At 54.0% G+C, this 115,343-nt stretch carries 84 protein-coding genes, 2 tRNA genes and 1 pseudogene (2 of these 87 cut by a window edge); 54 read left to right on the top strand and 33 right to left on the bottom strand.

Annotated features, from left to right (window positions below):
* The 20 genes from IPH75_04635 to IPH75_04730 all read left to right on the top strand — a co-directional run.
* On the top strand, window positions 1–1,775 hold the 3' portion of the coding sequence (locus IPH75_04635; protein ID MBK7141350.1) for a hypothetical protein. It extends 1,621 nt beyond the left edge of the window; the window shows 1,775 of its 3,396 coding nt (coding positions 1,622–3,396); the start codon falls outside the window, past its left edge; it ends in the stop codon at window positions 1,773–1,775.
* 133 nt (window positions 1,776–1,908) lie between these two features.
* Window positions 1,909–2,184 carry an HU family DNA-binding protein gene (locus tag IPH75_04640; protein MBK7141351.1) on the top strand — a complete coding sequence of 92 codons (276 nt, stop codon included), beginning with the start codon at window positions 1,909–1,911 and terminating at the stop codon, window positions 2,182–2,184.
* A gap of 105 nt (window positions 2,185–2,289) precedes the next feature.
* On the top strand, window positions 2,290–4,581 hold the full coding sequence (locus IPH75_04645; protein ID MBK7141352.1) for a DNA translocase FtsK 4TM domain-containing protein: 2,292 nt from the start codon (window positions 2,290–2,292) through the stop codon (window positions 4,579–4,581).
* 32 nt (window positions 4,582–4,613) lie between these two features.
* Window positions 4,614–5,222, top strand: a complete 609-nt coding sequence (locus IPH75_04650) for a hypothetical protein (protein ID MBK7141353.1) — start codon at window positions 4,614–4,616, stop codon at window positions 5,220–5,222.
* Between the two features lie 4 nt (window positions 5,223–5,226).
* Entirely contained in the window at window positions 5,227–6,549 is a 1,323-nt protein-coding gene (rimO, locus tag IPH75_04655; GenBank protein ID MBK7141354.1) for a 30S ribosomal protein S12 methylthiotransferase RimO, read from the top strand.
* Window positions 6,550–6,551: 2 nt separating this feature from the next.
* The gene (locus tag IPH75_04660; protein ID MBK7141355.1) at window positions 6,552–7,196 is read left to right on the top strand and encodes a transglycosylase SLT domain-containing protein; all 645 of its coding nucleotides are present in this window, start codon (window positions 6,552–6,554) and stop codon (window positions 7,194–7,196) included.
* Complete coding sequence (gene bamD / locus IPH75_04665; protein MBK7141356.1) at window positions 7,193–8,134, top strand: outer membrane protein assembly factor BamD; 942 nt, start codon at window positions 7,193–7,195, stop codon at window positions 8,132–8,134. The genes IPH75_04660 and bamD overlap by 4 nt, the downstream gene beginning before the upstream one ends.
* Entirely contained in the window at window positions 8,118–8,726 is a 609-nt protein-coding gene (gene nadD / locus IPH75_04670; protein ID MBK7141357.1) for a nicotinate (nicotinamide) nucleotide adenylyltransferase, read from the top strand. Before bamD ends, nadD begins: the two co-directional genes overlap by 17 nt.
* Window positions 8,723–11,446, top strand: a complete 2,724-nt coding sequence (polA, locus tag IPH75_04675) for a DNA polymerase I (protein ID MBK7141358.1) — start codon at window positions 8,723–8,725, stop codon at window positions 11,444–11,446. Before nadD ends, polA begins: the two co-directional genes overlap by 4 nt.
* Before the next feature lie 144 nt (window positions 11,447–11,590).
* The gene (locus tag IPH75_04680; GenBank protein MBK7141359.1) at window positions 11,591–12,184 is read left to right on the top strand and encodes a dephospho-CoA kinase; all 594 of its coding nucleotides are present in this window, start codon (window positions 11,591–11,593) and stop codon (window positions 12,182–12,184) included.
* A gap of 52 nt (window positions 12,185–12,236) precedes the next feature.
* Window positions 12,237–13,523: a hypothetical protein gene (locus IPH75_04685; GenBank protein ID MBK7141360.1), complete on the top strand. Its 1,287-nt coding sequence runs from the start codon at window positions 12,237–12,239 to the stop codon at window positions 13,521–13,523.
* On the top strand, window positions 13,463–14,179 hold the full coding sequence (locus IPH75_04690; GenBank protein ID MBK7141361.1) for a hypothetical protein: 717 nt from the start codon (window positions 13,463–13,465) through the stop codon (window positions 14,177–14,179). The genes IPH75_04685 and IPH75_04690 overlap by 61 nt, the downstream gene beginning before the upstream one ends.
* Window positions 14,180–14,255: 76 nt before the next feature.
* On the top strand, window positions 14,256–14,729 hold the full coding sequence (locus IPH75_04695; GenBank protein MBK7141362.1) for a hypothetical protein: 474 nt from the start codon (window positions 14,256–14,258) through the stop codon (window positions 14,727–14,729).
* A gap of 53 nt (window positions 14,730–14,782) precedes the next feature.
* Window positions 14,783–15,967, top strand: coding sequence for a pyridoxal phosphate-dependent aminotransferase (locus tag IPH75_04700; protein MBK7141363.1), 1,185 nt, complete (start codon window positions 14,783–14,785; stop codon window positions 15,965–15,967).
* A gap of 94 nt (window positions 15,968–16,061) precedes the next feature.
* Window positions 16,062–16,694 (top strand): hypothetical protein, encoded by a 633-nt coding sequence (locus IPH75_04705; GenBank protein MBK7141364.1) that lies wholly within the window; start codon window positions 16,062–16,064, stop codon window positions 16,692–16,694.
* A gap of 752 nt (window positions 16,695–17,446) precedes the next feature.
* On the top strand, window positions 17,447–18,241 hold the full coding sequence (locus IPH75_04710; protein MBK7141365.1) for a C40 family peptidase: 795 nt from the start codon (window positions 17,447–17,449) through the stop codon (window positions 18,239–18,241).
* Window positions 18,242–18,736, top strand: coding sequence for a hypothetical protein (locus tag IPH75_04715; GenBank protein MBK7141366.1), 495 nt, complete (start codon window positions 18,242–18,244; stop codon window positions 18,734–18,736).
* Window positions 18,733–19,281 carry a hypothetical protein gene (locus IPH75_04720; GenBank protein MBK7141367.1) on the top strand — a complete coding sequence of 183 codons (549 nt, stop codon included), beginning with the start codon at window positions 18,733–18,735 and terminating at the stop codon, window positions 19,279–19,281. The genes IPH75_04715 and IPH75_04720 overlap by 4 nt, the downstream gene beginning before the upstream one ends.
* Window positions 19,250–21,148, top strand: a complete 1,899-nt coding sequence (locus tag IPH75_04725) for an N-acetylmuramoyl-L-alanine amidase (GenBank protein ID MBK7141368.1) — start codon at window positions 19,250–19,252, stop codon at window positions 21,146–21,148. Before IPH75_04720 ends, IPH75_04725 begins: the two co-directional genes overlap by 32 nt.
* Entirely contained in the window at window positions 21,138–21,392 is a 255-nt protein-coding gene (locus tag IPH75_04730) for a hypothetical protein (protein ID MBK7141369.1), read from the top strand. The genes IPH75_04725 and IPH75_04730 overlap by 11 nt, the downstream gene beginning before the upstream one ends.
* Window positions 21,393–21,466: 74 nt before the next feature.
* Here IPH75_04730 and IPH75_04735 read toward each other — a convergent pair whose 3' ends face one another.
* The 7 genes from IPH75_04735 to IPH75_04765 all read right to left on the bottom strand — a co-directional run bounded on the left by IPH75_04735 (window position 21,467) and on the right by IPH75_04765 (window position 27,330).
* On the bottom strand, window positions 21,467–22,114 hold the full coding sequence (locus IPH75_04735) for a hypothetical protein (GenBank protein MBK7141370.1): 648 nt from the start codon (window positions 22,112–22,114) through the stop codon (window positions 21,467–21,469).
* Window positions 22,115–22,312: 198 nt separating this feature from the next.
* Window positions 22,313–22,672, bottom strand: a complete 360-nt coding sequence (locus tag IPH75_04740) for a 4a-hydroxytetrahydrobiopterin dehydratase (protein MBK7141371.1) — start codon at window positions 22,670–22,672, stop codon at window positions 22,313–22,315.
* A 160-nt stretch (window positions 22,673–22,832) separates the two neighbouring features.
* A complete protein-coding gene (locus tag IPH75_04745; protein ID MBK7141372.1) occupies window positions 22,833–23,282 on the bottom strand; it encodes a hypothetical protein in 450 nt (149 codons plus the stop codon).
* 519 nt (window positions 23,283–23,801) lie between these two features.
* Entirely contained in the window at window positions 23,802–24,143 is a 342-nt protein-coding gene (locus IPH75_04750) for a T9SS type A sorting domain-containing protein (protein MBK7141373.1), read from the bottom strand.
* A 157-nt stretch (window positions 24,144–24,300) separates the two neighbouring features.
* Window positions 24,301–24,792: an N-acetyltransferase gene (locus IPH75_04755; GenBank protein ID MBK7141374.1), complete on the bottom strand. Its 492-nt coding sequence runs from the start codon at window positions 24,790–24,792 to the stop codon at window positions 24,301–24,303.
* A 438-nt stretch (window positions 24,793–25,230) separates the two neighbouring features.
* On the bottom strand, window positions 25,231–27,093 hold the full coding sequence (locus IPH75_04760; GenBank protein MBK7141375.1) for an AAA family ATPase: 1,863 nt from the start codon (window positions 27,091–27,093) through the stop codon (window positions 25,231–25,233).
* A 165-nt stretch (window positions 27,094–27,258) separates the two neighbouring features.
* Window positions 27,259–27,330: transfer RNA gene (locus IPH75_04765), tRNA-Arg, on the bottom strand.
* A gap of 523 nt (window positions 27,331–27,853) precedes the next feature.
* Between IPH75_04765 and IPH75_04770 the strand changes: the two genes are divergently transcribed.
* The 13 genes from IPH75_04770 to IPH75_04830 all read left to right on the top strand — a co-directional run bounded on the left by IPH75_04770 (window position 27,854) and on the right by IPH75_04830 (window position 44,384).
* Complete coding sequence (locus IPH75_04770) at window positions 27,854–29,572, top strand: proline--tRNA ligase (protein ID MBK7141376.1); 1,719 nt, start codon at window positions 27,854–27,856, stop codon at window positions 29,570–29,572.
* Window positions 29,573–29,673: 101 nt separating this feature from the next.
* Entirely contained in the window at window positions 29,674–30,120 is a 447-nt protein-coding gene (locus IPH75_04775; GenBank protein MBK7141377.1) for a ribosome maturation factor RimP, read from the top strand.
* A gap of 13 nt (window positions 30,121–30,133) precedes the next feature.
* Window positions 30,134–31,615: a transcription termination factor NusA gene (gene nusA / locus IPH75_04780; GenBank protein MBK7141378.1), complete on the top strand. Its 1,482-nt coding sequence runs from the start codon at window positions 30,134–30,136 to the stop codon at window positions 31,613–31,615.
* 108 nt (window positions 31,616–31,723) lie between these two features.
* A complete protein-coding gene (gene infB / locus IPH75_04785; protein MBK7141379.1) occupies window positions 31,724–34,105 on the top strand; it encodes a translation initiation factor IF-2 in 2,382 nt (793 codons plus the stop codon).
* 65 nt (window positions 34,106–34,170) lie between these two features.
* On the top strand, window positions 34,171–34,533 hold the full coding sequence (gene rbfA, locus IPH75_04790; protein MBK7141380.1) for a 30S ribosome-binding factor RbfA: 363 nt from the start codon (window positions 34,171–34,173) through the stop codon (window positions 34,531–34,533).
* Entirely contained in the window at window positions 34,511–35,524 is a 1,014-nt protein-coding gene (locus IPH75_04795) for a bifunctional oligoribonuclease/PAP phosphatase NrnA (GenBank protein ID MBK7141381.1), read from the top strand. Before rbfA ends, IPH75_04795 begins: the two co-directional genes overlap by 23 nt.
* Window positions 35,511–36,458, top strand: a complete 948-nt coding sequence (gene truB / locus IPH75_04800) for a tRNA pseudouridine(55) synthase TruB (GenBank protein ID MBK7141382.1) — start codon at window positions 35,511–35,513, stop codon at window positions 36,456–36,458. The genes IPH75_04795 and truB overlap by 14 nt, the downstream gene beginning before the upstream one ends.
* A complete protein-coding gene (locus IPH75_04805) occupies window positions 36,455–37,405 on the top strand; it encodes a bifunctional riboflavin kinase/FAD synthetase (GenBank protein ID MBK7141383.1) in 951 nt (316 codons plus the stop codon). The genes truB and IPH75_04805 overlap by 4 nt, the downstream gene beginning before the upstream one ends.
* Window positions 37,396–37,665, top strand: coding sequence for a 30S ribosomal protein S15 (gene rpsO, locus IPH75_04810; protein ID MBK7141384.1), 270 nt, complete (start codon window positions 37,396–37,398; stop codon window positions 37,663–37,665). The genes IPH75_04805 and rpsO overlap by 10 nt, the downstream gene beginning before the upstream one ends.
* Before the next feature lie 20 nt (window positions 37,666–37,685).
* Entirely contained in the window at window positions 37,686–39,776 is a 2,091-nt protein-coding gene (gene pnp / locus IPH75_04815) for a polyribonucleotide nucleotidyltransferase (GenBank protein ID MBK7141385.1), read from the top strand.
* A gap of 114 nt (window positions 39,777–39,890) precedes the next feature.
* Entirely contained in the window at window positions 39,891–41,078 is a 1,188-nt protein-coding gene (locus tag IPH75_04820) for an insulinase family protein (GenBank protein ID MBK7141386.1), read from the top strand.
* Window positions 41,065–41,823 carry a polysaccharide deacetylase family protein gene (locus IPH75_04825; protein ID MBK7141387.1) on the top strand — a complete coding sequence of 253 codons (759 nt, stop codon included), beginning with the start codon at window positions 41,065–41,067 and terminating at the stop codon, window positions 41,821–41,823. The genes IPH75_04820 and IPH75_04825 overlap by 14 nt, the downstream gene beginning before the upstream one ends.
* Window positions 41,824–41,885: 62 nt before the next feature.
* Complete coding sequence (locus tag IPH75_04830; protein MBK7141388.1) at window positions 41,886–44,384, top strand: leucine--tRNA ligase; 2,499 nt, start codon at window positions 41,886–41,888, stop codon at window positions 44,382–44,384.
* Between the two features lie 363 nt (window positions 44,385–44,747).
* Here IPH75_04830 and IPH75_04835 read toward each other — a convergent pair whose 3' ends face one another.
* The 8 genes from IPH75_04835 to IPH75_04870 all read right to left on the bottom strand — a co-directional run bounded on the left by IPH75_04835 (window position 44,748) and on the right by IPH75_04870 (window position 51,997).
* Window positions 44,748–45,731 carry a D-alanyl-D-alanine carboxypeptidase gene (locus tag IPH75_04835; GenBank protein ID MBK7141389.1) on the bottom strand — a complete coding sequence of 328 codons (984 nt, stop codon included), beginning with the start codon at window positions 45,729–45,731 and terminating at the stop codon, window positions 44,748–44,750.
* A 51-nt stretch (window positions 45,732–45,782) separates the two neighbouring features.
* On the bottom strand, window positions 45,783–47,096 hold the full coding sequence (locus IPH75_04840) for an ABC transporter permease (GenBank protein MBK7141390.1): 1,314 nt from the start codon (window positions 47,094–47,096) through the stop codon (window positions 45,783–45,785).
* The gene (locus IPH75_04845; GenBank protein MBK7141391.1) at window positions 47,089–48,018 is read right to left on the bottom strand and encodes an ATP-binding cassette domain-containing protein; all 930 of its coding nucleotides are present in this window, start codon (window positions 48,016–48,018) and stop codon (window positions 47,089–47,091) included. Before IPH75_04845 ends, IPH75_04840 begins: the two co-directional genes overlap by 8 nt.
* A gap of 81 nt (window positions 48,019–48,099) precedes the next feature.
* Entirely contained in the window at window positions 48,100–48,897 is a 798-nt protein-coding gene (locus IPH75_04850) for a DUF72 domain-containing protein (GenBank protein ID MBK7141392.1), read from the bottom strand.
* Window positions 48,898–49,165: 268 nt separating this feature from the next.
* Window positions 49,166–49,777 carry a hypothetical protein gene (locus IPH75_04855; protein ID MBK7141393.1) on the bottom strand — a complete coding sequence of 204 codons (612 nt, stop codon included), beginning with the start codon at window positions 49,775–49,777 and terminating at the stop codon, window positions 49,166–49,168.
* On the bottom strand, window positions 49,777–50,580 hold the full coding sequence (locus IPH75_04860) for a hypothetical protein (protein MBK7141394.1): 804 nt from the start codon (window positions 50,578–50,580) through the stop codon (window positions 49,777–49,779). Before IPH75_04860 ends, IPH75_04855 begins: the two co-directional genes overlap by 1 nt.
* Window positions 50,577–51,200: a hypothetical protein gene (locus IPH75_04865; GenBank protein ID MBK7141395.1), complete on the bottom strand. Its 624-nt coding sequence runs from the start codon at window positions 51,198–51,200 to the stop codon at window positions 50,577–50,579. Before IPH75_04865 ends, IPH75_04860 begins: the two co-directional genes overlap by 4 nt.
* Window positions 51,200–51,997 (bottom strand): hypothetical protein, encoded by a 798-nt coding sequence (locus tag IPH75_04870; protein MBK7141396.1) that lies wholly within the window; start codon window positions 51,995–51,997, stop codon window positions 51,200–51,202. The genes IPH75_04865 and IPH75_04870 overlap by 1 nt, the downstream gene beginning before the upstream one ends.
* A 108-nt stretch (window positions 51,998–52,105) precedes the next feature.
* Between IPH75_04870 and IPH75_04875 the strand changes: the two genes are divergently transcribed.
* The 5 genes from IPH75_04875 (at window position 52,106) to IPH75_04895 (ending at window position 55,734) form a co-directional block, all read left to right on the top strand.
* On the top strand, window positions 52,106–52,630 hold the full coding sequence (locus tag IPH75_04875) for an extracellular solute-binding protein (GenBank protein MBK7141397.1): 525 nt from the start codon (window positions 52,106–52,108) through the stop codon (window positions 52,628–52,630).
* A 15-nt stretch (window positions 52,631–52,645) separates the two neighbouring features.
* The gene (locus IPH75_04880; protein ID MBK7141398.1) at window positions 52,646–53,329 is read left to right on the top strand and encodes an extracellular solute-binding protein; all 684 of its coding nucleotides are present in this window, start codon (window positions 52,646–52,648) and stop codon (window positions 53,327–53,329) included.
* Window positions 53,316–54,188 carry a sugar ABC transporter permease gene (locus tag IPH75_04885; protein ID MBK7141399.1) on the top strand — a complete coding sequence of 291 codons (873 nt, stop codon included), beginning with the start codon at window positions 53,316–53,318 and terminating at the stop codon, window positions 54,186–54,188. Before IPH75_04880 ends, IPH75_04885 begins: the two co-directional genes overlap by 14 nt.
* Window positions 54,182–55,006 (top strand): carbohydrate ABC transporter permease, encoded by an 825-nt coding sequence (locus IPH75_04890; GenBank protein MBK7141400.1) that lies wholly within the window; start codon window positions 54,182–54,184, stop codon window positions 55,004–55,006. Before IPH75_04885 ends, IPH75_04890 begins: the two co-directional genes overlap by 7 nt.
* Window positions 55,007–55,113: 107 nt before the next feature.
* Complete coding sequence (locus IPH75_04895; protein ID MBK7141401.1) at window positions 55,114–55,734, top strand: OmpA family protein; 621 nt, start codon at window positions 55,114–55,116, stop codon at window positions 55,732–55,734.
* A gap of 68 nt (window positions 55,735–55,802) precedes the next feature.
* Here IPH75_04895 and IPH75_04900 read toward each other — a convergent pair whose 3' ends face one another.
* The 4 genes from IPH75_04900 to IPH75_04915 are packed head-to-tail and all read right to left on the bottom strand — an operon-like array spanning window position 55,803 to window position 60,442.
* Window positions 55,803–57,491 (bottom strand): Ig-like domain-containing protein, encoded by a 1,689-nt coding sequence (locus tag IPH75_04900; GenBank protein ID MBK7141402.1) that lies wholly within the window; start codon window positions 57,489–57,491, stop codon window positions 55,803–55,805.
* The gene (locus IPH75_04905) at window positions 57,488–57,691 is read right to left on the bottom strand and encodes a hypothetical protein (GenBank protein MBK7141403.1); all 204 of its coding nucleotides are present in this window, start codon (window positions 57,689–57,691) and stop codon (window positions 57,488–57,490) included. The genes IPH75_04900 and IPH75_04905 overlap by 4 nt, the downstream gene beginning before the upstream one ends.
* Window positions 57,663–59,108 (bottom strand): tetratricopeptide repeat protein, encoded by a 1,446-nt coding sequence (locus IPH75_04910; GenBank protein ID MBK7141404.1) that lies wholly within the window; start codon window positions 59,106–59,108, stop codon window positions 57,663–57,665. Before IPH75_04910 ends, IPH75_04905 begins: the two co-directional genes overlap by 29 nt.
* Before the next feature lie 59 nt (window positions 59,109–59,167).
* Entirely contained in the window at window positions 59,168–60,442 is a 1,275-nt protein-coding gene (locus IPH75_04915; protein ID MBK7141405.1) for a tyrosine--tRNA ligase, read from the bottom strand.
* Between the two features lie 197 nt (window positions 60,443–60,639).
* Between IPH75_04915 and IPH75_04920 the strand changes: the two genes are divergently transcribed.
* Together IPH75_04920 and IPH75_04925 are read left to right on the top strand one after the other, a co-directional pair.
* The gene (locus tag IPH75_04920) at window positions 60,640–62,775 is read left to right on the top strand and encodes a PBP1A family penicillin-binding protein (protein MBK7141406.1); all 2,136 of its coding nucleotides are present in this window, start codon (window positions 60,640–60,642) and stop codon (window positions 62,773–62,775) included.
* A 75-nt stretch (window positions 62,776–62,850) separates the two neighbouring features.
* Window positions 62,851–62,934: transfer RNA gene (locus IPH75_04925), tRNA-Leu, on the top strand.
* Between the two features lie 24 nt (window positions 62,935–62,958).
* Here the strand turns inward: IPH75_04925 and IPH75_04930 are convergent.
* From IPH75_04930 to IPH75_04945, 4 genes are all read right to left on the bottom strand, one after another.
* Window positions 62,959–63,174 carry a hypothetical protein gene (locus IPH75_04930; protein MBK7141407.1) on the bottom strand — a complete coding sequence of 72 codons (216 nt, stop codon included), beginning with the start codon at window positions 63,172–63,174 and terminating at the stop codon, window positions 62,959–62,961.
* A gap of 128 nt (window positions 63,175–63,302) precedes the next feature.
* Window positions 63,303–65,714, bottom strand: coding sequence for a penicillin-binding protein 1C (gene pbpC / locus IPH75_04935; GenBank protein MBK7141408.1), 2,412 nt, complete (start codon window positions 65,712–65,714; stop codon window positions 63,303–63,305).
* Window positions 65,651–71,149, bottom strand: a complete 5,499-nt coding sequence (locus tag IPH75_04940; GenBank protein ID MBK7141409.1) for an alpha-2-macroglobulin family protein — start codon at window positions 71,147–71,149, stop codon at window positions 65,651–65,653. Before IPH75_04940 ends, pbpC begins: the two co-directional genes overlap by 64 nt.
* A 139-nt stretch (window positions 71,150–71,288) precedes the next feature.
* Entirely contained in the window at window positions 71,289–74,630 is a 3,342-nt protein-coding gene (locus IPH75_04945) for a PQQ-binding-like beta-propeller repeat protein (protein ID MBK7141410.1), read from the bottom strand.
* Between the two features lie 288 nt (window positions 74,631–74,918).
* Here IPH75_04945 and IPH75_04950 point away from each other — a divergent pair, with 288 nt between their 5' ends.
* Window positions 74,919–75,452, top strand: a complete 534-nt coding sequence (locus tag IPH75_04950; GenBank protein MBK7141411.1) for a SagB/ThcOx family dehydrogenase — start codon at window positions 74,919–74,921, stop codon at window positions 75,450–75,452.
* 26 nt (window positions 75,453–75,478) lie between these two features.
* On the opposite strand, the gene IPH75_04955 is transcribed toward IPH75_04950, so the two are convergent.
* The 6 genes and pseudogenes from IPH75_04955 to IPH75_04980 all read right to left on the bottom strand — a co-directional run bounded on the left by IPH75_04955 (window position 75,479) and on the right by IPH75_04980 (window position 85,306).
* Window positions 75,479–77,431 carry a peptide-N-glycosidase gene (locus IPH75_04955; GenBank protein ID MBK7141412.1) on the bottom strand — a complete coding sequence of 651 codons (1,953 nt, stop codon included), beginning with the start codon at window positions 77,429–77,431 and terminating at the stop codon, window positions 75,479–75,481.
* 545 nt (window positions 77,432–77,976) lie between these two features.
* A pseudogene (locus tag IPH75_04960) lies at window positions 77,977–78,843 on the bottom strand (chitobiase/beta-hexosaminidase C-terminal domain-containing protein).
* A 202-nt stretch (window positions 78,844–79,045) separates the two neighbouring features.
* Window positions 79,046–81,430, bottom strand: a complete 2,385-nt coding sequence (locus tag IPH75_04965; protein ID MBK7141413.1) for an alpha-mannosidase — start codon at window positions 81,428–81,430, stop codon at window positions 79,046–79,048.
* A gap of 14 nt (window positions 81,431–81,444) precedes the next feature.
* Window positions 81,445–82,827 carry an ABC transporter permease gene (locus tag IPH75_04970; protein MBK7141414.1) on the bottom strand — a complete coding sequence of 461 codons (1,383 nt, stop codon included), beginning with the start codon at window positions 82,825–82,827 and terminating at the stop codon, window positions 81,445–81,447.
* Window positions 82,824–84,290, bottom strand: a complete 1,467-nt coding sequence (locus IPH75_04975; protein ID MBK7141415.1) for a sugar ABC transporter ATP-binding protein — start codon at window positions 84,288–84,290, stop codon at window positions 82,824–82,826. Before IPH75_04975 ends, IPH75_04970 begins: the two co-directional genes overlap by 4 nt.
* A gap of 50 nt (window positions 84,291–84,340) precedes the next feature.
* Window positions 84,341–85,306, bottom strand: coding sequence for a substrate-binding domain-containing protein (locus IPH75_04980; GenBank protein ID MBK7141416.1), 966 nt, complete (start codon window positions 85,304–85,306; stop codon window positions 84,341–84,343).
* 177 nt (window positions 85,307–85,483) lie between these two features.
* Between IPH75_04980 and IPH75_04985 the strand changes: the two genes are divergently transcribed.
* Window positions 85,484–87,025: a hypothetical protein gene (locus IPH75_04985; protein MBK7141417.1), complete on the top strand. Its 1,542-nt coding sequence runs from the start codon at window positions 85,484–85,486 to the stop codon at window positions 87,023–87,025.
* Window positions 87,026–87,033: 8 nt separating this feature from the next.
* Here IPH75_04985 and IPH75_04990 read toward each other — a convergent pair whose 3' ends face one another.
* Window positions 87,034–88,323, bottom strand: coding sequence for a SpoIIE family protein phosphatase (locus IPH75_04990; GenBank protein MBK7141418.1), 1,290 nt, complete (start codon window positions 88,321–88,323; stop codon window positions 87,034–87,036).
* A 302-nt stretch (window positions 88,324–88,625) separates the two neighbouring features.
* On the opposite strand from IPH75_04990, the gene IPH75_04995 reads away from it, so the two are divergent.
* The 3 genes from IPH75_04995 (at window position 88,626) to IPH75_05005 (ending at window position 97,569) form a co-directional block, all read left to right on the top strand.
* Entirely contained in the window at window positions 88,626–91,331 is a 2,706-nt protein-coding gene (locus tag IPH75_04995; GenBank protein MBK7141419.1) for a VCBS repeat-containing protein, read from the top strand.
* A 144-nt stretch (window positions 91,332–91,475) separates the two neighbouring features.
* A complete protein-coding gene (locus IPH75_05000) occupies window positions 91,476–93,878 on the top strand; it encodes a protein kinase (GenBank protein MBK7141420.1) in 2,403 nt (800 codons plus the stop codon).
* A 115-nt stretch (window positions 93,879–93,993) separates the two neighbouring features.
* On the top strand, window positions 93,994–97,569 hold the full coding sequence (locus tag IPH75_05005; GenBank protein MBK7141421.1) for a hypothetical protein: 3,576 nt from the start codon (window positions 93,994–93,996) through the stop codon (window positions 97,567–97,569).
* A gap of 53 nt (window positions 97,570–97,622) precedes the next feature.
* On the opposite strand, the gene IPH75_05010 is transcribed toward IPH75_05005, so the two are convergent.
* Together IPH75_05010 and IPH75_05015 are read right to left on the bottom strand one after the other, a co-directional pair.
* The gene (locus IPH75_05010) at window positions 97,623–98,732 is read right to left on the bottom strand and encodes a pyridoxal phosphate-dependent aminotransferase (protein MBK7141422.1); all 1,110 of its coding nucleotides are present in this window, start codon (window positions 98,730–98,732) and stop codon (window positions 97,623–97,625) included.
* 146 nt (window positions 98,733–98,878) lie between these two features.
* Window positions 98,879–102,583, bottom strand: coding sequence for a PKD domain-containing protein (locus tag IPH75_05015; protein ID MBK7141423.1), 3,705 nt, complete (start codon window positions 102,581–102,583; stop codon window positions 98,879–98,881).
* Window positions 102,584–102,858: 275 nt separating this feature from the next.
* On the opposite strand from IPH75_05015, the gene IPH75_05020 reads away from it, so the two are divergent.
* Both IPH75_05020 and IPH75_05025 read left to right on the top strand, forming a co-directional pair.
* A complete protein-coding gene (locus IPH75_05020) occupies window positions 102,859–103,200 on the top strand; it encodes a tRNA-dihydrouridine synthase (GenBank protein ID MBK7141424.1) in 342 nt (113 codons plus the stop codon).
* Complete coding sequence (locus IPH75_05025) at window positions 103,176–103,853, top strand: tRNA-dihydrouridine synthase (protein MBK7141425.1); 678 nt, start codon at window positions 103,176–103,178, stop codon at window positions 103,851–103,853. The genes IPH75_05020 and IPH75_05025 overlap by 25 nt, the downstream gene beginning before the upstream one ends.
* A 69-nt stretch (window positions 103,854–103,922) precedes the next feature.
* Here IPH75_05025 and IPH75_05030 read toward each other — a convergent pair whose 3' ends face one another.
* Window positions 103,923–105,416, bottom strand: coding sequence for an MFS transporter (locus tag IPH75_05030; protein ID MBK7141426.1), 1,494 nt, complete (start codon window positions 105,414–105,416; stop codon window positions 103,923–103,925).
* Between the two features lie 249 nt (window positions 105,417–105,665).
* Here IPH75_05030 and IPH75_05035 point away from each other — a divergent pair, with 249 nt between their 5' ends.
* From IPH75_05035 to IPH75_05065, 7 genes are all read left to right on the top strand, one after another.
* A complete protein-coding gene (locus tag IPH75_05035; protein ID MBK7141427.1) occupies window positions 105,666–106,880 on the top strand; it encodes a hypothetical protein in 1,215 nt (404 codons plus the stop codon).
* Window positions 106,881–107,136: 256 nt separating this feature from the next.
* A complete protein-coding gene (locus tag IPH75_05040) occupies window positions 107,137–107,697 on the top strand; it encodes a sigma-70 family RNA polymerase sigma factor (GenBank protein MBK7141428.1) in 561 nt (186 codons plus the stop codon).
* Between the two features lie 53 nt (window positions 107,698–107,750).
* Window positions 107,751–108,323: a hypothetical protein gene (locus IPH75_05045; GenBank protein ID MBK7141429.1), complete on the top strand. Its 573-nt coding sequence runs from the start codon at window positions 107,751–107,753 to the stop codon at window positions 108,321–108,323.
* Window positions 108,299–111,028 carry a CHAT domain-containing protein gene (locus IPH75_05050; protein MBK7141430.1) on the top strand — a complete coding sequence of 910 codons (2,730 nt, stop codon included), beginning with the start codon at window positions 108,299–108,301 and terminating at the stop codon, window positions 111,026–111,028. The genes IPH75_05045 and IPH75_05050 overlap by 25 nt, the downstream gene beginning before the upstream one ends.
* Before the next feature lie 10 nt (window positions 111,029–111,038).
* Window positions 111,039–112,442 (top strand): S8 family serine peptidase, encoded by a 1,404-nt coding sequence (locus IPH75_05055; GenBank protein MBK7141431.1) that lies wholly within the window; start codon window positions 111,039–111,041, stop codon window positions 112,440–112,442.
* A 206-nt stretch (window positions 112,443–112,648) separates the two neighbouring features.
* A complete protein-coding gene (locus IPH75_05060) occupies window positions 112,649–114,169 on the top strand; it encodes an insulinase family protein (protein ID MBK7141432.1) in 1,521 nt (506 codons plus the stop codon).
* Between the two features lie 12 nt (window positions 114,170–114,181).
* Window positions 114,182–115,343, top strand: partial view of an insulinase family protein gene (locus tag IPH75_05065; protein ID MBK7141433.1) — the 5' portion only. Its footprint extends 290 nt past the window's final position; only the first 1,162 of its 1,452 coding nucleotides appear in the window; its start codon is at window positions 114,182–114,184; its stop codon lies off the right edge, out of view.

Raw genomic sequence — 115,343 nt, forward strand, 5'->3', positions numbered from 1 at the left:
ACATCGAACAGGGAGATCGTTATATCCAGAATGTCGGCTACTACTGGGCCGCCTCCGAACATTACGATCTGCAGGGGGCAATGAGCTATCACGAAAGTCGCTCCGCGTTTACCTTCTCGGGGCAATTCCGCTACAAGACGTTGTATGTGTATGATGGCTACCTTCGCGGCAACTACACCAAAGAAACGAGCTACGATTCGCGTCTGGCATCCGAGACCAAATCGACAAAGTACGACATTTACGCGGCCCACAATCACGACTTCAGCCCAACTTTCCGTGTCTCGTCAATTGGTCAGTACGTTTCAGACAAGACATATTACGCTGACTATTCCACCGATCTCGACACTAGATTGAATAATAAGATCTATGGCAAGTTCAGCTTCACCAAAAAACTGAACAAGTCGATGACCCTGTCGGGTGGATTTTCGCATGATGAAACACCGCAAACCCAACGCAGAGTCGACAAGACTGAGAATGTCGGCCTAACGCTCCCGGTGATCTCTCCGTTTGGGTCAGGAGAGCTCGATGCCGATGGACAACTTCAGTCAAGATGGTATCACAACCTGCGTATCACCCCGCGCACGTCGTTTGCCTTCTTTTCTTCGAGAACACGCCTGGTTGATACGGTCGTTGTAGACACCAACGACACCACCCAAGATGTCACGCGGGACACAACTTATTACTTCATGCGCAAGAAGTATGCGACCCAGGATTACTCTTTCGGCGCCAATCTCCCATTGACCTTTGCACGTTTCATCCGGTTCAATCCGGCGATCAGTTATCGGGAGAACTGGCAGTACCTGTACGAGACAGACACGACTCGCCAGCTTGGATTGGAACCCTCATTCTATCGGACCTATAGCTATTCTGCCGGGGTGACGGCCGGAACCGATATTTATGGGACTGTCTACCCGAACATGCTTGGCCTGCTCGGCGTACGTCAGGTACTCTCACCCTCGGTATCGTATACATACGTACCGAAGGCGGACCTTCATCGGGAGGTACGTAATTTTACAGGCGTAGGAACCGGAACGGTGGCTACAGCTCAAAACCTCACGTTTTCCATGCGTCAGCTGTACCAAGCAAAGATCAAGAAAGGGGATGGGGAGCTCGCGCTTGAGCTGTTATCCTTGTATTCAGAATTCAGCTATGATCTGGAAAAGGATTCATTCAACCTATCGGACCTGACCACCAGCTTTCAGTCGAATGTCATACCTCGGATAACATTGAACGGTAATCTTCGCCACTCGTTTTACCGCCCCGGCACAAGTGAGGTCCGTTTCTGGAGCCCATACCTTGAGCAGTTCAGTCTCCAGGCGGGAATACGTATCGCCGGCTCACGTTTCCTGTTTGATGATGTCGCCGACCAGCCAGCGAGCCCACCAGATTCAATGGGACCCGCTGGCGCTACTGCGCCAACCGTTCCGCAATCTTCTCGGGCAAGAGGCTGGGAGACCAGGCTCTCATATTCCTACAGTGAGTCCGGCCGGGACAAGGCATTCGTGAAGTCAAGCTTCCTGCAATTGGCCCTCGATTTCAACCTGACTCCGACAACTTCGGTCTCCTATTCGCAGTACTATGACATCGGGCGGCAGTTGACGATTCGGAATTCGATCGGTTTTCGCAAGACTCTCCATTGTTGGACCGGGGAGTTCAACTGGGTTCCAATCGGCTCAGGGAGAGGTTATTCATTCCGCCTGTTTGTGACGGCCATTCCGGCGATCAAGGTGGATAATAGTTCCACCGCCAGCGCCGGCACCTTCCTTAACCAGTAGTCGTCTGGTTTGTTGGGGGCAGTGGGCCGCGTGTGATGGTTCGTTTTTTTGTTGACTCAAATTCCCTTCGGGGTCAACATAGACCTGAACGCATTCAATGCCAATCAACTTATCCTGTGAGAGGGGATACGCAATGACCAAAGACCAGATGATTGCCCAGATGGCTGCGCAATCCGGGATCACCAAACGACAAGCGACACAGGCGCTCCACGCGCTGATCGGGAATGTCACCACGCAACTCAAAAAGGGGAAGAAAGTCAGCTTCTCCGGGTTCGGGACATTCACCATCTCCAAGCGGAAAGCTCGTGCCGGACGGAACCCCCGGACCGGTGCGATCATCACCATCCCGGCCACCAAAGTACCTGTCTTCCGGGCCGGAAGCCGCCTCAAAGAAGCGGTTCGCAAGTAGTCTCATCAAAATTACTTCGCGAGGCAGGATTGGCGTCCTGCCTCGCTTTTTCGGCTGTTTTATAATTGCGTTTTGTACACATCTGTCGTTCAATTGCCCGGAGTTATGGCATCACGTAAGAAATCGAATCGCGGAAAACAGATAGTCGGAGTTGGGCTGGTTATAGCCGCCCTCTTTGTGCTGGTCGCCCTGGTCTCGCATGACCAGATCGACGACGCTCGGATCAGCGGCGAAGTGGATGGAGCCCTCAATCCGTGGGAGATAAATTTCGCCAATCAGGCAGGCATGCTTGGCGCCTATCTCTCCTTCCTGCTCTACTTTGTGGTTGGTTGGCTTGCCTTCTTTATACCTCTGGGGCTCGTTTCGGTCTCATTAGGGCTTTTCTCCAAGCAGGTGGTCGAAAAGGTCCGCATGCGTGTGATCCTGCTCTTTATTGTGGGACTCTGCGCCACCATGATGATCAATATTCAGTTCGCCCAGGGGAGTGCGATTGCCACCGATTCAGGGGCGATTGGCGGCTACGTCGGGCGTCTGCTGACGACTTTGACCCTGAAATTGGTCGGCACGACTGGCTCCTATCTGATGCTCGGGGGACTGGTTCTTATCCTGCTCCTGCTGTACACGGTAATCACTCCGTTCCTGCTTGGACATCTGATCAAACAGGGCTCAGCCCCCTGGAAAAAGCTCTACCAGGTGCCGCTGCAGGGACTTAAGAACTTCTTCAGCTTCAAATGGGCTTTTCGCTCATCCAAGAAAGAAGAACTCGCGGATGATGATGAACATATCGTCAGAAAGCCTGAACCGAAGAAGATTGAAGAGTTCGATGACGAAGAGGCCGAGCCGCTCGACCTGTTTGACGAACGCGCTGACAAGCCTGGGAAACGACGTACTACTGTGAAGAAAGCGCCTGAACCGATTCAGGTCACATCCTTTAAGTACACGTATCCATCGCTCGAACTGCTCCAGCAGAATCCTGACACAGGGCAGGCGGTCAGTGCCGATGAACTGAATCTGACCTCGAAGGCCCTTAAAGATACACTTGAGACGTTTGGCGTAAATATCGATGGCCCAATTGAACGTTACCCCGGCCCTATCATCACACGCTACGAGTTTAAGCCCGGTGTGGGGATTAAGGTCAATCAGATAGTCAACCTCGCAGATGACCTAGCGCTCGCTCTTAAGGCCAAACGGATACGCATAATTGCCCCGATCCCTGGGAAAGCGGCAGTGGGAGTCGAGATCCCGAACCGCACTCCTCAGATGGTCTTTTGCCGCGATATCCTCTCTTCCGAGGAATTCAATAATCCCGCAATTCGATTGCCGATGGCACTCGGGAAAACCACGGCCGGCAAGCCATTTGTCACCGACCTGGCCAAGATGCCTCACTTGTTGATCGCCGGTGCGACCGGTTCCGGTAAGTCGGTCTGCATGAACTTGCTGATCACGTCGCTCATTTACCGGATGCACCCGTTGCAGGTCAGGTTCATTTTCGTCGACCCAAAGATGCTTGAACTCTCGGTTTATCAGGGGTTGCCACATCTTGGACGTGCTGTCGTTACCACGCCTCGCGGAGCAGAGAAGGTATTCTCGGATGCTGTGGTCGAGATGGAGACCCGTTATCGCCGCCTGGCCACTGCAGGTGTCCGCAATATTGAAGACTTCAACAAGAAGCAGTTAAAAGAAGAAGATAAGCTTCCGTATATCGTGATATTTGTCGACGAGCTGGCGGACCTGATGATGTCATCGCAGTCTTCCAAGACTGAAATGCTGATCACCCGCCTGGCGCAGATGGCCCGCGCGGTCGGTATCCATCTGATCCTCGCAACTCAGCGCCCCTCGGTTGACGTTATCACCGGTTTGATCAAGGCGAATTTCCCAGCCCGTATCGCGTTCCAGGTGGCCACCAAGGTTGATTCTCGCACGATCATTGATGCCAACGGAGCGGAAAAACTACTTGGGGCGGGAGATATGCTCTTCCTGAGTTCCGGTCAGCCGGAAGCGATTCGTATTCACGGTGCCTGGCTGTCCAGCGATGAAACCGATGGAATCGTCAATTTCATTCGCGAACAAAAGATCGGCATGCTACTACTCCAGGGGATCTCACAGACCAATGCCGACAAGGAAGAGTCTGATGGTGTTGATCTGGGTGATCCGCTCTTCCGTGAGGCCTGCGAAGTGGTGGTGCGCCACAAACAGGGTTCTGTATCGCTGTTGCAGCGTCGACTGGGCATCGGTTATCAGCGAGCGGCCCGGCTAATTGACAAATTGGAAGAAGCGGGGATCGTTTCCCCATTTGATGGCTCCAAAGCCCGCGAAGTTATTGTCGACAAAACCTACCTTGAGACGCTCTTTGCCGCACCAGCTGGTGCCGGTAAAGGGGATTCCGACTCGAACTGACCTCACTGTCCATACGTATAAGGGTGTAAGATATGAGACGATCACTCCTGTTTCTGGCACCGCTTATACTGATTCTGGTCTCCAGACTCAGCGCGGCCGATCGCTTTGATACTATAAAAGCGAACCTGGCCGAGTCAGGCTGTATCCAAATTGAATTCCTCTCGATCCTTGAGTCTGATATCTTCGACCGGACTGACACGGCCCATGGAACCGCGACTTTGGCCAAAGATGGACGGTTCCTGGTGACGATGGGGGAGGACAAGTTCCTTCGAACCGACCAGCAGTTCTTCAGCTATTCCAAGGCCAGCGATCAAGTTATCATAGAAACTATCGATTCTACCCGCGCCATGAGCTCCGAAGTCGCTTACATTCGGAAGCTTGACGATTGGTTCAAAACCCGTATACTACGACCGGACCGCGAGTACTTCCTGGTGCGCACCGGTCCCAAAGGCGGTTCTATCCCGGATTCAATGACTGTTTCCATCGACCCGAAACAGATGCGGATCACCCGGATAGCCTACTTTGACGTAAACGATGAGTTGGTGACCATTGTCTTGCTGAAGGAGTCGCATCACGCTGCCTGCGAAGAGCGGCAATTCGAGCCTGACTTCCCCAAGTCGGCCGAACGCGTGAAGCTGTAGGTGAATGAAATTTTACGTCCATAAACTTGGCTGCCCCAAAAACGATGTCGATGCCGACTATATTTCGGCTCGCCTGATCGAGGAAGGACATCAACCGGTCAATACGCCCGATGATGCCGAGTCGGTCATCGTGAATACCTGCGGCTTTATCCTCCCGGCCAAAGAAGAATCGATCAACGAGATTCTCCGGCTGGGCCAGCTTAAAAAGTCCGGCCAGTTGAAGACGCTGTATGCTTCCGGATGTCTCACCCAGCGATACGGCGACGAAATGCTGGAGGGGATGCCTGAGTTGGATGGGGCGTTTGGACATGGCGCGCTCGATTCAATTGCCCAGGCCGTGACCAATCAACTGAGAAGCAAGCAGACTGTTCGGATCGAGTCACGTAAACTCGGATACCTCAGTTGGAAAGATCGGTACATCTCAGATGGCTTTCCTTACTCATATCTGAAAATCTCCGACGGTTGTGATCGGGCCTGTACTTACTGCGCTATTCCGCTCATGCGCGGCAAGTTCCGGAGTCGCCCCTTGGATTCGATCCTCCGCGAGGCCGAGTTTCTGGCGAAGAACGGCAAGCGCGAGCTGATCCTGGTATCCCAGGAAGCTACCATGTATGGATACGGCCTGCCTGAGGGAATGAATATCATTCGCCTGTTACAGGAGTTGGAGAAGATCGAGGATCTCAAATGGATCCGGCTGATGTACCTCTATCCGGCCTGCCTCGAAAATGATTTGATCGACTATCTTTTGGAAGATAACAAAACACTCCCATATTTTGACCTTCCATTACAACATATCAGCGATTCAGTGCTGACCAATATGCGCCGTCGAGTCGACAGGGGGAAGATCGAGGCCTTGATCTCCCGCATCCGGTCGCAAAACGGTCGGGCGACTCTGCGAACTACCTTCATAGTTGGTTTTCCAGGTGAATCGGACCGCGACTTCGAAGAACTGCTCGAATTTACCCGCGAGGCTGAATTTGACCGCATGGGGGTGTTCACTTATTCTCCGGAGGAGGGGACTCCCGCTGAACAGATGGGAGAACAGGTTTCGGAAGAGGTCAAGTCTGAGCGAATGGATGCACTGATGAATCTTCAGCGGGATATCGCTTTCGACAAAAATCTTGAATTGGTCGGTCGTAGATTAGAGGTGATCCTCGATTCGGTGACCGACGAAGGACACGCGATCGCCCGCACCCAGGGAGATTGCCCGGATATTGACCAGGAAGTACATGTCCATGGGAAGAATCTGGCGGTCGGCCAGATCCGCATGGTTCAGATAGACTCGGCAGACGGATATGACCTCTCGGCCACAACGGTGAGTGACTAAAGATGATACATATCGAACGACTTGGCATTTACCTCTCCAAACCGGTCGCTTTCCTGATGATGGTGATCTACCTCGTCCAATCCGGACTTCTGGTTTACCTCATCACGGACAAGTTTGATCTGGAAAAGCAGATCGATTACCAACAGAGCCGGATCATTGAGCTTGAAGACAAACTCAAATTGTATAAGGTAATTGAGGATCTCGAGATCGGGTTCAGTGATGACGAGGTCACCAAATTGACCAATACGATCTGGGGCGAAAGCAAAAAGTACAACTATGACCCGATCTTTGTGGTTTCGGTGATCATGGTGGAATCGACATTTAAGAAGAATCAGGTCTCCGACAGCGGTGCCGCCGGGTTGATGCAGTTGCGCCCCTTTGTAGCTAAGTCCGTGGCGAAACAGGCGGGTGTGGAGTGGGCTGGAGTCCCGACACTTCACGAGCCGGAGGCCAACATTAAATTGGGAACATATTACCTGTTTGAACAGATATTGAAGTATGGCGATATCCGCAAGGGACTGGTCGCCTATAATATCGGCGAAACGAGGCTGCGCGATCTGATTCGCAATGGTCAGCCGCTGCCGGTCAGTTACATGAACAAGGTGATGTCCACCTATAAGCGACTGAAAGAGAGTTACCAGGTTTGAAACCGGGACGAGTTATCATTTCTCTGTTGCTGATAGCGGCAGTGATCGCAGCGCTCTGCATTGGATGCGGTGGCGGTGGTACATCGCTCAACAACATGACCAAAGACGAGCTGTTTGCCCTCGGCAAAGCCAAGCTTGAGGCGAAGAAATACTTGGCGGCGATCAATGCCTTCCAGACGTTGGTCTACACCTATCCGGGCGAGCCGATCGTCGACACAGCGCAGTATTATCTCGCGCTCTCCTATTACAGCAACAAAGACTGGGAATTGGCCGCGGCGGAATTCAATCGCCTGGTAGTCAACTACCCGACATCTCCGTATGCCACGCAGGCGCAATTCATGAAGGCAGTCTCGGCTTTCGAGAGTACCCCAAAACATTTCGGACTCGACCAGACATCGGTTGAAGATGCCATCAAACAACTCGAGGATTTCATTATCGATAACCCCGAGTCCGAACTGGTTCCTGACTGCAACAAATACCTCGATATCGCCAAGGGACGTCTGGCGAAAAAGACCTATATGTCGGGTCTCACATACACTCGCATGGGAGCCTCCCGTGCCGCCAAGGTCTATTATCAAAAAGTCATCGATGACTACACCTCAAGCGAATTTGCTCCGTTGGCCAATTTCGAGATGGCGAAAGAGGAGATGAGACTTCGCGAATACGACGAAGCTCGCCGTCGCTTCGAGAATTTCGTGACCGTCTTTTCGACCCATCCGTTGGTCCCGGAAGCCCAAGCCGGAATTGCCGAGGCCGCGTTTAAGTCGGCGGAGGCTGCGTTTGACAAAAAAGACTATACGGCGGCCACAGACAAGTTTACCGCTTTCAAGAAGGACTTCCCGGCGGACAAGCGGTTGAACAAAGCGGATGAATACCTGGCGAAAATAGCGGCGTTGCCTCCGGCGCCCGCTCCACAAGCCAATGCGCAGTCCAAATAATGGCGAAGAGTGGGGGATACTCGGGGGAACTTTCAATCCCGTTCATCGCGGCCATATAACCTTGGCCGCCGAGATTGCCGCCGCCAAGGCGCTGGATGGGGTCTTGATGGTCCCATCCTATGTCCCTCCACGCAAGATCAATCCGAATATAGCTCCTTTTGATGACCGTCTCACTATGCTCAAAATGGCATGCGCGAATCATCCTGAGTTGATCACGAGCAGTATCGAATCTGAATCGGATACTCCTGGCTACACACTGCTCACCCTCCGGGCGATCAAAAAGCGATATCCATCCACCAGATTCCGCTTTATCATAGGAGCGGACCTTCTGGCAGAATTCCCAAGCTGGTATGAAGCGACCGAGATCCTGGCGGAGACAGAGATTCTGGTCGGGTCCCGACCCGGGGCCAAAATTCGACCGCCTGATGGGTACGATGCTGACAGATTTGAGATAGTGGAAACATCACTGCTGGATATCTCATCCAGCGACATCCGGGCAAAGATCAGAAATGGCGCGGGACGCCGAGAATTGGGCGACCTGGTCGGTGATCAGGTTGCGGAATACATCATGGAACGAGGATTGTACCGGTGAGCGGAAAAAAGAAGAATATCTGGCTGATCGATGGCACCGCCATCATGTACCGGGCTTACTTTGCGTTCATCCGCAACCCGCTCATCAATAAAAAGGGGGAGAATACCGGAGCAGTCTACGGCTTTGTTAATTCGATCCTGAAGATCATCCGCGAAGAAGAACCTGACTATATCGCGGTGGTGTTCGACTCCAAGCATCCGACCTTCCGGCATGAGCGCTACGAAGATTACAAGTCGACTCGTGCCAAGATGCCGGATGATCTGGCAGCGCAGATACACCGGGTACATGCGTCAGTCTCTGCCCTGGGTATGCAGGAGTTCGAGATGGCTGGCTTTGAGGCGGACGACATTGTTGGTACGCTCGCCAAATCGGCTGAACGGAATGGATTCGAAGTCTGGTGTGTGACCGGTGATAAGGACTACTTCCAATTGGTCACCGACAACGTCAAGGTCTATACCCCAAAACGAGTCGCGGAGACTCCGGAGCGCTACGGCCGTGAGGAAGTGAAGGTCAAGTTTGGGGTCTATCCCGAACAGGTGATTGACAAACTGGCGCTTATGGGGGACAGTTCGGATAATATCCCGGGGATTCCGGGGATCGGTCCCAAGGCTGCAGACGCATTATTGGAGCAGTTTAAATCACTCGATGACATTTACGCTAATCTTGAACAGGTGAAGGCCAAGGGAGTTCGCGAGAAGCTCGCCGCGAATAAAGAGAAGGCGTACCTCTCCAAAGAGCTGTCGACCATACATTGCGAGGTGCCGATAGAGTTTGACCTCGAAGCACTGAAGCGGAAGCCGATCAATTTCGATGAAGCAAAAAAGCTCTTCATGGAGCTTGAGTTTCCATCAATTCTCCAGTTGCTGACGCCCGATGTTGCCGCACAGTCACCGACACTGTTTCCGGAGGCATCCCAAGAAAATCTCGCATACCATCTGGTGCGCACAATTGGGGATCTGGAGAATCTGGTCGAAAGGCTCTCGACTGTCAAGGAGTTTGCCGTTGATACGGAGACTGACAGTATCAATTCGTTGGAGGCCAATCTCGTCGGCGTGTCGCTCTCTTCCAAATTCGCCGAAGCGTGGTACCTTCCGATCGGACATGTGGAAAAGACAGTTAATCTCCCTCGTGAAAAGGCTCTCCCGCTGATCAAGAAATTGCTGGAGAATCCCAAAGTCCAGAAATTCGGACAGAATATCAAATTCGACCTGCAGGTTTTCCGACGCTACGGTATCGAGGTCAACCCGGTTTCGTTTGACACCATGCTTGCGTCTTATGTGGTGAATCCTTCAGAGCGGCAGCATTCGCTCGATTATCTGGCGTTCAAGCATTTCGATTTCCACAAAACGCCGATCAAAGATCTGATCGGATCCGGCAAAACACAGTCGACATTTGACAAAGTGCCGGTGGAGAAAGCCTGCGCCTATGCCTGCGAGGACGCGGATTTCACCTACCGACTTCGCTCTATCTTCGCGCCGCTCATCGATGATCTGGAGATGAACAATCTCTACTACAATATTGAGTTGCCTCTTATCAAAGTGTTGTCCGATATGGAAGAGGCCGGGGTGCGGATCGATCCAGATTTCCTCGGCAATTTGTCCAAGGAGATGGACAAAAAACTGGCCGACCTCTCCAAACAGATATTCAAAATTGCCGGGCTTGAGTTTAATATCAACTCCACTCAGCAACTCTCGCATATCCTCTTCGAGAAATTAAACCTTCCGAGCAAAGGGAAGACCGCCAGTGGGAAAGGGTTCTCTACTGATGTTCGCGTGCTTGAGGAATTGGCCAAGATCCATGACTTCCCGCGTTTGATCCTCGAATACCGGTCCTATGGAAAGCTGAAGAGCACGTATGTCGATTCACTCCCGACCATGATCAGTCAAGTGACAGGGCGAGTGCATACGTCGTACAATCAGACGATTGCGGCGACCGGGCGGTTGTCATCGACTGATCCAAACCTGCAGAATATCCCGATCCGGACGGACGAAGGAAGAGAAATTCGTCGCGCCTTCATTGCGCGCGACAAATCGTATAAAATACTCTCGGCCGACTACAGTCAGATCGAATTGCGCATCTTGGCGCATTATACTGAGGATCCGAATCTCGTTGATGCGTTTCTGAAAGGGCAGGATATACATGCCCGGACTGCCGCGGCGGTTTTTGGGGTTGACCTGAATGAGGTAACATCGGCGCAACGACGCATCGCCAAGACCACCAATTTCGCAATTATCTACGGTGTGACAGCGTTTGGTCTCAGCCAGCAGACTGACCTGACGCCCCAGGAGTCGCAGAAGTTCATTGACAAATATTTCGAACAGTATCCGGGGATACGGAAGTACATCGATGACACGATCGCCTATGCCCGCAAGACCGGCTATGTGACTACACTATACAATCGCCGACGGTACCTTCCGGAGATAAACGACTCGAACCGGAATATCCGCCAGTTCGCGGAGCGGACGGCGATAAACACGCCGATTCAGGGGACCGCGGCGGATATTATCAAGGTCGCGATGCTAAAGATCCATAAGGCGCTGGCAGGGAAGAAGTCGAAGATGATTCTTCAGGTGCACGACGAACTGGTTTTTGATGTACATGATTCCGAACTTGAGAAAGTGCAGAAGATCGTTATCGATGGCATGCAAAATGCGGCCGAACTGAAGGTCCCGTTGATCGCGGATGTCGGCATCGCCGACAACTGGCTGGACGCTAAGTAGGACTCGATAATCGTAGATTCGTTTTCATCGTCATTGCGAGGAGAAGGTGAGTGTAGCGAACAGCGCACGAAGCAACCTCTATAATGTCTGCAATCGTCATTGACACCATTGCTATTGTCTCTTCTTAAGTAGTATATTCCCCTTATGCTCATTGGCCTCACCGGACAGATCGGATCAGGGAAATCAACCGCCGCACGCGTTTTCGAAGAACTCGGCGCCGCGATTGTCGATGCTGACATGATCGGCCGCGATGTCGTTGAGATGTCCCCCGCAGTCCTCAAAAAGCTGACCAAGCAGTTCGGCATACAGATCCTGACACCATCGGGAAGCCTCAATCGTAGAATGCTGGCCAGGCGTGCGTTTGCTTCTGATGAGTCCAAAGTGGCACTAAACGCCATAGTGCATCCATATCTGTTGGATGAATTGCACCGACAGGTGAAAGGTTACCTCAAGCAGGGAAAAGTGGTAGTGATTGACGCTGCCCTTTTGCTTGATTGGGATCTCGATAAGCAAGTAGACAAAACACTGGTTATCACGGCATCTCCGACTATCCGAGTCAAACGAATGGAAGCGCGCGGACTGAGCCATCAGGAAGTGCTGGACCGTCAAAAAGTCCAACTTCCCCTGGCCGAGTACAAACGCCGGGCGACTGATATTCTCACTAACAACGGCACGAGGGAGGAGCTGGCCCGGAAAGTGACCAAACTCTGGCAGCGCTGGTTCCCCAAAGCCGCTTGACAGAACCGCTCCAAAGCGGCAGATTTCGGTCCGAAACTGGATAACCGACACCATGCCGATACTGACTCCCGACAACCGAATTCTCCACGATTTTACCATTGACGAATTAACCGAGCGGGCCGCCTATATGCGCGGCCTGAACGAGATTGCGCTCTGCTCGGCTGGTTCAGGGCACTCCGGCGGGACGCTTGGGGTGATGGATATAGCGGCTGCACTTTACCTCAAAGTCGCCCGCCATAAGCCCTCGGAGCCGCTCTGGGAAGACCGTGACCGCATTGTCTGGTCCGCAGGGCACAAAGCCCCGGCGCTGTATACGGCATTGGCCGTTTCGGGCTATTTCCCCGAAATTGAGATGATGAAGCTCCGTATGCTCGGCTCACCGCTTCAGGGACATCCGCATTGGAGAGATTGCCCGGGGGTGGAGATATCTTCGGGCTCGCTTGGCCAAGGGTTTTCGGTGGCAGTCGGCATCGCTCTTGCTGCCAAATTGAATAATCAGGACTACCGAACCTTTATCATCTCCACCGATGGTGAACAGCAGGAAGGGTCTATCTGGGAGGCGGCGATGTCAGCGTCACATCACGGCCTCGACAACCTGATCCTGATTATCGACAAAAACCGATTGCAGATCGATGGTCCGGTCGCTGAGGTTATGAACATCGACCCGCTGGATGACAAGTACCGTGCGTTTGGCTGGCATGTGCTCGATGTCGATGGCCACACCATGGCGGATGTTGTCGCCAAACTGGATTCGGCGCGCAACCAGAACGACAGTGGCAAGCCGGTCTGTCTGATTTGCCACACCAATAAGGGGCGAGGTGTCTCTTTCATGGAAAACGTGGTCGGCTGGCATGGGAAACCGCCCAACCGTGAAGAGCTAACACACGCGCTGAATGACCTGGGCGTAGCCGATAAGTTTGATGTCGACACAATGCTTGGTTACGGGCGATTGTATCAGGCAGAGATTGAACTGACGCTCGACGCTTCTCTCCCCAAATTCTCCCGCGATTTCTGGTGGAATGCCGGCCAGACGATGAAAGTCGAGATGCAGCCAACCCGGAAGGGGTTCGGCGCGGCACTGGATAAATATGGCGACGACGAACGGATCATTTGCCTTGGGGCAGACATCTCCGATTCAATCACTATCTCTGATTTCTATAAGAATCACCCAGAGCGAAAACACCGCTTCATCTCAGTCGGTATCGCCGGGCAGAACGCGACCACGATTGCAGCCGGACTGGCGAAAGAGGGAAAATCCCCGTCTTCGGGACCTACGGCGTGTTTGCCTCCGCCCGCAATCTGGACCAGTTGCGGGTTTCGGTCTGCTACTCTAACCTAAATGTGCTGATCGCCGGGGCGCATGGGGGGATATCGGTCGGCCCCGATGGCGCAACCCACCAGGAGCTTGAAGCGCTCTTCCAGATGTGTGGGCTCCCCAATATGCATGTCGGGCTGCCGTGCGATATCATCGAAACCGAAAAAATGTCGCAGGCGATGCTGTTTGAGATAATCGGACCGAAATATCTTCGTTTTGCGCGTGAGGCGACTCCGATCGTCACCAAGCCGGATAGCCCGTTCCAGTTTGGAAAAGCGAATATCTTTCGGTTCAGGGGAGAGGCTCCGAGATTCGCCGATGCCTTCGAGATCACGCTCGGCGAGCGGTATCGAAATGAAGACGAACAAGTATCCATTATCTCCTGTGGCCCTGAGCTTGCCGAAGCGCTCCGAGCCGCCTGGATATTGAAAACCGATCTCAGGATCGAAACCAGAGTGATCAATCTGCACACGGTCAAACCGATTGATATAGTGACAATCCAGCGGGCGGCTGGGGAAACTAAGGTCGTGATCACTGCCGAAGAACATCAAATTGGCGGGTTGGGAAATCAAGTAGCATCGATTATATTGCAGGACCGATCTTTGGCCGGAAAGATGCCGCGCTTTGATATGATCGGTGTGCAGGATCCTTTGGCGAATCCGGCCAGCCGTGGCAATTGATGAAGAAATATGGATTGACGGCTGAGCATATCGCTAAGAAAGCTGTGGAGTTGCTAGAACGGTGAAACTGGGCCGAATGTTAAAATCGGTAGTTGTCTTAGTCTCGCTAAGTCTGGCGTCCGGATGCGGCGGAAACAGGATCAGCAATCACTGGCTGGTCGATTACACGAGATCGGCACTCGGCGCATATATGCTGAATCTGAATGTAGATGATGCATCAAAAGACAGCCTCAATTTCAAGTTCGTCGCTCAGTATTTTTCGCCAAGTGAGGTTTTGTTGCAGACCGAGTCATTTGAGGCATTTTGGGGAGATTCGAAAGTTCCAGTCAGGACTTATAAGGGACCTGGCCCGAGCGTCTATCGATCCGGGACCAATGCTTCTGGAGCAGGACCATTCGCCTATTTACTAGCAGGCGTCATTCGAGATGAGCGGAAAAAGATGTTGGACAGCCTGCGCTATTCGCTGGTTCTCAATGTGCTTGCTCCTGCTGATAGTTCGCTGATTGAGAGAATTCCGCTGAGTGGCAGGATACCAATTCATAAGAGATAATTATCGAGGCTCACGTTCTGAAGTGAGCGGGTTTTGTTGATAGGAATTAGAAGATGCAATACACCGAACGAATTCAGAAACTCGAATCCGAAGGCGCCTATGTGGTGCTGGCCAAAGCCAAAGAACTGGAACGGAAAGGAAAGTCAATCATCCACCTCCAGATCGGCGAGCCGGATTTCGACACCCCCAAAAACATCATCGATGCCGCAATCAAAGCGATGCAGTCCGGCCAGACGCATTATGCGCCATCGGCAGGTGTTCCCGAGGCCCGCGAGGCGGCGGCAGAGTATCTGAGCAAGACCCGTGGCATCACGATCACGCCGGAGCAGACGGTCATCATGCCTGGGGCCAAGCCGTTTATTTACTGCGGTGTGACGGCGCTGGTGAACGAGGGAGATGAAGTTATTGTCCCGAATCCCGGCTATCCGCCGTACCGCTCGGTGGTGAAATTCGTCGGTGGGAAGCCGGTCTCGCTGCACCTTCGCGAGGAGTCCGATTTCCGGTTCAAGATCGATGAATTCCGGTCGCTCATTACACCCAAAACCAAGATGGTGATCATTAATTCCCCCGGCAATCCGACTGGCGGGATATTGCAGATGGAAGATCTCGAGGCGATTTATTTTGAGGCGAAAAAGCATGACCTCTGGGTGCTCTCCGATGAGATCTACTCCCGGATGTTGTACGGCGATCAGAAATTCTACTCGATAGCCTCAATTCCGGGTGCCATGGAACGGACGATCTGTATGGACGGTATGTCCAAGACCTACGCCATGACCGGCTGGCGGCTCGGCTTTGCGGCGATGCCGAAAAAGCTGGCAGAGTATTTCTTTACCCTGGCAATCAACAATTTCTCGACCACGACGACCTTCTCGCAGTGGGGGATGATCGAGGGTCTGCGCGGCCCGCAGGATGCGGTTGACAAGATGATCGCAGAGTTTACGAAACGTCGAGAGGTGATCATCAATGGCCTGAACGCTATCGAGGGAATCACCTGCAAGAAACCGTTGGGCGCGTTTTACGCGTTCCCGAATATCACCGGCACCGGCCTGACCTCGCAGGAGTTCGCCGACCTGATGCTGGAAGAGGGGGGCGTCGCCTGTCTCTCCGGTACGGCCTTTGGCGAATATGGCGAAGGATATATCCGCTTCTCGTACGCCAATTCGATCGAGAATATCAACGAAGCGTTGAAGCGGATATCAAACGTGCTGGCGAAGCGGAAAGCATCCGTAGCAAAGTAGGATTGCGTTTTTCGTAGGGCAGGATTCCTCGAACGAAGTGAGAGTACGATCCTGCCTCTTTTCGTAAATGTCCGGGCAACCTTGGGAGGTTCACATGGGGCGGAAACTCTCCAATTCATTGGTCTTCATTCTATTGGCGTGCACGACGATCTCCTGCATGTCAGTCTCCGCACTGGCATTTGACGGTAAGCGGAAGGGATTTGTGCTGGGAGGGGGGATCGGTTTTGCGCCGATAGCACATCAGGCAAGGACAGGCTCGCAACTCTCAAGTTGGGAGACCGATAATTATGATTTCGATTCTGTCGTGATTCACGCTACATATACCCCCTTCTACGATCCAATAAATCGGGTTTCCATCGCAGCCCAGATTGAGATAGGCTATGGATTCGACGAACACAACATTTTGCTCTACAGAGAGCAGCATGCTTTCTATAGCTACTTCGATGTTCGGTCGCAAGGGATGTCATCCATAACCTGGTCGCACTTTTATGGCGAAAGTGCCGGACCATTGTTCTCGACCGTTGGCATCGGTTACTTTTTCGTCTCAAATATCTCTTCATCTGAATCTGTAGGGGGATTGGGTGATGGACTGGCTCTCTCTATTGGAATCGGATACGAATTCAAACGTCACTTCGCATGTGAGTTGTCCTTCAGCCAAGGCAGGATAAACTCTGGATATAATCGCTGCACGAACGTGACACTGTTGGTTAGCACAACCGCGTACTAATGCGAGCAATTTCACTCGGGAGGTCTCTTATGAGAATGAAGTCAAGAAGCACTCTGTTGCTTTCGATTATACTGGCAATGGGGCTGTCGACAGTACATTCGCAAGTTGGCGCGACTGAGCCAATGCGCAAAGGTTATTTGATCGGAATAGGCGGAGGCTTTGCACCTATTTCCAATCAGTCTTTTCAGACATACTCGAGCCGACTTTTCGTTTGGGCTGACCACTACGACAGCCTTCACATTTATCGCAGCGAGTACTTTGTTCCTGTTTCGCGATCAAATGGAGATGGAGGCGCTGCTTTCCAACTCGACTTCGGCTATGCCTGGAATGAGCAAAATGCCATTTTTGTCCGCCTGCAACAGGTCGTACATTCGACTGATCCGGCGATGTCATCGGGGTCGACCGCACTTTGTTGGAGTCACTACCTGGGGCCAACGGGCCGGACGCTTTTCTTTACAATGGGAGTGGCCTTCTCGACTTCGTTCCTGCACAATTCAGGAAGGCTGACTACCGAACGAGGAGATAGTCCCGGAATTTTGTTGGGCCTTGGGTACGAGTTTAGTCCCCACTTCAGCTTAGAAGTCAATTACAGCCAGACGCCGACTTACGAGATTGCACAGAGGTCCCAATTGATGGTCATGTTCACCTCAACAGCATATTGAAAAAGATGCGGGGGGGATGGTCACTCTGGCTCCGGCAATCCCCCCCTGTTTTAACTTGCCGTTTTTCCACTAGTCCCGTACCCTTGCGGCGTGAAATACGCATATGTTACTACCAATCTTCTCGACCTCTGGACCGAGCCGAAATTCAATTCAGAGCGGGCCAGCCAGCTCTTTTTCGCTGAGCCGCTTGAACTGCTGGGTGAGCAGGAAGGGAATTACGTCAAGGTTAAGCAGGCCGATGGCTACACCGGGTTCGCCGATATCCGGCATCTGGGAGAGATAGGCGCCGATCAGTTTCGCACGCAAGTTGACCGAGCCAAAGGAGTGATTGTCACTCCTCAGGCAAAATTGCTGGATGGCGATCTGCATGCGATCGCTCCGTTTTTCCTCTTCTACGGCACGAGGGTTCAGATCGCCGGTCAGAACAGAGGCTTCACGGAAGTCCGGGTTCCTAATGGGGATATTTACCTGGTCAAGGCAAACGGCGTAAATGAGATCCCCGGTCAGGGGTCCAAGATCGGCGGCAATACCCTCGTGACCGAGGCGAAGAAGTTTCTCGGCGTACCGTATCTCTGGGGGGGTATCTCTCCGACCGGCTTTGATTGCTCCGGCCTGACCCAAACAGTCTGCCGTCGATTCGGAATCACTATTCCCCGTGATACCAAAGACCAGATCAGCGCCGGCGAACAGATCCCGCGCGCGAAGATCAAAACGGGCGATCTGCTCTTTTTCAAGCGCCATGTAGGATTTGCGATCGGTTCCGATACCGTTATACACAGTTCGGTCGGCGGCTCCGGAATCAGGATCAACAGCCTGACGGCCGGCAAGCCGGATTACCGCGAGGATCTGGATAACGATTTCAACCAGGCACGACGGATCGTCTAAATGAGCAAGATCAGAATCGACACCTGCAAGCTTTCCATGCCGCTGAAGAAGAAATTTCAGGTCTCCAAAGGGGGGACTGATGTTAAAACGAATATGCTGGCGATGTTGAACAATCGCTATATCGGCGAGGCATCGGGATCGGTCCATTATGGTCCTTCGGTAGAGGAGATCGAAGCTGATCTGAAAAAGGGGATCGGATATCTACGAGCGCGAGATGAGATCACCACTCATACGCTGGTCGAGATCGCCGAATTCGACATCAGTTCGGTGGCCCGTTCAGCATTGACGGGCATGGTGCTGCATTACCTCTCCGGCGAATCCGAACGGTACCCGTGGGAAGTACTTGGCCTGCAAACTCCGGTCGGCGTGAAAAGCTCGTTCACTATCGGGATCGATGAGCCTTCCGAAATGCTCAAATCGATCAAGGATTCCACCTATCCGATCATCAAGATAAAGCTCGGTTTCGATGAAGATATCAAGGTCATCGAGGATTGAAGGATATCGTCGGCAAGGATATTCGAATCGATGCCAATGGCGGCTGGTCACTGGACAAAGCCGAAGAGATGATCTATTACCTTGGCAAGCAGAATGTCCGGATCATTGAACAGCCGACCGATATAGACCAGATCACCGACTGGAAGCACTTGAAAAAGAATGCTCCCAATGTCGAACTCTTCCTGGATGAAGGACTGAGCACACTCGATGATTACCAGAAAGTGGCGGAGTTCGTGGATGGCGTCAATATCAAGATGGAAAAGTCCGGCGGCATTCTCGAAGCGGTAAGGATCGCTGAGCATGCCCGCAGGGATAAGCGCAAGGTGATGCTTGGCTGTATGGTGGAATCATCGGTGGGGATTGCCCAATCCATTTATATGTCATCTCTGGCCGATTACTGCGACCTGGATGGTCCGCAGTTGTTGGAACAAGATATTGCCTCAGGCATCCTGTATCAGAAGGAACAGATACAGGTCGACCGCGAGATCATCGGAGGACCAAAGCTGAAGCGCGATGTGGTCGAAAAATACCTACAGACTGATTAGCCCGGCGGCGATGCTGCTTTTTCTGGCAGTAGCATCGTATGCGGCTCCTGATTCAATTCAGATCGTTTATCCCAAACAGGGTCAGACGATGGGCTCGACCGATTCCGCGTTTGTCCTGGGGTCGGTGCCGAAGTCAATCATGACCAAAGGGCGCGAACTGATCGTCCGGGTGAATGGCGCGCCGTTTCCGGTCCATCAGGAAGGAACATTCATCGGCTTTGTCCCGCTCACTTCAGGCGAATTCCGATTTGATGTTACCGCTCACGAAAAGCCACCCAAAGAGACAAAAAAGCATACCAAGGTGCTTTCCAAGGGTTCTATTTCGGTAGTTGTCCCTGCGCCGCCAGTTCGAGTGTCGCGAGACACACTGCGAATCGTGGGAGACTATCAACCTCCGCGCGGCGACCTGATGGTTTCTGCGGGAGAGTTGATTGAGATATCATTTCAAGGCACACCCGGCGGAACTGCCTGGTTCGCTATCCCGGGAATTGCCGACTCCGTTGCCATGTCAGAAATTCCGCCTCGTTCTCAGGGGTACTGGGGTGATGCGCTGTTCGGCGATGGCCAGATCAGTGATTCTTCTGACCCCGAAGGGGTCTATTCCGGGATTTTGCGAGTGCGAGAGTCTTTCCGCGGAGATTCGTTGCGTGTTGTCTACCACCTGAAGGGCGACAGGGTGAAAGCTGTCGATACAGCGCAAGCAGTGTCCGGGAAGACCTCGGTAGTCAGCGATAGTTCAACATATCGCATGACAATCAACAGTCCCGCGTTCCCTTTTGCGATCCGAACCAAAGATTCGATCATTGTGATCCGGCATGGGATAATGCAAGGGTATCTGGCGGCATTTCAACCGCGCGGGCTGGAGCTGTTGGCGATTGGAAGCGAGGGAGACTGGTACAAGGTCAAACTTTCCGAGACGCAATTTGGCTGGGTGAATGGTGCCCAGGTGGAGAGAGTACGGGCAGGAATTGTTCCTACACATAGCTACATTAAATCGATCAGGCATTTCTCCTATGACGACAGCGTGGTGATCCGGATGCCGGTGAGTGGGTTGCACCCGTTCAGGACGATCCAGGATGATCGACGCACGTTGCGTGTTCAGCTCTTTGGCGTGACATCGAATACCGACTGGATACGGTACGACTTTGATGACTCACTGGTTGATTTTGCCCGATGGTTTCAGCCGGAGCCGGGATTATTCGAATTATCCATTTCTCTTCGCCAGAATTTCTGGGGATATGACTGCTATTTCGCCAGTGGCAATTTCTGCATCAGTCTCAAGCGCCCACCCAGAAATCTCGAGACGCTGAAGGGGAAACGGATAGTGATCGACCCGGGTCATTCCAAGGACCCCGGCTCCACAGGCCCATCGGGATACACCGAGGCTGAGGCGAATCTGGCTATCTCCAAGGAAGTTCGCGACGCACTCATCGCCAAAGGCGCCACTGTTATCATGACGCGCACTGATATGAAAGATATCCCGCTCGCTGACCGACCGGTGATTGCCAAGCGAAACCAGGCAGATATATTCGTCTCCATTCACAACAACGCGCTGCCGGACGGGGTCAATCCGTTTGGAGAATTCGGCACCGCCAGCTTCTACTACAATCTTCAGTCGATCGATCTAGCGCGGGCGATTCACCGTGAAATGGTAGCGGAAACAGGATTGCCTGATTACGGCGTTTATCACGGCAACCTGGCGGTCATACGACCGACGGAATATCCGGCGGTGCTGGTCGAATGCGCGTTCATGATGTTGCCTGAGCAGGAAGTTCTGATCAAGAGTGATAAGTTCCGCAAGCAAGTGGCCAAGGCGGTCACTGCGGGCATAGAATCGTTCTGCAAGGAGTTCGATCATGGGAGATAAGGCGCAGGAGTCCGCGGGACCCAAGCAGCCTTACTGGATCATTTATCTCGGGCTGCTTCTGGCGGGTATACTGATGTTGTCACAGGCGGCGGGTTATCATCCCATGCAGAAGATATCCGCCAAATTATCTCTTGGTCTGCTTTACTCGGCTGTCGCGTTATATGTCGGGAATGGGCGGGCTCCCGGATATATCGGAACGGTAATTGTCTGGGGAGCGATTTTGGTTTCATTCCTCATACGCTGAGAGTATCGCGGTTCCACAAAATAAAACGGCGGCTGGAGTGTTCCAGTCGCCGTTTGCATGAGTGCAGTTGCCTGCTACTTTTCTTTTTTCTCGCGATTTTCGTTCGCTTCGGCTCTGGCTTTCGCTCCACGCTTGGATGACTTGGCAGCAGCCTGCTGCTGTTTGCGAAGTTCCTGCGCATGCTTGTTCACCTGCGCAAAATGCTTCCCTTCGGCGCGCCACTTGATCACCTCATCGGAGGAGATTCCATACAGCTTGGAGAAGAGGCGAAGGTTGGTCAGGTTGACGATCTCAACATCGGAGAGTTTAGCCTGCTTCCACTCTTCGCGCGGATGATTTTTGAAATACCCATACGCCTTTCCATATGGCGGGCCCGGGTCGACCGTCACCGGCACATAATAGATCTCCGGGCTGAGTCCGAAATGAACGGTGATCTCAAGCCAGGATTTCTTCAGGTCGCGAAGTTCCATCACCGGTGCGGGCTTGATGCCGGCACGTTCGGCGATAAAGAAGACGACTGCCAGTTCTTCATCCGAGACGCCCTTTTTCTTGATTGTCATGACGGCTCGTTCCGGGACATTAAAGAACTTGCCAACCGCCAGGTAATATTCGCGAAGGCTGTTGTCGTCGTTGCTCGTTGCTTTGGTTTTGTCGCCGGCAGAAACCGACATTGCCGCCACCAGCAAAAGACCGATAAGTATGCCGAAAGTCAGTCGTTTCATGATGACATTCCTTTCCTCGTGATACACGGATTATCGGCATCGGTTTGGTTGAAACTGAAGGGAATCAGAGGAAGAATCGGCGACCAGAGCGCCGTTTTGGCCTAAAGCGCTCTGGTGCAAGCTTGTATCTGACTTAATGATACCCGGAAATATCTTCCACCTTGCCTCAACAGGCAGGGGAATAGCTACGCAATCTTACTAACGCGGCAGAGCGTCGATCTTGGCGGCGAGAATGAAATCATTCTCATGAAGCCCTTTGATCGCATGGGTCCAGATAGTGAAATCAACTTTGCTGTAGTGAACCGCAAAATCCGGGTGGTGCCCCTCGGCCTCAGCAATTTCTTCGACCTCGCGGAGAAACCTCATCGCGGCGCGGAAATCGGCAAACTGGAAGCGCTTCTGAATAGTCCGGATCGGTGCGCCGTTGTCGGTGATCAGTTTGACTTCCCATCCCGGCACGCGGGGGAGTAGCTCTTCGATCTCCATATCAGTCAATTGAGGAATGCCTCCCTCGCAGGGGATACATCGCTTTTTGGTCAATTCAGTGTTCTCGGCCATTACTCTCTCCCAGCAAAGCTTCATGCTTTTTGTGAATTAGATTCCCGGTTCTTCGAATATAACCGGTCTACCCGGCCAAATGTGCCTGAGGATTTTATATCAAAAAAGAACGGCTCCCTGAGAGGAGCCGCCGTGACTTGTGTGCTCTGACTGAGGATCGTCAGTTGGCCGGCTTGTCGGACTCGTTCGGGTTGGTTCCACGGAGGCGGTCGAGTTTCCGTTTTTGCTCGGCGAGACGTCGACGTTCCTTGAGAGATATCCGCTCTTCTTCATCGCCAAAGCCAAGCGCCAGGATATTGATAATCGACCAGACCGAAAGCAACATCATCCCTTGTTGGGCCATCGGAATCTGGCGGAAGAGCGCAAGATAGCTAAACAGGAGCATGGAGCCGATCGAACCATAGAGGCCGTTGCGGCGGAGCTGGGCAGAGGGAAGACCAAAACAGATCGCCAATGCGGAGATCGCGATACCATAGAGCAACACTGAGCCGCCCAGAATTACTTCAGTCGGGAAAAGCGAGTTCTCCAGCGTATCAAGCGAGAGATAGATCGCAAAAAGAATGATGAAAAAGAGGTTGGCGGCGGCGCCGAGGATTCGATATGGGTTCATCGAACTAAACCTTCCTTCGTCATTTTGTCCTCCCCTTTCTGATCCGCAACCTGCTCTAATATAGGCTATGAACTCACTTTTTCCTAACACTCAATTGCATCGGAAGTTCGATTCATTTGCCGAATTGGCATGCTTGTATTCGATCGTTTCAAAAATCATACAGGGAGGGAAAGCTTGTCCGATGAATCTAATTCGGTGGGGAGACTGGAGGGGGTTGACGGACAACGTGGAGCGAGGTTGCAGTTGCAGGTAGTGACCTTCAGCCCATTGGAGGATATCAGCGGAGTAAAATTGGTCTCGAACTGCAACCATCAACCTATTGGGAATGCCGCAAACCGTAATCTGAAAAGGGGTGAAATTGGCGACGGCCCCAGAATGCAACCATCAAGTGACGTATTTTTGAAAAGGGGATTGATGGTGGGAAAGGAGAAAGTCCGAGGCTTCATGAATCAAGAGCGTCTATATATGGGGGCGTAGTCGGAAGCACTGACGAATGTAATACGGGGGCACCCAATTAGTCTACTTCATCAAAACCATCTTCTTGGTGTAGGAGATGTCGCCAATAGTCACGCGATAGAAATAGATACCCTCTTTCCAGCTCGAAATCTTTCGATCGTCGAGTTTCACAGTCTTTATCCCGGGTTCCTGGAATGCCCGAACTACTGTATCCATGACTTGCCCAGTTAGATTATAAATAACAACTGTGACCGTATCGGCTGTTGTTACCTCGTATTGCAGCGTTGTGGTAGGGCTGAATGGGTTTGGATACTCCTGGTCTACGCTATTACCTTTCGAAGTTCTGGGTGGAGCCTCACAGGAGATAGTCAAAGCAATCGCGACTAATAGCAGGAGTGGTTTCATGTTTGCCTCGGACTAGTGCGTTTAAGCATTATACAATCAATTAGCGGGTTTGATGGCGTATTCAAGGTGGAAGAAATCAAGTCTGGATTCCCGCCTGCGCGGAATGATGCGGTGACTGAATCGGCGGATACTAATAGGGCCGAGGTTGGTCGCTCGATCATAGGAACTTCTGCATCCACACTATATCAAACTCCTGGTCGAACTTAATTCCTGCGCGTCTGAACCGTCCGCACTCGACAAACCCATGCTTGAGATGAAACGCAATTGACTGCTCGTTGCGAGAAGATATCGATGCCACCAAACTGATCATCCCAAGCGTGCGAGCATCTGTCTCGATCCGCTCAAGCAGCAGCGACCCCAATCCGCGCCCGGTATACTCGGGGAAGAACGAGTAGCCGATCTCGCCAGTCTGCTTGACGGTGTCGCCGGGATGAACCGGGCGAAGTCCGCCTGAGCTGACCACTTTGCCTTCAATCTCGACGACGTAATTCGGGTAATCATCGGTTTGTGTATTGAACCGTTCGGTGATCATCTTCCCGTATGGTTGGGAATTATACGAGACGAAGGTATTAAGCGCGAAATGATCGATGATCGCCGCAACGGCTTCGGCATCTTCAGGCGTGTAACGGCGGATGAGGGGGGAGGGCATGGGATTTTGCATATCGGCGCATTACGTATCCAGATTATCGCCCGAATTTACTTGGGCAGATCAACGAAAGAACCCAGAACAGTATGATAGCAGTATAAACACGTGTCGCATTTGTAGCACTCAAGATGCTGTTCGGTGGTTTCTTTGAGTATTGCTTCAGTCCTAGCCTGTGCTTCAAGTTCAAGAGCCCTCTCGCAGAACTTATGCCAGTAAAGCGAAGCGCGATTTTCAATGACTAAGAAGGTTAATGCCGCTAACAGACCGCCAATGTTTAATGAAGTCGTAACCGTCCCCGACAATTTGTCTTGTGAGGTGTAAATTGTCGCTATGATGCCTGCTGTAACCGCAATAAATAGGGTTAGTTGGCGAAACGAGCATTAGCGTAGTGTCGCATATTGCCGCTCACATCCAAGTACTCATCTCTCGATGGGCTTTCATTCATTGGGCTGGCTCCTTACTTGCTCGCAGAGCCTTCCGTATCGAACCTACCAGTGCGTCGAGCCTCTTCAAAGTAACTTGCTGCAAAGTTAGCCCACCCTTTGCACGGGCTCGCTCGAGGAATTGCTTAGCAATTAGCACTTTATTCAATCTCAATTTCTTCAGATATTCGGAGTTGCTACAATCGAACTCGATTCTTTCATCTTGTAGAATGTGAGACACGAAATCACGCTTGTCAAACAGGTCTTCTATCGTCCCCACTTCTTCGGAAACCGCCAATGTAAGATCTTTAGAGACGAGCCAATTATTCCTTAGATTCTGCTGACCGTTCTTCTTGCCCATATCGTTGTCGAATAGATAAATGACATCGCAACCCCAACCCCGCAGTATGGTGCCGACAATCGGCATATTCCCTGAACCGCCACCAAACACGAAGTTAATGTCCTTCCAATTGCAGAGGCATTTGAATGCGGTCAAGTAGTACTGATCAGAGGGTCCCTCAACAACAACATTCTGCATCTGACTGTGGTTCAGAATACCACTCTTGAGATCCAGCCCTATCGCTGTGAGCACTGGCGTGAGAGCCTCCTTATCGGTAGCTGTGTGCACCCTATTAATGACTTCGGTGCCTCGTTTTCGTGATCTCTGAATTAGCCGGATTCTATTCAGTTTGTCTGCCTCAAGTAAGTACGGTGAATGAGTAGAGAAGACTATCTGAGTGCTCTTAGAACAATCTTCAAGATTCCCTAGTATGTCAGCTTGAGCTTTTGCGTGAAGGAACAGCCCTGGTTCATCAATTAGGATTACGTTAGGGACGCCTTCTCGCGCTCTGGCCGAGACTTTCACGTAAAATGCCAAGTGCCATTGACGTCCTTTGCTTCTGAGGCTTGGTTCAAATGGATAGCCGTCTTCCATAATCCAGAATTGCAGATTCTGGGAATCCCAATCTACACTCAATCTTGTCAAATCCTGAGTCCAAAATTTCTCATAGTCCTTATTGAGGCGTAAATTTACGTCGGTTTTATGTCTGTGCTTCTCTCTATCTATGGCATTTTGAATTACATCAACGTCTAAGTCGCTAACAACAGACAAATCCTTTATCCACTGATTCGTTGTTAATTCGGCGTAAGGGATTTTATTAGGAAACACATCTTCAAAAGAACTAAAGAGAATAAAATTCGGAACCCATCTCGATGTGAGATGCTCGAGGAACACGCTATCAAGTTGAGTGGCCCATTCAAGATCCGTCAATAAATTGGGAAATGACTCGAGTGCCGCAAGAAGTAGATCCTTGTCGGGAGTGTTCGCAAGAGTCGAGAGTGGAATCTGTGTGATCAATTTGTACTTGTTGAAGATTGCTAGATCCGACTTGGGTACTTTTAGCGTCAACTCAGGCAAGGGTTGCAGTGTACCTGATAGTTTTTTGAGTAGTTTCTGTATTTGGTTCAGACTTGCTCGAGCAAGTGCGAGACGCTCGACGACTTCGGATTCAAAGGAGACTTTAGCACGCTTTGCAGTCTCCTCGGTAATGCGGTATTTGTCGGGAAATGACTTAACGATTCGAAGCTCGATATTGCCGCTGACTGACCTCTCAACTTCCATTTTCCCAAAGATTTCATTTATACTCTCTTTATCCGCGGTGAAGGTCAATGCAATTTCGGGCAGAGCTTCGGACATCCCTATCGGTTTCGCATCTTCTCTAATATGCCGTTCCACATCGAAATCTTCAAGCGCCTCAAGGATGGACGTTTTGCCGGATTCGTTCCTTCCAGCCAGAATAGTCACTCCTTCCTCGACGTAACACTCTCCGCTGTCAGAAATCGATTTGTAATTTTTGATTCTAAATGACTTGATACGAAGCATTGGTTTCCCCTAGTTCTGCATTGGACCGTTTGGAATCAATTTCAATAATAGTAGCATCAAGTCCAGACATAGACTGCCGGCGTACCATGTGGCATATTTGAGTTTGATCGAAGGGGCAAATAGGCATTGGACTCAACTAATCACAACACTACTTCAAATAATCAGTACCCCCGACAGGAATCGAACCTGTATTACCGGCTTCGGAGGCCAGTGCGTTATCCATTACACCACGGGGGCAGTGTCTTGACCGAGGCCGGTCGGCTCCCGCCGACCAACCAGATTCGGTTGGAATCAGTAGATAACACAATTGAAGGGTTGAGGGCAATAAGGAAAAGTAAGGGGGAATAGGTTGCTTCGTTGCTTCGCTCCACGCAATGATCTGAGTGGCGGGCAGACGGGGACGTCTGCCGCGCAATCGGTCGAAGTGAAGAGTGAAGAAGGATCCCCGCTCCCGGTTCGAGCCCGGGGCATGCTACGCGGGATGATGCGGGTGGACGGTCGCAAGGATGTGCTGGAAAGTGGAGGCGCGCCCAGCAAGACCGAGAGTAAGTCAACCTCCAACAATTCCATTGATTTAGCGGGTCAAGTCGCCTACCTTTGCAGTTCTGAAAAGAATAGGCGCGGCTAAGATAATCCATCAGGATTGGATGCCCGCCTGCGCGGCATGATGCTCTGTCCAAGCCCTATTGTGGAGTTCGAATGGTGGAGCAGTCAAGCCGCATAAGCTGATTATAACCGTTTGTGATATAAGGATTAACCCATGCGCTGGTCGCAGACATACATTCCGACTCTCCGTGAACAACAGGCCGAAGCCGAACTGATCTCCCACCAACTGCTGCTTCGCGGCGGCTATATCCGCAAACTCGCCGCAGGAGTCTATATCTACCTGCCGCTGATGAACCGGGTGATCGACAAGTTCTCCAATATCGTCCGTGAAGAGATGAACGCCGCGGGCGGACTTGAGATCACGATGTCGGTTCTTTGCCCGGCCGAGGTCTGGCAGCAGACCGGTCGATACACGACCGTCGGTAAAGAACAGATGCGGATGAAGGACCGTCACCAGCACGAAATGATCCTTTGCGGCACGCATGAAGAGACCGTCACTCATCTGGTCGCCGGCGAAGTCAAAAGTTATCGCCAACTGCCGCTGCATCTCTATCAGATCCAGGTGAAATTCCGCGATGAGATCCGCCCACGTTTCGGACTGATGCGCGGCCGTGAGTTCATCATGAAGGATGCATATACGTTTGATGCCGACGAAGCCTCGTTTATGAAAACCTACGACCGGATGGTCCAGGCTTATTTCAATGTCTTCAAGCGGGCCGGGATCGATGTCGTCAAAGTTGAGTCCGACACCGGCGCGATGGGCGGCAAAGCGGCGCATGAGTTCATGCTGCTGGTCGATACCGAAGCCGGGGAAGAGGTGATCCTCTTTTGCGAAAAGTGCAACTATGCGGCGAACCGCGAGAAGGCAACTTTCCGCGATCCACTCAATATCGCCAAAGAGACCGATCACAAGCCGATGCAGGTTGTCGACACGCCGGGCGCGGCGACAATCGAACAGGTGACGTCGTTCCTGAAAGTGCCGGCAACCAAGCTGGTCAAGACACTGATCTACATGGCTGATGGTCAGCCGGTGGCCGCAATGATCCGCGGCGACCGCGACCTGAACGAAGTGAAATTGAAAAACGCTCTGAAGGCGATCGACCTGACTATGGCGACCGCCGAGCAGGTGACCGAGTTCACCAAAGCGCCGGTCGGCTTTGCCGGACCGGTCGGCCTGAAGGATGTCACTATCCTGGTTGACCCGCTGGTCGAATCAATGGCGAATTTCGTCGTGGGCGCCAACCAGAACGAAAAGCACATCATCAATGTCAATCTGGGGCGTGATTTCACAGCTTCCCAGGTGGTCGATCTGTCGGCGGCGCGTGGTGGCGATATCTGCCCGAACTGCGAAGCGCACATGGTTGCCAAGTCTGGTATCGAAGTTGGGAATACCTTTATGTTGGGTACTAAGTACTCTATACCGCTGAATGCGACTTTCCTGGATGCCGAGGGGAAAGAGAACCCGATGATCATGGGGTCATACGGGATCGGAATCACACGGACGCCGCAGGCGTCGCTGGAGCGGTTCCACGACGAAAAGGGGATTATTTGGCCGAAGAATCTGGCGCCTTATTTGGTCCAGCTTATCCCGCTCAATCTGGCGAATGAGCCCCAGAAAGTGGCCGCCGAGGCAATTTACGCCGCTTTGAACCAAGCCGGGATTGAGGTCCTTTACGATGACCGGGAGGAGCGCGCGGGGGTCAAGTTTAACGATGCTGACCTGATCGGCTTGCCGATCCGTATCACTATAGGGGACAAGTCGTTAAAGGACGGTAATGTCGAGCTGAAGGCCCGGGCAGAGGGGACGATGGAGCTGGTGCCGGTTGCAGGCGTGGTGGAGGCGGTCCAGAAGCTGGCATCAAGACTCCCTTAGTCCAGAATTTTGTTGCTTCATAACAAGTTACTCTTTATCATATCCTCTTGGCGAAATCCGGGTTTATCCCGGATTTTGGGTATATGTGAGATTTTTGAGGTATGGCAGAAGACCTGAAACAGAAGGTATTGGACTTGATCGAACCGGCGCTACGGGCGGAAGGATTCGAGATTGCCGACATGGCGTTATCACGCTATCGGACAAGCGTGTTGATGCGTGTCTATGTGTACGGCGAGAGCGGTCCTACGTTGGCCCAGTGCAGCCACTTGTCGAATGTCATCGGCAATGTGATCGAGGGAACCGAACTGTTTGCAGGGGGTTATACACTTGAAGTGTCCTCCCCCGGTCTTGATCGACCGTTGAAGACTTCCCGGGACTTTCGGTACCGGGTTGGCGAGACGGTCAAAATCGCCTTTGTCGATTCCAAACGGAAAGCAATAACGGCCGAGATCGTCTCCGCGACGGAGGATTCGGTCACGTTTCGCGAAAAGGACAAGGAATTCGATGTCCCGCTCGCGGAAATAGAGAGAGCAAAAATACAGTTTTGATGGAGTTGGTCTGATGGCATTCGACATGCTCGAAGCAATGACCCTGATCGCCCGCGAGAAGAATATCGATTTTGACGCGGTCGTGGAAACCCTGGAAGCCAGTTTGCTGGCGGCGGCGAAGAAGAAATATGCCTACACGGACAATATTACCTTCAAGTTCGACCGCAAAGCCAATGAACTGTCCATGATCGCCACCAAGAAGGTGGTGAACCAGGTGAACGACCCGAATATCGAGATCCCGTTGATCGATGCCAAAGAGCTCGATCCGGAAGCGCAGCTTGGGGATGAACTGGATATTTACCTGGATTACGAGTTTGAATTCGGTCGCAATGCGATCAATTCGGCCAAGCAGATATTGATCCAGAAGATCCGTGAAGCGGAGCATGAGCGGATATACAACGAGTTTATCGACAAGGTCGGCACGCTGGTCACCGGTGTGGTGCAGCAGATCGACAAGGGGAATGTGATCGTCAACCTCGGGCGCGGTGAAGCGATCCTTCTGGTCAAAGAGCAGATCCCGCGCGAGAAGTTCCGCCAGGGAGACCGTATCCGGGCGTACATTCTCGATGTCCAGAAGACGCCGCGCGGGCCGCAGATCATTCTGTCCCGTGTCAATAACGAGTTCCTCCGGGCGCTCTTTGCGCTTGAGGTTCCGGAGATCTACGAGAAGATCATCGAGATCCGGGCGATCGCCCGCGAACCCGGTGAAAGAGCCAAAATCGCGGTTTATTCCTCGGATGAGCGAATCGACCCGGTGGGTGCGTGTGTCGGGATCAAAGGGGTACGAGTGCAGAGTATCGTCCGCGAACTGAATAACGAGCGGATCGATATCGTGCCGTTTACTTCGAATCCCGAAGTATTCGTGACGCGTGCGTTGGCTCCGGCCAAGGTTACCGCGATCGACGTGTTCGATGCCGAGAAGAAGATGACGGTCGCCGTAGAGGATGAGAAGTTGTCGCTGGCGATCGGCCGTAATGGGCAGAATGCTCGGCTGGCGTCCCGACTGACCGGATGGAAAGTGAATATCCTCGCTGAATCCGAATACAACGACCAGAAGAAGCGTGAAGCTGAGATGCTGGTGCCGGTGGGAGATCTTGAGGGGATCGGTTCGAAAATACGCGACCGGTTGATCGAGGCGGATATCAGTTCGATCCAGCGATTGGCAGCTGCCTCGGTTGAGACGCTGATGAAGATCGAGGGGATCGGGCAGAAGACGGCGGAGACGCTGATCGAGCGAGCCAAGGAGCGGGTGGTGGAGATCGAGCGCGATCGACTTGCCGCTGACAAGCTGAGTGTGGCTACTTCGACAGTCTCAGTCGCCGATGACAAGCTGGCGGAGAGCGATCTCTTCCACACGGATGCGGAAATGGCCGCTGAAGAAGCAGCCGAAGAAGACGACGACGATGAAGATGATGATGATGACGAAGATGATGATACGGATGAAGAAGAAGCCGGGAGTGACGGCGAAGCGGAGGACGAGAGTAAAGGGAAGTAAGGGAGCATGAGCGTGGGCAGGCTTCGCGATGAAGCTGTCGACACGGAGTAAGCGGCCGCGCCAGTAAGGCGCGTGAGAGGACAGAAGGGATACGAGTAGTAAACGCATATGGCAGATATCACAACCGACCAGAAACGCATCTACGAGCTCGCGAAGGATTACAAGATCTCGTCGCCTGCGATGATGAAGATTTTGCAGGAGCTGGGTTTTGCGCCTAAGTCGCACATGTCCGTCGCCTCTCCGGAGATGATCACCGCAGTCGAGGGGAAATTCAATCAAGAGCGTCAGACTGCCAAGAAAGAGATGGAGCAGAAGACGCAGGCGAAAGAAGCGCGGGAGAAGGCGGCAGCCGCCGCTGCGGCAGGTCCGGTCGTGACGCCGCCATCGGCGCACACCCACACGCATACGCACGCCCCAAGTGCCCCGCGGACTCCTTCGGTTACCCCTCCGGCCACACCTGTTGTGGCGGAAGCTTCACCAACGCCGGTTCCGGGAGCGGCAGTCGCTATCGGCGGCATCAAGGTAAGCGATGGGAATACGCCGGTCGCCGGATTGATGCGGAAGATCGAAAAGAAGAAAAAGAAGAAAGAGCGTCGCCGCAAAAAGGACCGTCGTGATGTCGATCAGGCTGAAGTCCAAAAGGCGTTTCGCTCGACCATGGCCAACCTGAGCGGGACGAAGACCAAAAAGCGTTATCATCGCGGCCCGGATGACCGTCCGGATGCCGAAGGCACCGAAGCTGATGTCGTCGAAGTGAATGAATATATGTCGGTGGCTGAACTGGCCAACCTGCTCGACCATAAGCCGGCCGAAGTGATCGCCAAACTATTCGAAATGGGAATGATGGCGACAATCAACCAGCGTCTCGATATGGATACGATCGAGATGGTGGCCTCGGAGTTCGGCGTGGAAGTCAAGCAGCGGGCGGAGATCGGCGAAGAGTTCCGCGAAGAAGAGCATTCTGAGATGGCGACGCATCGCGCGCCGGTCGTCACGGTGATGGGGCATGTCGATCACGGCAAAACCTCGCTGTTGGATTACATTCGCAAGACCAACGTGGTGGCCGGCGAAGCCGGTGCCATTACGCAGCATATTGGTGCATATGAAGTGATGCACAAGAAGGACCGGATCGTTTTCCTGGATACTCCCGGTCACGAAGCATTTACGGCAATGCGTGCTCGTGGCGCGCATTTGACGGATATCGTGGTGCTGGTGGTGGCGGCCGATGAGGCAGTGATGCCGCAGACGGTGGAAGCTATCGACCATGCTCGCGCGGCCGGATCGCCGATCATTGTGGCGATCAACAAAATCGATAAGCCAGGAGCTAATCCGGAAAATGTCCGGACGCAGTTGTCGCACCACAATCTTCTACCGGAAGATTGGGGCGGCAAAACTATCATGGTTGAAGTGTCAGCCAAACAGGGGATAGGGATCGAGAAACTACTCGACATGATCCTGTTGCAGGCTGAAATGATGGATCTGAAGGCGGATGCAACTATCCGGGCGCAGGGTGTGGTTGTGGATTCACGTCTTGAGAAGGGACGCGGTCCGATCGCGACGGTTCTGATCCAGAAGGGGACCTGCAAAGTCGGCGACCCGATCGTGGCGGGGACATTCTACGGACGTATCCGTACTTTGTTGAACGACCATGACAAAAAGATATCAATCGTGTATCCGTCGACCCCGTCGCAGATAACGGGCTTGAATGGTGTTCCGCAGGCCGGAGACACCTTCATGGCGGTGGCGGACGATGCCGAGGCGAAAGAGATCGCCACCAAGCGGAGCCAGGTGAAGCGCGAGTACGAATCGCGCCGTCCGATGGGCCATGTGACGCTCGAAAGAGTCTTCGATCAGATCAAAGAAGGTCAGATCAAAGAAGTCCGCATGATCATTAAGGGGGATGTGGATGGCTCTGTCGAAGTGCTGTCTGATACACTTGGCAAGATCTCGACGAGCGAGGTGAAGACCAATATCATCCGTCGGGGTGTCGGTGCGATCACCGAATCGGACGTCTTGTTGGCGGCTGCGTCGAATGCGATCATCATCGGTTTCCAGGTGCAGCCGGATAGCCGGGCCCGTGAGATCGCGAGACGTGAAAAAGTCGATGTCAGAACTTACGATATCATTTACGAAGCGGAAGATGACGTTCGCAAAGCGCTCGAAGGGCTGTTGGCCCCGACGGTTTCCGAGCAGTTTGTCGGCGCCGCCGAAGTGCGGGATCTGTTCCGCGTACCGAAGGTCGGCGTGATCGCCGGTTGCTATGTGCGTGAAGGTAGGATCAACCGCAAAGATAAGATCCGCCTGACCCGCGACGGAAAGGTGATCTATACGGGAGTGATCGGATCGCTCAGACGATTCAAAGATGATGCCCGCGAAGTGAAAGAAGGATTCGAGTGCGGTATTGGGATCGAGAATTTCAACGATCTCAAAGTGGGTGACCGGATCGAAGCTTTCGAGCTGGTAGAAACCGCACGGACGTTACAGGCCTAGGCGGGCGATCAGAGAAGAAAGTACGTGCCGGGATGTTAGTGCAGCCCGGTCAGATATAAGAGACCATGAAACAATTCAAGCGTTCGGACAGGCTACAGGAGCAGATGTTGCGGGATGTTTCCACGCTTCTGGAGTCGCCGTTGCGGGAACAGGGTCCGGGGTTATTGACCTTTACCCGCGTGAAGATGACGAATGACCTTCGCTATGCAACCATCTACTATTCGTTCCTGGGAGATGCCGAGGCACGCAAGCGTGCGGAAGGGTATCTGGAGAGAGAACGAGGATGGATCCGGACGCAACTCGGGAGGAACCTTCGGGTTCGCAATATCCCCGAGATCACCTTTAAGTTTGATCCCTCGATCGAAGAGGGGATCCGCATCGAGCAGCTCTTTGCGCAGATCAGGAATGAAGGCAATAAAGACTCGTGATCTCATTACGGTGGCCATGCCGACCGCCGCAATCACTTCGATCTTAAAGGCGGCCGAGCGGGTCCTGGTGGTATCGCACATTGATCCCGATGGAGACGCGCTGGGAACGCAGTTGGCCTTTGGTGAGTATCTGAAAAGCCAGGGGAAGCAGGTCTTCCTGGTGCGCGATTCGGAGATCCCGGCCAAGTATCAGTTTCTATCCGGAATTGATGATATCCAGTTAACCAGCACGCTCCCCAAGGGATTTGCCGTTGATACCGCGGTAGTGTTGGAATGTCCGACCATCGCGCGAGTCGGTTCCGCTTCGGCGTATCTTATTCCTGGCGTCAGGATCATCAATATCGATCATCACCGGGATAACGATGCATTTGGTGAAGTGAATTGGGTAGATATCTCATCCTCCTCTGTTGGAGAGATGACGTACGAGTTTTTGAGCGCAGTTGGGCACCAGATCACACCGGAGGACGCGACCTGTTTGTATACGGCGATCCTGACCGACACCGGGCGGTTCCGGTATGCCTCGACCTCGCCACGGACGATGGCAATCGCGGGCGAGCTGATCGAATTGGGAGCCGATCCGCATTTGATCACGGAGAAGGTTTATTACAACATGCGCCCCTCGAGCATGAAGCTGACCGGCAAAGTGCTCAACAGCATCGAGTATTTTTGCATGGGGCGAGTCTGTATTCTCTCTTTGACGCAGGATATGCTGAAAGAGTCAGGAGCGGTGGAATCGGAGTCAGATGGGCTGGTAGATTTCACTCTCTTTACCGAGGGAGTGAAAGCCGGTGCACTGGTCAAAGAACTGCAGAACGGACAGACCAAAGTGTCGTTTCGTTCGCAGGATGGGATCAACGTGGCAGAGTTAGCCTACCGCTATGGCGGCGGCGGACACTTTAATGCCGCAGGGTGCACGATCCCGAAGCCTTTTGCTGAAGCGCGGGTGGAAGTTGCCCGCATGCTTTGTGAGGCTGATCATGGCGTGGCTTAACAAACATTCCGGAGTTTTACTGTTCGACAAACCGTCGGGCGTGACCAGCCATGATATGGTCTACCGCGTTCGTCGGATATTGCAGCAGCAGGAAGTCGGCCACACCGGGACGCTTGATCCGATGGCAACCGGGTTGCTGGTGATGTGCGTCGGAAGAGCGACCAAGATAGCGCAGTTCATTTCGAATCTTGAGAAATGCTATCTGGCGGAAGTGAAACTGGGGTTGAGTTCGGCAACGTATGATGCCGAAGGGCTCGATCCGCACGCCGTGCCGGTTGAGACATCGCACGTGACTGAGTCAGAGGTCCTGGCGGTGATGAATGGATTTCTTGGGACGCAGATGCAACAGGTCCCGGCGCATTCAGCGGTCAAGATCAACGGTCAGCATTTGTACGAGTTGGCTCGCAATGGACAGGAACTCGAGTTGCCGGAACGGGAAGTGACGATCACTTCGTTGCGGCTTGAGTCGTTTGCGGATGCGACGATCCGATTTGAAGTCTGCTGTTCCAAGGGGACATATATCCGGAGTCTGGCACATCAGATCGGGCAGCAACTGGGATGTGGAGCATATCTTTCAGCGTTAAGGCGAACCTCGGTAGGGCCGTTTTCGGTGCTGGATGCCGTCACGCCGATCCATCTGGCTCAACTGGCAGACGAAGGAAAAGCCGGCAGTGCGTTGATGCCGATCGATCAGGTCTTGCAGTTCGGCGCGATCTGTATACAGGATTCTTTCCGGCAGCAGGTTGGTTTTGGACGGATGCCCGCCTGGACTGATGTCAATCGGATCGAAGGCGTATTCGAGCCGGGAGATCGAGTGGTGATCAAGAGTATGGCCGGCGAAGTGCTGGCAGTCGGGATTGCAGGTTCGAGTTCAAACGAGTTTACGAAGCATGGTGGACAGCCGGTCTCGAGTTATGTGAGAGTATTGGCATGACGGCGCGATTTGTGTACGACATCGCGCAGTATCATCCGTCGTCGACCGGGGTTGTAGCAACGCTGGGGACGTTTGATGGGATACATCGCGGCCACCAGGCGATCTTCAGCCGCGTAAAGGAAGTGAGCAAAGCGAGCGGACTTCCGGCAGTGTTGGTGACATTCGATCCGCATCCGCGCTTTGTCGTGTCACCGGAACATGCGCCGTTGTTGCTGACGACCACGCCGGAGAAGGAAGAGTTCATACCGGCCTACTTTGACGGCCAGGTAGTGGTGCTTCCGTTCACGAAGGAGCTGATGAATCTGTCGGCGGAGGAATTCGTCAAGCAGATACTGCTGGATAAGCTGGGAGTAAAAAAGCTGATTGTCGGATATGATCATGCCTTTGGCAAAAACCGAAGCGGCAACACGACGGAGCTTCGTCGGATGGCCTCGGTCTACGGGTTTGAGTTGGAGGTAGTTGAACCGGTGATCATCGATGGTTCGGCGGTATCCTCGACGCGGATCCGCAATGCGATCCAGGGAAATTCATACGCTGAGGCACTCGACCTGCTCGGGCATAATTATGCGATCTACGGAACGGTAGAGCGCGGGATCGGCCTGGGGCGGAAGTTGGGGTATCCGACGGCGAATGTTAAATATAGTCCGATGAAACTTCTCCCGCCCGAGGGCGTCTATGCCTGCTGGGTTGAAATAGACGGCGAGGACAAGTGCGGGATGATGTTTATCGGAACGAATCACTTTAATCCATCGGGACGGGTGACGGTCGAAGCAAACTTGTTTGAGTTTGACCGGGATATCTACGACCATGAGATATCGGTTTACCCGACCCATTTCGTGCGATCCAACCAGCGGTTCGACTCAACGGCCGCATTGGTATCGCAGATCGAGCAAGACAAAATCAATGTTATGAGAATACTATCTAAAGGAGCAGAGAAATGCCAGTAACGAAAGAGCAGAAGGCGAAGGTGATCGAGCAGCATCGGCTGCACGGGACCGATACCGGCTCACCCGAGGTTCAGATCGCGCTGTTGACGGAACGGATCAACATGTTGACTGAGCACATGAAGACACACAAGAAGGATTTTCACACCCGCCACGGCCTGTTGAAGCTGGTCGGACAGCGGCGTCGCCTGTTGGATTATCTCAAGGATCGCGATATCGTAAGCTATCGCGCGGTACTTGGTGAACTTGGTCTGCGGCGATAACAAAGGAACTGAACACATTTATGGCACATAGAGTAGAATTTGAAATTGGCGGCCGGACGATGATCATCGAAACCGGCAAGATGGCGAAACAGGCGAACGGCGCCGTGACGGTACAGTATGCGGACTCCATGGTGGTCGCGACGGTATGCGCGATGCAGGAGCCCAAGGAAGGGCAGGACTTCTTCCCGCTGACAGTCGAATATCGTGAGAAGTCATACGCCGCGGGTAAGATCCCGGGCGGGTTCTTCAAGCGTGAGGGGCGTCCGTCGGAGAAGGAGATCCTTTCCGCGCGTATTATCGATCGCCCAATCCGTCCGCTTTTCCCGGACGATTATTATGGCGAAACGCAGATCATCTGCTACGTCATATCACACGACCAGAAAAACGACACCGACATCCTTGGGTTGATCGGGTCGGCCGCGGCGATCGCGGTATCGGATGTTCCGATGCAGAAGACGATCGCCGGCGTGCGCGTAGGCCGTATCGACGGGCAGTTTGTGATCAATCCGACGATCGACACACTTGAGGAAGCGGATATCAATATCACGATGGCCGGCTCTGCCGATAGTATCGCGATGGTCGAAGGCGCGGCGGGCGAGGTCTCGGAAGAGGATATCATCCAGGCGCTGATGTTCGGTCACGAGCATATCAAACAGGTGGTCGCGCAGATCGAGAAGCTGGCGGCGATGGTAGGGAAGAAGAAATTTTCCTATACGCCGGTGGTGAAGGATGCGGCGATCGAAGCTCGCGTCAAAGAACTCGCCGGCAAGAAGTATGACGATTTCAACCGGATCGCCGACAAGGATACTCGTCGGGAGTCCAAGCGGGCCCTGAAGAAAGAGATCCTTGAGACGTTGAAGCCTGAGTTCCCGGACAAAAAGAACGCGATCAATAACGTTCTGGAAGAGCTGGATTCTCACTCGATGCGCTCGATGATCCTGAATACGGGTAAGCGAATCGATGGCCGCGGGCCAGATGACATTCGCGAGATCACCTGCGAAGTGGGCGTGCTTCCGCGCGCGCACGGCTCGGCGTTGTTCACACGTGGACAGACGCAGGCGTTGGTGGCCGTGACCCTGGGGACCAAGATGGATGAGCAGCGATTGGACGAACTCGAAGGCGAGTCGACCAAGAGCTATATGCTGCATTACAACTTCCCGCCGTTCTCGACTGGCGAGACGAAGATGATCCGCGGCACCAGCCGTCGTGAGATCGGTCACGGCAATCTTGCCGAGCGGGCGTTGATCCCGGTGATCCCGTCGGAGATTCACTTCCCGTACACGGTACGAGTGGTGTCCGATATCATGGAATCGAACGGTTCGTCCTCGATGGCGACGGTCTGCGGAGCATCGCTGGCGTTCATGGATGCCGGTGTGCCGATCAAGACGGCGATCGCGGGCATCGCGATGGGGTTGATCCAGGAAAACGACAAGACGGTCGTGTTGACCGATATTCTCGGTGACGAGGATCATTTCGGCGACATGGACTTCAAGGTAGCCGGTTCGAAAGATGGCGTCACTTCGATCCAGATGGATATCAAGATCCAGGGATTGGATGTTGAGACGATGCGGACGGCGCTTGATCGCGCCCGGGTCGCGCGTTTGAGTATTCTGGACAATATGAATCGCACGATCTCGAAGCATCGCGACCAGTTGTCCGAGTACGCGCCACGCATCCTGATACTGAAGATCAATCCGTCGAAGATCGGTGAGGTGATTGGCCCCGGTGGCAAGGTGATCCGCGCGATCATCGAAGAGACCGGCGCGAAGATCGATATCAGCGATGACGGCACGGTGTTGATCGCCTCGGTCGACGGCGAAGCCGGACGTCGCGCATTGGCCCGCGTCCAGGAGATCGTCGAAGAGCCGGAGATCGGCCGGACATACAATGGTCTGGTGCGACGGATCGCCGAATTCGGCGCGTTTGTCGAGATCCTTCCGGGGACCGATGGTCTGGTGCACATTTCCGAGCTGGATGTCAACCGCGTTCGTCGCGTGGAAGATATCTGCAAGGTGGGTGACCGGATGGAAGTGAAAGTGATCAATGTCGACGGTGACGGGAAGATCCGCCTCTCTCGCAAAGCGCTCCTGACGCAGAAGCAGGATGCCTAGGCGAGAAGCCGCGATATGGTCGCACACAAGAAGCATTCTATCACAGATGGCAGCGTATATCGCAAGACGGAGCTCAGAAATGGGCTCCGTATCGTTACGGAGACGCTGCCATCAGTGCGTTCGATAGCGATCGGCGTCTGGGTTGATGTCGGATCGCGAAATGAGACACCGGAAGAGAATGGGCTTTCCCATTTCGTGGAGCATATGCTGTTCAAGGGGTCGCACAAGCGATCAGCACGGGAATTGGCAGCAGCTCTGGAAACGCTAGGCGGTTCCCTCAACGGCTTCACTTCGCGCGAACAGACCTGCTATTATGCCCGGGTTCTCGATGAACATCTGCCGATAGCGGTGGATGTCCTGGCGGATCTGACCTGCAATGCGACATTGACTGCACAGCATGTCAATCGCGAAAAGCAGGTTGTCTGCGAGGAGATCAAAGAGGCGCTGGATAATCCTTCGGATAAGATCCACGATGTTTTCTCGCGTACCTTCTGGGGGAAACACCCCTTGGGTCAGCCGATCATGGGATCGCAGGAGATCATCAAGGGGTTGACTCGTCCCGGAGTGGTTGATTTCGTCAAGAAGAACTATCGCGCCGAATCGATCGTGATCGCGGCATCTGGGTCGATCAGTCATGAACGAATAGTCGCGCTGGTAAAGAAGCATTTCAAATTCGGCGAGGGGGCATCGGCGCCCGCGCCTCGTGCAAATGAACCGGCGACACTGAAGATCAATATCGAGTCGAACCGTTCCAAGCAGACGCATGTTTGTATTGGCTTCCCGGCGTTGCCATATGAATCCACCGAGCGGATGACCTTGCTGGCGCTCAGTTCATATCTGGGCGGCGGGATGTCCTCGGTGTTGTTCCAGAAGATCCGAGAGGATCGTGGGCTGGCGTATTCGGTGTATACCTTCAATGATTTCTATCGCGATACCGGAATATTCGGCATCTATCTCGGGACAGACCAAAAGCATCTCAACAAAGGTGTCGACTTGATCCTGACCGAGTTGAAGAATATGCGGAAGAAAAAGCTGGCGACCTCGGATCTGAATAAGCTCAAATCGCAGATGAAGGGGCATTTGATCCTGAGCCAGGAATCGACGAACAGCCGAATGAATCGGCTGGCACGCCAGGAGTTGCTGATCGGCGGCTATCAGCCGTTGACCGATATGGTCACGGAGATCGAAGCAGTATCGGCAAAGCGGTTGCAGGATCTGGCGAATCGAATATTCGATGAATCCCGCGCGGTAGCGGCGGTGCTGGGGCCAGTCCCCAAAGGCGCTTTGGATGGCGCATTCTGACCGAGTGACTCAATCAGGAGTCGAGCACGCGGCGCCAGCAGTCTTGGTTTTTCACAAGCTGCAGGCGTCGTTTTCGTTTGGGGCTACTAATTACTCGCCAAAACGATTCGCAAAATTGCTCCATCGGCTGAACTCAAACGGGACCAGGTTCACGGTGACGTTTGATGACGGATACCAGCACTTGGCAAACAATCTTCCAGCCCTCATGGACCGATACCAATTTCATCCGACCATATTCGTGCCGACCGGATGGATCGGAAAACCAAATAGCTGGGATTACAGTCATTGGTTTCGACGCGAGCCGCATTTGGAACGTCGAGAGATCCGGGAACTGGCAAATATTGGAGTGATATTCGGTTCGCATGGGCATAGTCATGTTGACCTGACCGCGGCATCGGAGCGGAAGCTCAAGATGGAATTGCGACAGTCGCGTGAGATTCTGAGCGATCTGGCGGCCAGAGAGATCACGGCAATCAGTTATCCGTTCGGGCGCCATAATGAGATGGTGCTTGAGGCGGCGGAATGGGCAGGTTATACGGCCGGATATACCATGACATTGCCGATGTCGAGCGATCATGTGCTATCCCAGGGGCGCATTCCGGTGTATGGATATGACACGATGTTGACGATCCGGAATAAGATGGGTCAGGGAGTGTGGCATCGGATCGAGGCTCTCAAAGTCTCCATTACCAATCAGTTATCGGGTGGGACAATCCTCCTCAACCGCATGCGGCGGTTGGACTAAACTCTTGCGGGTGATTGCCGTTCTTACTACCATAGGTTCTTGAGGTTACTGAAGGAAAAGGTATGACAACACCGATAAAAACGGGACAAAAATACGATTTCGCCGCAATCGAGGCGAAGTGGCAGGCACGCTGGGAGAAAGATCAGGCTTTTCGCGGTTCCGATTCTCCTGACCCCAAGAACAAGTTTTACATGCTGGTTATGTTCGCGTATCCCTCCGGAGATATCCATATGGGGCATTTCCGGAATTATATCATTGGTGATGCGGTAGCGCGCCTCCAGATGATGCTGGGGAAGGAAGTAATCTACCCGTTTGGTTGGGACGCGTTCGGGTTGCCAGCAGAGCGCGCGGCGATTCAGCGGAATATTCATCCATCGGAGTGGACGGAGAAGAATATCGGGGTATCGCGGTCGACGCTTCAGAAGGTAGGAATCGCGTTTGACTGGTCGCGCGAAGTGGTGACCTGTGCCCCTGACTATTACAAATGGACCCAGTGGATTTTCATCCAGTTGTTCAAGCAGGGGAAGGCGTACCGGAAACGGGGGTTCGTTAATTGGTGCCCCGAGGACAAAACGGTCCTAGCAAATGAGCAGGTAAAGGAAGGTCGCTGCGAACGGTGTGGGACCCTAGTCGAAAAGAAAGACCAGATGGGATGGTATTTCAGGATCACCGACTACGCTGACCGTCTGATCGACGACCTGGACAAACTGCCGGGTTGGCCGGAGAATGTCCGGACGATGCAAAAGGAATGGATCGGGCGCTCCTATGGGTTGGAGGTCGACTTTAAGATCGAGGGGTCGGGGGAGAAGCTGGCAATTTTCACGACCCGGCCAGATACGATCTTCGGTGTGACGTTTATGGCGATCTCGCCGGAGGCCGAGCTGTTGCAGAAGCTGGAGCTGGCGCCGGAGTATGCCCTGAAGGTCAAGGAGTACCAGAAGCTGGTTGCGGGGCGGTCGGATATCGAACGGGCGGCGGCAACGTTGGAGAAAGACGGTGTCTTCACCGGCAAGTACGCAATCAACCCATTTAACGGTGAGCGGGTTCAGCTCTGGGTAGCTGATTATGTATTGGCCGGCTATGGGACCGGGGCTGTGATGGCGGTTCCTGCGCATGACACACGTGATTACGCTTTCGCCAAAAAGTATGGCATTCCGATTAAAGTAGTGATTTCGCATAGCACAGCTATGTCGCTGGATGCCGATGCGTTAGCTGACGAGTTCACGGAAACTGGTCCGATGGTCAACTCGGGACAATTCGACGGGAAATCCGGGGAAGAGGCTATCGCGGCAGTTTCGCTATTTGCCGAGGGACAAGGGTTTGGGCGTCGGAAGGTGAACTACAAGTTGAAGGATTGGTCGATCTCCCGCCAGCGTTACTGGGGGGCGCCGATTCCAATCATTCATTGCACCACATGTGGTGAGCAGCCGGTTCCGGATGAGCAGTTGCCGGTGGTGCTTCCGAAGGTCGAAAACTATATGCCGAAGGGGCGGTCGCCGCTGGCGGATGTCCCGGAGTATATCAATACCAGATGTCCAAAATGTGGCGGCAGGGCTGAGCGGGATCCTGATACGATGGATACGTTTGTCTGCTCGTCGTGGTATTTCCTCCGGTATTTGGACCCGAAGAATTCGGCGACGCCCTGGGATAAGGACAAGGCGCGTCGCTGGATGCCAGTCGACCTGTATATCGGCGGGATCACCCACGCGACCGGCCATTTGATCTATTTCCGGTTCTTCACCAAGTTCCTGAAGGATATCGGGTGGGCCGAGTGCGAGGAGCCGGCGCTTCGGTTGTTCAATCACGGGATGGTCATGGATGCCCATGGCGAGGTGATGTCGAAATCCAAAGGGAATGTGGTTTCACCGATCACGCTGATGGAAAGCCGCGGGACCGACGTGACCAGGCTGGCGATGTTTTTCACGGCGCCCTCGGAAAAAGAGGTGCTCTGGAGCTCGGATTCTATCACCGGGGTGGAGAAGTTCGTCCTGAACCGGATGGTGCCGATCCTCAAGGAGTATCGCGGCTCGCGACCAGACTTAAAGCGATACTTTAACCTCGAGAAACTGGACGCGGACGAACGGTCGATCTATGTAAAGCTGAACCAGACGATCAAGCGCGTTTCAGAGTCGTTCGAGCGGCTGCAGTTTAATGCGGCGATCGCGGCAATTATGGAATTGACGCGGGATTACGACTCGACCAAAATCAAGACTGATGAACTAAATGACCAGATAGTACTGAAATCGGTCCAATTGATAGCGCCGCTGGCGCCGCATTTGGCCGAGGAGATCTGGGAATCAGCCGGGTTCAGCCAATCGATTTTCAAGTCGAGCTGGCCGGAATATGATCCGGCGGCGATTGTCGGCGATACGATCGAGATCGCGGTCCAGGTGAATGGGAAACTTCGGGATTCCGTGACAGTTCCGGCCGACGCGGATCAGGCACTGGTAGAGGCGGCGGCATCTGAGAGTCAGAAAGTCCGTGGTTTTACCGATGGGAAGCAGATACTGAAGAAGATATATGTGCCGGGGAGACTCCTTAATATAGTGGTGAAGGGTTAGGGAGCGGCCTCAGGTTCGAACTATCAGATACCCGGTCAGTCAGGCCGGGTTTCTTTTTGGTGTACGGGTTAACATAATATATCTTATAGGACGCACCAACCAATCTCAAGGATAAGGTTCGCAGGTGGCTCGGTGTTTGGAGTCGGGCGGTGAATCAATCCCTACTTTGACGTCCCCCTTCGTGTCATACAAACGCCCGAGGTGATCACAAGCTGTGATGTCTAATCCGGGTTTTTCCAGGCCCTTGCGCGTTTGAGGTGTGTCCTGTTTTTGGGGAGTTTTTTGGAAATGTAATACGGCGTGCTGGGCATGAAAAAAGCCTCCTATATAAAGAGGCTTCAGGCTTGAGCACTAGCGAGCGTATTACGTTTTTTTGGAGCGAGGAGTCTTAGACTTTGTCTTCGTACGAGCGGCCTTGGGTTGAACGACCGGCTCTCCCCCGCCTATTTCCTTGAATCCCCACGTGGCCAGTTTGCGAGCTTCGCGGAAGCGGGTCGAACCGCCAGGGGCTCCGAGGACGACCAAAGTCAGCTTGTGGCCGCCGGCATCCTGAACCATGGAAGCGAGACAATAGCGAGAAGCATCGATATAGCCGGTTTTGCCAGCCAACACGCGATAAGGGGCATCCATCATGCGATTGGTGTTGCCGAGCTGAAGGCTGTAGGTCTTGCGACCCCGCTTGATATAAACCGTCTGCTTTTTGAGGGCCGTGATTCTTGCGATCTCAGGATAGGTGTAGGCGTGATGCAGAATGATAGCGACCTCATGAGCGGTTGAGACATTGCGTTCGTCGAGACCAGTCGGATCGAAGAAGACAGTATGGTCGAGGCCGAGGGCGCGGACTTTGGTGTTCATCAGGTCGACAAACGAGGTCAGTGAACCAGCGGTGGCTCTCGCCAGAGCTCGGGTGGCGCGGTTGTCGGATATCATTAATGAGGTATAGAGCAAGTCACGGAGCGAAAGCTCATGACCCGGCCGTAAACGAGAGAACGACGACTTGACGGCATCTTCCTTACTGACCGACTGGCGGGCGTTGAAGTCCTTGACATTATCCAGTACCACCATCGCCGCGACCAGTTTACTGATCGAGGCGATCGGGTGAGTCATTTCCGCGTTTTTAGCGTAGAGGACATCGCCATTTTCATAGTTGACCAAAATGGCGGAGCGGAGATTGAGGCGTGGACCATTGGCCTTGACGGTCTCGAAATCAAAGGCGTAGTTCCCTGCCGTGACCAGTTTGGCCTCGACATGGTTGGCGCCCTCGAGCACATCGATCTGATTAAACGCCAGCAGGAGAATTCCTGCCAGGACGATCAGAACTTTGCTGATCCAGGAGGCGAGCCTCATGCTTTCATTGTCCTATCATTCCAGAACATAGTCCCACAATAGTAATACAGTTTAATATCGAATCCACTTAATAACTTCGGCCAAAGTGGCTCTTTTTCCATACATTAATATGCCAACGCGGAAGATCTTGCCCGCCACCCAGATAACGCCGATGGTGGCGGCGATCACGATGAGGAATCCAAGAATGATCTGCAACATAATGGGCGAAAAAAGAGAGAACGCGCCGGCACTGGAAGCCATGAAAGCGACGCGCATCATCATCATGGTCGGAGTGAGAATCGGAATAAACGAAAGCACTACCGGTAGTGTTGAATTTGGATCCTGCATAACGCGGAAGCCGATGATGATGGGGAGAATGAGCGCCATGATGATGGGGAAATGGAAATTCTGCGCTTCTTTCTCCGTGGTGCAGATCGCGCCGATGACGGCATAAATGGTCGAGTAAAGCAGGTAGCCGGAGACCAGGAAGAGCGTGAAAGCGATGGCGACATACGGATTAAAGAATGAGGAGGTCATGGCGGGGTCGAGTTCCATGGCGAAGATACTTGCGCCACCCATGAAGATCCCACCCATAAGCATCCAGGCCGCAACAGAAGTAAAGGTGGCGCCGCCGAGTCCCAAGACTTTTCCCATCAGGAGTTGGAACGGAGTGACGGAGGAAACGAGCACTTCCATGATGCGGGTGGTCTTTTCTTCGATGACGGAGCGCATCACCTGCATCCCGTATCCGAGGATCATGCCGTACATGGTCATGACAAACAGCATCATGGAGAAGTACTTGAATTTGATCGAGACCTCTTTTCCCTGGGTGTTCATCAAAGAGAGGTCGATCCGTTCGGTCAGTTGCATGATAGAATCGACCGGCAGATTGACGTTTGAGAGATGCAGTTTCCTGGTCGAGAAGCGATTGGAGATGATGTTCTCAAATCGGGAGAGGCTGACGAAATCATCACTGTTCGTAATGGCATATACACTAGTATCGGTCAGCGAGGCGTTTTTGACGACCAGGGCGTATTTCAGCTCTTCCTCATTCACCAGATGATTTACGGAATCGAGCATGGGAGTGGCGTTGGCAAACTGTTCAGGCGGAGCAACCACCAGGTCGATATCATAATACGGTGCCGTGGAATCATCGGGGAGACGGAATTCCGCCAGATCGGAGGCAATCTCTTGTCCGACGCCCGTTCCGGAGAAATCAATGACGGCCATGGATTCGGTGCTGCTGGCCTTCTTTTCAGCGATAAGCGACGGGATAAAGATGAATGCGGCCATGATGGCCGGGGTCAACAGGAGTCCGACGATGAAGGATTTCTTTTTGACGACCTGTTCGTATTCGTTCTTGGCTATTATCCAGATCTTAGACATTGGTCACCTCCTGACCCTGCATTTCCTTGGGATCGACTTTGGCCAGTTCGATGAAGATGTCGTAGAGCGAGGGTTCAACAATAGCGAACCGTCGAACAGAGACCTTTTCGATTATCGCCCGAAGGATGTTGCTTGGATCGGCTCCCTGGGCGAGGCGGAGTTCCATATACCGATTGAAGTCGGAGACGGCGGCGACACCGGGAATTGACCCAACAAAAGAACCATCGCCATCGATCTCGATCTGCACGGCGTTTTTGCCGAAGCGGGCCTTGATGTCGGTGAGTTTGCCATCGATCACTTTCTGGCCCCGCGAGATCATGCAGAGGTTATCGCAGAGTTTTTCGGCCTGTTCCATGACATGGGTTGAAAAAAGGATCGTGGTGCCGGCCCGTTTTAAGTCGAGGATGATATTCTTGATCAACTCGGTATTAAGCGGATCGAGGCCGGAGAAAAGCTCATCAAGAATGAGCAGTTCCGGTTCATGAACGATGGTGGTGATGAATTGCAGTTTCTGCTGCATCCCCTTGGAGAGTTCCTCGACTTTGCGGGTGCGATAGCCGGAGAGCTGCATGCGTTCGAGCCAAGGGTCGATCTTGGGGCGGGTTTTCTCGGGGGAATACCCTTTCAGCTCGGCCATATAGATGATGACCTGCTCGAGGGTCATTTTCTTGTAGAGGCCGCGTTCCTCCGGAAGATAACCAATATGGTTGGTAAAATCGTTGGGGCGTTCGTTGCCGTTAATGCGGATCTTTCCTGAATCGGGGGCGGTGATGTTCATTACCATGCGGATGGTAGTGGTCTTCCCTGCTCCGTTCGGGCCGATGATGCCGTAGATGGCACCACGCGGGACCTGGAGCGAGAGGCGCTCCACCGCGACTTTGCCGTCGTACTCTTTGCGTATCTGATCCAATTCAAGGTACATGGGCGTCCCGTGTTCGCTTTCTTTGGTTAGGGTTTATCAGTATGGGTAGTGCCAGAGGCGGCCGTCAACAAAAACAGGCAATCAGCGGTCGAGATTGAGCCGCTTAATGAAATCGAGTGCGTTGGATGCTGCTTTGCCATCGTAACAGTTGTTGAAATATACGTATACTCGGGCGACCTTGTTGCGGATCGCCTCGATTCGTTGCCGCCATTCTTCGAGTTCGGACTCCGAATAAAGGTAGTTGTAGCGCTGTTCGCCGGACACCCACCAGCCATCGGCGTTTCGTCCATGCAAACGAACATACGCGGTGTCCGTGGTAAGGTGAACCGAGCGGTCCATCAGGCCGGGAAGGTCGGGTTCATCGACGGAAACGTAGCCGACCCCTTCCCTTCTCATTTTTTCAACCACCGATATACTACTCCAGCTACTGTGGCGATATTCAACGAAAAGTTTGGCAGGCGCGACCGCCTCGCAGCAGGCAAGCAGATGCGATTCAGCCTCCGGGGACCGTTTGAAAGAATAAGGGAATTGAGCAAGCAGACCGGCCAGCTTGCCGGAATCGACCATAGGGCGAATTGATTCTTTGAATGCGTCGATCTCAGAGGCCATGCTGTTGCGGTGGTGAGTGAACGATTGGGGAACTTTGACCATAAAATCAAAGCCGGGAGGTGCCTTTTTCACCATGTTGTACATGACGGCCGGATGTGGGATGCGGTAGTAAGTTGAATTGATCTCGACTGTCGGAAAGTGCTGAACATAATAGTCGAGCATTTTCCCTTTGGGGATATGGTAGGGGTAGAACGGGCCGATCCAGTCGGCAAAGCTATAGCCAGAGGTACCGACGCGGATGTCGGCGGATTGAATCAGATCGGACTGCATGAGCGGAATATAATGGGAAATCGCGGGAAAAAGTATGGTTGGAGGTGGGGTGGTTATTAGATGTGATATTCAGACTTCCCTCATCCGGCGCTTCGCGCCACCTTCTCCCAGAGGGAGAAGGGAAATTGTCAAAGGTCAGGGTTTGGATAGTTTCTGGAATTTGACTTTGCCGCATTTTGGGCAGATCCACTTGCGCTGTTTGTGAAAGCTTCTCCCCTGCTCTTTCATTCCGATCTTGCATTTACGGCAGAGCATCGGGTCCTCTCCCCTATCGCAAGAGTCCGAGAAAATCGGAGAGAAGGAATTCGGCACGTCCGATAAAGGTGGACATCCGGGACATGACCGTATAGCCGAAAGTGGCGCCAAAAAAGATCATCAGAAAGTAGGTGCCGATCTTAGATGAAATACCGAGAGCTCCGGTTTGTGGTCGGCTGAAATAGAAGTATGAAAGTGTGGCGAATAGCCCGATCACGACGATCAGACCGGAGACGCTGATTTCTCCGGTGCCTCCCACCGTGCTGAAAACTGTGTCATTCATTTGATTGAGGATGCGTGGGCCAAGCATGGCCGGGATCGCTGCGCCGGCACCGGAGCCGATCAGGATAGCGAGCGGAATGCGGGAGATCGGAGCGGCTTTGGGGAAAATGCGCGCGAACATCATGAGCGCGAGAATTAACGGAAAGACGAGTGAGAGTTTGCCATCGGCAAGCGGTTCAACCAGCAAGTCCATGACTGTGCTGGTCCAGGCGATGACGAGGGCGTAGCCGATGGAGACACCGACTAGCAGATATTCGGCCATTTTGTAGACCGGATTGTCGCGATAGAGGAAGGTGAGTATCGCGATAGTGAGGATAGCGGCGATGAGGGTGTTGATATCCATCAGGCTCCCCTCCGTCGCGCGATGAAATAGATAACATTCCCGGCGAGGATCAGCAGGAGGACGTATACATGGGCTGAAGCCTGAGCCAACATGCCACGCAGCCCTCCCCCACTCTGTCCGGAAAGCGTCTCATATTCGGCGGCACCCCGGAGTCCGCCGATCAGGGCATGCAATTGGCCGGATGAAATGTACGGATCGTAGGTGGTGACCATGGCGGCGGTCATGGCTGAAGTGATGGTTACGCCAAAACGAGATTGGCCATATTCTATCCAGTGGACCGCCATGTTGCCATCGCCAATGGAGACGACCGCGTTTACTTGCGAGTAATTAATTATCCCAGACAGGAGAGCGAGTGAGTCATACGGATGTCCCAGATAGTCCTGCGGGAAGGTTTTCTGAAGTGATTCTCCCATTGAGAGTATGGCCGCGATGTACTGCGGTTTGAATCCGAGATAGACCCAGTCGGAGCCGTACTGCTTATTCTGCTCATGCGCCACCATATCCATCAGGCGATAGCCAATGCCGGTACCCTCGGCCAACAAGGCGAGTCCGACAATACGGTGCCCTTTGCTGAAGGAGTGACGAAGCAGGGCGAGAGCGGCAGGTCGGATCTCCGGAAGCGAAGAGGATTCATGGTCGAAGGAATAGATCAAGGTTGAGCCTTCAGGAAGTGAGTCGATGTAGGCATGCATCCGTCGGGTTTCCTCGGAGATGGAAACCTCGGGACGAATACCGAGAAGCATCGAGCCAAAAACGACAACCAGGAGACCGAGGAAGGTGTAGTGTCTGGGTTCGAGTTTCATCTTCCACCTCCCAGCCAGGTACGCTCAATGCCGATGATCACGCGAAGCGATGTAGTGAGTGAGCCGAGGCCGATGCCGATCAGAATGGCACGTCGAGCAGCCATAGATGGGTAACTTCGGACCCAATCGGCGGTGGAGATCAAGGCGTTGGCGATCTCCCCTTCGGCCCATGAGCGGCTCATCAGTATGAGGACGGCTGAGAGCAAAAGGACAGCCGCCGGGAGTGAGCGTGCGCGAAAACCACGGAATGAGGCCGAAGCGACAAAAAAGGCGAGCAAGGCGAAGACAGTAGACTGCATCGGGACCTGGATATTCTCGAAGGTCCACATAAAGGGTGAGCCGACGTTGATGCCCCAGATGATGGCGCAGACCGGCATGGCAAGCAGGCCGATAATCGAGACGACGCGATAGATCGTGTCGTTGCCGCGCTGGATGTTTTTCAGGTTAACCCGGAGGAATGAGATGGTCCCGACGATCAGAGCGGAGGCATATATCAGTTGCCAGTATTCAGTGGTAATCGAAAGCGTAATGGCGCGCGCGGTCGGGTGTGGCGAAAAAAATAGTAGAAACATGGCGATGCCAAAGATGGCACAGACGATCTGGGCAACGCGGCGTGACATTAGAACTTCCACCAGGTTGCAGTGGGGATAATCCAGGCGCAGATTATCGACGCAATCAGCACCAAAACGATGATAACTTTAAGCATATCCTGCGCGCGCACTGAAGCGAGGATCGCCCGGTCACCGGAGAGGTATCCGGAAGCGGCGAAAAGCTCCTCGCCGATCAGGGTGTAGTCGCAGGCGACGATGAAGAAAGCGAGCTGGATGGTTGAGTCGGTTCCGGCGATCTGAATGGCGCCGACTGAATTGCCAGTTTCAGCAATGATAAGCGATTCAGCCTCAAAGGTACCAAGCAGAAGGACAGCGGCCGGGTGCTGTCGGCTGATCATCCCCTCTACTGCGGCGGCGTAGCCGAATTGAGAGGTAGAAACAAAGCGGATGTCGTCTTCGCGGAAGCGGTCCGGGTAGCCGGTGCGGACGTAGCTTTCGCGGATCACTTCCTGAGCGACCGACTGGATGACCGGGTCATGTGTCGGATACAGCAAGCGGCAGTCATATTGGGCGGTTTTTTCTGCGACCTGGCCAAGAATATTCATAGAGGCGATGGTAGTCGGACGCTGGATATCTCCCCCCCATCCAGGAGTAAAAAGAACCGGACGGGCCATTTCGGTGGCGCGGCCGATGGCATCATCAACCGCTCGCAGGCCGGCGATGGGACGTGGACGATATTTGTCACGGCTGGCTTTGTGATAGGTGGTATAAAGCACGACGATGATCGCAATGATCGCGGCGATCAAGGTGGGGAGTTTGACGATGTCAAACCACGGATCAGGAGTTGGCGGAACCAGCAGGATCATGGAGTGACTTTAGACCTGTTGGAGACTGAAAGCAACTAAAGTTTTTTTTCTTTCGCCGGTGCTGGTGAGAGTCTATATTTTGGCCGCAAAGCAAAGAGGAATATCCGCATGTACCGTATGCTCGTTATTGTATTCGCGATTCTGCTGGTGAGTCTGTCGGCGACGGCCGCTACGACAATCGAGTGGTGGCAATTCTGGACTGATCCGGGGATCAAACCGACGATCGATTCGCTGGTCGAGGCGTTTGAAAAGGGGAATCCGGATATCCAGGTAAATGTCACAGATCTGACCTGGGCGAACGGCCAGGAGAAGATTGTGATCGCGATGGCTTCGGGGACAGGGCCCGACGTGATGGAGTTGGGGTCGGATTGGATCGCGCAATTTGCGGATAAAGGGCATCTGGCGGAGATCGGTTCGGATATGTCGGCAGATAGCGGTGAGTTTTCCGGTTGGTCGATGTCGACATATCAGGGGAAGCTGTACGCCAAACCATGGATATTGGGGACGCGGGTCTTGTTCGCCAATCGCGACCTGCTAAATAGAGCTGGGCATAAACAGGATTTTGTGCCGGTTGAGTTGGTGCAGTGGCGCGATGCGATGAACAAGATCGCCAAGCTGGGGCCCGGGATCTAAGGATGGGGCTCTAATGTGGCAGAGAAGCATCGACTCTATAAGAAATTTCTCCCGTTCTTCTGGTCATGGGGCGGGCAGATATTCACGGAAGATGGGAAGTATTGCATCATATCGTCGGAGGATGCGATCGCCGCTCTGACTTTCTACAAGCGGATCCATGACTCAATCAGTTTTGTGGGGGATCAGCGGTCGATCGAGGATGCGTTTTTGGATGGCAAGATCGGGTTTATCATTTCCGGAGATTGGCTGTTGAAGCGAGTCGAACTAGAAAAGAGGAATATCAATCTTGCGGCATTCCTGATGCCGGGCTGGGGATTCCCGGGACGGTCGTTTTTGGGAGGTGAGTTTTTGGCGGTGAATGCAAAATCCTCCAAGAAGGATGCATCGATAAAGTTCATTGATTTCATGACTTCGCCTGAAGCGCAATTGGCGTTCTGTAGGGCCAACCGTTCAGCCAACCCATCGAGCAAAGTGACTCAGAAGGACGCGTATTTTTCATCGAATCCGATCCTGGATGTATTCATCAAGCAGATGAGGAATTCGATTCACCCACCGGTTGACCCAAACTGGCCGGCGTATGAGGATGCGATCGAGGCGGCGGTAGAGGACGCACTGTTTGGCAAGGGTCTCCCCGCTCAGGCGCTCCGAGACGCCAACAACAAGATCATGGAGATCAAGCGGCGGAATGCGAAGCCATAAGTTCATTGCCTATCTCTATACCCTTCCGTGGGTGGTGACCTTCCTCCTCTTTTGGACCTTCCCCCTCATCTATTCCTTCCTGATGGGGTTTACCGACTATCAGTTGCTGGACCCTGAATACAATTGGGTCGGCTGGCAGAATTACCGCAGTCTTTTCAACGATCCTGAATTCATTGGTGCGCTCAAGAATACATTCATATTCGCGTTTGGTACGATTCCGGTGACAACCGTCGCGGCATTGCTGCTTGCGCTGTTGGTCAATCGAGAGTTTAAGGGGCGGGGGCTGTTTCGCGCCGGGTATTTTGTACCATCGATCACGTCGCTGGTGGTGGTCTCCCTAATCTTCTGCAATCTGTACAGCCGGGATGGATACCTGGCGATGCTGGCGCAGATGGTTGGACTGGATGTACCGACCAACGGATTTCTTTACGATAGCGGGACGGCGCTGTATGCGATCATGGCGATGGATGTCTGGATGTCGGTCGGGTACTACATGCTGATCTTTCTCGCGGGGCTGAAGTCGATACCGGATGAGCTGTATGAGGCGGCGGAGGTGAGCGGGGCATCGCCGATGCGCCAGTTCTTATCTATCACGCTCCCTCTACTAAAGCCTGTGGCGCTATTCATTATAGTTATCAATTCGATAAAGTCATTCCAGGTGTTTGTTGAGATATTCGTGATGACCAAGGGGAAGTTCGACACGTTGACCTCGGTCTATTTCATTTATGAACGCGGGATGACGACGCGGTTTGAATTCGGGTATGCTTCGGCAGCGGCATATATTCTGTTTGTGATCATTGGGATCTTCTCCCTCGCCCAGTTCCTGTTGTTCCGGCAGCGGAAGGAGTACGGATGGTAGGGAGAGTTGGGGCGGTCGGGCAGACGATACGGTACGCCGTGTTGGGCGCTATCCTGATTGGGATGCTCTTCCCGTTCGGCTGGATGGTGCGGGTATCGTTGATGGAATCGGGGTCGCTGAGTAATATCGGTCTGTTCAGCGGCAGTTTTACGCTGGAGAATTATATTGGGTTGTTCGAGCAGACCAGTATGGGGAGATACTTCTTCAACTCGATCCTGGTCGGACTGGTGGTGACGGTCGGGAATCTGCTGTTTGGGTTTATGGTGGCTTATGCTCTGGCACGGTATCAGACGTTGCCGAACAAGCTGCTCTTCTTTTCGGTGATCGTCATCCTGATGATCCCGGCACATATTGTCATTATTCCGCTTTATTTGATGGCGGTCAAGGCGAAGATCTACGACAGCTACTGGGCGCTTATTTTGCCGTGGGTGGTGAACCCGATCGGGATATTCCTCATGAAGCAGTATATCGAGTCGATTCCCCGATCGATGGAAGAGGCAGCCCGGATCGATGGTGCGGGAGAACTTCGCATTCTCTTTACGGTCGTGATGCCGCTGTGTAAGCCGGCTATGGCGGTACTGGCGATTCAGGTGTTTTTCACGAACTGGAACTCCTTCCTCTTTCCGTATATCCTGACGCAAAGCGAGTCGGTGAGGACACTGCCGGTTGGGCTGGCGATGCTCCAGGGACATCAGGCGATTGACTGGCAACACCTGATGGCGGGTTCTACGGTGGCGGTGCTTCCGGTACTGGTGCTCTTCATTTTTCTGCAGCGGCGGATTGTGTCCGGCATAACTGCCGGAGCGATAAAGCAATAGCCTTCGCACGAGTATCTCCGATTTATTCCTACACGAGCAACCGGTAGTCTCAAAAATCATCGAGATTCGTATGTACTGCATATAAGGGACAGGAAAGGAGATTCCCCATGATGCGTACGCTGGCCATAATGGCAGTTCCGCTCCTGTTAATCGGATGCGGGGCGAACAAAAAGTATGTCAATGAGCAGGTGACAGCGGCAGAGGAGCGCGCTGCGGCCCGTTTGACGACATTGGAAGGACGAACCGACGACAATGCACAGCAATTAGTGCAACTCCAGTCGTTGGCGGCGGAACTATCCCGCAAGACAGACATGGCAATCAACCAGGCTGCCGGGTTCGAAAAGTACCAAGTAGTCTGGCAAGGCGAGGTCTCTTTTGGGTTCGACCAGTATGATGTCGAACCGGATGGCCAGGTGGTCCTGGACGAAGCAGGCCGTGAGCTAATGGCGCGACCCCGGTCAATTGTTGAGATCGCCGGGTATACCGACAGGACAGGTAGTCGCGAATACAACTTTGTCCTGGGACAACGTCGAGCAGATGCAGTGAAGCGGTATATCGGCGATAGTTTCAGTATCGGGATGTTCCGGATGTTCACGGTTTCGCATGGCAAAGAGAAGGCAACTGGCTTGACGGATGAACGTCGCTCCAATTCGAAGCAACGTCGGGTGACCGTGACGGTCTGGGCGCCACCATCGCCGGAGACAGCACAGGCAACGCCCGGACAGTAGCAGGAAATCTTAACAGATCAGTGAATTGAGACGGCCGCGGAAAGATCCGCGGCTTTTCTCTGTGGCGACTATTTGAAGATCATCTCGATGCCGGTAGTCTCAAAACGAGCCCGGACGGAGATGGTATCGCGATGAATGGCGGAGGTCTCGGCAAGGCTGAAGGGATGGAGCGAGCCGCTGTTGCGGGTACCATCGCGATTGGAGTCAATGAAACCCGAGAGAAGGTATTTGCCGGCGGGGACGTTAAGGCTGAATTCCTTCCCCTTCACGGCCACGGTGTCGGAGTACTTATTGGTGATCTCCCGAAAAACAAGAACGGCCGGGTCGGTGATCTTCTCCCTCAACCTGATGGCAACGGTTCCCGAAACGAGGCCGAGCGAATCGGTATTCAGGGTCTTTATCACAAACTCAGTCAGAGAATCTCCAAAGGGGTTGCCAGCCAGGTCGACGAGTTCAAACTCGGAGAGGCGCAAGGTATACGTGTGTCCATCGAGCATAGTGTCAGGAATGATCTCAAGATGGAGTTGATCTCGCCATTGATTGCGGGTCGCTACCAGAACAGAATCTGAATGAACGAGCTGGATGGTTTCCGGACCGAACTTGCTGGTGTCAAGCGGCTCACTGAATGTCAGCGAGATAGAAACATCGGTGGCAAATATAGCTCTGTCGCTCGGGAGATGTTGAATAATAGTCGGGGGTTCGGTATCGGGGAGGTCGCGGACATTCAAGCTATCGTAGACGAGACTCGAGTCAGCTCTTAATGGGAGAACCAAAGAATAGGCGCCGGCAGGAATTCGCCCGTAGGCGAGGGTAACGGTCGAAGAGAGCATATCCTCGCTCTCAAGCATGGCAGACGCCGGGTAGATCTGCAGAGAGTCTGCGAGTGATGTTAGGATTGCATCGGACAGATGAGTCCGCAGATACTCGATTGAGTAGATGTCCGACAGCCGAATGCGAGCCATTCCACTCAGGTTAAAACTGACTGAGACAATCCCGATGGCGGAGCTGTCCGAGGTAGTCACTGCCATGACGAGGCTGTCGATGAGAATATCTCCCCCAACGGCAATTGGACGGTCCGGGATGGCGAATGCTTCGCGCTTGGAGCCAAAGCGTTCATCTTTGTTTTTGTCAATGAAGGCGATCAAGCGGTTCTGAAGATCGGGAAGGAACTTGAAGGTGAAGTACCCCTTGGCATCAGTCACGGTCAGGTAGTCTGGATAAAGTGAGTCGAGCGGGATTGAATCGGTGAGCCGATCCTCTTGCCACAATCCAACCAACATACCGGCCTGAGGGGCATTGCCGGAAAGGATCTGTCCGGCGACTCGTCCGGAGTCAAGAGTCGGTCCAGTGCTGAAAGCGATGGTCATGGAGCTGTCGAGCCGGTTATTGCGGAGATCGGTGACACCGGAGCCGAGCGAAACGACGGTGGTTTGGTTGGGTGCGAACGGTTCAGCCAATGTGATGGAGAGCCGGTCGCTGTGCCACTTGATCTTTGGGTCTGCGGCAGGTCGCGGTGAAATATATATCTGTTTACCGGTGGATGACTGGACCCGCTCAGAGAAATAAATCTCGATGGTATTGCCAGAGGGGACGGCGGTCGAGCCATTGGCCGGGAGGGTTGAATCAACGCGAGGAGCACGCTTGTCCGGTTCACCGCCGGGAGGAAGCTGGACCTCGGCGCAACTGAGCAGGACGATCAGACTGAGAATGGTCAGTCCGGCGAGAAAGTTGAAGGGAGCCCGACCGGAAGAGGTCACTTCCCCAGTTTCTCCTTGATGATTGCGTTGCTGGAATCGAGATCGAGGGCGCGTTGCCACCAGAGGCGTGCCTTGTCTTCGGAGTGTACCGCTTTGTAGGTGTCACCAAGGTGATCGAAGACGGTAGCATCGGAGACCATACCGGCCGCTTTCTCCAAGTGGATCAGCGCTTCATCGTACATGCCCAATTTGTAGTACACCCAGCCGTAGCTGTCGAGATAAGCGGCATTGGCGGGCTGAAGAGCGAGAGCTTTTTTCAATCAGCGTGCGGGCATAATCAAGTTTCTCTCCCCGGTCGGCCAGCATATAGCCAAGGTAATTGAGGGCCTGGTGCTGCATGGAGTCGGCTTTGAGGATCGATTCAAAGACGGTGATAGCCTCGGGAATATCTCCCTGCTGTTCATGAAACGCGCCGAGCGCAAATGTAATTCGTAACGTGTCGGCGGCGGATCTGACTTTTGCGAGGCCATCCTGATAGCACTTCAACTCATTTTCGGGTTTCTTGAGTTGACGAAAGGCGAAGGCGAGATCGATCCAGTTTTGTGCAGAGGTATCTTCGACAGCGACGACCCGCTGGAATTCATCGCGAGCACGTTCGTACTGTTTCTTGAACATCGCGATGTGGCCGAGGTAGTAGTGATTGAAGACTGCCTCTTCCCCGCCGCGGACCAGATCGCTGAATATTGAGTCAGCCTGGTTAAGAGAATCGACGCGGAAATAGAGGAGGGCGAGTCTTCGGACCGATGGGCGATCGAGCGGTGCCAGTTCGACGATCTTCCTGGCGTGTGGCAAGGCGAGGAAGAATGAGTCGCGATCGACATACAGGCCGACCATTTGGCGATGCAGGAGGATATTCTCCGGGTCGATCTCCAGTCCTCGCTTGTAGATCAGTTCGGCGGAGTCGGGCTGGTTGTTCAGCGAGTAGATCTCGCCGAGCCCGGCGACCGACATCATATTGTCAGGAGAAGGGCTCGCCTCGATGGAACGTTGGAAGGATTCTTTGGCCGCGGGGATCTCCCCTCGCTGTGCCTGAACGCGACCCATTTCGTTCCAGACGCGATAGTTGGTTGGGTCGATGCGGACAAGATTTGCATATGACCAGAGAGTCGAGTCGATATCGTTGCGCGCACGGTAGGCCGTGGCAAGAAATGAAAAAGCCTGCGCGTTATCCGGTTCGAGACTAACCAGATTGAGAAAGGCGCGGCGCGCGAGGTCGGGGTTGCCAAGAGCCTGATAACAGGCGGCCTGAAGGCGATATCCGGAAGCATCGAGTTCTTTCAGGAAGGCAAGTTGAGCGAGGGCCTTTTCCGGTTCGCGGAGGCGATAGTAAACCTCGGACAACGAGTAGCCAAGTTCGTACGACTCCGGATAATAGCCAAGTGCGATCTTATAGTTTTCGGCGGCGCTGTAGAGGTCTCCCATCTGCTCGAGGAGAACGGCGTTAACAAATGCGTTGTACGCAAGCGGGTTAAAGCTTTGGCCAGCTGCGGTCAAGTTCGCCAGGGTAATGCGCATGACTTGCGTGCCGGTATCCGGCGGCACTTGCGCCCGAGCGGTGGATCCCGAGAAACCGAGGAGCGCAACGATCAGCGCGAGGGTATGGAGAGTTCGTTTCATTCCGTAACTTGCCTTGTCGATCACTTTCTCATTATACAGACGTCGGTCCAGTCGGAATCCTAGCGGGTGATCTTCAGGAACCGTCGTTTTCCGACCTTAAGAATCACTTCCCCCTGGGCGAGTTCCTTATTGAAATCAAAGGCGAAATTTGGGTCAGTGATCTTGAGGTCGCCGATATGCACACCGCCACCTTCGATAAGGCGGCGCCCCTCACCATTCGACTTGGTCTGCCCTGCCGCGGTAAGGATGGCGACCAGAAGTGGGGTCTCCCCCGTTATGCCGTGCTTTTCAAGCTCTGTACGGCTGATCTGCTCGATCTGGTCAGGCAACTGCTTTTGCGAGAAGATGCGCTCGAACTCGTCGCGGGCGGCTTTACCGGAACCGGAGGGATGGTACATTTCGACCAGACGTTCGCCGAGTTCTTTTTTCAGTAACATCGGATTGGTCGTCTTGTCTGCCAAAAGCGTTTTTATCTCGGCCAATCGTTGCAAGTCTACATCAGAAGCCAGTTCGAAGTAGTCGTAGATCAAGGCATCGGGAATGGACATGACCTTGCCGAAGATCTCTTTTGGAGTGTCGGTGATGCCGACATAGTTGCCGAGCGATTTCGACATTTTCTGTATGCCGTCGGTTCCGACCAGGAGCGGCAGGGTGAGGATGCACTGGGGTTCGACACCGTAGGCTTCCTGAATGACACGACCGGCCAGAAGGTTGAATTTCTGTTCGGTACCGCCGAGTTCGACATCGGAGCGGATGGCGACCGAGTCATACGCCTGCATAAGCGGATAGAGCAGTTCGTGCACGGAGATCGGTTCGTTCGCCTTAAAGCGTTTCGTGAAGTCATCGCGCTCAAGTAGCCGGGCCACAGTGTATTGCGCGGCTAACTTCATGACTTCAAGGAACTCCATCTTTTTGAACCACTCGCCGTTAAAGCGGACCTCGGTTTTAGATTTGTCGAGTATCCGGAAGAACTGTTGTTCGTACGTCTCGGCGTTTTTGAGAATTTCGGCGTAGCTCAGTTGTGGGCGAGTCGAATTGCGGCCGGACGGGTCGCCGACAGAGGCGGTATAATCGCCGACGATCAGGACGATCTGGTGCCCAAGATCCTGCAAAGTTTTGAGTTTGCGGATACCGACAGTATGACCAAGGTGGATATCGGGTGAGGTCGGGTCAAAGCCTTGCTTGACGCGGAGGGGGCGTTTTTCGGCGATAGCGCGCTTGAGTTTGAGGTGAAATTCGTCCAGGGGTAGGAGGTCGACTGCTCCGCGGGAAATCAGCTTCCATTGCCGATCGAATTCGGACTCAACCCAGGGTTCAAACGATGTGGCGGTCAAGAATGTCACCTCCGTGGTCAACTCAAGGAGAATATCGGCATATAATAGTCGAGACTTACGCCAAAGGCGGTATGCCGAACTCCGCCCGGATAGGTCAGAGCATAGCAAAAATGAGAGCAAAAAGCAATCAGGTAATGACTTACCACGGTTCGTCTTTTACCTTGACTGGGCTTCATCAAAGGTGGTAAATAGGCCGCATGGCTTGGTTCCCCCAGATCGATCTTCATTCCGCAACGATGCAGCGACGGATCCGGAATATACTGGTAGTGGTTGCCGGTATCCTGATGATCCTGTTTGTGCTATTAGTGGCGAAGACATACGACGTCTACCAATCTGAACTTCCGTCATTCGAGCAACTCCACAATATAGAGCCGAGTCTTTCGACGCGGGTGTACGACCGGAATGGTGTGCTGCTCAAGGAGTTCTATTCGGAGAATCGGGCATTGACGCCGTTTGCGGACATGCCAAAGCCGTTGATCGATATGTTGCTGGCCTCGGAAGACCAGCAATATTATAACCACTGGGGGATCAATCTGAGGCGAGTGGCGATAGTCGCGTTCACCAATATTCTGCATCTTGAGATCAAGGCGGGGGCATCAACGATAACGCAGCAGTTGTCGCGGATGCTATTCCTGAACCAGCGCCAGACGCTCGAGCGCAAGATCAAGGAAGCGCTCACGGCGATCAAGCTAGAACGGACCTATTCGAAGGAAGAGATACTGGAGATGTATCTCAACCAGTACTATTTCAGCAGGGGGGCGTATGGGATCGCGGCGGCGGCACATCTGTTTTTCAACAAGCCGGTATCGCAACTGAATGTCGAAGAGTGTGCGGTGATCATCGGATTGCTGAAGGGTCCGAATATCAATTCGCCGTTCAACAATCCGGACAAGGCGCTCAAGGCGCGGAATCGCGTTCTATATAGTTATTACGAAGAGGGGCATATCGACCGAGTGACTTTTGACAGCCTCAAAGAGGAGCCGATCAAAACCGCTCTGCCGACAGAAAACGAAGGTATTGCTCCCTATTTCACCGAGACGATTCGCCAGTATATCCTGAACAAGTATGGCGAGACGATCCTCTACAATGGTGGTTTGAAGGTATACACTTCGCTCGATGCAGGCCTTCAGCGCGTGGCGGATCATGCGATTTCCAAGAAGATAGATGAACTTCGCGAAGAGATCCGCAAAGAACGCGGGACAAAACATCCGGACTATACGATAGCGGTGACAGACAGTGTCACGGGCAAGACAACGCGAGTGCCGAAGTTGGTGCAGGGGGCGTTTGTTGCGATTGACAATGAGAATGGGGATGTGATCTCATTGGTGGGTGGGCGGTCGTTCCGGGAGTCGGAATATAATCGCGCGGTGCAGGCGCTCAGACAACCGGGGTCATCATTCAAGCCGTTTGTGTATACGGCGTGCATTGACAACGGGTATAAGCCGACGGATATCGTGGATGATAATCCTCTGGTGTTGAACATACCGGGCGCCGGTGAATGGCGTCCGCACAACTATGACAGCAAGTTCCTTGGGCCGATCACGATCCGGGATGCGTTGCGGCAGTCGCGCAACCTGGCGAGTATTCGGTTACTTCTGGATGTAGGCCCGGAGCAGGCGATCTTCTATGCCAAGCGGATGGGGATCACTTCGCCGCTTCAGGCTGTCCCTTCCCTGGCGATCGGCGTGAGCGAAGTCAAAGTCATCGAGCTGACCTCGGCGATCTCGACGTTCCCGAACAAGGGGATACATATCCCCTATCGCATAGTCCACCGGATAGTGGACCGATACGGGAAAATACTTGAGGACAATACGGCGGTGCAGAAAGAGGAAGCGCTGTCGTCGCAAACCGCCTATATCATGACGAATATGCTGCAGTCTGTGGTGGATGCCGGGACGGCGGTACGTGCTCGCGCGATGGGCTTCAGCCGGCCAGCGGCGGGGAAAACGGGGACCTCGGACAATTTCTGCGACAACTGGTTTGTCGGGTTTACGCCACAGATAACGGCCGGAGTCTGGGTCGGGTTTGACGACAAAACTTCGCTCGGCCAGTCCGAAGATGGTGGTCGTAACGCGGTTCCGGTCTGGACCGAGTATATGCTGGCGGCGCATGATTCGCTGCCAATCATGGAATTCGAGGAGCCGGAAGGGATAGTGCATCTCGATATCTGCCCGGAATCCGGTGAGTTGGCAACGCACCGTTGCCCGAATGTCCGGAGCGAGGTATTCCGCGAGGATAACCAGCCGACAGAGGAATGCCATCTCCATCCGGCTCGCGGGTACCGGTTTGGGGAGCCGGACCGTCGAAAAAAGGACGACCGTTCTCATTTTTGAAGTTCTTCCCTGCTGATGGTTCTCTATTGACAGTTTTAGGGCGGGAGTATACTTTCAGGGTTCAAATTGACTTTTGCCGGAGTGGTGAAATTGGTAGACGCAGGGGACTCAAAATCCCCCGTTCGCAAGAACATGTCGGTTCGATTCCGACCTCCGGCAGAGAAAATCCAGCGGACAGTTGAATCAGGTTTGTTTGTGGCGGCGACGTCGCCAGTCGGCGGCGTGCTTTTGGATCCAGTCCATAGCGGCTGAAGCACCGAGATCGGTGCCGGCCTTCTCCGATTCTATCCACTTGTGTTTTTCGATCTCTTTCCACTGTTCTTCCAGATCCTTGCGCAGTCTCTCATGCCGCCACTTTTCAGCATGATTCACCAGCCAGTGAGCAATGGCGTAAGCCATGCCGACATCGCGCCCGGCCTCCCGAGAGAGGAAGTATTTGTGGGTTTCGATCGCGGACCGTTCCTCGTCCGACAATTCGTTCTGCGAATAAGCGTTATCAGGTACTTCCATACAGGTTTACTATAGCATTATTCAACGCGAAAAGAAATAGAGGCTGAGCGGCCCTGTGTGTCAACGCACATCAGCCGGTGGTCCCCTTTCTTGGGGGTATAAAAGATTCGCGAATCGGGATCGGTGGCAGTGGCAAAAAGCTCACCATCGAGAAACCAGTGAATCTCGGCGGCATCGGAACCGACGGATGCCTCGAAGAGGATCTTCTGGTATTCCAGCGGGGCGTTATCCTGCACCATGTAGACGGCGCCATGTTCGGGCGAAGTGATGACCGGGTCCTCTCCCCCGCTTGCGCCAGTGCATGAAGGATCATGTTGAGGCAACAGCGAAATCACTCCGCGTCGAAGGAGCCAGGTGGCGATCTTGGGGGAGTATTGTTCAATCACCTTTTCGGTGTATTTCTTTCCATCGGAGCAATGCGGGCAGAGCCGATAGCCGGATCGGTTATCGACCAGGACTTTCTTGTGGAGGTCGCACTGACGGGTTGGTGAAAGACCGGCGATGTAGGATTCGTCGACGCTGGAAGGACAGGCGGCGGTGGTAGTCATTCCCGAGGTTGCGCAGATAGAACGTACTTTCACGTTGTCGGGACGAGCATACCAGGGGGCCTGCCGTTTCGTGTAGAGGTGATCGAAGATAGAGAGCATGAGGGGAGCGGCAATTTCTGCCCCAACGATAGCGATGGAACCCTCAGCGGTGAAATTGCCGGCCCAGACGCCGATGGTGAAATCCGGATTGTAGCCGATTGCCCAGGCGTCTTTGCGGCCATAGGAGGTTCCGGTTTTCCAGGCAACGCGGGGCATATCGGTGGTGAATTCCCAGCTTGATGGGAGGTCAGGGCGCTTCAGTTCGGAGAGTATCTCGGCGAGAAGATACGTTGTTTCGGAGGTGAGGAGTCTCTCCCCCGGTCCGGACTTGTGGTCGGCGAGAAGCGCGACCGACTCATATTGCCCACCGCGAGCGAGCATGGCATACATGTTGGTGAGTTCAAGGAGGGTGACCTCACATGAGCCAAGGACCAACGGGAGGCCGTATTCCTGGTGTTTGCGAGTGAGGGTACTGATCCCGCCGCGTTTCATCAGATTGTAGATCTGCGCAACACCAACCCGCGAGGCAAGATTCACCGCCGGGACATTGAGGGATTGAATCAGGGCGTCATCGGCCCGGACAATGCCGTGGTATTCACCATCATAATTGACCGGCATATAGCCGGAGTAGTTTACGGGGAGGTCCTCGAGGCGGAGTCCGGGAGAGATCAGTCCTTTGTCGAAAGCGAGTCCGTAGACAAAGGGTTTGAGGGCTGAGCCGGGAGAGCGCGGGGAGATGGCGCCATTTACCTGACCCTGGTGCGCGACATCTCCAAAGTTTGCGGAGCCGACCATGGCAAGCAGTTCAGAGGTGCGGCTGTCCAGAACCACCAGCGAGAGATTGTTGATCGCTTTTTCTCGTAAGGATTGCTGGAAGCCGGTGGCGAGTTGTTCGCAGACTACCTGCAGTTTGAAATCGATGGTGGAGGCGAGCTCGGTTCGTTCTGGATAGCGACGCGCGATCAATTGACAGAAGTGCGGGGCGGCGACAGCCGGTTGCACACGCGTGTCGGGGATCTCCTCTCGTTTGGCCTGGGCAGCATCGACAGAGTCGATGACTGAATCGGTGAGGAGGCGGTTAATTACGGTGTCGCGACGACGGCGACAGTTTTCGAGATTGGCATCCGGACGGAACTGATTGGGCGAAGCCGGAATGGCGGTCAGGATGGCTATTTCGGAAAGGGTCAGTTCAGACGGGCGTTTTCCAAAGTAGAGATACGAGGCTGCTCCGACACCTTCAATGTTGCCGCCATATGGAGCCAGGTTGAAATAGAATTCAAGTAGTTCATCCTTGGAATAGGTCAGTTCAAGTTGCAGGGCGCGGAAAATCTCGATGAACTTGTTAAAGACGGTTCGTTCTTTCGGCTCAATCATCCGTGCGATCTGCATGGTGATGGTGGAGCCGCCCCGAACGAATTTTCCGGCGGTGACGTTGTCGTAGGCGGCGGACAAAAGCGAAATCGGATTACAACCCGGATGAAAGCGAAACCATTTGTCTTCGGTCGCGATGACGGCATCGATCAGTTGCGGAGATATTTCCTCCAGCTTAACCGGTTTGCGCCAGAAGCGATCCGAGGCGGTGAAACAGTTGAGCAGGCGATTGTCACGACTGTAGACAAATGAACCGTACGGCCGAGAGAGGTTTTCTTTCGGCAGAGGAAAGATCATCCAATGGAGGGTCGCCAGTATCAGGAGGATACCGGCTCCCCAGAGGAACCATCGGTGTCGTCGCCGCGCAAACGAGCGGACGGATGTCAACGCGGCCAGCATTGTCTTCCCTACCGAGTGACCGTCAGCGCGCCGGAAGATGCGGAGCTGGCGATCATCGGATTGTACATACATTCTGCCGACACCGGCGGGATTTTGAATTCTCCGGCGCAGATCGCGCGCAGACTGTAGTAGAATTTCATCGACTGCCTCGGATAGAGCGAGGTGAAGATCAAGAGACGATCATCCCGAATATCCTGATAGTCAACTGGGGCACCATCGGGGACCCAAGAGAGTCGTGCGGAAGTTTTGAGGCGAGGATTCTCGATCTCGAAACCAGCCGGAAGCAGATCGTTGATGACGACGTTTTGCAGGTTTTTGTCTATCGCTTCGGCAGTGATGACGCAGATGACACGGTCACCAAGCTTCACTTTCGTCGGGTCGATCGGGCGGGCGTCTTCATCAAGATATTCACGACGGACTTTCATGCCGCGATCAAACTCAGGGATGGCTGGAGATGACGGGACACCGCTGGCCTGCCAGTAGTAATAGCAGGTTCCTTCGCCTGAGGCGATATTGATCTTGACGGTTTTGCCTGAGAGACCTGCCTGAGAAAGTTTGAATCCGGTGGAGTCAATGCGGTCAGGCGACTGGCCATTGACTGTCAGTGTGCCAGAGTATCCGAATCCTTTTTTCATTTTGAAGTATTTACCTAGAGCCAGCAGAGCGAAAGCATTGTCCTGCGTGGAGTACCATTCACCGGCGGACGCACGGTCGGCCAATGAACGAACGTATACCTCGATCGCAGGTGAACCGGGAGCGGCGATCAAGAGAGCATCGAGCCCAATAGCATCGGCCCTGACACCGGAACGGAAAAGGCCGCCGGTTTCCGGTTCGAAGATGTTTGGCTGGATAGTGACCGGCAAGAGCTTGGTAGCTTCGGCAGCGTTGCCCGACAGGGCGAGTGCCGCGGAGAGTTGGAAGCGGGACTCCGGCATCAAAACGGCCGGATCAAGTCGCTTGAGGTAGCCGATCGTCTTCTGATTCAGTCTGCCGGCACCAGCGAGGACGTAGGCGGCATAGATCCGGTGAACATCGGTCATGTCGTTGGTCCGTTTTCCGGCGGCGACATCCTCGAGGTTTTCATAGATCGCGTTGAGGAATTTCTTGTCGACTACATAGCCAGCGCGGCTTGCCTCGGAGAGGAAGTGCGACGCGTAGATGGTGGTCCATGGATTGCTATAGGTGGCACCGGGCCAGAAACCAAAGGTACCATCAGGAAGCAGCATGGCATAAAGCCGAGTGATGCCCTCCTGCACAAAGTAGCTGGCACTCTTCCCGCCAAATAAGGCGGGGTTGACTACCCGGACAAGGTCCTCGTAATACAACATGGGGAACAGCCTTGAGGTTGTCTGTTCAACACATCCGTATGGGTAAGCCAGGAGATACTGCAAGTTGCGTGCAAATGGTGTGGTTGAGATGGCCGAGGTCTGGATGACGAATTGATCGGTCCCCGGGAGCCAGTTGCCGGGCAGATTGAATTCGGCCGGTTTTCCGACGGAGGCAGTACCGGAACCGTAAAGCGTAGTCAGCGGGAGTGCTGGCCGGTTGGTCAGTTCGACTGAAACGCCGGACTTCTCCCCTCCTGCTGTCGCGTTGATACGGAACGAAAGCTTGCCGGGAGCTTGTCCGGCTTTGAGGCGGAAGATCGCCTTTCCCTCTTTCCCGTTCTCTACGGCAACTTTGACGGATGTCGGAGAAAGTAATTCGACTGGTCCATCGGCAGAAAGCGTGGCGGTGATGTCGGCGGCTGCGCCGGTATTATTGTAGAGCGTGACTAGCCCCTCGAATACATCGTTTGGACTAACAAAGCGCGGGAAGCTCTCCATCACGACGATCTTGTCGCGAACGAACATTTCCGCAGTAGCGGAGCCAAACTGGTCGCCATTGGCAGAAACGGCCATGAGCACGAGTTTGCCATTAAACTCGGGCAGATCAAAGGTGACTGAGGCCAAGCCGTTTTTGTCGGTCTTGACGAGGCCGGACCAAAGTGAAACCGCTTTGACGCGTTTGGCCATGAATGGATTGAGGTGACGCTTTCTGGCGGCGGCGAACATTTTGTCGCCTGCGGCGAGATGGTTGGACGATTTCTTTACCTGCGGATAGAGAAACGCGTAGAGGTCATAGGGTTTGAGATATGGTTGTCTTTTTCCCCAGAAGAAATCAAGCGGATCGGGAGTCTTGAAGTCGGTCAGTTGGAGAATGCCGGCATCAACGGCGGCGATTGTCAGGTCGGTCTGTTTCCCTTTGGGAAGTTGGACGGTGACAGTCGCTTTGCTGCGCGGGGTCATCACCGATGGAGCGGTGATGGTCATGGCGATCTTTTTCGATTCATTCGAGACACGCAACGGGATCAGGCCGAATGCGCGGGCTGGTTTGAGCGGTTCGAGCGACGCGGAAGGTCGTATGACCGTCGCAGTGATGTAGACATTCGGGAGGAACTGCTTTTGGACCGGGATCTTGATCTCAGCGGTGTTTTCGGCCATGTCGTAAGTGATGACGTCGAGGATCTGATCCTTTTCGACAGTTACCAGCAATTTGCCGCCGAAGGGGGCGCGGACCTGCAACAGAGCGGTCTCGCCAGCCTGGTATTCCTTTTTGTCGAGACCGAGTTCGATCTTGTCCGGGTTATCCATCGCCCAGGGAGTGTAGCCCCATCCCGAGGCCCAGAATTCGATGGAGGAAGAATGGCCTCCCTGCAGATCCTCAAGCACCAGACGATAGGCACCGTAGGTTGAAGCAGTGAACGGGACTGTTGTGCCACCGACCGGAAGCGCGACCAGATTGGAGTCGATCAGTTTGGTTCGTCGCTCGGAGATCCAGCGATATAGCCCGGTGCGATCCTTTTTGTAGATCGTGTTGTACTGGACGCTGAAGAAGCGGACAACGCATTTCTCCAGAGGAATAGAATTGCCATCCTGACCAACCGCGACCAGTTTCACCTCGGTGGGTGTTCCGGGTTCGGCATATTCTTCGCGGGCCATGCGCAGTCCAACATAGCGCGGATAGGGATGGATCACGACTTCTGAATAGGCGGAAACGCCTCGTCCGCCCGGTTCCGAGACGGTGACACCGATCAGGCCCTTCAGGAGGCCGGGGGCGGCCAGCTTCTCAGGGATTTGATAGGAGTATTGGTAGCCGCCGGTGTCATTAAGTAGGGCATCGGGAAAATCGACATCCATCCGTGTGAATGTGCGGTCAGAGTTAGCAAAGGAATAGCCGGGGAACTCTTTCGGTGTGAAAGATTGGTTTTCAACCTGGATGTTACCGCGGAGCTGGTATCCGGCGGCAGGTGGGCCGAAGAGCATTTTGCCATCGACATCTGTGAGGATTGTTTGTCCGGCCTGGTAGGAAGGCGCATTGGTGGCGGCAATCACTTTGATCCGGTCAGGCATGAAGTCCTCGACCAGTACTTCGACGCGGCCGATAGTCAGTTCATCGCCGATCATGGCCGTCAACGCGTACTTGCCAGTGGCGGCATACTCCGGCATGACGTAATCCAGCGTATTCAGGTTGCCGGCATCACTGGTCAAGCGGAAGCTGGTGAACTTTCTCCCTTTCGTATCGAAGACTACAATATTGTAAGGGAATGAAGGCGGCACTTTGACATCAACTCCCCTGACAATTGAAGTGATGCGAAGGGTGTCACCGGGACGGTAGACGCCGCGGTCGGTGTAGAGAAAGGCTTCGTAGCCGGAGGTCAGGTATGGGCGGCCGGCGACATCAAAGTCGGCGACCGGGAGGAGTGATTCATCGAGACGGATGTAGGAGAGGTCATCTTCCCGTTCGGCAATGATCACAAACGGTTCAAAATTAGTGAGTTTGTCTTTGATATCTTTGAAGATGGCCATACCGCGGCCATCGGTCTTCCCTTCGAGAAGAGTCTGGTTGTTTTTGCTGATGAGACGGATGGTTGCGCCGGGTATCGGAGTAGAGTTGGCGAGAGAATTGGCCCAGACCATCAGATAGTTATCCCCCATGCGGGCGGATAAGCCCATGTCGGTGATCATGACATAGCGACTCTCGCCTGTCCATCGCTCATCCTTGGCCACTGCTGAGACTTTAAATATCCCCTTGGCTTTGGGGCCGACAAGGCTGCCGATATCGACGGTAGTCAGGAGCGGGGTATTTTTGGGAGAGTCAAGGGGGACATCCTTGATAAAGAGAGAACGCCCGAGCATCTGGGCGCGGTTATCCCAATAGGATTCTTCCGCGGCATACGGGCTGGAGTATCCGCTGATCAGGAAATAGACGAGGTTATTGGCGAAGACCTGTTCGATCTCCACGACGGCTTTGTCAATGTTGACAGACTTGAATTCCAGCAGGCCGTTGCCGGTCCGAGGGAGGAAAATTCCTTTGGAGGTGAATCCGATCGAGGGTCTCAGGTCGGCGATCTGCACCAGAGCGGAAAAATCGTTTTGCAGGGGCGAACCGTTAAAACACGCGAGCCCTTTGGCGACCCTGACATTGTAGGTTTCACCAGGACGGAACCCTCCATGGAGGATAACGGTGGAGTAGTTTTCTTCTAGCGTAAACTCTATGGCAGGTTCAACGGAGATGAAAGTCTTCGCGATCTCTGCGTCAATGCGGTGGGAGAAGTCAATGCGGAGGTCGGTCATCTCTCCCTCATTGGAGCTACGGACCGACTGGATAACAAGCGGTTGTTTGGGATCGATAGCAATCGTGTTGCTGATGGCATCCTCGAGAGGAAACTGGCAATTCTGGCATCCGAGTCCGGTGCTGATGGTAAAGGCGTAGTATTGGGAAGCATCGGTGCGCTCAAATGGTTCACTGATGACGGTATAGTCATAGCCGTATTGCGATGAGGGCTGAGTTGCGGCAGGTGCATTTTCGCCACCAGCTTCTTCGTCCGCTCCATCAACTCGCTCGCCAGTGAAAGTAATGGTGTATTTGAGCGATGGTTTGGCGGCCTTATTGGTCCCCTTGATCTCGAGTCGATCCTGCAAATCTTTCAGATTGACGGCATAGTTGAAGACAAAACGACCGACCAGGCGGAGGCGACCGGTTTCATCGAACAGTTCTTCTGCGTTGCAGCGCTGGCGTTCAAGACGGAGTCCGGGGGTGCGGAACTTGTAGGTTTCCGGGTTGATGATCTTCAGGCCGGAGATCCAGACCCTATCTGACTTCACACTTGCCGTGTATTCGGTGGACGGAAGCAAGGCGGCATCGGGGAAAAATCTCAACAGGTCGCTATCGACCCATCGGGCAATACCGGGAATAGGCGGCTCGAAACGAAGCGGCGGGTTCAAGACCGGTTTATCGAGGCTGTCGGTCGGCACCATGCGCTTTGAGAACTTAATTGTGACATTGGTACGAAGTTCGGTTCGACCAGTTGGTTCGAACGATATAACTCTGATCTCATTGTCCGGCAGACTTATGGTGATGGTTGCGGTGACAAAGATGATCAAAATGGCAAGAGAAATGAACAGCGGGGTGCGGCGGGATTCGCCTTCTCCCGCGTTCCAGAGGCGCGAAATCTTATTCAGCATGTCTGCTCCCCAGCAATCTGGCTGCGGTGGTTGATATCGGGAGGTGCCGTCATGGCATCAGCCGATAATATATCGACTGCCTTGTCTGTACACAAGCTCCGCACGCATCCGAATGAATATTTCGATCTGTCGGGACTTATCAGAATTGAATAAATTTCCCTTGCGGACAAGGTTCGTAATGAAAATAGTAATTCACCAGATAAATAATGTCCTCTTGGGTCAACGCCCCGTCCGCATTGACATCTCCCAAATGCTCGAACGGGATCGGTCCCGGCGTCCCTGCACCGCCATAGACATAGTCGGATAGATATATGATATCTGCCAGATTGACGACGCCGTCGTTGTTGACATCCCCTCGCCCAAACCCCATCCACTTGTTGACCAGTGTCGCAAGTCCCCGGTAATTCTCGCCATTGCCAGGCGACGATATATCCTTGAAGCCGAAATGCGCAACCGCAAACTTTATGCCACCTGTCGGAGGGATATTCTGTTCCAGGAGAGTTGCAAACAGCCCCTGATCATTCGTATTGTGCATACTCCCCTGACTGTAGGCTCCGGGTGCCTGGCTCATCCAGTAGTAGGCAGAATCGAGCATCGGTGACCCAATTCCAAACAAGGAGATGAAAGACATGTTCCTATCTAGCGCGCGAACCGACTTGAGTGGCTCTTCCATTGCCCCCGCACACCCTCCAAACGGAATCTTGATCAATCCAACTGCCGCCCCCTGACTGAGGTTTTGCAGCGAGTGAAACCAGGCTGTGGAGATCTCTCGATTGATCGCCGCAGTGTCCATGAGCGTTATGTCGTAGTCAATGCCCGCTCCAAACTTAAAGCCTGGAACCGGTTGTCCGTTTCGAGCCCTGATCTCCATCATATCGACAGTCACATTATTTAGTAACTCAAATCCAGGTGGAGCATTCTGAATTCCTATCACTCGCGACTCTACTGCCAGCCCGATAGTCGAATCCTGGCTATAGTATGCATGGTCGAAATCGAGCCAGTTCCACACGCCAGAAGCATCAAACATCTGCACAGAATCGCAGAAACTCCTGATCACCATATTTCCTGTCAACGGGACATAGGTGAAACCGTCGAGGGTGGCCTGGCCGAGACTGATTCCGGCCGCGAGTGCAGGTTTACAATCGACCGTGGCAGGATTGAGATCGCCCAGCAGTGACTTCCATTCACTCTCTTCACCGCTGCCGACCCACCAATCAGGCATATTTAAGGCTAACCTCCTCCGGCTTACCCCGTAGAGGTAAGTCCCCTGGAAAAGAACCGATCGAGATCCATCGAACACAAAATTCCCCGGACCACCATAAGGTGACGACCACGCCATACTTCCAAAACGCCCGGTATTGGCAACCACTTGAAGGTTCTGTGCCGACGGTCCAAAGTTCAAGTAAGTCGTATCGATACCGCAATCGCCATTGACAGTCAGGACCAACTCCGGCATCAGATCGGGATCGTTCAGGAAATAATCTGGATCGTTCGATTCAAAGGTGACATACAGCCGTTGCGGTCCCCGAGGAAGTCGAGTCTGGTCGACTACAATCTCAATGTCGGCTGTATCCTGTGAGGCCAGGATAAAGGGAACTGTAGACGGCGACACAAGCCAGTCTGGTGGTTGTCCGGCTGACTGATTCTGCAGCATCCGTTCTCCCGCATTCTTCACCATACTCTGGTCAGATGAGAACGGCATTCTGCTAAGTTTATCACTACCTCCAGCAAATTCAGCTTCTCCTTGGTCAACCGGAATTGCGACACTTTGCCGACTCAGGCCGGGGAGAACATCGCTCGGCGTAGCACTGAAACGCAACACGCCCGAGAGTGTCCCGAAGCCGGTGTTGGTAAACATCTTCTCGAAGCTAAAGAGCGTCGACGGATTCGAACCATACGTTGACACCACCTCCTGAAAGTCGAGTATCTCCAGCCGCGGACGGTAACTCTGAGAGGTGAGACAATAGATGCCTCCCAAGTAGGTGGAAACGATCAGTTGGCCACTTTTGGCCAGTGCCACTCCCCCTCCACGATTGTTTAACGACCCAAACCCGGATTCCCCCGTATAGTCGATTCTTCGGCTGAAATATTCCTCGCCTGTCGAGGTCTTGAAGAAACTGAGATAGCCATGATCGTCAAACAGCACTGCTGTTCCCGGTTGACCACTATTCTCACACGTTATCAGTCCGTCAGCCCGGTACTGGTTGAGTGTAGCGTTAGCCCCACCTTCGCCAAGCCAGGTCAAATCACCGCTAAATCGGTTGAAAGCCAGTATGTCTTGGCCGAGCGGCGGTGCCCACCATCTCGTACCTTCGGCGAGAATGGTCAGCGACTCCTCAATAAGAGGGCCGGCCTGTCTCTCCGGGCCGTTGGCATTGGAGACATGCTGGGCAGGTTTAGCATATTTGACTGCGCCGTTAAACCCATTCAGTTGATAGAAAACGCCGTCTGCAGGATATATTACGTCCCACGCTACTCCACACGATGTCGTCGACACTGCATAAAGCTCACCGAAGTACGTGGCCAGCCCGGACACAAAACTCTCATTAGGATACTTGCCCGGATAAACCGTGCTGTTTCCTCTCAGCCCGCCGGCAGTTGACAGTTGCCATACGATTGTACCAGTTTCCAGATTGAGTGCATAAATGTCACCCTCGGGGTTCGATGGCGGTACCGCAGCTGTCGCGACATAGAGACTTGCTCCATCCGTTGCCATCGCTCCATACGAGGGCCCATCCAATACTACCGGACCCCACACCCGGTCACCTGTGGCTGCGTTGGCGGCATACACGTCACCATTCAGAGTATTAAAGTAGACCAGGTAATTTCCGCCTGCATAGGCGAATGTGATACTTGAAAATGTAGTCGCGCCAATGCTTCCCGTATATCCTTTTGCCACGCAATTTCCCGGATGGAGAGTCCAGAGCGTGTCAAAGGTAGGAGATTTCAGATCGATAGCGGTGATACTCTCGGTGCTGCCTCCGGCCAGATAGAGGACCAGCTTTGCGGTATCCCCGTAACCGACGGTGGCCACTGACGGCGTAGACTCTATATCTCCCGGCGCAATATGATACGGCGCATCTGACCCGCTGAAAGTCTTCAAAACCTCGCCTGTACTCAAACTGAGAATACGATAAGAGTCACCGAAACAGGCGATCACGTACTCGCCATAGACGATCGGCGTGGTATGGCCGACCCGATCGACACTCTGACTAGGCAGGAGGGCGGTAACATTTGGCGACTCATATGACCAGGCCAGTGTCAAATCGTTCCAGGCATCGCCCAGCGATGTACCGCTATGACCGGTTCGACCAAAATCATGCCCCTGAGTGGCAAAATCGGTCGGGCTGCAACCACAGTTGGCACATCCAACTGTATCGGTCGCATTGCCATCAGCCTGTTCACTTTGGCAAGGAGACAATAGCGACAAAATGACAATGACTGACTGGATGGCGATTTGCCGTAAATCTGGTGTAGCCATATGCATCCCCACGATTGTATGTAGCTCAGATAAGGAGTGTAACGAATAGAACCCCAGTTATTTCCAAGATAATCGATAGCGCCCTGCCCGTCAAGACCATAATCTCCATCCATACCCATGATACTTGACTTTCACGGCTCTATGTTGGATTCTATGACGTACACTTATCTTTGGAGCGATAAATGAGATCGTTTGTACTTATGACTCTCCCTTTCTCTTCTCTGTGCCGGTGTGATTGCCCAGGAACTGAAACCGATCCCTCTCCCCTCTCCCGATACGTCCGGCGGAATGCCGCTCATGCAAGCACTGAAAGAACGCGAGTCGACACGCGAATATCTAATCGACTCAATTCCGATGCCTGTGCTTTCTAATCTGCTCTGGGCGGGATGCGGGGTAAACCGAGAGGAAGAAGGCAAGCGAACCGCCCCCTCGGCCCGCAACTGGCAGGAAATCGAGATCTACGCAGTTACTGCACAGGGAGTCTCTCTCTACAATCCGGTCGGACATACGCTGACTCCGGTCCTCGACGGTGACCATCGGGCGGCGACCGGTATGCAGGAATTTGTCGGCGTCGCGCCTCTCAACTTGTTGTTTGTGGCCGACTATTCCCGGATGCAGGATGCAGAGGAGGATCAGAAGCAGTTCTATTCCGCGGCTGATGCGGCATTTGTGAGCCAGAATGTCTATTTGTACTGTGCATCGGCAGGGTTGGGAACGGTGGTGCGTGGATCGGTCGATAGAGAGTCAATTGCCACGTTGTTAAAGCTCCGCCCGGAGCAACATGTGGTGCTGGCACAGACGGTGGGGTATCCCAAGAAATAGCCAGAGGGGGAAATCTCCCCCTTCTATTAATCGCGCTTGACTCGGATGCGGCGGGTGACGGTCTCACCATCGGCACTGACTTTCAGGTAATAGACGCCATCGGGTGAAGCCGAGATGTCTATCGGCAGAAATCCTTCTTTGTACCCTTTCACATCCTGTTGAAAAACTGACTTAGTGCCGTCTTCGGTGACCACCGAGATAAAAGCATCGGTCGGTTTGTCGAAGAAGAGGTCAACCTCGAACTTGCCGTCATTGCGTGGCGGGAAGGGTTGGACGATCGGGAGGTCTTCGTCCGGCGCAATCGTCTCCACTCCCGGGGCGACAGAAAACCAATGGTTGATATTGCTTCCGAAATCAGAGCCGAATGTTTTGATCAGGCGTCCATTGATGTCAAGCAAGCGGACATAGCCGTAGCCGCCTTCGACATTAAACCAGAAATCCAAACCATCGCCACCGGTGTCGCTGACCAGAAATTGGTAGCAATTGGGCTCCAGATCAAAGGTGTCACGATAGGTTGTTTTGGCGGCGAGAGTCCCCTGCGGGCGTTCAAAGACCAGGTCGCCGTTGACATTGGTCAGGCGATAGGACGTGTGACTGGTGTCGTTATTGGTTCGAAGGACGACAATGATCTTGTTCGTGTAATGCGGCGGCGTCAAAGGAGATGAGGTCAGATGGTTGTCTTCAGGGTATTCGTCATCGTGACCGTTCGGCGCGCTCAGGAAGATTGAGAACTGCGATGTGTCTCCGGGGACAGGGAGTTGTCCGGGGAGTGTGACCGTGACGTACCCCTGCGGAGGGAGAAGGCCGGTCCAGAGGTACTTCTTGGAATATTCCAGCGAAGAGCCATAGCGGACAGCTACCGAGGTAACTGTCTCGCTCCCCTGATTTTTCATCACAAAGGTTGGTTGCGCGCAGATAGGATTGAGGCGTGAGTACTCATCTTCCATGCTTGGGGCAATGATTTCTTCGACGCTGACATCATACTCGGCCCACGGGGCGCGACATTGGAAGAGATACGAGTAGATATGCCAATTCGCGGTTGGCTTGTTGGGATTGATATACGGCTCCATGGCGATATCAACCGAATGCGATGGCTTGTTGGTTAATTGGTAGTCGTACCAGTCCGGGTAGACAACAGAGCCGGGGCACCAGTTGGCACGGTCGAAGATCCAGGTTCCGGATTGCGGATAGAGCGGATTATCGCCGCATTCGCGCCAGAGCTGACGCTGGGCGAAGAGAGAATCATCGAAATAGACCTGTCGATACTTGCTGCAGAACTCGGCGCAATTGGCGGAGTCGTCCATCCCGTGGCCGGTCTGGTGAATGCGAAGGCGGGCGATCTCGGCCCCCTCGGCTGGAGTGAATGTGATCGGGGAAAGCAAATTTTCGATCGGCTTAGCAGTGTCACCGTAGGGGAAACTTCCGCACCAGAGGGTGTCCATGCGGAGGACTTCGAGCGAGGGTCGTCCTTCGGTGATGACGAAGTCGAGCGATATCTTCCATCCACGGTCATCGTTTTTCTCGTAGCCGGTGTGAATGAAGTCTATCAGCACCGAGTCGTGCAGGAGGTTGGCGAAGTCGGTGATATCAACATGCCAGTCAAAACTCCACTCGGAATCAAAGCGCCAGCCATACGGAGAGATCATGCGGGCCAGTTCGATGTTCTGCAGCGGTGCACCCTCTCCCCCGGATTTGCGGAGGTAGATAGCATCGATGTAGTCCCACTCGCCGCAATGAAGGCTGTCGGGGCAGGCGTAGGTTATCCAGAGGACTACTTTGCGGTAGGTGATGTCCGACGAAGGAAAAACAGACCAGGCCGGGTAGCTGTTACTTCCTTTTGACGGGTCGGTGACGACCTTGACTTCGTTATGTGAGACAACATGGCGGAGTTGGCCGACCTCGGCGGATGCCGAAGCCTGGAATATGATCAGGAGTGAGGTCACTCCAAGTAGTGCAAACAGACTGAGACGAATTTTCACATTAACCTCGTGTGATGGAAGTAACGCGGTTACTTCTTGCCTTTCTTTGCTACCGGCGAGTGGAAGAGCATTGCTTTGCCGACTTCCTGCTTGGGGAGTCCGGGGCCGGTGATGAAGAGATTGAGCGCCTGACCGCCTTTGCATTGGAACATGCGAAGTTCAATCGGGTGCATCCCCAGTTTGAGGGCGATCTTGCCGGGGACCTCACCATCGCCATGGATGCCGTCGTTGTCAATCAAGAGGCTGTCGCCGATGATCAGCGCAGAGCCATCATCGGAGTTAAGTCCGAACTCATACAGACCATCTTGTGGCACGCTAATGTATCCCTTAAAGATCAGTCCGTAATCCTCTGGACGAGCGATAGATGGAATAAGAATCGTGTCGGCCACAATCTCTCTAGTGATTTTCACGGAATCGAAGTTCGGGAGTTTGGTCCACTCGCCTTCGTAGTAAATCAAGCGAAGGCCGGGTTTGGTTTCGCCGACTTTGACAGCGCCGCGGGGGATAAGTTTCTGGACAGTCAGTTTGGTGGCGGGGCCGGCGGGTGCATCGTTCACGAATGGCATGGCCATGATGGTGGCTGTCTGGTTGACGGCGAAGGGGCGCTCGAAGAGTGCCGAGGACTTTGTTGGAGCGGAGCCATCCATCGCGTACCGGATAGTCGTGCCGGGGAATGGTGTGGAGAGAGCGACAATGGTGCTATCGATGAAGGCCGTCTGGTCGGCGGCGATGCGGGCGAATTTGGCATCGGCCTGGTCGTAGAGTTCATCTGTGGCGAAGACCGCGTCACGGGCGTTGTCCGATACAGAAACAGCCAGCAACTTCAGACGAGAGTCGGACGGAAGCTGAATCTGGGTCGTTCCCGCAATGGTCGGTACAGCGACTTCATATAGATAGGTGAACTTGTAGATGTCGTTTTTGCCGTCGGAAGTGTGACGATGTGCTCCCGCCCATGCAATCGGAGTCTGATTGATGTAGGCAGGGAGAATCTCATCTCGAGTGTCGACCATGCGGCCATTAACCATTCGATTCTCCCACTGACCAACCGGCTCTGTATACTCGTGCAGACGCACTGGATACGGTGCCGCCGCGCCACCAGAGGCAACTGGAGTGATATGCGCTTCAACCGGACCACCAGTCGCCATCATCAGTAAGTGTGCCTGACGCCACTTTCCGGCGGGAAGGTCAAGCTTCTGTCCGTCGCATGAGACGATATTGGGGGCGCCATCGGTTTTGGGGCCGAAGACAAACTTGACGCCACGATAGGTGAGTGTATCCGGGAGCAGTTCGCCGGCGAGAGAGTTGCCGGAGCCATCGATGTTGCCATCGGTTTTGTTGGCATCGGTGGAGATGCCATCGAGATTGTATGGAAGTGCGACAGGCTGAGAAACCAAAGGCTGGACCATCATCATGCGATTGGTGCCAAGCCGGACAGCAAACGCTTTCGGCTGGAACGGAGTTAGCGAGAAGGTGAGCTTGTCTTTGGCGGCGACAGCCGTCCCGATCTCTTCTTCCTGACCATTGACTTCGCGAGCGGAGACAACCGGACGGCCGAAGTTGATGGTGATGTTGTCGGCGGGTTTCCCCTGTAGTTCGCGAACGCGAATGATGATCTCATCGGAGGTCTCGGCCATCTTGACAGCGTTGACCATCACCTGCTGAGTCGGCTTGTCGTTCTGCGTCAGCGACAGAAGCGAGTGCGATTTGCCCAGTTTGCCAGGATGCTGCGGAACCTCGTAGACCTGGAGCGGCTGGTTGAGACGTGCGGCTTGCCATGGGATGTCGGATTCCAGCACCGGGCCGGTGTGACCGGCGATGGCAAACGTGAAAGTCATGGTTTCCTATATCCTGTGAGCTCTGGTCGCCGACCCAGTTCCAGGAGTCAAAGACGCCGGGAGTGTGGATGAGTGTTAAGCGCAGGGTCTGGTTGTCGGGGTGGTCCCAGCCGTATTTGCAGTCATTGAGAATAGAGACGCCGTAGGAGTTGTCGGTGGCGGTCTGGTCGGCCCACATATGGCCGGGGACTTCGTATTTCTCTTTCTTGTTAATGCCACGCTTGATTGAGCCGAGGCCGAGGTCGTAGGTGACGGTATCGTCGACGCCGTTCAGTTTAAAGGCGGCTTTGAGGAGAGTTTCTTTTTCGGCCCAGTCGACATTATTAATGAACTCTATCCGGTCACCGGCGGAACCGGCGGCGAGGCGGATGATGGTCTCGTAGGTGGAGTTGTTGTGCGTGCGGGTGATTTTGATTGCGCCGCGGACGGGACCGGATTCGATAACTTCGATCTCTCCTGGATCGTTGTATACTAGTTGGTTTACTCCACTAAGTATATCTTCGTATTGAATTTCCCAAGCGGGCCACTGACGGGGTTTGTTGTAGATCAATTGCCATTCGATAGGAGCAGCGAGGAGAATCTTATTAGCGAGTTTGTCATAAATTCCTCCGACACCGTTTCTGTTCATTGATACATCATATCGTTCGTTTCCAAGAAATGTCTTGCCCGATGCTTTACTATACACAGAGATTTTTGCGATTTCCGGACCAACATCGGGAGTCGATTTGTTTTCGCGAATGTCGAAAACACCATAGCCCACAGGTGGAAGCTTGGCCAGAAAGATGACTTTCTGTTTTCCTTCATTATCTGTAATCAATTGACTGGGAATTTGTTTGCCGTGCGAATCGATAACTGTCGCAGAGGCGTACGGACAATCGACTTCAACGACATCTTCTCTATCGATCGCGAGGGGGTTGTAGACGACGACTGTTTTTCCTTTACCACGAGTATCCAATGCAGGAGTGATAGCGGAGATGGCATCGGTTTGGATATTGGCAAACTGGTTGAGCGATAGCAGTTCGTCGGACCAGGAATATTCGTATGCCTCGGGGATGGATGTTCCGGTCAGGTCATCATGGAATTGATGCCAGAGGAAGCGGACCCACGCCTCACGAAGGGTTTCGCGCGGGTAGGTGTAGCCATTAAGCAAAGAAGCGGTGACGGCGGCACGCTCGGCGGCATCGGCAAGTTGTTCGTTGCGACGGTTCCAGCGCTTCATGGCGGCCTGCGAGGTGTAACATCCGACGCCGTGGCGGGTCATCACCAGTTCGCCGTCGTATTTCTGCAATTTGGCATTGGGGAACTCGCCAACTAGTTTGGGGAGATCATCGGCGCCTACGGAGGCGACAGTCATGGGGCCATCAGACTTGATTGACTTCTGGAGCCAATCGACCGTGAGGGATTCCGGTGCGCCGCCGACATCGCCGGTGCCGATGTACATATACGACAGATAGGCGCCGGTCTCTTTGCCAAGTTGATTGGCCATATTCAGCCAGGTGGTATCGCGAGAGAGGTCATCTTTGATCTTAGCGACATAGTTTCCGGTCTTGAGTCCCGCGATAACGGTGGAGCCATCGACCCCCTGCCATTCACCAATAGAGAATGGGACGGGGACGGAGCAACCCCAGGTAAGCTTCTGCGTGGAGAAGCTTTTCAGCCCGCAATGATTCGCAATTGATGGAAGGGCGTAGCCAAAGCCGAAGCAGTCGGGCATGAAGATATCGTAGCTCTGTTTGCCGAACTCTTTCTTGTAGAAGCCATTGCCATACAATGCGTGGCGGGTGAGGGATTCGAATGACGGGATGTTAACATCGCAGGCATCAACCCAGGCACCGGTGACACGCCAGCGGCCATCGGCGATATATTTCTTGAGGCGGGCGTAGTCTTCCGGGTAGTACTCTCTCATGAGCTGGTAGCGGAAGGCGCCCTCAAAACTGAAGACATAATCAGGATAGAGGTCAAGGAGCTTGAAGTTGTCGTGAAGAGTATTCGGGATGTACTCTTCAATAGTGTTCTTGATGGTCCATCGCCACTGGGTGTCCAGATGGGCGGTGCTGACAACGCCGACTTTCGGTTTCGGGGTGGCAGTGTCCTGCGCCTGGGCGAGGACGGCGGAAGTCAACAGGATGACCGCCAGGAAACAGATTGGTAAAATGCTACGCACGGGTGCGCTCCTTGCTATGACGACGTTACCTTGCTATTCGATCTGTCCGGGCCGGATGTGCGAAGGCGATGCATCAGCCCTTTCTGTTTTAATCTATCAAAAAGAACGGCGGCGAGAATCACCAGACCGAGGACGACCTTTTGCGTGTAGGTCTCGATATTGGTGAGGTTCATGCCGTTCTGAATGACCGCAATAATGAAGGCACCGATGAGGGTGCCAATGATTTTCCCTTCTCCCCCGCTCAGGCTGGTTCCGCCGACAACTACGGCGGCGATGACATATAACTCGTAGGTGAGGCCGTATGTTGGGGCGCCGGACTTGAGTTGTGAGGCCATGATAATTCCACCCAGTCCAGCCAGCAGACCACAGAGGGTGTAGACAAAAAGCAGAACACGATTGACATTGATACCGGCAAGACGTGCGGCCTCGGGATTTCCGCCGACAGCATAGATGTAGCGTCCAAGGACAGAGCGCTCCATCAGGACCCAGGCGAAGAAATAGAGAAGCAACATCAGGAGGACCGCAATGGGAAGGTCGAGCAGTGGTTCCGTTCCTCGACCGAGCCAGACGAAGTTGTCCGGGAGCTGGTAGATAGGCTTCCCTTGCGAAATGATATAGGCGATGCCTGCGGCGACCTGCATCATGGCGAGCGTGGCGATAAATGGTGGGATCTTGAAGCCGGTGATCATGAGGCCACTGAAGGCGCCTGTCAATGCACAGGCGACCAGTGCGGCGAATGCGGCCACCAGTATGCCGAAACTTGAGATCTCGGTGCCGCCAAGTGCTCCGGCGACCCAGGCGATGACGACGGCGGAAAGCGCGATGAGACTTCCGACGGAGAGATCAATCCCGGCAGTGATGATCACCATGGTCATGCCGATGGCGACAATTGCAATCACGACAATCTGGTTGGCGACATTGCGCAGATTATCTGCCAGAAGGAAAGTTGGCCAGTGTTGTTTGGGCGGAGTAAGTATCTGCGCTCCGGAGATCGGCGGAATGTCGCGGAATCCCAGGACAATAGGGCGAGTAGCATCGGTCGTGACCACAGCAGTGACGGCCGGTCCAGTAGTATCCCCGGAAACCTCGGTTCTCAAGTCGGATGGTTCACCCACCAAGCCGGCGGCATTGTAGCCGTCGGCTCGAAGAAGTCTCTTCATTTCATTCGCAAATTCCAGCTCGGCCGGACTCAGCCCTGCAAGGATGAGAATTCTGCCTTCGTGCGGATAGAGGGCGATTACCTCTTTGCTAAGTAGTTCGGCTCCCTTTTTGCCGGTAGTGGTTTGTTCCGTTACAGTCAATGCTGAAAAGAGGATGCAGAGGAGGACGAGGACAATCAGCATCCCGTAATCAGAGAGGAGGCGAGTGAATGCGGAATCGCGTCGTTGGTTGCTCATACGGCCATCGCCATGATCTGTTCCTGGGTTGCGGAAGAAACATCAGTGATCTCGCCGGAGAGTGTTCCGGCTTTCATGACGATGATGCGATCGGACATGCCGAGGATCTCAGGGAGCTCTGATGAAATCAAGAGAATCACTTTCCCTTGTGCGGCGAGTTTTCGGATGAGGAGATACATTTCGAACTTGGCGCCGACATCGATACCGCGAGTCGGTTCATCGAAGATCAGAACCTGCGAGTCAACCTCGAGCCATCGCGCGACAAGGAGCTTTTGCTGATTGCCACCGGACAAGGATTCGGCTCGCTGGCGGGGGCTGGAGATTTTTATAGCGAGAGCCTGGCGGTGGGATTCGAATCGGGCTGCTTCTTTGGCGCGGTCGAGGAGACCAAATCGGGACCAGCGTTTGACGCTGGAGATGGAGAAGTTCTCGCGTGCGGAGGCACAGAGTACCAGTCCCTGTCCTTTGCGATCCTCGGTTAGCAGGCAAATCCCGGCGCGGATAGCATCTTGTGGAGAATGCAGGGTGAGCGGTCGGCCATCCAGCAGAACGTCGCCAGTCTCTTTTGGGTCGGCACCAAAAACGAGTCTGGCCATTTCGGTTCGTCCGGCGCCCATCAGACCGGCAAAGCCGATAATCTCCCCTGCCCTGGCGGTAAAGGTGATCCCCCTTACTTTGCCGCCGGAAAGCGAATTCACCTGCAGACGAACTTCGCCAGGCGTTGTAGAGTATTTGGGGAATTCGTCATCGAGCGAGCGCCCGACCATCAGCTCGATCAGCGTCCGTCGGTTCATGCCCGACGCGTTTTGGCTGGTGAGAGTGACACCATCACGCATCACAGTTATCCGGTCGGCGATTTCAAGGACCTCATCGAGCCGGTGACTGATAAAGAGGATACCTATCCCCTGGGCGGTGAGTTTCCGAAGGATGCCGAAAAGCTTGGCGACCTCACGAGGGGTGAGGGCGGCGGTGGGTTCATCCATGATCAGAATGCGGGCATCAACCAGCAGGGCGCGCGCGATCTCGATAAGTTGTTGTTCTGAGACTGACAGAGTGGAGACGCGGGAGTCGGGGTGAAGAGTCAGGCCGAGACGGGTGAGAATCTCCTGTGCTTTGACAAATTCCTGTCCCGATTGCAGCGCGCCGAAGCGGGTCTGTTCTCTGCCGAGGAAGAGATTTGCTGCAATTGACATTGCGGGGACAAGGGTGAATTCCTGATAGATGGCGACGATGCCAGCGCGGTGGGCATCGATCGGCGACTGGAAGCGGCAGAGGTGGCCATCAATGCTGACCTCTCCCCCGTCGGGTTGGTGGACGCCGGTGAGGATCTTGATGAGCGTACTTTTCCCGGCGCCATTCTCTCCGACGAGCGCATGGATCTCCCCGGCTCGGAGCTGCAGTGAGCCATCTTTAATAGCCTGGACGCCCGGGAATGCTTTATGCAGACCGGAGACTTCCAGCAGTACGGGAGGATTTGTATTCACAGACTGCCCAACCAGTCACTCGTCCGTGTTTACTGAGCATCCGCCTGGGTGAAGAGGCCGCATGGAATCAAAATAGTCGAAGGGACCTGTCCACCGGCGATGTAGGTGGCGACGGCCTCGATCGTTTTGCTTCCGATCTCGTGCGGTTTCTGGATCACATCAGCGTGAATCTTCCCTGCCTTGATCGCTTCGCGGGCTTCCGGAACAGCATCAAAGCCAATGATCTTCACTTGGCCCTGTTTGCCTGCTTTTTCGACAGCGGCAAGGGCACCAAGGGCGGAGTCATCGTTGATACCGAAGATAGCCTTCAGATCAGGATTGGACTGAAGAACATCTTCGGTAGTCCGGAAGGCTTGATCTTTGACGCCATGGCCGGAAAGCTTGGCTACTATTTGAATGCCGGGGTGCAGAGCGATCTCATCTTCGAATCCCTTAACACGCTGAATCACCGATTCGACCTCGGGATGGTCAATGATCGCTACTTTTCCCTGGCCACCGAGCGCTTCGACGAGAGCCTGGGCGGCCAGTTTGCCACCGGCGAGATTGTCAGAGGCGACATGGGAGACAATCTGCACGCCCTCGGCCAAACAGGCGATGTCGGCTGTGAATACAGGAATGCCAGCATCGTTGGCAGCTTTGATCGCGGTGCCGATCGAGCGAGAATCGGTTGGCGAGACGATGATAGCGTTGACTTTCTTAACGATGAAGTCCTGGAGCTGATCTTTCTGCTTGGCGACATCAAATTCGCCGGCAGTGATCAGTAGCTCATAATTGTGTGCTTTGGCGGCTTCGAGCAAGCCTGCCTCGAGATCCTGATAGAACGGATGAGTTCGTGTCAGGAGGGAAACGCCGATTGTCAGTTTGGCTGGCGCGGCAGTCTGATCAGAACCGGATTTGTCGCCGTCGGATTTGGAACAGCCAAAGGAACTAATGAGGATGAGCAGACTCGTCAGGAAGATACCTGCGAGAGTGAACGGAGAGAATCGAGTACGCATAGTGTCTCCACGTGCAGCACTTGAGGGTCCGAAAAGGTGCGACGGTACTGTCCTTCCTGACAATCAAGCCGTCCACCAGCAAGTAGCATAACACAGAACCGGTAGCTTGGCAATCCCCAATGAGATGCGCAGAAGAACTACTTGCTGAAATCCGGGGGAAAATCTACCTTTCGCGAGATGAAAGAGGTGAATCAGGAAACAAATTCACAGCCAGCAGGTGGTAACGGAAGGGAGTCTCTCTTCTGGTGGGCGGCATTGGTTATCGGGTTGGTGGCGATGGTTATCCACAATTACCGGATCATGCCCTGGATGCTGGATGACGCGTTTATTTCTTTCCGGTACAGCGAGAATTTCGCATCCGGGAATGGGTTGGTTTTCAACCTGGGCGAGCGGGTCGAGGGATATACGACCTTTCTCTGGGTCTTTTTGCTGGGAATCGGCAACTGGCTTGGGATGGAGACCGTTTCCCTGGCTCGGATATTGGGGTGGTTGGCGGCACTGGCGACGATCGGATTAGTTGCGGTCAGCTATCGGATAATTAGCGGGGTTTCTCGGTCTGTCTCGGGTCTGGCGGTGCTTCTGCTGTGTTCCTGCGGCGTGTTTACTCCCTGGCCGAGTTCAGGAATGGAAGCTTCACTCTTCGGGCTGCTGATCCTGTTAACGATACAGGTTTATGCAACAGACAAGTACCTGCGTCCATCCGTTCGTTTTGCGACAGCAGGCATACTGGCGGCGCTGGTGGTGATGACACGGCCGGAGGGAATCCTTCTGGTCGGTTTGATAGGGTTACACGCCATGTATCGCATACTTAGGAAACAAGAACGGGAAGCGAGCTATCTGCTGGCGACGTTTCTGGTTGTCTATGGTGCGTTTTTTGTGTGGCGCTACTCCTATTATGGTTTCCTGCTTCCAAACACCTTTTATGCGAAGGTAGGCTCAAGCGCGGCGCAATTGGTGCGTGGGAGTGATTATCTTGGGGAGATGGCAATCGTCGTATGGCCCCTGTTTCTGCTGGCGGCAATAGCTGTCTGGAAGGGATTACTGAAGCGAAGTGTTTTCTTCCTACTGGGCGGCGCGTATCTGGTGCTGCATATAGTCTATATCTGGCTGGTGGGAGGAGATTGCATGCCGGCATTTCGGTTTCTTGCGCCGGTAGTTCCGCTTTTGGTGTTGGCGACTGCGAACGGAATTGATTCGCTGCGAATACGTAAGGTGTTAGTCAGTGCGATAATCGTGCTGGTAGTTGGGTTCAATCTTTACCAGATGATGTTTGCATTTCCCATCACTGGCCATATCCAAGCGGACAAAGTCGCGATCCGAGGAAAGGAAGTTGGGCTCTGGTTGAAAGAGAATCTTCTGCCGGGGAGTCTGGTTGCCACCAATACTGCAGGGACTATTCCCTACTATTCAGGGTTGCCCGTAGTCGATATGCTTGGCCTGAATGATGTGACGATAGCTCACCGGAAGGTGGCTGACATGGGAAGCGGTTTGGCCGGACATGAAAAAGGGGACGGTAGATATGTGCTTGGAAGGAATCCAGCGGTCATTCAGTTCCATTCGAGTCTAGGCCGACTGGAGCCGAGCTTTCTGAGTGATCGGGAGTTGGTGGAGTTACCGGAGTTTCATCGGCTTTATCAGCCAGTTTCGATCTATATACCATCGCTGGCTGAACGGGCGGTTTTGTATGTGCGAAACGATATCCGTCTGCCTGGCGAATAGTCAGTGAATCAGGCGAGTCGGGCGATCAGTACAGTGATATCATCCGAGGGGGACTGTTTTCCGACAAAGGCGGTGATATCGCCGAGAATACGTTCGGCCCAGTCTTTGGCGGTCGGACTGAGAGTGGATGCGTAGACCTGCAGTAATCGATCATCCCCATACATCTGGTCATTTTCATTGAGCGCCTCGGTCACACCATCGCTGTAAAGGCAGATAGCCCTAATTCCGGCAAGCGGGACTTGATGTACGGTATATTGGCAATCCGGAAGAACGCCGATGAGGAGATCGGCCTCGGAATTGCTCGTGACTTCTCCCTTTTCTGTTAAGAAGAGCGGGACCAGGTGGCCGGCATTAACGAAATCAAATGTCTTCTTCTGAGTATTAACGATGCCAAAAAGGGCAGTCAAAAACTGACCGGGGCGGGCAAACTGGCAGATCAAGCGGTTCAGGCGAACGGCCATCTCGGCGATGTTGGTCTCCCCTTCCATGGAGAGTTGTGATCGAAGAACGGCCTGAGCGTTAGCCATAAGGAGCGATGCGGGTGTCCCTTTACCGGAAACATCACCAACAGAGAGAAAAAAGTGATGATCATCGAGTTTCACGATATCAAAGAAATCTCCTCCCACCTCTTTGGCCGGGATATTGATGCCGTGAATATCAATTGAATCGGCACTGATGCTTGCCTTAGGGAGAAAGCCCTGTTGGATGGAGTGGGCCAGTTTCAGTTCCTCTTCGACGACCCGCAGTTGTTGTTCTTTCTCGAAGAGGCGGGCGTTTTCAACGACCTGGGCGGTCTGGACGCCGACGATCGCGAGGAAGCGTTTATCGTTATCGGTAAAGCCATCCTGGGATTTTTTGTTGAAGAGCGCCAGGACGCCGATCAGACCTGTTCGCGCCATGAGCGGAGCGGCCAGGATGGACTTCAACCCCATGGCGTCGAAATCGATGCCGCGGAAGCGATCATCGGTCATGGGAGAATTGCACACCAGGACGGTCTTGTTCTTGATCATCCAGCCGGTAAGGCTGAGGTTGAGGCGAAGAGGGATCCCGCCGGTATCGGGGGTAAACTCACGTACAAAGGTCTTGAAGTCGGCGGCGCCAGTCATATCCGATTGCTGGAGAAGGAAGACTCCCCCCTGCACGGCGCCTACGCGCTTGAGGCAGTGGTCGAGGATCGACTGGGTGATGGCGTCGACCTTCATGGTGACATTGACGGCGTTGGCGATCTGGTTAAGCGAGGTAAGTTCCTCGACCGCCTGTTTTAGTCGCTGTAACTCAAGGTCACTGATATTCGGCATCTGGTTCCTTCTGGGCTGACGGGCTCTGCCGGAGTGTCCGGCTGGCAGTATATACGCGTTGGTGGGCCGACTGGCTACAAGAATCAGCGCGAAAACGGTCGGTAGCGGGCTTGTTTCGGCCGGCTAACCCAGTAAAATACTTGACTTTATTGGTCCACAAACTATCTTATGAGTAAGCAAGTACCTATGCTTCGACCGACTCCAGACTGGGCGACTCGCGGATACCCGGCGGCATCGATCGTTTTACCGCAAAACTACTATCAAACATTAACGCCTCGCTCCACACGTGGAGAGATTGTGACATGATGGACCAGATGAAAGTCGTACGAACTATCCTCCTGCTGCTACTCCTGCTGACTGTTTCATCGATAGCCCAGACACGGCAAGAGACTCTCGACGCAGATACCTCGGCAATGCGGATCCCAGCCGGACAGAACCTTCAGGCGATGTTTGATTCGCTCGGATATGACATCAACGTGCTGGAGGATGAGACCGGCCAGGAGCTGTTCTGTGCCAGCGGTAATATGGCGGTCAGAGTTTTGGGGAAGCGGACTGCATACTCGACCAAAGCATCTTTTGGTTATTATGCTGAAGGTGACATAAACTCATTTATCCCATTCGGTGGCTATCAGTCAGCTATCAACGACAGTTTTGAGGTCGCGATCGGGCTGGAGGGGCTGTTCGGGTTTTACCTTCGACCGGCGGTGACCTCGAACAACGATTTCTGGTTCTCTGAGACGGCACTGAACCCTGATGGTGTGGACCATGTCTGGGTATTTGAGACGGGGATCACGGGCGAGTATATCGTCGCGTTCGAGGATGTCTCGGGTGGGGGCGATTTGGATTATGACGAGTTGGTTCTCAAGATAGGATTTTCTGACGCAGACGGCGACGCTCTGTTGGCGGGTTGCGACAATTGCCCGGGAATCGCCAACCCGGATCAGATTGACATGGACAGTGACGGGGTTGGGGACGCCTGTGACAATTGTCCAGAGTACTTTAATCCCGAGCAAGGGGATGCGGATGGCGACGGGATAGGCGACTACTGCGAACTTCCCTTTGAGCCGGGCGATCAATTTCAAGCGGATATGCTGTATGTCCAGTCGGCCGATCTCGATTTTGACAATCGGATCGACATTGTGTATACGGGGAGCCAGTCAGAGAGCCTGTATGTGGCATTCGGGCAATCCGGAGGAGGATTCGAGGATCCGATCGGGTTGTTGAGAGTGACCGGCGCGCCAGTCGCGATCACTCATCTCAATGGCGATACGCTGTTAGATATCGCTGTGAATGGTGCGGGGGTTTTCTATCGGTTATTCAATCAATCTAACCGTCAGTTTGATTTGGATTCTATCTCATTGGGTGGGCCGGTGAATCGTCCGTTGGACGTCGCGGCATTTGGTTCGACCATGGCATTCGGCTACTTTGATACGGACACCTATATGGATATCGTGCTGAGCCCAAGCTTCCTGTTACATGGGGCGGCTGAGGGGTCACCCATGCAGTCCGGCGCCCTCCCCTTCAGTTTTCTGGCTGTGGACGGAGCCGATCTCAACGGGGATCTGTTTGATGATCTGGCGACCGTGACGTCCTCGGCGCTTGAATTGCGCCGAAACATGGGTAACGGCAGTTTTGAGTTGTCACAGTCGATAGCGCTCATTGGAGGTTATACCGGAGCATTTGTACAATCGAATGTCGATTTTAATGGAGATGGATTGACGGATATTGCGCTGGTCACCTCGCTGGTTGACAGTGTCAACTCAACCAGCCACCTGGTTATCGCATTGGGGGATGGTAATGGTTCTACGTTGAGCACGCAGACCATGACGGTGGATGGCCTGGCAACCAGTCTAGCGGTGACCGATATTGATCGCGACAACGATCAGGATATATCGGTAGTCAATGCCCGGACAGGTGGGCTGGATGTGTTCATCAATGATGGGACCGGGATGTTGGAGTACGCGGCGACGGTTCCGCTGTCCAGCCAGCAGCAAGCCTTCCAGGCGCTGGCGACGGCAGATTTTGACCGCGACGGCAACCCCGATTTTGTGACTGGCGGAACCAACACGCCAGTCGTGTTGGCCTTGAACGGACTTCCCGATTTCTCACTGCTGGCAGATGAAATGGTAACTTCGTCGCTGGGTGATTATGATGTTCGGGTAATCAACCCGCATGGGTTTGTGATCTCTCGGAATTTCCAGACAGTGGCCGGTGCGGCCGCCTGGCGATTGGATGTCAATCAGGATGGAAAGCTGGATGTGCGTCTGTTTGACTACAATCTGGAGTATGGCGAATACAAGCTGATCATCAAGCCTATCGACGACGGCAGTGCTTCGGGTGGCGGAGGTTCAAATTTCACCCAGGATATTCGGATCGACGGCACTCAACAGATCAAGTTATTCTCGGATTATGGCGGCGCGGTCAGCGGGACGATGCGGACGGACCCCTCGGCGGGTGACAGTATCGTTTTCTATTATACCGTGGAGCCGGTATCCTCCATTTGGCCGCCGAACGGCGTCGCAGTAAACAAAACCCGTCCGCAGGTTGAGTGGGTATTATTGGAGGGATTGGGCAATAATCCGGTCTCTTACCAGTTGCAGTTGGACAAGTACCACGATTTCCGCTCGCCGATATACGATACGACGGGGCTGACAGAGCCGCAATTTGACCTTCCGGCGCCGCTGGGGAAAGACTCGGTCTATTACTGGCGGGTGCGGTCGTTTGACGGAGTCGCATGGTCGGAGTATTCGCGGACGTTTGCCCTGTATATTGTCGGGACCTGCTGTGAGTTCTCGCTCGGGAATGTTGATGGCATCGGTGGAGTGGATATTTCCGACCTGAGTATTCTGATCGCGTACCTGACGTCGCCACAGGGGACGGTGACTTTCCCTTGTCCTGAAGCGGCAGGATTGGCGAGAACGCGCCAGGTTGATCTGGTGGATCTGTCGTTGGTCATATCGTATTTGTTGGGCGGGCCGGGTCAGGCGCCACTTCCGAGCTGTCCGTAAGCGACATCTCCCCCGCTCTCGTAGATTTGCAGAACCCCGGCCATACGACCGGGGTTCTTTGTTGTAGTTGCCTCCGTTAAGGGTAGCGGTATATTTGATAGTTATCCATAAGATCGATCAATTAGCGGGAAATAGCGGATAGAGATGTTAGCAACAGGTAGTAGTTTCGGGCCGTATACGATCCTCTCAGCGCTCGGCGAGGGTGGAATGGGGATGGTCTATGAAGCGATGGATAGTCGGCTGGACCGGGTGGTCGCGCTCAAGCTGATCCGGGCCGATCTGGCTCGCGATACGGAATACCGGACGCGGCTGGCGGATGAAGCTAAGCGGGCCGCCAGAATCAATTCGCCATATGTGGTGAAGGTCTGGGAACATGGGGAGATCGATGATCATCCATACATAGCGCTCGAATTCATAGCCGGACCATCGTTGCGGGAGGCCACCTACGACCTGACGATGGAGCAGAAGTTTCAGATAGCCGAGCAGATAGCGCGCGGACTTCAGGCGGCACATGCCGAGAATCTTATTCACCGTGATCTCAAGCCGGAGAATATCAAACTGACCAAGGAGTTTGAGGCCCGCATTCTCGACTTTGGATTGGCGAAGGTGGTTTCATCCAATGCGGTGGATGCCCAGGGGAATATCGAAGGCACGCTACACTACCTCTCCCCCGAACAGATAAACTCAGATGCGCTGACGGTCGGGTCCGACATTTTTGCTTACGGTACGCTTCTTTATGAGCTGTTTCTAGGGATACGGCCATTTGAGGGGCCCTATCCGGCGGCAATCATATATTCGATCCTTCATGAGGATCCGGTCTCGCCCAGAGCAGTCGAGGGATCGATTCCGGAATGGCTGGAACAGATCATCCTCAAGGCGCTGGCCAAGCGAGTTGAGGACCGTCACCAGGGGATGCAGGCGATACTGGATGCGTTTGCGGCCGTCCGTGGGGCAAGTACGCTTGTATCCGGCGATAGCCCGGTCAAATCGAAAAAAAGCATCACAGTGGTAGATATCAAGAATCTGTCGGGCGATCCGCAGTGGGATTATTTCTGCGAGGGGTTCACCGATGATGTCATTAACGAGGTATCGCGACGGACGGACCTGATCGTAGCGGCGGAGCCATCGACTTCCTTGCAGCGAAACGTGAAAGAGATGTTCGTCAAATTCCGGTCGGACTATATCCTGATCGGATCGATCCTGCGGTGGCAGGAGCAGGTCAAGCTGACGCTTTCCGTCTATGGCGATGGCGGCAATCGAGTAGTGGTCTCGCACAAGTATGAGGGGTTGGCGGCGGGGATATTTGAGTTGCTTTCGAAAGCGGCAAGCGATGTATCTGACTCGCTGGCCAAAGAGACGGGAGCCGAGGCGATCGAGATCGAGGATTATCTCAAGACCGATATCTCGGCATACGACTATTACCTCAAGGGGAAGAGTTACTACGCGACGAGTCGCCCTGAAGATCTGACCTTTGCCGAGTCAATGTATAAGAAGGCGTTGGAGATCGATCCGCAGTTGGCGGTTGCCTGTGCGGGGCTGGCCGATGTCTACTCGTTTCAGTATATGGCCTACTATGATCGGACCCCGGCAAAGATCGAGCAGGCTCGGATTCAGGCGACGCGGGCGATCACCATCTCCCCTGCGCTTCCTGAGGCACACCGCTCGCTCGGTCGGGTCTACATGTTCTCGGGAGAGTTGGACAAGGCCGAGGAATCATTTCAAGCGGCGGTGGCGCACAATCCCAAGTATGGAATTGGGTATCGGACTTTAGCATGGCTGAAGCTTGGACAAGGGAGGCTGGAAGAAGCGACTCAATGGGCGCGCAAATCACTGGAACTTTCGCCTACCGATCTGGAGACCCTGCTCCTTCTCGGCATGCTCAATCTGGATCAACGAAAATATACAGTCGCGATGGCGACATTGCAGCGCGCGATCGAACTGGGACCTGACTATGGACGTGCGTATCACCTGCTTGGGGTGGTCTATCTGAAATTGGGAGTGCTGGAGTTGGCGCTGGAAAACTTCCTGCATGCGGTGCGCTACAAAGGAGACCCCAATTCGGCAATCGATGCCGGATATGTTTATTTGGTGCAGCGTCAGTATGACAAGGCGAGACAGTATTTCGAGGAGTCGATTGCGGCCGGGAATCTGGTCTTTGCGGCAAGGTATTATCTGGGATATCTGCACCTGATCCAGGGTCGGGAGGCAGAAGCGGGGGCGTTGTTTGCACAGTCGATCGCCGATGGTGCTCCGCATGGGGATGAGACGGGAGTCGATCCGCACACGCTTGTCTTTCGAGCGATGGCGCTGGCGGCCTCGGGGGAAAATGACAAGGCGGTCGAGTTGGTCAAGGCGCTGGAACAGGATGTCCGGATCGATGGTGAGGTGATGCAGAATCTTGCCCGCACTCAAGCGTTGCTGGGAGATCAAAGTGCGGCACGCGGTCTGTTGGAGCGGGCGTATGTGGCGGCTGCCGGACCGACGGAAAAGGAGGTGAGGTTCGACCCTCACTTCACCGCAATGATGGCGACCTCTGAGGCATCGTAGCCCAGATCCTGCATTTCATGCTCAGATATCACTTGAATATCCCCCAGTTATGGATGTATTCTTAGGTGTGACCTACCGGGAATTCTACAAACTCAAACTGTCGGAAACAGAACCCATGAAGCAGTTAGTGACCTTATGCCTGCTGGTGATCGCGCTGGCGATGCCAACTTTGGCGGCCGATCTCAGTTACTCCAATTTGACGCCGGAGCAGACGATCTCGGAGTTTCGTTGTGAGGCGGTCTACACCAATGCTGACCAGAAGCGAATCGGGGCTCGTTTCCGCCATATCCCGAGCGGATTCGTGCTGGACCTGGTGTCGATCCAGTCATTGCCGCAGGTATTCATCTGGGTGAATTCGCTTCCCCCGTCAGACCAGGGTGAGCCGCATACCTGTGAGCATCTGCTGTTGGGAAAAGGGACCGTAGGGCGGTATGTCGCGTCGCTTGAAGATATGTCTCTGACCTCCAGTTCGGCGTTCACGATGCAGTTGCAGACGTGTTATCATTCGCACACCGATGCGGGTGCGGATGTCTTCTTTAGGGTCCTCAAAGAGCAGTTGAATGCGATGGTGAATCCGAATTTCTCGGATGAAGAGATCCGCCGCGAGGTCTGCAATATGGGGATCAAAGTTGACCAGTCCGATTCTTCGCTGCACCTGGAGGAAAAAGGGACGGTCTATAATGAGATGATCTCGTCGTTTGAGTCCCCCTGGGGGCCAATGTACTTTGAGATCGACCGACTGGTATATGGGCTCAATCACCCGATGTCCTACTCCTCAGGAGGGTTTCCCGACGCGATCCGGACAATGACGCCGGAGGACCTTCGGACTTTCCACAAGAATTCCTATCGGATCAACAATATGGGGGCAATTCTTTCGATCCCGCCGGACATTCCCATTGCCGATTGCCTGGGACGGCTGTCGACTATCCTTTCCGAGGTGGATCCAGAAGCAAAGGTTGGTCCAGACCCGATCACGTTGAATGATCGTCTCCCGGTGCCAAATCCGGCATCGAGCGGGACCATTCGATTGGCGCCGTATCCATCGCAGAAGGCGGACGAGCCGGGACATCTGGTCTTTGCCTGGCCGGCTGTGCAGAAGCTGTCGCCGGGCGAGCAGTATCTGATGGAGCTCTTGATGGCAACGTTCTCGAGCGATCAGAGTTCGGTGTTGTACAAATCGATGATCGACTCGAAGAGTCGCAAACTGGACTGCGGGGTGACCTCGATCGGCGGATGGGTCTCGTCGGACCTTGGCCAGCCGGTTTATCTCGCGCTGGAGAATGTCAATCGCGATATGCTCAATGAGGCCGGGATCGATTCACTTAGGACGTTCATTCTGGGGGAACTGAAAAGTATCGCCGAACTAAAAGCTGATTCACCGGAGTATGGGAAGGTACTTGAGGCAGTACGCGGTCGGATGGATGAACGGAAACGGAATCTTCGAGTGTTTCTCAATACTCCTCCCCGCTTTGGATTCCGCGGCACCGGTTCGGAGTGGCTGGCCCGCGCGTTTCGGTCGTCGCAGCAATCCGGGTTTGAACGGTCACTGGTGTTTGACAATGAATTCGAATTTGTGGAATCCGCCCTGGCCCTACCGGGGAATGTCTGGGCTCAGTTCATGCGCAAGTGGGGATTGCTTGACGCGAAGCCCTTCGCGGTCGCGGCGGTGGCTGACCCATCAATGCTGACCGCTTCAGAGCGAGCACGCGAAGCTCGGGTCGAGGCCTTTATAGATGGGCTGAAAGATAAGTACGCGGTGAGTTCCGTGGGTGAGGCGATCGAGAGGTTCAAGGTTGAATACGACCAGCAGACAGCATTGATCGACCAGGAAGCGAAGTCGATTCCGATGCCTCCCTTCACCGACGAACCACCTATGACACTCGATGACCACTTGAAATTCGCATCCGAGACGCTTCCGGGGGGCGGAGCGCTGGTCAATTCTACTTTTGAGAACATGACAGGCGCTACTGTCGGGTTGGCGTTTCGACTGGATGCCCTCCCCGAGTCGCTCCTGATGTATATCCCGGCGCTGCCGACGGTGATGTCGGATATTGGGATCGTGCGTGACGGCAAAGCGATCAGTTCCGCGGATGTGCAGCAGATGCGACGGAAAGAGATCCAGGGGTTGAGTGTCAATTACAGTGTGAATTTCCGTACTGAGCGAGCCGAACTGGTGGCTCGTGCGGCTGGGTCGGACTCAATGGAGACGGCACGATCGATAGGATGGCTGGCGTCGGCGTTATTCGAAGCGGATCTGCGCGCTGAGAATCTCCCCCGTTTGCGGGATGCGATCGACCAGGCGTATGCGCGGACGCGGAATCGGATGCGCGGTTCGGTTGAGGGATGGATCGATTCGCCGGTCAATGCGTACTGGCGGCAGGATAATCCGACATTGCTGTACGCAGACTGCTTCCTTACCCAGGCACATGCACTGATGAAACTGAAGTGGATGCTTCGGGATGGAGCGACCAACGCGGACAGTAAAGAGTTCGCCGATTTTCTGGGTGAACTTGCGGTACGGGCGACAGGTTTGTCGCGAGCTGAGTTGACGGCCCTGCTTACCGCGTTGACTGAGGCAGTCTCGGGAAGCGGCCCAGCGACGGGCGGTGATGATCTGGCAATGCGGGCTGGGATGCTTGGCGCTGACGCAAAGGCGTCTCTCAAGGAAGCGTTCAGTGATCTTCGGTTTACGGTGTCCGAGATCCCGGATGCTTCGCTGGGCGGCGATTTCGGGTATCTCTGTCGTGAGATCGCTCAGGGTTATCTGCAACCGGCCGGTGAGGCGCTGGCGGAGATCAAGGTCGCGCTGGCGCATCTGCTACGGCAGGATAATGTGCGCAGCTTTGTGGTAGGAAGCACGAACGCGCAGGCAATGGTAAAACCCGGGCTCGCGCAAATCGTGCAGAAGTTTGGCACAGCACCGAGTCATCGGGTATCGAGCGCCAACAAACCGTTGGTCTTTGATCGACTGAAAGAGCGGAATCCAGAGATCAATCGTCCGGAGTATGCGGGACTGGTTTTTGAAGATACCCGGGCGGGAGTGTTCTACAATACTGCGGCGTGTGCCAGCTTTGTCGATTCAACCGATGAAACGCTGTACAATTTTCTGGCGGCGCGGTTGTATGGCGGAGGCGGGGCACATTCGATGTTCATGAAGACCTGGGGGGCGGGTCTCGCCTACTCGAATGGACTTCGAAGCAATGAGATGACGGGTCGTATGGTTTACTATGCGGAACGTTGTCCTGAGTTGTCGCAGACGATGCAGTTTGTGGTTAATGAACTGAAGAATGCGCCGAATGACCCATCGCTGGCCGAGTATGCGCTGGCGCAGGCATTCTCCATGTCGCGATCCGGTGCGAGCTATGAGTCGCGCGGCGAGGCGATTGCGGCCGACCTGGCGGATGGGCTTGCACCTGAAGTGGTCGCTCGATTCCGCAAGCGGATGCTTGCTCTGCGACAGAGCGATATGTTCGCACAACAGGTGCAGGCGCGGATGGAGACTGTGTACGGATTGCTCCTTCCGGGGTATGGACCATCGGCGAAAGAGTCAATTGAGAAGGCCGACGCGCGCTATTTCATTGTCGGGCCGGAAACGCAATTCGAATCATATGAGAAGTATTTGAAATCGACGGAGGGTCCTGCGACCACATTGCAGCGCCTGTATCCGCGCGATTTTTGGATCACGAAGTAGATTTCTTGAGACAATAAAGAAAAGGGCTGTCAGGTGACAGCCCTTTTTGTTTGTTACCAGAAGCGGGCAAGCCGCTTGATCCCTTCGCGAAGTTGTTCGGGGAACGCGGCGAAGCTGATCCTGAGATATGGTTTGCCCATATCGCCAAAAAGCCCGCCTGGGACGGTTACAACACCGCCTTCATCGCGCAGTTTGAAGCAGAAGGCCAAGGGGTCGCCAGTCCCCTGCACGGGGAGTTGAGTCCAGTAGTAGAAAGCACCATCGGGTGGCGGAGCATCAACTCCCATGAATTCTTTCAGCGCTGCATGGAGAGCTTCCCACCGGCCCTGGACCTCGCGACGAGCTGCAGCATGGATCTCCGCCGAATTCTCAATGAGGGCGATCGCAGCCCGTTGTGCCGGGACCGAAACTCCGGTCACCATGAAAGAGTGCATGATGCGCATGGCGGCCATGACGGCCGGATCGCCGACTGCCCAACCGACGCGCAACCCGGGAGAGCCCCAGGCTTTCGAGACTGAGCTGACGACAATCCCGTAATCGGTAACCTCGCGAAGCGAGGGTGGTCGTTCACCAAAATAGAGATCACGGTAGACCTCATCGGAGATCAGCAGCAGGTCTCGTTGGCGGCAGGCATCGGCAATTGCTTTCAGATCGGCGACGGTGGTTCCGGCTCCGGTCGGGTTTGACGGAAAGTTGATGACGACTGCTTTGAGACCCGGGATGTCGAGATGCGGGAGGACGGCCTCGGCGGTGAGGCGAAATCGGTTCTTAGGAGAAAGCGAGTAGCGGACAACCTCTCCCCCGGCCATCCTGGTAATACCGGGATAAGCAACGAAGCCAGGATCGGGAACGAGGACCTTGTCACCGGGGCCGATGTAGGCCTGAAGCATGGCGAACAGAGCTCCCTGCGACCCACCAGTCATCATGATCTGATCGATAGAGACATTGTAGTACTTGGCGACAGTCTCCCGGAGTTCAGGTATTCCCATATTGTGGCCATAGCCACAGACACCCTGGAATTTGGTCAGCGCGATTCGGGCAGCCTCTGGCATGGTCCAGGTAGGCTCGCCAAGTCCGAGCGGTACGGCATCGGGCGGGGCACCCTCGGAAAGCATACGAACCGGTGACGGACGCATCCCCTGAAGTCTGGCGGCAGTCTGCATATATCTAATCCTATTCTCGAAGTTCACGGCGTTTGCATTCAGGCGGACAGTCTACTCGCCATCGACGAGTGGGTCAAGGAAAAACAAAAACCGGCTGTCGGGTAAACTCGACAACCGGTCAAAAAGTCATTCAAATATGGTTCGGGCTATTCTTTGCGCATTGGCTCGATCGGACTCAGCTTTGTACCGTTCTGGATAGATTTTGGAGTCGGGTTGGCACTGCCCGTACCTTCGATTCCGAGCACGGAAATGTAATCGATCATCTCAAGGGTGTCACTTCCACCGGGGCCTGTGACGATCAGTCGGACGGTGTAGAGTCCCGGATTCAGGTACTGATGGATTGGTTCTTTTTCGATTGAGCTGTTGCCATCGCCGAAATCCCAAACAAAGCTGTCAATGGTCCCTGTTGACTGATTGCCAAAAGTAACCTCGAGCGGTACGGTGCCTGACGTGGTGTTAGCAGAGAAAGCGGCGACCGGCGGTGGTTCATTGACCACGATGTAATCTGTGCGGCGCAGTGAATCAAGGCCGACCACTCCGACGACAACCAGCGTGACGCTATAGGTGCCAGGAGTGACGTATTGGTGTGTCGGCGACGAAAGAATTGAAGTCGCGCCGTCACCAAAGTTCCAGAAATGGGTCAGGATCACACCTGTCGAGAGATCGTTGAATTGGACATCCAAAGGTGCAATGCCGGACAACGGCGTGGCATCAAAATTGGCGATCGGGCCGGGTTCTTCGGCGGAGATCAGATCAACGCGTGTGAGGGTATCGGATCCTCCCGGACCGGAGACGATCAAACGGACCGTATAACTCCCAACGTTTTGGTAAATATGAACCGGGTTGGTTTCCTCAGAGAGGTTACCATCGCCAAAATCCCACTCATGTTTGTCGATCTGTCCAGTAGCCAGTGACGTGAAGGTGACCTCCAGCGGTGCCGTACCGGTGACCGGATCAGCGGAGAAATCTGCAGTCGGTGGCGGTATGGCAACCGAGATGTAATTGATGCGCTGCATGCTATCAGAACCACCCGGCCCAGTGACAGTCAGGCTGACGGTATAAAGTCCTGGTGTGTCATACGAATGCGACGGGCTCTGTTCGGTAGAGACGGCGCCATCACCAAAGTCCCAATCGAAGGATTCGATTGTCCCCTGCGACAGATCGCTGAATTGTACGACGAGCGGCGCAACTCCGCTGGTGGGGTTACCTTCGAAGGCGGCGACCGGCGGTGGCGGATTAACAACGATATAGGCGGGTCGTGTGAGGGTATCCTCTCCGCCCGGGCCAACGACGATCAGCCGAATATCGTATGTGCCCGGATCGACAAATTCATGCGTTGGGTTTTCCAGATTCGAAGTGGTACCGTCGCCGAAGCTCCAATGATAGAGATCGATCTCACCGATAGAGTTGTTGGCAAACTGGACTGACAATGGAGCAGTGCCAAGGGTCAGATCGGCGTCAAAGTCGGCGATTGGTCTGGGCGTCCTGACAGTAACGTAACTCACTCGGGTCAGGGTATCGGCGCCGCCGGGTCCCCTGATGATCAGGCGAACATCGTAGATACCGGCAACTGTGTACTGGTGTGAGGGTGAAAGTTCAAGCGAAGTAGCGCCATCGCCAAAGTTCCACTCATAGGAGTCGAATGTCCCCTGCGACAGGTTGGTGAAGGCGACGGTCAAGGGAGCATCGCCGTCAGTTGGACTTCCAGTGAAGTCGGCAGTTGGGACTGGCGGAAGTGCCTCGATGTATCCCGGCTTGATGATCGTATCTGTCCCCCCCGGTCCAGTGACGATCAAGCGGACATCGTAAAGACCCGGATTAGTGAATGTAATCGATGGAATCCTGAGGGCCGAGGTAATCGTGGTGCCGAAGCGCCAATTCCAAGAATCAATTATACCAGTCGATTGGTCGGTGAAGCGAACGGTCAGCGGGATATTCCCGCGGGTAACATCGGAGGTGAACTCGGCAGTCGGGGTGATCGCATTGGCCGTAATATAGTCCGAACGGAGCAGAGTATCTGCGCCGCCGGGACCAGAGACGATCAAGCGGACATCATAGAGACCGTGGGCGGTATATGAATGCGAAGGGCTAGCTGCGGTGGAGGTCCCGCCATCGCCAAATTCCCAAGCATATGAAGTTATCTGGCCGGTAGAACTATTAGTGAAGTTTACGGCAAAGGGGACTGTCCCCTGTGTCGGTGCACCAGTAAAGCCGGCAACAGGAGGTGGGTATACGGCATTGATGTAGTTTTCGCGCGTTAATGTGTCGGCACCACCGGGACCATTGGCGATGAGTCGAACGGTGAAGCGGCCGGCAGTTGTGTAGCTGTGTGTCGGATTAGCCGAAGTTGAGGTGCCGCCATCGCCAAACGACCATTCATATGAACTGATCTGGCCGGATGAGTTGTTGGTGAAGATAACATCGAACGGTATCTGACCATTAGTTGGCAGACCAGTGAATGCGGCAATTGGTGCAGGCCAGGTTGCCGTGATCAGATTCGCGCGGAGCAAAGTGTCAACTCCACCGGGGCCGGTTGTGATCAGCCGGACGGAGAATGTGCCGCTGGTTGTGTATTGATGAGTTGGGCTGGTTTCGGTCGAAGTGCCGCCATCACCAAAGCTCCAGAGATAGCCAGTGATATCACCAGTGGAAAGGTTGCTGAAGTTGACGGTCAGCGGGACCAGGCCGAATGTCGGATTAGCACTGAAATCTGCGACTGGCGGAGCGGACTGCACAACAATGTAGTTGGTGCGCTGTGTAGTATCTGCGCCGCCCGGTCCAGTGACGATCAGCCTGACAGAGTACTGCCCCGCGGCGGTATACTGGTGGCTCGGGTTGGCCGATGTTGATGTTGCGTTGTCGCCGAAATTCCAGTCATACGAACTGATCGTGCCGGCCGAATTATTGGTGAACTGGACGGTCATCGGCGCGATACCATTGGTCGGCGCACCGGTGAATGCGGCGATCGGCGGGCCAGCAGAGACGGCGATATAATCGTCGATCGTATTGGTGTCCGTGCCACCCGGTCCAATGGCAATCAGCGTCACTGAGTAGAGTCCTGGATTCTCGTAAGAGTGGCTGGGATTGCGAACATCAGAGCTATCACCATCGCCGAAGTACCATTTGTAAGCGGTAATGGATCCGGTGGATTGATTGGTGAAGCTGACCACGAGCGGTGGTTGGCCGGTGGTAGGGGTAGCGTCGAAAAGCGCGGTCGGCGGCGGCACAAGTGCAGTGATATAATCGGTGCGTGTGAGTGTGTCGGCTCCGCCGGGTCCATCGACAATCAGTCGAACTGTATAGACGCCCGGAACCGGATAGTCGTGAGACGGAGAAGATTCGGGAGATGTGGCGCCATCGCCAAACGACCATTCATAGTTGCTGATCGTGCCAGTGGATTGATTGGAGAACTGCACGGTGAGAGGAGCATTGCCGGTTAACGGATCGCCAACAAACCCGGCAATCGGTGCGGCGACATGTGCGGAGTCATCAACCCTGATCAATCCCGAACGGGATGTACTGTCGCGGACCTCTCCGCGTGAGACCACGAGGGTGACATCGTAGACGCCTTCGCTATTGTACTGATGGGATGGATGCTGCTGAAACGAGGTCTGGCCATCGCCAAACCGCCAGAACCAGAAATCCGGGTTTCCGGAAGAAGAGTCAGTGAAGAGGATTGTCAGCGGAGGAGCGCCGGAGGTATCGCTGACACCAAAGTGCGCCCCGACCGGGATTGGCGGCGTGCTGTTTTCCGGTTCTACCGACTTTTTGGCGCAGGTAACCAACAGGATGGCTGCAACCAAACATACAAAAGCGGTAGCAAACTTCACTTTATCTGTTGAAACGAACATGGTCTAAGGTACTCCCTGGCAAGTCGCAGGGCGGGTCGCAGTACACGGATCCGAATCTATCTCGCTCAGAACAGCTTACTTCCATGCAGGCGCGTCCGCCGAGTCAGGAAGTAATATAGAGCCCAATGGTCCTATTCAGCAACAGGGATGCCAAAAGGAGACTCGATTTCTACACGAATGATTGCGGGACAACTCGTTAGCGTAGCGAAGGAAGAGGGCGTTACAGTGGAACTCTCCTTGTAGAATCGCGGTTTGACCGTATATTGGTACCCGCTATGACTATGCCAGAGAATCGCTTCGGCTTTTGGGGGCATCTCCCCCGCCCTATCTTCGTCCTCGCTCCGATGGCGGATGTAACGGATGCTGCCTTTCGGCGGATCATTGCCCGATACGGCAAGCCGGATGTGTTCGTGACCGAGTTTGTCTCTGTGGATGGGCTCTGTTCGGCAGGTCGGCCAGCGTTGCTCAAATCGCTGATGTTTCACGAGTCGGAGCGGCCGATCATCGCGCAGTTTTTCGGAGATGATCCTGAGCTGTTTTTTCAGTGTGCCGAGCTGGCGCAGGAACTCGGTTCGACGGCATTGACATCAATATGGGTTGTCCGGTCAAGACGGTGACCAAAACTGGCTGTGGAGCGGCACTGATCAAGTACCCGGACATTGCCAAAGAAGTTATTCTCGCGACCAAGCGCGGGGCGGGGAGGTTGCCGGTATCAGTCAAGACGCGAATCGGCTGGAATCGCGAGGTCATTCAGGAATGGCTTCCGCACGTATTGGAAGCGGAGCCGGCTGTGCTGACGCTACACCTTCGGACAGCGAAAGAGATGTCGTTGGTGCCGGCGCATTGGGAATTGATGCATAAGGCAGTCGATCTGGTACGACAGACTGACACGATCCTATTGGGGAATGGGGATGTCAAAGATCTGGAGCATGCGAAGCAATTGGCAGAGCAGACGGGGATCGACGGGATCATGCTGGGGCGCGCAGTGTTTGGGAATCCATGGTTGTTCAATCGCGAGGTACGGATAGAGGAACTTCCGCTGGAAGAGCGGTTCCGGGTGATGATCGAACATTCGCGGCTCTACGAAGAGATCTTCGCGGGGAAGAAGAACTTTGCGGTAATGCAGAAGCATATTCGGGCCTATATCACCGGCTTCAATGGAGCAAAAGAGATCAGGAAGAGCCTGGAGAACATGCGGAACACGGATGATCTGGAGCAGATCATAGAGTCGTATTTCAACGGAACATTACTGCCGATTGACACGGAGTGATGGTGAGAAGTTTTGGGAAAACAAAAAGCCGGCATAAATGCCGGCTTTTTTGATGGATTGGCGAGACAGCTATATTTCAGGTGATTCGTGCTTCTTGACCCAAATCGCAAACAGCACCATACCGATCGCTGAAGCAATTCCGACCAGTGCGAACGAGTACCACAGTTCATAGGGTTGGTATTTGTCCCACAACACCTGGGTCGCGGCACGGGCATCCAATCCGCTGACTTCCTGCAGTTTTTGGAAAGCGATAGTTCGTTCGACATCCATCATCTGGTACTTTTCTGCGAGGTAGCTGATGGCGAGATTGGCTTTGTCGCCCATCTTGTCATAGACTGAGCCGGCGACATAGGAACCGATAAACCACCCAATCGCATTCGGGATATTTGCATATCCCATGAAGAGCCCCTTTTGTCCTTCGGGGGCAATGACGCCGAGATAGTCCTGCATTTTAGGCGAAGCCAACATCTCACCGACAGAGAAAACCAGAATCCCCAGCATGCAAAGCGCTCCGGATTGGGTGAATCCTGCAAAAACGAGACCCAGGGATCCCACCACGATGCCAGCGGTAATGGAAGTAACGCGACGCATTCTGTTGACCCACCAGGAGACCAATACGACGGTCAAGATGATCAAGCCTGAGTTGAAATTGATCATCCACTCCTGCGAAAGTTGAGGAGGGCGATCTGAATTGAGATCGAGCATGAAGTTGGGGAGGTTTAAGGCGTTCACCAGGTTGGTACTGTCGACCCAATCGACAATAAAATTGGGAAGCATGTCAAAAAGTTGGTTGAACATTAGCCAGAAGCCTGACATGATAAAAACAAAGACAGTCAAGCGCGTCAATAGGATGCCGTCATCTTTGATCTGGATCAGGTTTTTAGCGGTCAGTTTGGCCAGTTTCCAGACACCGCCGGTCTGTTCGCCACCTGCATGAACCTCTTTGTAGGTGAAGAGCATGAGGAAATTGAGCGAGACGATTACCGCACACCCATAGAAAACTGCGGGCCAGGACCAGCCATAGAGGAAGTGTGCAAGCGGCGGTCCAAGAAACCCTCCGACATTAACCAGCATGTAAAACATCCCCCACCCTACGGAGCTATTCTTGGTGTCAAGAGATTGGCACATCGTCCCCTGAACACCCGGTTTGAAAGTAGCGGTGCCGGTGGCGAGAATCAAACACCCGGCCATAAATGGCCAGAACTCGCGCTGCGTCGCCATCAGGAGATATCCGATTATTTTGATTGCCACCGAAAAGGCGATTGTTTTTTTGTATCCGTAACGGTCAGCAATACCACCCGTGAAAACCGGGACGAGCGACTGCACCAATGCCCACCAACCGAAAATAATCCCCTTGTCAGTCTGGGAGAAATGGAGTCCGCCGATTTCGTCAGCCTGGGCGATGTAGATAGGGATCACCACACGGACGCCATAGTAGGCAAGGCGTTCAAACATCTCCATGATGTTGACCATCCAGAACGGTCGTGGAAGGTGAAGGAGTTGGGTGAATAGCGTTTCTTTGGGAGGGTCAGTCAGGACAGTACCGGTTGTACGTTCAGCCATCGCATCATTCCTGTGGTTAAGGCGAAAGGGACAAAGAACAGCATGGGCGCGGCGATGTCAACGAGAAACTGTTATCGGACAGAGAATTGAGGAGCGATAACGGATATCCTGCCCCATGCTCCATGGGGTCCCCACACTTGCTATACAGAAAAAAGGGGATCGATGGCGTACGAAGAGTGCGTGGGTCCACTCTGTTGCCCAAACAGAATGAACATTCAACCGGGTAACACCCCCTTTCAGGAGGTTTTCATGAATCGCAAAGGATTGAGCTTAACAGGTATCGTGGCAACAGCAGGATTGTTGCTGGGAATGGTCGGCTGTTCCGACAACCCTGTGGCTCCCATGAAGACTTCGGTACAGTCCGGGCAACGCGACTTTACCGAAAATCAGGTTCGCGGGCAGGTCGAGATTTACGGCCGAGTCGCGACGACAAATACTACAACCAACTCCTTGACCGTTACCGGTCACTCCTATGATGTCCAGGTTCCTTCGGGCGCTGAACTGGTCTTCAAAGATGGCGGATCGGAGACGCCGATCGAATTCAGTCAGATCGCCGTTGGTGATTCGATTGAAGTTCGCGGCAATGGGTCGGGAAATGTTTTGACGGCCGACCGCGTTCGGATCCGTCCAAACGACAATGCGAATACTGAGCTGGAGTTTGGCGGACGGATCGAGTTTGTGGACACCGTTACCAACCAGATCAAGCTGGTCAATGATGCGCGCATGATCTTCGCGGCGCCGTTCGCGGAATTGGTGCAGAGAAATGAAGATGCGGAGACGTTCATTACGCTTGGCGCGATCCGTGTTGGCGATTCTGTTGAAATCAAAGGGAATTCACAAACCGATGGCTCCATCCTTGCCTCACGTGTTCGCGTACGCATGGATCAGATGTCCGGTGGCGACGATTTCCGGGCCGAGATCGAGTTCAAAACCACTATTCTCAGTGTTGACTATGCCAACGGAACTCTCCTGACCGCATTTTGCTGGCAGGTTGTGACCGACTCCATGACCTTCATCTTTGGTTCTTCGGAGTCGGAAGATATCGGATCTACTGGGGCGGCCGCACGTCGGGGGCATGATGACAATCCTATCGATTCAACGCGTACTCGCCTGACCCTTGCTGATCTCAAGGTCGGCGATACGATAGAGGTCTGGGGGAATCACCTCCCGAACGGCGCCATCTACGCGGTGGCGATCGAGGTCGAGGACTCTCCCTCCAACCCGCGTATGGAAGTTGAGTTCACTGATATCCTGGCCTCGGTGGACGCTTCGAGCCGAATCGTTACGTTTGTCGGTGAGGACCGGATGGGAACCGTTGACTGGATGGCTGATCTTTCCGGACTCAACAATGAGCCGCTCCAACTGGAGAACTTCGCGGCGGGTATGCGTGTCGAAGTTAAGGGATTTGTCAGCGATGGGCAGTTGAATATCGTGCGAATGCACCGCGAAGATTCCAGTATGTAAGACAAAGTACGAACCGTCGGCTGAAAAGTCGGCGGCGTGAGGACCGAGCCACGGCCGGCGATAGTGAGGTGTCGCCGGTCTGTGGCTTTCGTCCAGACCAGTACAGGATCTAAATGTCGATAGAATTGCCCGAGGGGCTCAAATCTGCTTGCGAAAGGACAATCGGCCTGATATGTTTCCGCAGGAACGAGATAACTTCCACCACAACAGAAACTTACATGACCCACACTCGGCCAAACCGACCGTCGATACTCGTATGAAACGATCAGACAGAGATATTTGGGCAGACCTCATGGCCGGGCGATCACAAGCCTGGAACGAGATCGTTGACAAGTATCAGCCGTTGGTCTATGCGGTCGCCACGAGAGCGGGATTATCAATGGCCGACGCGGCGGATTGCTTTCAGCAGACGTTTGTGTTGCTCTATCAGAACCGACAAAAGATCTCCGATCCAAGTCGCATTTCAGCCTGGTTAGTGACGACATCGAAACGGGAGTCGATCCGATTGTCGCGTCAGGCTCGCGCTGTACGTGATTCTTCCGTGATGGCTGAACAGGTCGATGCCTCCCCCCTGGCGGATGAGACTCTCGAACGGTTGGAGAGTCAGTCGCGGCTGGAGATCGGCCTTGGGCAGCTTGATGACAGGTGTCGGGCACTGCTCAGGGCGCTTTTCTTTTCTCCGGAAGAACTTTCTTATGAACAGGTGGCCAAATCGGTCGGTATCGCTTTCAACAGCCTTGGACCGATACGGGGGCGTTGCCTGAATCGCCTCAAGAAGATACTTGAGGAGCAGGATCTGGCAGATGTACGAAAATAGGCTGGAGTTTCTCTGTTGGCCGAAGCCAGAAAGCAACTTGTAGGGAAATGAGTATGGAAAAGCATCCAAGCAGACAGCAATTGATCTCCGCCGCGCAGACGAAACAACAGACGTTGAACGACCACTTGGCGGTCTGTGACGATTGCCGAACGCTGTTTGAATTATATCGCCAGTTTCCTGTCACCGGAGAGCTCTCCTTGCAGGATGCACCATCGGGGTGGATCGCCAAGGCGAAGGAAATTGTAGCATCCAGCAATCCGCTGACAAAATTGCATGGAATGATCGCGCGGCTGGCGTTTGACTCTTGGTCGCTACCGGCGGCTGTAGGCGTGAGGAGCCAGACGGTTGAACAGGACAGGCGACTCCGATTTGAGATCGGGCCGTTCTTGTTGGATATCCGGGCGGAGCGCCAGAGTTCGGGGTGGGATTTCACCGCCCAGGTGACCGGCGACCAGCCTCTCGGAGATGGAGTGATCCTGCGAGTTGATCGACAGGAGATCAAGGCAAATGAACTTGGCTTCTTTCAATGGAGTTCAGGCAAGCCGCCGCGTCATATTAGCGTGAATGCAGGCGATGTACGGCTCGAACTTCCGGAGATGACGTGGAAACAGAAGCCACAAAGCTGAGTGCGGCGGTAGATCGCTTTCTGTCCAGCGGAAAACTGAATGGGACTGATCCGTCTGTTCTGGCCAAGGCGATCGATGATCGGATGCGAATCGAAGCGCAGAAGTCGCTAAAGCAGGCGCTGGTGAGTGCCCGTCGTTTCGCTCGATTCGCGTCGACCAACCCTTCTCCCCTCCCTTTGACCGGCTATCGGGTCCTCGCTCGTATCACACATATGTCAGCCCGTCATGCAGATGCCGAACAAGCGTATCTGAAGGCACGCGCCCTTGCCAAAACCGATCCAATGGTCACCGGCAGGATCGACCGGGCGTTGATCGATGTTTACATGTATCTGGGGAATTTTTCCGAATCACGCAAGCGAGCAAGATCGGCGATTCGCGCATTCGAAAAGGTCAATGCGACAGCTGATGTCGCCATGACCCGTGTCAATCTGGGCAACCTGCTGCATCGACAGGATAAACATCGCGATGCAGAGCGGATATACGCCCAGGCTCAAGCGTATTTTCAGTCGGCGGGCGATGAGTTGTCGGTAGCCCGCTGTCAGTATAACCGAGCGAACACACTGGTACAGTTGTTCGATTTTGCGGCGGCAGAACCGTTGTATCGCTCCTCGCGAGATATTTATCTCAAACACTCATTCGAGCTGGATGCGACGGACGCCAAGTATGGTCTCGCCTGGTTAGCGATGTTGCGTGGCGAATTCCACGTTGCACTCATAGAATTGGCTGAATGTGAAGCGGCGTACCGGACGGCCGGGCAACCGAAAGGAACTGCCGTCTGTGAACTTGATAGAGCCGAAGTTTACCTTGGGCTGAATCTGCTGACGGATGCACTGGAAGCATCACGAAGCGCTGAGGCACAGTTCCGCCGAATGGCGCATCGATATGAGCAGTCCAAAGCGGCGCTGTTTCGGGCGAAAGCGGCATTTGGATTGGGCTTACAGACCGAGGCTGAACAGGCAGCCCGGCGTGCAATTAGTGGATTTGAAGCAGACAAGAACGACGGATTTCTGGGCGCGTCTTATCTTGTTCATTCGCAGAACTTGAAAGAGAAGAAAACTCGTGAGCAAGAACTTGCTCGCGCCCGTGGGAGATTCACCAAGGCGCAACTCCCGCTCTGGCAGGCGGTCTGTGATCTCTACGACGCGGCGGACAGTCGGCACGCCCGACGCGCTTTTGGCAGACTTTCGAGCAACCGAGCGGTCCGGGAGGTCCCTCACCTGTTTGCTCATTGGCAGACGATGCTTGGGGATGCCGCAGAGAACGCGGGTGACAGGCAGAACGCCATACGGTGCTGGAAACGGGCAGCGGATCGGCTGGATGCCGTGCGCGCTCAGTTGCCTCCGTTGGAGCTAAGGAGTCAGTTTGCGACCGGACAGTCTTCGCCTCATCGAAAATTGATCGAGTCAGAGCTTGACCGTTCGGCGGACCGGGCCGCCGCATGGTCAGAACGATACAAAACGGCCGGGGTCTGGGCGCCACTTTCCTCGCTGGGTGCGTCATCGGATCAGCGGAAACGGGCGGAGATGAGCCTGGTGGAACTGGCGGCACAAGTGGCCGCACTGTCACGCCAGATCGGGGGCGTAGCCGGCGAACGGGGAGAACTTTCAGTAGAGGCTCATCGGAACGTGACGCGACTCCAGAAACAGGTTCGGCTGGACCTTGCCTCAGCAGAGATCGGCGCGTCGGGATCGGTAGACAGCATTGATCAGATCATGCGTGAAATCAGCGTGGTCTCGAGCAAGTTGCCGATTGTCCAGTTTCATATGACGGACACGGATGTTGTGGCATTTGTACATCAGTCGGGTAAAACTCGGGTTACCCGGGTGCGAAATGGTCGTTCGCTGTTGGCAGAGGCGATGCGGCAATGGCGGTTTATCCTCGAGACTGAATTGCTGGCGCAGCATCTCCCCTCTCGTAATCAGATCATGGCCGAGGAGCGGTTTTTTGCACAATTGGCGGATCAGTTCTGGAAGCCGCTGGAGATGGAGTCATCGGCCAAGCGACTCCTGCTCCTTCCGGAAGGGGACCTTGCCAATCTCCCCTGGCAGGCGATGCAGGTTGACGGATCACCATTGATTGAGCGCCACCACTTTACGCTGGCCCCGAGCCTTAGACATTTCGTCCATGCCTGCAGTATTGCCGTCCGATCGCAGACAATAGAGTTATTTGAAGGAGCGGTGGCGGACCTTCCAAGTGTTTCCGATGAACTTCGGGGGCTCTCTGAGCGTTCTCCAAACAACAGCCGGGTTCATCGGGCGGCGACCCGTGCCGATTGGCCGACCGGGGGCGAAGCCAGGATCTGGCATTATTCCGGTCACGCAAATTTGCGACCGGACAACCCATTTTACTCGTCTCTTAGTCTGGTGGATGGCCCGATGTTTGCGGCGGATTTCAGGCTTCGGGAGGCGCGAGTCGGGTTGGTGACGTTGGCGGCCTGTCGATCGGGCCAGCAGGTCGCACTACCAGGCGAGGAATCGACAGGGCTGGTCCGTTCTCTCCTGGAAATGGGGGCCCGGAACGTGATCGCCGGCTATTGGCCGGTATCGGATCGTTCGACTGCTGTATGGATGAATCGCTTTTACGAACAGTTTTTATCGGGTGAATCGCTGGCCGAATCGGCTCGTGAAGCCGCAATGACGGTGCGCCAGAAGTTTCCTTCGGCTTACCATTGGGCGGCTTTCGCAATCCACGGCGCGGGAGAATAAGGGATCAGATATGATGTACCGAAATCTACGAATAGCGCTCCTGTTGGCTCTCTTTCTGGCGAGCATGGCGGGTGAATCTCGTGCCGGAACCAGCGGCGACTTTGTCCCCGGTGAAATGGTTTGCCAGGTGACCGCTAATTATACGATCGACTCGATCCATGCACAGTACGGGACCACATTTGGTCGGTACCTGAGCCATATCTCCGCCTATTTGCTCTATACGGCTCCGGGGCAGGATGCAGAGAGTCTGGCGGCGGTGATCGCGCTTGAACCGGAAGTCATTTACTGTGCCGCTAACTACCTTCTCGATGCACCGGAAGCGGTCCAATCGAGCCAGCCGTTCCTTGATGCGGTACCTTCGCTCGATCCGCTAACGCAGCCAGCGGCGACCACGTTACGAATTCCCCAGACGCAGGCGATCACTGGTGGTAATGGGGTGAGCGTGGGGATAATCGATGCCGGGATCGATCCAACCAACCCAGCGCTGACCACACAAGTAACATCCGGGTATGATTATGTAGCAGGTGATTCGATAGCGGTTGATGAGCCCGGCGGAGTGGCATCGGGGCATGGAACTTTTGTCGCTGGAATTGTCAATTTGGTGGCGCCTGATGCTCAGTTGGTAGCCTACCGTGTTCTCGACACGACAGGTCGTGGCAATGGGTTTACGATCGCTGAAGCTTTGCTTGATGCGGTTGAGGCTGGATGTAAAGTAGTCAACCTCAGTATCGTCATGAATGGTAAGCATGACGTATTGGATGCGGCGATCGAGTATGCCCGCAACCAGAATGTCATGGTAATCGCGGCGGCGGGGAATGATTCGAGTGAAGTGGAGCTCTTCCCTGCGTCGGATTCATACGTGCTTTCGGTCGCATCGCTTGATTCAAACGATATGAAGTCCGAATTCTCCAACTACAATAACAAGGTTGATATCGCAGCGCCGGGGCGACAGATATACGCACCATTTCTGGATTCAGCCTACGCCTGGTGGGATGGAACCAGCTTTGCGGCTCCCTTTGTGGCGGCGACGGCAGCGCTGGTCTATTCGGTAAACCCGACAGCTACATGGCAGGATGTACGCGACGCGTTGCTATTGACGGCCGTTGATATCGATGGCGTGAATCCACTCTACGCAGGGAAACTTGGAGCGGGGCGAATCGATCCGCTGGCGGCGGTAGCGTATGCGCAGGGGAACTGTTGCATCGGCGTGACAGGAGATATAGATGGCGCGGGGACAACAGACCTGTCTGATCTGTCGCGCTTGATCACCCATTTGACGGTGGGCGGGTCTTTCATTACTTGTCCGGCGGAAGCAAACTTGGACGGAGTCGGCGGGGTTGACCTGACCGACCTGGCGTTGCTTATCGGGTACATTGTTGGGCAGGATGTCACCTTTGCCCCCTGTCAGCAATAGTAGTTAAGAGAGAAGATCGCTCGTTCCTGTGCGGCTGTCGTGAATGCGGCAGCCGTTTTTCATGCATAATAGGACTTGCCGGGTTCGGGGTTACCGCTGTACCTTTCCATCCATGCGGTCACTCCGTAGTTCATTAGTCGACTGTCTCACACAGACACAATACACCCCGAAAATATTAATCACTTCAGCGTAAGGAAAGAGGCGCTATGCGAACATTCCTCTCGGTATGTCTTGCCCTGCTGTTGCTCGGTATAACCGTGCAGGCGGCGACCGGCGAGATCCAGCTCGATGTGAAGAAGAAAGTTCTCTCGAACGGCATGCGAATACTGGTATTAGAGAATCATGCCGCGCCGGTTTTTTCCACGATCATTCGATTTAACACCGGATCAGTGGATGAAGAACCGGGGATAACCGGTGTGTCGCATTTGCTGGAACATATGCTCTTTAAAGGGACCAAAACGATCGGCACCAGCAATTATGCCGCCGAGGTTCCTTTAATGAAGAAGATCGATTCACTAGCAGCGCTGATGAAAGCAGAGTTGGTGAAGCTGGCCGATCCGCTCAAAGCGACCGACTCTTCAAGGTACTTTGGCTTGAAGAAAGAGATCGCGGAGGTTCAATCGATCCAGAAGCAGTACGTTATCAAAGACGAACTGTGGGGCGCTTACCTGGCGAGCGGCGGAAGCGGTCTGAATGCATCGACCGGCAATGACGGGACGCAATATTATGTATCTCTGCCGAAGAATTGCCTTGAGCTGTGGATGTATCTCGAGTCAGATCGTCTTGAGAATCTGGTCCTTCGCGAATTCTACTCCGAACGCGACGTGGTAATGGAAGAGCGTCGGCTTCGCACGGAAAACGATCCATTCGGCAAACTGGATGAATCGTTGAGCGCGGCAATGTTCTGGGCATCGGGGTATCATTGGCCGGTAGTCGGCTGGATGAGCGATCTGATGACAGTGAGTCGCGAACAGGTGGAGGAGTATTTCCGCACTCACTATTCCCCCGCCAACGCGGTGGCGGTAGTGGTTGGCGACGTGAACGCCGAGGAAGTGTTTGCTTTGGCGGACAAGTATTTTTCAAAGGTCCCCTCTCTCCCCGCTCCTCCGCCGGTGGTCAGTCGGGATGCAGACCAGTCGGGTGAGCGTCGGGTCGAAGTTGAGATGGATGCCAACCCGCAGGCATTTATCGGATGGAACATTCCGCAGATCGGGCATCCGGATGGCGCGGCACTGGAAGCGGTTGCCAGCATACTCTCCGGCGGGCGGACCAGTCGGTTCTATAAAGCGATCCGCGAAAAGAAGTTGGGAAACGCGAATGCGTCGGCCGGAGGCTCGCGTTTTCCGGGAGCGTTTAATGTCACGATTACGCCGTTCGGCAACCATACCACGGCCGAACTGGAAGAGGCAGTGTATGCCGAGATCGAACGGCTGAAAACCGAGCCGGTTTCAACCTGGGAACTGGAGAAAATGCGCAATCAGGTAGATGCATCTTTGATCCGCTCAATGGAATCAAACAACGGGCTGGCGTTTCGCATTGCCAGCAGTGAAAGCATTACCGGCGACTGGCACTATTTCCTGCAGAGTCGTGAGGAATTGAAAAAGGTCACTGCAGAAGATATCATGCGTGTGGCCAATCAGTACCTGACCAAGTCGAATCGGACAGTCGCTTTTATCACCAAGACCCCGAAAGCCCAGTCTGGCGGACGGCCCGGGAAGCAGAGCTAAAAGGAGCAGAACGTGAAATATATTTACACATTCCTGATGATCCTGCTGCTGGCCTCGGTGGCATTTGGCGAGGGTCCGGTGGCCAAGTCGGAAGGATCCAAGATGATCGCCAAACTCACGGGGAAGCAAGGCGATCTTCGAATACCCAAAGTTGGAGTTGATGTCGAGCGAGTGGTTTTGGAGAATGGAATGGTCCTCTATCTGTATGAGAATCACCGTTTCCCGGTCCTGAATATCAATACCCTCATTCGATGCGGCAGTGTCTATGATCCAAGCGACAAGGATGGTTTGTCATCGTTGGTCGGGACGGTTATGCGGACGGGAGGCACAACCACGATCTCAGGTGACTCGCTCAATATGCTGATGGAATATGCGGGCGGTTCGCTTGAAACGCGCATTATGGACGAGATGGGTACGGCCAGTCTCAATGTCCTCTCCAAAGATATGGAAATGGGCTTGAAGTTGTGGGCGGATCTGCTTCGCAATCCGGCCTTCCCTGCCGAAAAGCTGGAGTTGGCCAAAGTTGATATTCGCAACTCGATCAAGCGTCGCAATGACGAGCCTGGATCGGTCACCAACCGATATTTCAATAAGCTGGTTTACGGGGACCACCCGAACGGGCGAATTCTCGAATGGGCGACGGTCAAGGCGTTGACGACGGACGATCTGATCGCCTACCACAAGAAGTTTTTCGTTCCGAATAATATTATCGTGGGGATATCGGGGGACTTCAAGAGAGACGAGCTGATCGCGAAATTGCAGGCGTTGGTCGGTGACTGGCAGAAATCTGCGGCTCTCCCCGCTCCCCCGCCGGAGGTGACGTTTGCCACCAAGCCGGGCGTATACGAAGTGATCAAGGATATCAACCAGGCAAATATCCGGATCGGTGAATTGGGGATCAAGCGGGACAACCCTGATCGGTATGCGATCGGAATGATGAACTATATTCTGGGAGGCGGGTCATTCACTTCCCGACTGACTTCGCGGGTCAGATCCGACGAAGGTCTCGCTTATCGTGCGGGTTCGAGCTTTGATATCGACTCCCGTGACTACGGCGTTTTTGCGGCGTACTGTCAAACCAAGAGTGCGACTGCCTACAAGGCGACCAAAATCATCATGGAAGAGATCGCCAAGATTCGGACGGAGGGGGCAAATCAGGATGAGTTGACTGATG

It is taken from the genome of bacterium, from assembly GCA_016708025.1.
GTDB lineage: Bacteria > Zixibacteria > MSB-5A5 > GN15 > FEB-12 > FEB-12.

Coding starts and splice junctions, on each gene's coding strand:
- IPH75_04750 (MBK7141373.1), bottom strand. CDS start 24,143: ATGAAACCACTCCTGCTATTAGTCGCGATTGCTTTGACTATCTCCTGT.
- IPH75_04845 (MBK7141391.1), bottom strand. CDS start 48,018: ATGTACCTTGAATTGGATCAGATACGCAAAGAGTACGACGGCAAAGTC.
- IPH75_05055 (MBK7141431.1), top strand. CDS start 111,039: ATGATGTACCGAAATCTACGAATAGCGCTCCTGTTGGCTCTCTTTCTG.
- IPH75_04860 (MBK7141394.1), bottom strand. CDS start 50,580: ATGAAACTCGAACCCAGACACTACACCTTCCTCGGTCTCCTGGTTGTC.
- IPH75_04640 (MBK7141351.1), top strand. CDS start 1,909: ATGACCAAAGACCAGATGATTGCCCAGATGGCTGCGCAATCCGGGATC.
- IPH75_04725 (MBK7141368.1), top strand. CDS start 19,250: ATGTGGTCGAAAAATACCTACAGACTGATTAGCCCGGCGGCGATGCTG.
- truB (MBK7141382.1), top strand. CDS start 35,511: ATGGCGTGGCTTAACAAACATTCCGGAGTTTTACTGTTCGACAAACCG.
- IPH75_04805 (MBK7141383.1), top strand. CDS start 36,455: ATGACGGCGCGATTTGTGTACGACATCGCGCAGTATCATCCGTCGTCG.
- IPH75_04855 (MBK7141393.1), bottom strand. CDS start 49,777: ATGGATATCAACACCCTCATCGCCGCTATCCTCACTATCGCGATACTC.
- IPH75_04650 (MBK7141353.1), top strand. CDS start 4,614: ATGAGACGATCACTCCTGTTTCTGGCACCGCTTATACTGATTCTGGTC.
- nusA (MBK7141378.1), top strand. CDS start 30,134: ATGGCATTCGACATGCTCGAAGCAATGACCCTGATCGCCCGCGAGAAG.
- infB (MBK7141379.1), top strand. CDS start 31,724: ATGGCAGATATCACAACCGACCAGAAACGCATCTACGAGCTCGCGAAG.
- rbfA (MBK7141380.1), top strand. CDS start 34,171: ATGAAACAATTCAAGCGTTCGGACAGGCTACAGGAGCAGATGTTGCGG.
- IPH75_04950 (MBK7141411.1), top strand. CDS start 74,919: ATGCCGCTCATGCAAGCACTGAAAGAACGCGAGTCGACACGCGAATAT.
- IPH75_04990 (MBK7141418.1), bottom strand. CDS start 88,323: ATGCCGAATATCAGTGACCTTGAGTTACAGCGACTAAAACAGGCGGTC.
- IPH75_04870 (MBK7141396.1), bottom strand. CDS start 51,997: ATGATCCTGCTGGTTCCGCCAACTCCTGATCCGTGGTTTGACATCGTC.
- IPH75_04795 (MBK7141381.1), top strand. CDS start 34,511: ATGAAGGCAATAAAGACTCGTGATCTCATTACGGTGGCCATGCCGACC.
- IPH75_05045 (MBK7141429.1), top strand. CDS start 107,751: ATGGAAAAGCATCCAAGCAGACAGCAATTGATCTCCGCCGCGCAGACG.
- IPH75_05010 (MBK7141422.1), bottom strand. CDS start 98,732: ATGCAGACTGCCGCCAGACTTCAGGGGATGCGTCCGTCACCGGTTCGT.
- IPH75_04875 (MBK7141397.1), top strand. CDS start 52,106: ATGTACCGTATGCTCGTTATTGTATTCGCGATTCTGCTGGTGAGTCTG.
- IPH75_04705 (MBK7141364.1), top strand. CDS start 16,062: ATGGGGCGGAAACTCTCCAATTCATTGGTCTTCATTCTATTGGCGTGC.
- IPH75_04775 (MBK7141377.1), top strand. CDS start 29,674: ATGGCAGAAGACCTGAAACAGAAGGTATTGGACTTGATCGAACCGGCG.
- IPH75_04835 (MBK7141389.1), bottom strand. CDS start 45,731: ATGAGGCTCGCCTCCTGGATCAGCAAAGTTCTGATCGTCCTGGCAGGA.
- IPH75_04910 (MBK7141404.1), bottom strand. CDS start 59,108: ATGAAACGAACTCTCCATACCCTCGCGCTGATCGTTGCGCTCCTCGGT.
- IPH75_04830 (MBK7141388.1), top strand. CDS start 41,886: ATGACAACACCGATAAAAACGGGACAAAAATACGATTTCGCCGCAATC.
- IPH75_04700 (MBK7141363.1), top strand. CDS start 14,783: ATGCAATACACCGAACGAATTCAGAAACTCGAATCCGAAGGCGCCTAT.
- IPH75_04680 (MBK7141359.1), top strand. CDS start 11,591: ATGCTCATTGGCCTCACCGGACAGATCGGATCAGGGAAATCAACCGCC.
- IPH75_04930 (MBK7141407.1), bottom strand. CDS start 63,174: ATGGCTTACGCCATTGCTCACTGGCTGGTGAATCATGCTGAAAAGTGG.
- IPH75_05040 (MBK7141428.1), top strand. CDS start 107,137: ATGAAACGATCAGACAGAGATATTTGGGCAGACCTCATGGCCGGGCGA.
- IPH75_04645 (MBK7141352.1), top strand. CDS start 2,290: ATGGCATCACGTAAGAAATCGAATCGCGGAAAACAGATAGTCGGAGTT.
- IPH75_04685 (MBK7141360.1), top strand. CDS start 12,237: ATGCCGATACTGACTCCCGACAACCGAATTCTCCACGATTTTACCATT.
- IPH75_04755 (MBK7141374.1), bottom strand. CDS start 24,792: ATGCCCTCCCCCCTCATCCGCCGTTACACGCCTGAAGATGCCGAAGCC.
- IPH75_04735 (MBK7141370.1), bottom strand. CDS start 22,114: ATGAAACGACTGACTTTCGGCATACTTATCGGTCTTTTGCTGGTGGCG.
- IPH75_04985 (MBK7141417.1), top strand. CDS start 85,484: ATGAAAGAGGTGAATCAGGAAACAAATTCACAGCCAGCAGGTGGTAAC.
- IPH75_04895 (MBK7141401.1), top strand. CDS start 55,114: ATGATGCGTACGCTGGCCATAATGGCAGTTCCGCTCCTGTTAATCGGA.
- pbpC (MBK7141408.1), bottom strand. CDS start 65,714: ATGTATGTACAATCCGATGATCGCCAGCTCCGCATCTTCCGGCGCGCT.
- rimO (MBK7141354.1), top strand. CDS start 5,227: ATGAAATTTTACGTCCATAAACTTGGCTGCCCCAAAAACGATGTCGAT.
- IPH75_04940 (MBK7141409.1), bottom strand. CDS start 71,149: ATGCTGAATAAGATTTCGCGCCTCTGGAACGCGGGAGAAGGCGAATCC.
- IPH75_05025 (MBK7141425.1), top strand. CDS start 103,176: ATGGGTTGTCCGGTCAAGACGGTGACCAAAACTGGCTGTGGAGCGGCA.
- IPH75_04825 (MBK7141387.1), top strand. CDS start 41,065: ATGGCGCATTCTGACCGAGTGACTCAATCAGGAGTCGAGCACGCGGCG.
- IPH75_05005 (MBK7141421.1), top strand. CDS start 93,994: ATGAAGCAGTTAGTGACCTTATGCCTGCTGGTGATCGCGCTGGCGATG.
- IPH75_04660 (MBK7141355.1), top strand. CDS start 6,552: ATGATACATATCGAACGACTTGGCATTTACCTCTCCAAACCGGTCGCT.
- IPH75_04885 (MBK7141399.1), top strand. CDS start 53,316: ATGCGAAGCCATAAGTTCATTGCCTATCTCTATACCCTTCCGTGGGTG.
- nadD (MBK7141357.1), top strand. CDS start 8,118: ATGCGCAGTCCAAATAATGGCGAAGAGTGGGGGATACTCGGGGGAACT.
- IPH75_04770 (MBK7141376.1), top strand. CDS start 27,854: ATGCGCTGGTCGCAGACATACATTCCGACTCTCCGTGAACAACAGGCC.
- IPH75_04840 (MBK7141390.1), bottom strand. CDS start 47,096: ATGTCTAAGATCTGGATAATAGCCAAGAACGAATACGAACAGGTCGTC.
- IPH75_05020 (MBK7141424.1), top strand. CDS start 102,859: ATGACTATGCCAGAGAATCGCTTCGGCTTTTGGGGGCATCTCCCCCGC.
- IPH75_04970 (MBK7141414.1), bottom strand. CDS start 82,827: ATGAGCAACCAACGACGCGATTCCGCATTCACTCGCCTCCTCTCTGAT.
- IPH75_05000 (MBK7141420.1), top strand. CDS start 91,476: ATGTTAGCAACAGGTAGTAGTTTCGGGCCGTATACGATCCTCTCAGCG.
- IPH75_05030 (MBK7141426.1), bottom strand. CDS start 105,416: ATGGCTGAACGTACAACCGGTACTGTCCTGACTGACCCTCCCAAAGAA.
- IPH75_04760 (MBK7141375.1), bottom strand. CDS start 27,093: ATGCTTCGTATCAAGTCATTTAGAATCAAAAATTACAAATCGATTTCT.
- pnp (MBK7141385.1), top strand. CDS start 37,686: ATGGCACATAGAGTAGAATTTGAAATTGGCGGCCGGACGATGATCATC.
- IPH75_04715 (MBK7141366.1), top strand. CDS start 18,242: ATGAGCAAGATCAGAATCGACACCTGCAAGCTTTCCATGCCGCTGAAG.
- IPH75_05035 (MBK7141427.1), top strand. CDS start 105,666: ATGAATCGCAAAGGATTGAGCTTAACAGGTATCGTGGCAACAGCAGGA.
- rpsO (MBK7141384.1), top strand. CDS start 37,396: ATGCCAGTAACGAAAGAGCAGAAGGCGAAGGTGATCGAGCAGCATCGG.
- IPH75_04890 (MBK7141400.1), top strand. CDS start 54,182: ATGGTAGGGAGAGTTGGGGCGGTCGGGCAGACGATACGGTACGCCGTG.
- IPH75_04745 (MBK7141372.1), bottom strand. CDS start 23,282: ATGAACCCATATCGAATCCTCGGCGCCGCCGCCAACCTCTTTTTCATC.
- IPH75_05015 (MBK7141423.1), bottom strand. CDS start 102,583: ATGTTCGTTTCAACAGATAAAGTGAAGTTTGCTACCGCTTTTGTATGT.
- IPH75_04695 (MBK7141362.1), top strand. CDS start 14,256: ATGTTAAAATCGGTAGTTGTCTTAGTCTCGCTAAGTCTGGCGTCCGGA.
- IPH75_04920 (MBK7141406.1), top strand. CDS start 60,640: ATGGCTTGGTTCCCCCAGATCGATCTTCATTCCGCAACGATGCAGCGA.
- IPH75_04945 (MBK7141410.1), bottom strand. CDS start 74,630: ATGGCTACACCAGATTTACGGCAAATCGCCATCCAGTCAGTCATTGTC.
- IPH75_04980 (MBK7141416.1), bottom strand. CDS start 85,306: ATGCGTACTCGATTCTCTCCGTTCACTCTCGCAGGTATCTTCCTGACG.
- IPH75_04850 (MBK7141392.1), bottom strand. CDS start 48,897: ATGCAGTCCGATCTGATTCAATCCGCCGACATCCGCGTCGGTACCTCT.
- IPH75_05060 (MBK7141432.1), top strand. CDS start 112,649: ATGCGAACATTCCTCTCGGTATGTCTTGCCCTGCTGTTGCTCGGTATA.
- IPH75_04740 (MBK7141371.1), bottom strand. CDS start 22,672: ATGGCCGAGAACACTGAATTGACCAAAAAGCGATGTATCCCCTGCGAG.
- IPH75_04995 (MBK7141419.1), top strand. CDS start 88,626: ATGATGGACCAGATGAAAGTCGTACGAACTATCCTCCTGCTGCTACTC.
- IPH75_04730 (MBK7141369.1), top strand. CDS start 21,138: ATGGGAGATAAGGCGCAGGAGTCCGCGGGACCCAAGCAGCCTTACTGG.
- IPH75_04865 (MBK7141395.1), bottom strand. CDS start 51,200: ATGTCACGCCGCGTTGCCCAGATCGTCTGTGCCATCTTTGGCATCGCC.